The sequence below is a fragment of the Bacillus sp. DNRA2 genome (assembly GCF_012843265.1).
Taxonomy (GTDB): Bacteria; Bacillota; Bacilli; order Bacillales; family Cytobacillaceae; genus Bacillus_BU.
Window position 1 is genome coordinate 57672 of sequence record NZ_JABAIT010000007.1, and the last position, 115343, is coordinate 173014.

Here is a 115343-nt window from a genome sequence, read left to right on the forward strand (position 1 = left end):
TATTAGCTTTTGTCAGACTGTGAATCAGCTGAAGTTCATCAAAGGTGAGTGCCTGACTGCGAACGGCTGCTGCATTTTCGCGAAGCTGCTTAACGGAGCTAGCGCCGGCAACAATTGAGGTCACAGCCGGATTGGCGAGATTGAATTGCAAGGCAATTTCGGTAAATGAACGTGCGGAAGCTAGTTTTTCTTTTAACAAAGGTAAAAGTTCAGATAGCTCTGCAAAGGAATAGTCTAAATAGCCATTTTCACGAACACGGCTAGATGCCTTCTTCAATAATTGATTGCTCAAAAGACCGTTAGCAAGCGGACCGCGCGTCACCACACCAATTCCGTTTTCGTGTAACAACGGAAGTGCCTCCTCCTCGGGGCGACGGTCGAGTATACTATATTGCATCATCACCGAGACAATGCTAGATTTGGCGATATATTCGCGGATGACATTCGGGCGAATCGAAGAGATTCCGTAATATTTTATATACCCCTCTGCTTTTAGCTCCTCAAAGGCTTCAATTGTTTCCTCAATTGGGTCATCAAGTGTACCACCGTGAAGTTGGTATAAATCAATATAATCGACATCGAGTCGCTTTAAGCTTTGCTTTACTTCTTCCTTTATATAGGCCTTAGATGGGTCCCAGCAAAAACCGTCCTTTGAATCGCGCCAACGGTTACCGACTTTCGTTGCAATCACAACCTGTTCGCGAACGGACTTCAGAGCTTGTCCCACAATTGTTTCATTCATCCCAAAATCATAAAGATCAGCGGTGTCAAAATAATTAATGCCTTCTGCTAGGGCGTCGTCAATGATTTTTCGCGCGAGCAATTCATCTGTACCAAGTGACATACAGCCTAAGCCGAGTACGCTGACGAATAGGTCTGATTGGCCTAATTGCCGTTTTTCCATGTGCTTCACTCCATTTCTGTTAGCTAATCTAGTATTTATTTTAGCGAAAGAATGAGGGTTAGCACAAATTGGAAGATTCCCGATTTATTTTGAAACGTCCTCGACCCAATCATGTAGCAATTCGTATTTACGGCGATATTCCTTGATTTTTCGCTTAATTTCCCATGCTTTGCCAACGAGAACGAACCCTTTATCGTGAACGTAGATTTTCATTCGTCATTCCCCCAAAATTAAAGTATGGTAAAATGTATGAGTCTACCATATCGGAATAGAACAGGAGTGACAGAAAAATATGCGCCGCCTTGAAGAAAAAACCATTAAAACAGAACATATTTTTACAGGCAGAGTGATCAGCCTTCAGGTTGATGACGTTGAATTACCAGACGGAAAAGTAGCCAAACGCGAGATTATTAAGCATCCGGGCGCAGTGGCGGTCATTGCCGTAACGCCAGAAAATAAAATCATCATGGTCGAACAGTTTAGGAAAGCACTTGAGAGAAATCTAGTAGAAATCCCGGCCGGAAAGCTAGAAATAGGTGAAGAACCACAGCTGTGTGCGGCACGGGAATTGGAAGAAGAAACAGGTTTTCAAGCTGCAACATTAGAGCTAGTCAATTCATTTTATACTTCACCAGGCTTTGCTGATGAAATCGTTCATGTCTTCGAGGCACGCGGATTAACTAAAGTGGAAAATCCAGCAGCCCAAGATGAAGATGAATTCATCAATCTCCTTGAATTAACACTCGATGAAGCGGAAGACTATATTAAACAGCAAAAAATTTATGATGCAAAAACCATCTTTGCTGTTCAATATCTGAAGCTGAAAGAGGCGTTAAATCGTTAATGAATCACTACTACGTAGATTTGCACATACATATTGGCAGAACCTTTACCGGTAAAGCGGTTAAAATTACCGGGGCAAAGACACTAACCTTTTCCAATATTATTGAGCATGCTCGCGATGAGAAGGGTTTAAACATGATTGGCATTATTGACTGCCATTCACCTGAAGTCATCATTGAAATTGAAAAATTAATGGAGCAAGGTGAGCTAACCGAGCATCCTGATGGTGGCTTAAATTATCGTGGAATGACAGTAATCCCTGGCTCAGAACTTGAGGTTTATGACGAGAACTGCCATGGGCCAATCCATCTACTTTGCTATTTTCCAACATTGCAAGCGATGAAGGATTTTTCGGGCTGGCTAAGCGGACATTTGAAAAATATTCAATTAAGTTCACAGCGAATTTATGCGAGTGGACGGGAATTGCAAGCCAAAGTGAAGGAGCATGGCGGTTTATTTATTCCAGCCCATGTCTTTACGCCGTTTAAAAGCTTGTACGGCAAAGGGGTCCAGCGCTCCTTAACAGAGGTGCTCGACCCAAACGAAATTGACGGAATTGAACTGGGGTTGAGCTCTGATACCTCAATGGCCGATTGTCTAGGAGAATTGCACCAGTACACATTCGTAACCAATTCAGATGCTCATTCTTTGCCAAAAATCGCCCGGGAGTATCAAATTATCGCCATGGTTGAGCCAACATTTGCTGAATTGAAAAAAGCGCTACATCGCCTTGACGGGCGGCAAGTTGTTGCAAATTATGGCTTAGATCCTCTGCTTGGAAAGTATCATCAAACGGTATGTGCAACGTGTCAAACTTCTTATGGGCCGGAAGATACTGAATGTCCGCATTGTCATGATAGGAAAACAGTGAAGGGGGTTGCCGACCGCATTTGTGAGTTAACGACGGCTGATAGGCCTCCTGAACATCGTCCACCCTATGTTCATCAAGTTCCGCTCGATTTTATTCCCGGACTGGGACCAAAGCTATTAAGGAAGCTGCTTGACCATTTCGGAACGGAAATGGCAATACTTCATGAGGTTCCACTGGAAGCTTTAGAAGAGGTCGTGCCAACGAAGATTGCAGAGCTTATCAAAAAAGCCCGTAAAGGTGAATTAAACCTGTTAGCTGGTGGTGGGGGTAAATACGGAAAGATTGCGGATTGATTGTGACGGAAATGTGGCATCGGCAAATAAAAGTGCGAAATCGGCAAATAAACTTCAATCTAAAGGGTTGCACAAAGCGTGCAGCCTTTTCTCATGGATTCTCCTAATAATTGCTAGACACTAGTCATAGAATTGCTAGACATGCATAGAATGTACTAATCAATTTTAGGAGGAAGTCCAATGAAGAAAAAATTATACCAGAACATCGCAGCCGAACATTTTCGTGAATATTCCTCAGTCTACATTTTCGTAATAGTGTTGTTTCTAATGGGTGTTATTTTTGGAGCGGTTGTTGTAAACAGCTTAAGTTTTTCACAAAAAGAGGATTTGTTTTATTATTTATCACAATTCTTTGGACAATTATCGGGTGATAAGGAGGCGGCTCCACAGGATTTATTCATGCAGAGCTTGCTCCATAATAGTAAATACATTGGCTTAATGTGGTTATTAGGGGTGTCCATCATTGGTTTGCCAGTGATTCTCATTCTGCTCTTTATAAAAGGAATGGTCGTTGGTTTTACGGTTGGATTTCTCGTTAATCAGATGGGATGGGATGGTTTCTTATTATCATTTGTATCGGTTCTTCCGCAAAATTTTATCATTATCCCAATTTTTATTATCATGTCAGTCATGACGATTACGTTTTCTTTGCAAATGATTAAAAGGCAGTTTATGAAAAAAATTAGCAGTCCATTTATGCCCATGCTTTCGCGCTATTTTGTCATTTTAGTTGGAGCAGTGATTGCCTTAACTTGTGCTGCTGCAATCGAAGCATATTTATCACCAACTTTAATGAAAACAGTAATTGACGGCTTCAATTGATAATAATTATTATTTAATATTATATATTTATCCTTGTTTAGAATAATTGTTTTTGAAACTGGCAGTCCTTCTGTTATAATGAGAATGGAAAGTGCGAGGGAGGGACTGTCATTATGGAAACAAGAATAGAACGGATTAAAAAACAGCTGCATTCATCCAGCTATAAATTAACACCCCAGCGCGAAGCAACGGTTCGAGTTTTGCTAGAACATGAAGAGGATCATTTAAGTGCTGAAGATGTATACCTCCTCGTTAAAGAAAAATCGCCGGAAATTGGACTTGCAACTGTATATCGAACTTTAGAGCTATTAACTGAATTGAAAATTGTCGATAAAATAAATTTTGGTGATGGTGTATCACGCTATGACCTACGTCAAGAGGGAGCAGCACATTTCCATCATCATCTAGTTTGTATAGAATGCGGTGCAGTCGATGAAATTCAAGAAGATCTTCTTGATGATGTCGAGGCGATTGTCGAACGGAAATGGAATTTTAAAATTAAAGATCATCGATTAACCTTCCATGGAATTTGTCATCGCTGTCAGGAAAATGAAACGGCAGAAGTGGTTGAATAAGAAAAGAGGTTGACTTCTTTTTATGGCCTAAAAGCTTTTAAAAGCAAAGGGTACGATAAAATAAGTCATCCTTTTTTATTTTTTAAACAGCCAGAGGTCTTAAACTAGTATGACAGGTATATTTCGAGCCATGTTAGGCATACCTTGTACTAGTAGACAAGGCTGGAGGAAATATGATGAAGGAATGGTTTAATCTTTTTGTAAAATCAATCAAAGTATTTTTGCTATTCACTGGGTGCACCATCCTATTTTATTATGGGATAATGTGTGTAAATGAAGAATACCAAAATTATCATCGCTACGATGAGCCGGAGGGCACGGCTTTAAAGGTATCGGGACAGGTAGAAGGAGAAAATCTACCTTGGCTTGATCGCTTAATCTTGTTTTATTTAAACGGGGAGTAATGAAAATGAAAGATCAACTTCGAGATTTTATACATTTCTTAATGGTAGAAAAAGGACTGGCAAAAAACACACTTGTGTCATATGAACGGGATCTGCGCAGTTACCTTCATTATTTAACCACGGTGGAGCTGTTGGAAGATTTGAATGAAGTTCAACGTTTACAAATTATCCGCTTCCTAGCAGAACTAAAGGACCAAGGTAAATCGTCAAAGACCATAGCGCGTCATATTGCCTCGATTCGAGCGTTTCATCAATTTTTATTACGTGAAAAAGTTGTTGAACGAGACCCAACGGTTCATATCGAATCTCCGCAAAAGGAACGCTCATTGCCAAAGGTGCTCAGCATACAGGAAGTTGAAAAACTGCTTGAATCACCAAAAGTGGTCGATCATTTTGGTAAACGCGATAAGGCCATGATTGAGCTTCTATATGCGACAGGGATTCGTGTAAGCGAGCTTATTGGTTTAAATTTGGGAGATGTTCACTTAACAATGGGCTTTGTTAGGTGTTTAGGAAAAGGAAGTAAGGAGCGAATTATCCCAATTGGGAAAACGGCAACTTCAGCACTAGAGGATTACTTAGATAATGGTCGGGCTCATTTTGTAAAAAAACAAAGGGATGAAGCGCTATTTTTAAATCATCTCGGGAAACGCTTAACTAGACAAGGTTTTTGGAAAATATTAAAACGCTTGACCCGAGAAGCTGGGATTACGACAGATTTAACACCACACACGTTAAGGCACTCATTTGCAACGCATCTACTGGAAAATGGTGCAGATCTCAGGGCAGTTCAAGAAATGCTTGGACACGCTGATATTTCAACGACACAAATTTATACACATGTGACGAAAACAAGATTAAAGGATGTATATAGTCAGTTTCATCCACGAGCTTAATAGTTTAATAGAAAAAGTAAAGCTAAAACCAGGCGCAACCTGAGTTTTATGACGAAAAAGAAAAAGCTGTCGAATTTTCGCAGCTTTTTCTTGTCCATTTTTCTAGATAAAGAGTACAATAATGTTGTCAGACTTCTGACGAATCAAGGGTAGTATTACTGAGAAAAGTAAGGGAATTATATGGTTAATTGATACAGATTCAACTGAAGGAGGATAAAACAAAAAATGCATACATACAAGCGAATATTTTTAATTGTCATGGATTCAGTTGGAATTGGGGAAGCGCCTGATGCCGAAAAATTTGGCGATAAAGGTGCACATACATTGGGTCATATTGCTGAAAGAATGAACGGGCTGAATATGCCTAATATGAGTAAGCTTGGTTTAAGTAATATTGAGGAAATAATCGGAGTTGAAAAGGCAAGTAAGCCCTTGGGCTATTTTACAAAAATGCAAGAGGCGTCAAATGGAAAGGATACGATGACGGGTCATTGGGAAATTATGGGCCTTCATATCGAAACGCCATTTAAGGTGTTTCCAGACGGCTTCCCGGATGAATTGTTATCAGAGCTTGAAGCGAGAACCGGTCGGAAAATCATTGGCAATAAGCCGGCGAGCGGAACAGAAATCCTCGTTGAGCTTGGCGAAGAGCATATGAAAACGGGGGCTTTAATTGTTTATACATCGGCGGATTCTGTACTGCAAATTGCTGCGCACGAAGAAATTATTCCAATCGAAGAGCAATATCGCATTTGTAAAATTGCCCGTGAATTAACGCTTGATGAAAAATACATGGTTGGACGTGTAATTGCCCGACCATTCATTGGCCAGCCTGGTAACTTCACGAGGACGTCAAATCGCCATGACTATGCGTTAAAGCCGTTTGACCGTACGGTTATGAATGAGTTAGCAGATGCAGGCCTTGATGTAATAGCGATTGGGAAAATAAATGATATATATGACGGAGAAGGAGTAACACAATCATTAAGAACAACCTCTAATATGGATGGAATGGATAAATTAATCCAGACCTTAGATATCGAATTTACGGGTTTAAGCTTTGTAAATTTAGTAGACTTTGATGCCTTATTTGGCCATCGCCGCAATCCAATCGGTTATGGTAAAGCGCTAGAGGAGTATGATGTCCGTCTATCGGAAGTGTTTGCGAAAATGCTGGATGACGATTTATTGATCATTACAGCCGACCATGGAAATGACCCAGTTCACCATGGAACTGACCATACACGGGAATATGTGCCGTTAATCGTTTATTCAAAACAAATGGAACTCGGAAAAGCTTTGCCAGTACGTCAAACATTTGCGGATATTGGCGCAACTATTGCTGAAAACTTTAAAGTGAAGGCTCCGCAATATGGAACAAGCTTTTTAAATGAATTAACTTAAGTTAGGGTGACGAGGATGAACTTTACACAAATTGAAAATGCAGCAAGATTTTTACAGGAAACATCTAAACGCACACCAAAAATCGGTTTAATTTTAGGATCCGGTTTAGGAATTCTTGCGGATGAAATCGAATCAACAGTCAAAATTCCATATCACACCATACCTGATTTTCCAGTCTCAACGGTTGAAGGTCATGCCGGTCAGCTTGTGTTTGGGCAGTTAAATGGCCTTGAGGTCGTGGCCATGCAAGGTCGGTTCCATTATTATGAAGGCTACAGCTTTGATAAAGTGACATTCCCAGTTCGGGTAATGAAACAATTGGGTGTAGACACCTTGATAGTCACCAATGCCGCAGGTGGTATTAACGAAAATTTTAAGCCTGGAGATTTAATGCTCATCTCAGATCATATTAATAATATGGGTTCTAATCCGTTAATTGGTCAAAATGAGGCGAAGCTTGGACCACGCTTTCCGGATATGTCTGAGGCATATAACCGCCAGTTACGTGAGAAAGCAAAAGCAATCGCAACAGAATTGCAGATCCCAATCAAAGAAGGCGTTTACGTTGGGAATACTGGACCATCATATGAAACCCCTGCCGAAATAAACATGCTGCGGATTTTAGGTGGCGATGCGGTAGGCATGTCAACGGTTCCCGAAGTGATTGTGGCACGCCATGCCGGTCTTAGCGTATTAGGAATTTCATGTATTTCCAACATGGCTGCGGGCATCTTGGATCAACCATTAACTCATGACGAGGTTATTGAAACAACGGAAAAAGTAAAAGCAAACTTTATTCAATATATAAAAGCAATTGTGGCTTCGTTTAAATAGTTTGACTCGAATTTGGGCTCAAGGAGTATGTCTGAATACTTTTCAAGGTTAATTTTGAGAAACGTGGTGTTCAACTAATGAGAATGGTCGACCTAATAGAAAAAAAACGTGATGGTTTTGAGCTTTCGAACGAAGAGATACAGTTTATTATTGAGGGATATACGAAAGGAACGATTCCTGATTATCAAATGAGTGCCATGACAATGGCGATATTTTTTCAAGGGATGACAGATACGGAGCGCGCCAATTTAACAATGGCAATGGTTGAATCTGGGGATCAAATCGATCTTTCGGCCATTGATGGGATTAAAGTTGATAAGCATTCAACAGGTGGTGTCGGTGATACAACGACGTTAGTGCTTGGTCCGCTTGTGGCAGCGCTTGGAGTGCCTGTTGCGAAAATGTCCGGTCGTGGCTTAGGTCATACAGGTGGGACAATTGATAAGTTGGAAGCTGTTCGCGGCTTTCATGTTGAAATCGACAACGAGCAATTTATTGAACTGGTGAATCAAAACCAACTGGCGGTAATCGGGCAAAGTGGGAACTTAACGCCTGCCGATAAAAAGCTTTATGCACTTCGCGATGTGACCGCAACGGTAAATAGCATTCCGCTCATTGCTAGTTCAATCATGAGTAAAAAAATTGCCGCTGGTGCTGATGCGATTGTTCTTGATGTAAAAACTGGAGCAGGAGCCTTTATGAAAACGCAGGAGGAAGCACGCGAGCTTGCCCATGCAATGGTGAGAATCGGGAATAATGTGGGGCGCAAGACGATGGCGATTATTTCTGATATGAGCCAACCGTTAGGATATGCGATAGGAAACGCACTAGAGGTGAAGGAAGCGATTGAAACACTTCGCGGTGAGGGTCCAGAAGACTTGACTGAGCTATGTTTGACGCTTGGAAGCTATATGGTCTATCTTGCGGAAAAAGCTGCAACGCTTGAAGAGGCTCGTGAGAAGTTAATTGGTGTGATTCAAGATGGTGCGGCATTATCTAAGTTTAAGCAGTTTCTTGAATCACAGGGCGGCGACGGTTCGGTCGTGGATGATCCGACAAAGCTTCCGCAAGCTGCTTACAAATTCGAATTGCCTGCCAAGGAATCAGGTTATGTTGCAGAAATCGTTGCCGATGCCGTGGGTACGGCAGCCATGCTTCTCGGTGCTGGACGAGCAACGAAGGAATCACAAATTGATTTAGCTGTTGGACTGGTGCTTCGAAAGAAAATCGGTGATAAAGTCGCACAAGGTGAATCACTCGTGACCATTTACAGCAATACTGAAAACGTTGAAGCAGTGAAAGAAAAGCTGTACGAAAATATCAAACTTTCATCGGAGGCAGTTCATGCTCCCACTTTGATATATGAACAAATTAAAGACTAAATATCGGTGAAAGAACGCCAAGTTTGCAATGGAAGTGCAAACTTGGCGTTTTTTTGTGCATCAAAAGAAAATATTTCCACTCGATGTAAATTTTAGTATAAAAAATCCATTGTTGGTAAAAAATGAAATCTATCAAGAATGGGAGGTTTATGATGATGAAACGCAACTTAAGCATAGTGATAGCGATATTACTTAGTATGACAGTAGTAATACCTTCAGTTTCTGCCCAAGAAAAACCAGAGCAGAAAAGCTCAGAGCTTGTCGATAATGCAAGATCTGCCATTTTAATTGAAAGAGATACAGGTTCTATTTTATACGAAAAAAACGGCAATGAAAAATTGCCACCAGCTAGCATGACAAAAATCATGACGATGCTACTCATTATGGAAGCAATTGATCAAGGAAAGCTTGATTGGAAGGAAAAGGTCCGCACGAGTGAATATGCAGCCTCTATGGGCGGCTCACAAATCTTTTTGGAGCCGGGAGAAGAAATGACGGTTGAGGAAATGCTTAAGGGAATTGCGATTGGCTCAGGGAATGATGCGAGTGTTGCAATGGCTGAACGCATCGCTGGGGCGGAATCGGCTTTCGTTGAGAGAATGAATGAAAAGGCAAATGAACTAGGGTTGAAAAATACTCATTTCAATAATACGACCGGATTGCCAGCTGATAATCATTACAGCACCGCTCATGATATGGCGATGATGGCGAAGGAGCTTTTGAAATATCAAGACATTACCAAGTTTACTGGTACCTACGAGGCGTATTTGCGTGAAAATAGCGATAAGAAATTCTGGCTTGTCAATACGAACAAACTAGTCCGATTTTATCCGGGTGTTGATGGTTTGAAAACTGGATTTACTGGTGAAGCAAAATACTGTCTCACTGCAACTGCACAAAAGGAAGGAATGCGGGTTATTGCCGTGGTATTTGGGGCGCCTACTTCTAAAGATCGAAACGCCCAAGTTTCAAAAATGCTTGATTTTGCATTTGCCCAGTACAAAACCCACCCAATTTATAAACGAAATACTGCGGTTGCCCTGACAAAAGTCAGCAAAGGGAGTAAAAAGACATTAGGAATTGTGACAAGCGAGCCTATTTCGGTCCTCACCAAAAAAGGCGAAGATATAAAGAATGTTAAGAAGAAAATTGTTATTAATAAAGACATCAAGGCACCTGTCAATAAAGGCGATCAAATTGGGACCTTGCAACTTGTTTCCAAAGGTAAAGTGCTCACAGAAAGTCCATTGGTGGCAAATGAATCAATCAAAACCGCAACATGGTGGGAATTGTATAAACGTTCCTTTGGAATGTTTTCAAAAATGAGTGATTAACGTCGAAATATCATCGATGGCTTCTAGTTTTAGCGAATTCTCACTAGTTTTGTCCGTAAAGAAGGAAAGTGTTCTATCCGCAGCGAATTGACTCACTATACCAATTAAGGAGGCATTGGATCGTGAGTCTAAACATTGATATGGTTATAAAGCATGATGTACTATGCATTCGGTTAGATGGGGAATTAGACCACCACACCGCAGAAGAGCTTCGCCAACTTGCATCCAAGTCAATTGAAGAATCGAACATACGTCATATTGTGTTAAACCTTGAACAGCTGACATTCATGGATAGTTCAGGACTAGGGGTTATTTTAGGGAGATATAAACAAATCAAGCAACTCCATGGTGAAATGGTTGTATGCGCTATTTCTCCTGCAATAAAACGTCTATTTGATATGTCAGGTTTATTTAAAATCATAAAGCTAGAGCAGACGGAAGAATTTGCTTTACAAAGATTGGGGGTAGCCTGACATATGAAAAATAAAATGGAGCTAAAGTTTAGCGCATTAAGTCAAAATGAATCATTCGCACGGGTTACTGTGGCCGCTTTTATTGCTCAATTAGACCCGACAATGGATGAATTAACTGAAATTAAAACAGTCGTATCTGAAGCGGTAACCAATGCGATTATTCATGGCTATAACAATGACCCGAATGGGATGGTTTATATTTCCGTTACACTAGAGGATGGTTTTGTTGAAATGACAATTAAAGATAAGGGAATTGGCATTGCTGATGTGGAGGAAGCGAGGCAGCCTCTATTTACAACAAAACCAGAATTGGAAAGGTCCGGTATGGGTTTTACCATTATGGAAAACTTCATGGATGAAGTAGAGGTTTCTTCGCACACAGGCAATGGAACGATTATCAAGTTAAAGAAGCATTTATCCCAAAATAAAATGCTATGCAATTAAGGAGTCTTGCCTATGGATGTGGAGGTAAAAAACAATAGTAAGCAGATTTACCTAAAGGACCATGAAGTGAAAGAATTAATAAAACGAAGCCAAACAGGTGATCAAGCTGCACGTGATTTGATTGTTGAGAAGAACCTGAGGCTCGTATGGTCTGTCGTCCAGCGCTTTCTTAATCGCGGCTATGAACCGGATGATTTATTTCAAATCGGCTGTATTGGATTATTAAAATCAGTGGATAAATTTGATTTATCTTATGATGTGAAATTTTCTACTTATGCAGTCCCAATGATTATCGGAGAAATTCAAAGGTTTATCCGTGATGATGGAACGGTCAAGGTTAGCAGATCATTAAAGGAATTAGGCAATAAGATAAGGAAAGCAAAGGATGAATTATCGAAAACATTGGGGAGAATTCCGACTGTTGGTGAGCTGGGCGAGTTTTTGGAGATTTCTCCCGAGGATATCATCATGGCCCAGGAAGCAAGCCGAACTCCAACCTCCATCCATGAAACAGTATTTGAAAATGATGGAGATCCGATTACACTTTTAGATCAGATTGATGATGGAAATGAGGAAAAATGGTTCGATAAAATTGCTTTAAAAGAGGCCATCCTTGATTTAGATGAGCGGGAACGGTTGATTGTGTATTTAAGATATTATAAGGACCAAACTCAATCAGAGGTTGCCACTCGCTTAGGAATATCGCAGGTTCAAGTCTCACGGCTTGAGAAAAAAATACTCCAACAAATGAAAGACCGTATGGACCAATAATCCATGCGGTCTTTTATTTTGTTTGCAGGGAAAAAACAGCAACTAAACAAATCCACCATAATTTGGACATCATGAAAGAAAAATATCAAACTCATACTATTTATTAAGAAAACAATGTATTGGGAAGTGAATGGGATGGACAAAACAATCTACATTCGCATGCGGAACCGAAGTCAGGTTCGAAAGGAAGACAAAGTAGTATTAAAGGATATTGCGCTAATTATTGCCGATGACGATTTAATAAACATACTTCAAACACTTGAAATATATCAGGTAACAAATGCAGATCGTAATATCGTCATTATTGATGCAATGAAGGTTATTAAAAGAATCACCAGTATACTACCTAATAGCGATGTACAAATGATCGGACCATCACAAACGATTGTTGAGGTTATTCTTAAAAAGAAAAAATTCTCAGTTCCTGCTTTTTTGTTAATTTGGTTTTTATTATTCTTCGGTGCAGCATTAACGATTATGAATTTTCATGAGGATGTAAGCATGCAAGTCGTTCATCAAAAGCTCTATACAATGGTCACTGGTAAAAAAGAGCTCAAACCGCTCCTGTTTCAAATCCCTTATTCCCTTGGGTTGGGACTTGGAATGATTTTATTTTTTAATCATTTCTTTCGAAAAAGAATTAATGAAGAACCAAGTCCATTAGAGGTGGAAATGTTTAATTACCAGCAAGATATTGATCAATATGTGATTATGCATGAAAACAAGGAAAGCGTGAAGCATATCGATGATTATTAAAATCGTCTTTGTGGTTTTTTTAAGTCTTGCTGGCGGATTGGCGGTTGGAGCGGGTTTTGTGGCATTTTTAACAGTTTTGGGAATTTTACCTCGGCTCATGCAATTATCCAAAACAATGAAAATGATTCGTTCTTATGAATGGGCAATTGTCATCGGGGCGGTTGTCGGTACCTATGCTAGTCTTAGGGACCCGGTATTTATTCTTTCTCCCGTGTTAATTATGGCAATGGGCTTGGCAAGTGGGGTTTTTGTCGGAATGTTGGCGGCGGGATTAACTGAAGTATTAAATGTTTTTCCGATTTTGGCAAAGCGCATTGGCATTGAAGATCGAATTGAAATATTAATGATGGCGATTGTTTTGGGAAAAATTTTTGGTTCATTGTTTCATTGGATTTATTTTGTTAATTGATCTTAAGAAAGAAGGTCAAAAAAATGGAGCATAAACGACGGCAGATTATCATCGTAACAGACGGAGATGACTATGCTCGAAAAGCTGTAGAAGGTGTCGCAGCTGAAATTGGTGGCAGGTGTATTTCAATGTCACATGGAAATCCCACTTCGTTAAAGGGTGGTGATTTAATTAAACAGATAAAAAAAGCCCCATATGATCCTGTCTTTGTGATGTTTGACGACAGTGGCTACGTCGGTGAAGGTGCCGGAGAAGAGGCATTAAAATATGTTGTGACCCATCCCGATATCAACGTACTAGGTGTAATTGCTGTCGCGGCCAAAACGAAAGATGCCGAATGGACAAAAGTTGATGTTTGTATTGATCGGGAAGGCGTGTTAACTCCGTATGGAGTTGATAAATTTGGTATACCTGAGCTTGAGATGGGCCGAATCAATGGTGATACCGTCTATTGTCTAGATCAGTTTGATTTTCCAGTTGTTGTGGGAATTGGCGATATTGGTAAAATGGCGCAACACGATCACTTTGAAAGAGGTTCGCCAATAACGAAGAAAGCAGTCGAGATTATTCTCGAAAGGAGTGGATATTATGGCAATCGATTTGAAGAAAAAGAAGAAACACCCAATACCGGAATCACTTGATGAAATTGAAAGCTATTTTAAAGAAAAAATTGGACTTGGGACAAGTTTCGATCTTGGTGTGCGTAAAATTAAGCTCGTACGAAAGAATGTTCATTTATATTATGTAAATGGTTTATGCGATACGAACTTTATTATCGAAATCATGGAGCAGCTTCTCCGAATAAATGAACAAGAAAAATTATCCACTAATCTCTTTCAAATGGTCGAAAATCAGCTCGTCCACCAATCAGTTAAGCCGGTAGAATCCTTAGATGAAATGGTTGATCAAGTATTATCTGGGCTCATGGCTGTTTTGGTCGAAGGTGAAGTGCAAGCACTCGTCGTCGATGTTCGCAGCTATCCTGGAAGGTCACCACAGGAGCCTGATACAGAGAAAGTGGTTCGTGGTTCAAGGGACGGTTTCGTTGAAAATATTGTAGTGAATACGGCATTAACTAGACGAAGAATTCGTGACGAAAGACTTCGATTTGAAATAATCAAGGTGGGGGAACGGTCAAAAACAGATATTGCGGTCGCTTATATAAAAGATGTTGCAGACGATGATTTAGTTAGTATCATTAAGAAAGAAATTGAGGCAATCAAAATTGATGGACTTACGATGGCAGATAAAGCGGTGGAGGAATTTTTGCTGAAACAAGGTTACAATCCTTACCCATTAGTAAGATACACGGAGCGAGCTGACGTGGCTGCAACTCATCTACTTGAGGGACATGTGTTAGTTTATGTAGATACTTCACCTAGTGTGATAATCACGCCGACTACATATTTTCATCATTTGCAGCACGCTGAGGAATTTCGCCAATCTCCTGCAGTTGGAACGTTTGTACGTTGGGTTCGCTTTTTGGGAGTGATTATATCACTATTTTTATTACCGTTATGGTTCTTATTTGTACTTGAGCCCCATTTATTACCTGAAAAGTTAGCTTTTATTGGACCAAATGAACAAACGAATATTCCAGTAGTGGTACAGCTTTTCCTTGCTGATGTTGGATTGGAATTCTTGAGGTTGGCAGCAATTCATACGCCAACACCACTCTCTACAGCTATGGGTTTGATTGCTGCCGTTTTAATTGGACAGATAGCCATTGATGTTGGTTTATTTGTTCCAGAGGTCATTTTATATGCGGCATTAGCGACGATTGGGACATTTACCACACCAAGCTATGAATTGAGTATAGCCAATAAAATTGGAAGATTATTGTTGTTGATTGCAGTTGCACTCTTTCATGCCCCTGGATTTGTGATTGGCACAACAGTCTATCTGCTATTTTTGGCTGGGATTCACTCCTTGAATACGCCATATTTGTGGCCGTTTCTTCCGTTTAATCCCAAAGCAGCGATGCAGATTATTGTTCGGACTAGTGTACCCGGGGATAAAATTCGCCCAAGTATTGTACATCCAAAGAACCGCCAAAAGCAGCCTGCTAATTCCTAGGAAAAAAGATTTACAGATGACTGATAATTGTGATAAAGTGGGTTTAATTAAATTGAAGGAAAATAGACAGTGTCGTAAGCGGAACTGTCTATTTGCTTATAGCTTGTTTTGGAGGGAAAAGGATGTACTTTCATGGAACAACCAAAGTCAATAGCAAAGGGCATTTGGAAATAGGCGGAGTTGATACGACCGAGTTAGCACAGACTTTCGGAACGCCATTATATGTTTATGATGTGGCATTAATTCGCAATCGGGCCCGCGGCTTTAAAAAGACATTTGATAACCTTAATGTGCCAGCGCAAGTAGCATATGCAAGTAAGGCCTTTTCCACAGTGGCGATGGTGCAGTTGGCAAAGGAAGAAGGGTTATCTCTTGATGTTGTGTCAGGAGGAGAATTGTACACTGCGCTTTGTGCGGAATTCCCTGCTGAAAAGATTCATTTTCATGGTAACAACAAAAGCGTTGAGGAAATAAACATGGCACTTGATGCTCAAATTGGTTGTTTTGTTGTGGATAATTTCTATGAATTAGATTTACTAGCCGAAATTTGTGCACAAAGAAATATGAAGGCAAATATCTTGATCCGAGTTACGCCTGGTATCGAAGCTCATACCCATGATTATATTTTAACCGGACAAGAGGATTCCAAATTCGGTTTTGATTTGCAAAATGGGCAGGCGGAAACTGCGCTAACCATTGGGATGAAATCTGAATGGCTTGAGGTATTAGGGATTCATTGCCATATTGGCTCACAAATTTTCGAAACGACAGGGTTTATTTTAGCAGCCCAAAAGATCTTTGAAAAATTAGCGCAATGGCGAGACACCCATCAGTACATTCCTCAAGTATTGAATCTTGGCGGAGGATTTGGTATCCGCTATACAAATGAAGACGAGCCGCTTGAGCCTCATCAATATGTAGAGAAAATCATTGCTGAGGTTAAAGCCCAAGCTGAAAACTACAAAATGGAAATGCCGGAAATTTGGATCGAACCAGGACGTTCATTAGTTGGAGATGCAGGTACAACACTTTATAAAGTGGGTTCCCGTAAAGAAGTTCCGAATGTGAGAAATTATTTGGCTGTTGATGGTGGAATGAGTGATAATATTCGTCCTTCATTGTATCAAGCTAAGTATGAAGCTGTATTAGCCAATCGTCCTTTGGATAAGATAGAAGAAACGGTTAGTATTGCCGGGAAATGCTGTGAATCTGGGGATATGCTGATTTGGGATCTACCCCTACCTAAGACTACTGATCAAGATTTACTCGCTGTTTTTTGCACGGGTGCTTACGGGTATTCAATGGCTAATAACTATAATCGAATCCCCCGTCCACCAGTTATTTTCGTGGAAAATGCTGAAGCAACTTTAGTCGTAAAACGTGAGACCTATCAAGATTTAGTAAAACTAGATTTACCCATTAAAGCAAAATTGAAAATATAATAATTTAATGAAAACAAATATAATAATTTAATGAAAACTACTCTTTACAAAACAAATGTACGGGAGTATGATAATCATCAGTTTCATATTCTTAAATCGCTTAATCCTTATTGGAGCGGGGGAACCAATCGGTAAACTTCAACAGTTTACTTGGGGTGAATCCACGAAAATCGCTTTCGCTTTTTGTGGTAGGGCTACTCAAATGGCCCGAATCCGACAGCTAACCTCGTCAGCGTTATGTGAGAGGAAGGTGACGCTGATGCGACATGATTTAACAATGTCCACAGGGGGATGCTTTATGCCTCTGTGGGCATTTTTTGTTTAAACGGTCTACAAATTTATTTATATAACAAATTAATTTGTGTATGGTGGTTGGAGTATGTATACATCGATAAAAAAATTATTAATTGGTCGCCCGTTAAAATCTAATGAGCTTGGTCATCAAAAGCTAAATAAACTAAAGGCGTTGGCGATTCTTTCTTCCGATGCTTTATCATCGGTTGCATATGGGACAGAACAAATATTACTGGTACTTGTAACTGTAAGTATGGTTGCCTTTTGGTATACTTTACCAATTGCTATCGGAGTTCTATTTTTATTAACAGCACTCATTTTATCTTATCGACAAATCATTTTTTCATATCCTCATGGTGGAGGAGCCTATGTAGTTTCTAAAGAGAATCTGGGTGAAAATGCCGGATTAATTGCAGGTGGCTCTTTACTAGTGGATTATATTTTAACAGTCGCGGTTAGTGTATCTGCAGGAACTGATGCTATTACATCTGCTTTTCCAACCCTTCATGGTCACACGGTTATCATTGCGGTTATTCTTGTGATGCTGATTACTGTTCTGAATTTGAGAGGGCTAACGGAGTCAGCGTCCGTGCTATCCTATCCTGTATATTTATTTGTATTTGCTCTATTAATTTTAATCGGTGTTGGCTGTTATAAGATTGCGACGGGTCAAGTTTCTCCCGATTTGCATCCGGCAATTGGGACACCTGTTGCGGGAATATCATTATTTTTATTATTACGGGCTTTTGCATCAGGGTGTTCAGCATTAACGGGTGTTGAAGCTATTTCAAATGCAATTCCAAATTTTAAAGACCCTGCTCCAAATAATGCTGCAAAGACTTTATTATTAATGGGATCATTATTGGCAGTGTTATTTTCGGGGATTACGTTTTTAGCTTATTATTACGGGATTTCTCCTTCACACACTGAAACAGTTGTATCACAAATTGCTGCGCAAACGTTTGGCCGAAATGGCTTGTATTATTTTATACAGGCAACAACAGCTCTCATTCTTGTCTTAGCTGCTAATACAGGCTACTCGGCATTTCCGATGCTTTCTTTTAGTTTAGCAAAGGATAAGTATATGCCTCGAATGTTTACCATTCGCGGTGATCGGCTTGGCTATTCAAATGGAATCATCGCCTTATCTGTCGGTTCAATTATATTAATCATTGCTTTTAATGGGCAAACTGAGCAGCTCATTCCACTTTATGCTGTCGGCGTGTTTATCCCTTTTACACTTTCGCAAACTGGAATGCTCCTTAAGTGGTTACGGGAGAAGCCAAAAGGCTGGCTCTCGAGGTTTATCATTAATCTAACTGGTGCATTGATTAGCTTTACGGTTATGATGATTTTTTTCATTACCAAGTTCGGTCAAGTGTGGTCAGTGCTCATTTTCTTACCTATCATTGTAGTGTGTTTCCATCGTGTTAAAATTCATTATGAAGCGGTGGGAGAACAGTTGAGACTGAAAGAAGACGCTGGAAGTGTTCCAATTAAGGGAAATGTAATTATTGTTCCTGTCGCAGGCATTACACAGGTTGTTGAAAACTCAATTAGTTATGCCAAATCGCTAACAGATCAAGTCATTGCTGTATATGTATCCTTTGATCGAGACGATGAGAAACAATTTGAGCAAAAATGGAAGAGCTGGCAACCTAATGTAAGACTTGTAACACTACATTCACATTATCGGAGTATTATTAATCCGTTGACAAAATTTATCGATACAGTGGAACATAAGGCAAATGAATCAAATTATTGGGTTACTGTATTAATTCCGCAGTTTATTCCCAAGAAAAGCTGGCACAATATTTTACACAATCAATCAAGTATACTAATACGTGCCTATTTGCTATACAAAAGAAAAGTAGTTGTGGCCACCGTACCGTTTCATTTTAAGAAATAATAGTGTAAAATAAGGTTTATTAAATTTTCATTGAAGAAAATCTTTGAATTATGTATGATGAAAACAATGATGTTCGTTTGCAACAAAAAGAAACGTGTACATATAATGTCATCATAGTGAAATAAATGCATGGATTGTTGAAAGTGTGTGTATCGTGGTCTGGACATGTTTATATAATTAATGAGGGATACAATATGTTAATTCGTTATAAGAAAACTTTTGAGAAAATAGCAATGGGCTTGTTGTCATTTATGCCAACAGAAAAAGATTTGAAGAAGTTACAGCAAACGATGAAACAGTATGAGTCAGATGAGCATTGGCAGCTTTTCTTATGGAAAGATGAAGATATTATCGGACTAGTTGGGATTGTTAATGAGCCAAGTTGCTTAGTTGTTCAGCATATTTCTGTGAATCCATCCCATCGGCACCATGGAATCGGAAAGGAAATGGTATCAGCCCTTCGAGAACTGTATCCTGGAAAAGGATTTACAGCAAATGAAATTACAGCACCATTCGTTGATAAGTGTATACATTGTGAAAAATCAGAAGGCAGGGGTTAATTAGGCTCCCTGCTTTCTTTTTGCGTTCGTTTCATGTATAGTGCTTGATGCCGTTGTTTGACAACTTCACTTCGGTCGCGCAATTTATGGCGATCTATAATGTCCATCTGGTGGAGGTTACTATCCTGTCCCCAAGCAAGGCCCATTGCCTCTGTATAGCTTAGACAAAGATTTAAAAGTTTCTCGTCAATAATTGGAAGATTGATGCTGTGGTAGTGCTGATTCGTTTGAATATCTACTAGGCGTTTTTCTAAACCTAACAATAATTTAGGAAAATCAAGACCTAATTGGATTGGTGTCTTTTGCTGTTTACGTAAAATGGTGATGGCTTTTTGAAGTGTTCGCTCCGCGCCATTAGTGTTCTGTCTCCGATAGTGATAATTGGAGACAGCAAGCAAGATGAAGCCAACCCAAATAGATTGTTTGTTTTCATTTGGTAAACCCTTCCAATACTCTTCCAAAATTTCATGGCATTCAAAATAATCCCTGTCTCCATGAAAATGAACTAAATACTGTATATAAGCTGATGGGTACATCATTCTACTCCCTTAAATTAATAAAAACAGTGTAACACATAAGCTTTGTTGATGAAAAACGATAAAGCCCAGCTACAAAGCTGGGCATTGTGAGTTACAGTTTCAATTAACGGCTCTTTTACTTAGAACCAAGAAGCACCTACGATAATTAATAAAATGAACAAGACAACAATTAAGGCAAAGCCACCGCCGTGACGATATCCATCTGACATATCCATTCCTCCTCTTAAAGATGTAACGTATTACAGTGCATCATATGTAAGAAAAGAGAAGTGGTTTGGGCGATTGTCATAGTTTTGTTAACAAAAATCTACACGTTGAAAATTGTATTGGATTAAAATCCTTCATCTACTATACTAGAAATAGTGTTTTCATGAATATGGTAAAACTTATCTGAATGAAATTTTGGTGATTAGCATGCAGTATAATGTAAAGATTGATGCCTTCGAAGGACCGCTGGACCTCCTCTTACATCTTATTAATACATTGGAAATTGATATATACGACATCCCTGTCGCAAAAATTACAGAACAATATTTACTGTATATTCATACGATGAATGAGCTACAACTTGATGTGGCCAGTGAATTTTTAGTAATGGCCGCGACCTTGTTGGCAATTAAAAGTAAGATGCTTCTGCCGAAGTATGAAGAAGAACATGATGAGGAAGGCTTTGATATTGAATTGGAGCAGGATCCACGTGAAGAACTGGTTGAACGGCTCATAGAATACCGCAAATATAAGGAAGCTGCTCAGGATTTAAAATCGCTAGAGGAAGAGCGAAGCATGATTTATACGAAAGCACCAAGTGACCTTTCTGAGCTAGCAGGAACGATTAAACAAGAAACAAGAGAACTGAATGTCACCTTATACGATATGCTGGGCGCATTTCAAAAGCTATTAAGACGGAAAAAACTACAGAAGCCATTGCCAACGAAGATTACCAAGCAGGAAATTCCGATTCAAACAAGGATGAAAGAAATCCTTGTAGAGCTTAAAACTGTACCGGGCAGGAAAAACTTCTTTGAATTATTTCCTTACCCAGAACGTGGGCATATTGTTGTAACCTTCTTGGCTATATTAGAATTAATGAAAAGAAAAGAAATTCACGTGGAGCAGGAGGAAAATTTTGCTGATATTTTCGTCTCCGCTGTGAAGGAGTGATGTGTTTGGAAAAGAATCAACTTAAAGGCATAATCGAAAGCTTATTGTTTGCTGCAGGTGATGAAGGCTTAACCGTGAAACAATTGGGAGAAGTCCTGGAAATGTCGGAGCAACGAGCTATCGAATTAATTGAAGAAATGAAGCAGGATTATCAACAAAATGCGGCAAGAGGCATTTCGATTGTCCAGCTTGCAGGTACGTTTCAATTAGCGACTAAGAAAATAAATGCCGAATATTTGAAGAAGCTGGTTGAAGCACCTGGAACCAGTCATCTTTCGCAGGCAGCGCTCGAAACCCTTGCCATTATTGCCTATAAACAACCTATTACTCGTGTCGAAATTGAAGAAATTCGCGGAGTAAAAACAGAGCGGCCACTGCAAACTCTCGTAGCTAAGGCACTTATTAAGGAAGTTGGTCGAGCTGAAGGTACAGGACGGGCCATCCTCTATGGAACAACGAAGGAATTTCTGGATTATTTTGGTCTTCGTACTATTGAAGAGCTTCCGCCACTTCCTGACAAAGTAGATGAGGAATATGTACAAGAGGAAGCCGATTTATTCTTTGATAAGTTTCAAGAGGCTCTCGACTCGTAACTTTTCTGACACATTTTCTGACGGATATGGTAAAATAAAATTGTTATTTATATGCTCCTAAAATGATTTTAGGAGTATAGCAATGGCGGTTTTTTGATTGTCCGAAGGAGGGAGTCATTTTGCTTGTAAAACAATGCAAAGGCTATGAGTTAGAAAAAGAAAAACCTAATACTTCAGAGGATTTTTTTAATCGTAGTGAAGTAGTCTATGTTGATAATGGTGAAGAAAAAATCCTGCATGTCTTATATGTTCGATATTTTGACGAGGTAATAAGTGAGTTTACCCCTTATACTGATAAAACGCTTTTTCATATTGATACAAAAGAGGTTACCTTCAAGGATATTGTTGCCCTTGTTTGTTTAATCAAGAATCCTGCTTTAAGTGACCGTAAGCGTATTTACATAAATAGGCGAGATGATTTCGCTTCCTATTTTGCGGAAATTGAGTTTTCAAAATTACCTGAGATTTTCCGTGAGATTGATAAAAATCAGGGGTATGAACTTCGCAATCCATCTGAATTTATTGTTCAACCTCAATAGAACTAAAACAAATGGGGGAAAAATGAATGGGAAATACAATCGTTAAAGCCCAAATCGAAGATGTTAAATACTTTTTAGCAAAATCTAGCGCATTACTTGAAGAGTTTTTGAATGAAAACACTTTGTCTGGATTATTGGAGAAGCAGCCTGGTAATCAAGAATATTATAAGCTTTTGTTATCGAATATTAGAAAGTTGCTTGTATACGTTGAAGAAAGTCTTGATTCTTGTAAAGTGATTTTACATAGTGATACTTTCCCTAAAGCAGCTGCTGAAAAAACGCTGTATCGTATTTACCATCAGATAATTGAGGAATTCTTCTCACCAAAAAATGATGTATGGTTTGAAGATAGTCGATCAGCGTATACTGGAAAAAATTCCATTAAGTTTCGTGAAGCGGCACCTGAACAAATCGAGAAGCTCCTTGCTAGCCTTGAAGGCGAGTTCCAAAGAGTGAGGGAAGAGCTTCAATACTATGAAACAGATTACCGAACAAAAATGATGCAATCGAAGTAAACATAAGGGGTGGCCTAGCGGTCGCTCTTTTTTTCTTGAGTTCAAAACAAAATTCATCCATTCACTTTTGATAATCCACTAAATCTACTAGTCATTTCTCATGCGAACCTTCATAGGTTAGATATGATAAGAAGGAAAATGGGAGGAAATCGAATGGCAAATTTCGATGACTATGTTAAAAATGTTATGGGCTGGAACAAGGATTTAGTTCAATTCTTGGAGTCAGAACAGGTTGATAAAGAAGAGGATATCTGGCTTAAGTTGGCTCGATTTAGTGATATTCTGGAAGGGGTATCTGCCGCTCCCTCTCAACAACAACTTGCATCGATCCAAGCTCAGGTAGAGGCTTTAAATGAAGAGTTAGAGACATATTTTATTCAAAGGCAAAACATTGGTTCGGTTTGGATGAAGGAGCCAGAAGTTCCGATTGGGGGCCATACTTTACCACCGCTCCCTTATGCATATGACGCGTTAGAGCCAATTATCTCAAAGGAAATCATGGTGCTTCACCATGATAAGCATCATCGTTCCTATGTTGATGGGTTGAACCATGCTGAAAAAATGTTGAAAAAGGCGCGAGAATCCCATGATTTTTCCTTCATAAAGCATTGGTCACGAGAGCTGTCTTTTCACGGTTCTGGCCATTATTTGCACACAATCTTTTGGAATAATTTGAAGCCAAAGGGCGGTGGCCAACCTAGTGGGAAATTACTTGCGAAGATTCAATCATATTTCGGCAGCTTTGAGGCATTTAAGAAGCATTTTAGCGAAGCAGCAAAGCAAGTCGAAGGGGGAGGCTGGGCGCTCCTTGTTTGGTCACCGCGAGCGCGTCATTTAGAAATTTTACAAACTGAAAAGCACAATCTTTTAACGCAATGGGATACGATTCCGCTTTTAGTCCTAGACGTATGGGAGCATGCATATTACCCTCAGTATCGGAACAATCGGGGAGAATATGTGAAAAATTGGTGGGCCGTTGTGAATTGGAAGGATGTTGAAAAAAGATTTGAGGAAGCGAGCCACCTTAAATGGCGTCCTTTCTAAATGTAATCGAGGTACACATATGTGTGCCTCTTTGTTGTGGCGAAAAACACCATGAATCCAGTCGTTGCTACGTAATAGTCATAATAGCTGCTTGCTCGCATAAACTTGTACAAACCCCAAAAGGAGACGAGGTTTATTAAATGAAAAAGATTTCTATGCTTTTGCTCTTAATCTTCATCATTTCCTCCATTGTCATAAATTTTGCTCCCATAGTTGAAGCATCGGGATCGGTGAGCGCCAGAAATGCGGTTTTAATCGAACAGAAATCTGGTCGGATTTTATTCCAAAAAAACGCATTTGAAGAAAGAAGAATTGCTAGTATTACCAAAATCATGACGGCAATTTTGGCCATTGAATCAGGAAAATTGGATGAAATGGTGACCGTAAGTAATCGAGCTGTTCGTGCTGAAGGTTCTTCAATTTATTTAAAACTAGGGGAGAAAATTAAACTTGAGGATCTCGTCTATGGTTTAATGCTGCGCTCAGGGAATGATGCTGCCGTGGCGATAGCTGAACACGTTGGCGGAAGCGTTGAAGGGTTTGTATTCCTTATGAACCAAAAGGCTGAAGAAATAGGTATGACCAAAACTCATTTTGCCAATCCTCATGGCTTAGATGATTCCAAGGAGCATTTCTCAACAGCCTATGATATGGCAATATTAACACAATATGCGATGGGGAATCCTACATATCAAAAAATTGCCGGAACAAAGGTCCATCGTGCTCCTAATCCAAATGAAAAATGGGACAGAGTCTGGAAAAATAAAAATCGATTACTGACAGAAAAGTATAAATATACAACAGGTGGAAAAACAGGCTATACCAAATTGGCAAAACGAACGCTCGTAACGACAGCAACGAAAGGTGATCTAGATTTAATAGCGGTTACATTAAATGCTGGTGATGATTGGAATGATCACATTTTTATGTACGAATCTGCCTTTAGAAACTATGATCTTGTCGAAGTAATCAGCCCTGGTTCAATTCAAGCAGTGAAAGAGAGCATATATAAAAAGAAAATTTATGTGAAATCAGCGGTTGAATATCCCGTAACATCAGAAGAACAGGGCAAAATCAGCGTGCAATATAAGATGGTTAAGCCTAAAAAGGATTGGAAGAATCAAGCAAATATTCCTGATGTAGTTGGTAAAGCAATTGTTTATTTTGGTGATGAGAAAATTGATCAGGTTCCGATTTATTATCGCCATACCGAGAAGGAACAGAATTCAATTTGGGATTATTTTAAAAATATTTTACAACTTATTATAGGCGTAGATTCTAATGGTTAATTATATTTGGGTGGGAATGACGATTATTGGAATTGTATTTGCAATGGTGAATGGAACAATTTCTGAAGTAAATGAAGCGGTTTTTAATGGTGCTAAGGAAGCAGTAACACTTTGCATAGGACTAATCAGCATCCTTGTGTTCTGGTTAGGCATGATGAGGATTGCTGAAGATTCAGGTTTGCTTTCGAAATTGACAGGACTATTTCGACCTCTCATTGTCAGGCTGTTTCCTGAGGTTCCACCCAATCATCCGGCAATGGGTTATATTTTATCCAATATGATTGCAAATATGTTTGGATTGGGAAATGCAGCAACGCCTCTAGGAATCAAGGCGATGGAGCAGTTGAAAAAGTTAAATGGAAATAAAGACAATGCAAGCCGATCCATGATTACCTTTTTGGCAATGAATACAGCAAGCATTACAATTATCCCGACGACCGTCATCGCAATCAGAATGAATTATCACTCTGATTCCCCTACTGAGATTGTTGGACCGACTTTGGTCGTCACGATTCTTTCGGCGATTGCAGCGATCATCATCGACCGATACTTTCACTCACGAAGACGTCGTAAAGGAAGAGACTAATATGGAAATAATTTCGATGATTTCACTTTGGTTAATCCCTATTATAATAGGGACTATCTTGATTTATGGGACGATCAAAAAGGTTCCCACCTATGAAAGCTTTGTCGAGGGTGGAAAAGAGGGTATCAAGATAGCCGTTTCAATTATACCTTACTTAGTCGGGATGTTAGTGGCTATTACCATCTTTCGTGCTTCTGGGGCATTGGATTATTTAATGAAACTAATTGGTCCGGCAGTGAACTCGTTCGGGATTCCATCGGAAATCATTCCTTTAACCATTATCAGACCGATTTCAGGGACCGCAGCATTAGGAATGACAAGTGATTTAATCGCGACGTATGGTCCGGACTCCTTTGTTGGACGATTGGCCTCTGTCCTACAGGGAAGTACAGACACAACCTTCTATGTTTTAACTGTATATTTTGGAGCTGTTGGCGTTAAGAAAATGGGAGATGCTTTAAAGGTTGGTTTATTGGCTGATGTGGTGGGAATCGTAGTTGCAATTGCTGTTGTTGCCTTTGTTTTTGGAACTAACCATTAACTAACTAATATGATTAAGAGTAACCTAGCGAAAAAATTGCTGGGTTATTTTTGTTATACTGGAATAAATCGACAATAAATTATTTTTTCTGTATTTCTTCTACATAAAAAGCAAGGTTACTTTGAAATTTGACGATTTTATGTCATAATTCAAGGGATAGAATCAAAGTTTTTGACTTTGATCTAAATAGTATTTGAGGTGGCATTTAATGGAACGCTTGCAAAAAGTTATTGCCCATGCAGGAATTGCATCACGAAGAAAGGCAGAACAAATCATCTTAGAGGGAAAGGTAACTGTGAACGGTAAAGTAGTGAAGGAGTTGGGGATTAAAGTATCTCCTTCGGACCGGGTTGAAGTTGAAGGAATTCCACTTGAACGGGAAGAACCGGTTTACTTTCTTTTTTATAAACCACGTGGAGTCATCTCGAGTGTCCAAGATGAAAAGGGCAGAAAGGTGGTAACAGACTATCTTCCTGAGATCAAACAAAGAGTTTACCCAATTGGAAGGCTAGACTTTGATACATCTGGATTATTATTACTTACCAATGATGGAGAATTTGCGAATTTGCTTATGCACCCACGCAACGAAATTGATAAAGTGTACGTTGCGAAGACAAAGGGGATTCCGACTAGAGAGAACATCAAGAAATTGCAAAGAGGCATTCAACTTGAAGATGGTAAAACTGCACCGGCAAAGATAAAAATCCTATCCTTTGATAAACAAAAACAAACAGCTGTGATTGAAATTTCAATTCATGAAGGCAGAAATCGTCAAGTGCGAAGAATGCTTGAGGCGATTGGTTGTCCAGTCCAAAAACTAAAACGGGAACGCTATGGTTTTTTAACGCTGGCAGGACTTTCAGCAGGTGATATGCGTGAATTATCACCACATGAAGTAAAACAAATTAGGGTAATGGCAACAAGTAAAAGTTCATAAAAATGTCAAAAATGAACTTTATGTTAACAATACCTAGATGTTGTAAAATGTTATAATTTAGTGAAAATTGCTTTAATTTAGTACGATGGAGGGGAGTACAAATGAAAAAGCAGCGGTTGGTCATGCGCACAATGATTCTGCTCATCTTGGGAGCGGCGATTGCATACACACTCTATGCGAATTTTATGCAGGATAAGGAGAAAACAGTCGAAATCGGGAAAGAAGCCCCTGATTTCGCATTAGTAGACTTAAAAGGAGAGAAACATCAACTATCCGACTTAAAAGGACAAGGCGTATTTTTGAATTTTTGGGGTACTTGGTGCAAACCATGTGAAAAAGAGATGCCTTATATAAATAATCAGTACCTGCAATTTAAGGATGAAGGCGTTCAGGTTCTTTCAGTTAATATCGGTGAATCGAATTTAGCTGTAGAAAAATTTGCAGAGCGGTTCAATTTAGCTTTTCCGATTGTTATTGATAAGGATAGCCAAGTTATGAACGCTTATAACGTCGACCGACTTCCAGTAACTTTTTTGATAGATAAAAATGGAAAGGTCGTTCAAACATATATAGGGGAATTAACGGAGGAAAAGGTCAAAGATTTTATGGAACAGATTAAACCGTAAAGGTATGGGGAGTATGGGAACATGAATGATGTAAAGTGCGAATGTGGTCACGTCAATCCGCATGGTACAATTCTATGTGAAGCATGTGGAAAGGTACTCGTGGAAGAAGAGAGTAAACAAGTTTTAGTAGATATGCGCTACGAGGGGAGTGCGCGACGTTCACAAACCTATAATAAGACGATTGTCGATAAAATTTGGAACTTTTTTTCTTCAGTAAAAGTTGGGGTATGGCTCATTGTTATTACTTTGATTGCATCAGGAGTTGGCACAATTTTTCCACAGGAAATGTATATTCCGCCAACGATGCCGGCAGATGAATACTATCAAGATCAATATGGCATATTGGGTAAATGGTATTATTTATTAGGTTTTCATAATTTGTATAGTTCTTGGTGGTATTTAATTTTGATTGCCTCCATTGGAGTATCCTTAGTTATTTGTAGTTTAGACCGTGTTGTTCCGCTTTATCGCGCGTTAAAGGCACAGCGTGTAACTAGAAATGAGGGGTTTCTAAAGCGTCAGCGTCTTTTTGGTGCATCAATCATCGACGGGGAATCACAAACTCAAACACTTGAGAAAGTTAAACAAAATCTAAAAGCGAAACGCTATCAGATTCGCGAAGAAAATGGCAATATTCTTGCCGAGAAGGGACGTTTTTCAAGATGGGGTCCTTATGTAAATCATGTCGGCTTGATTATCGTCTTATTTGGTGCCATGTTAAGATTTGTTCCAGGTATGTATATTGATAAAGTGGTTTGGGTTCGTGAAGGGGAAACAAAGGCCATCCCTGAAACAAACGGAGAGTATTATGTTAAAAATAATCAATTTTTACTCGAGACTTACCAAAAAGGTAAAGAGAAAGAAGTATTTAATAATGCAATTAATATGACTGGTGGAGGTATGGCGAAAAATTATCAATCAAGTGTTACGCTGTATCAAAAAAAGGGAGACAGTGTTGCAGGTGAAAGCCATGACCTCACCAAAGTAAAAGATTACAAGATTCGAGTAAATCATCCGTTAAAGTTTGAATCATTTGCATTATATCAAGTTGATTATAAGCTGGACGAATTAAATAAAATGTCGTTTAAATTAACAAAGAAAGATACTGAAGAGGGATTTGGGGAAATAACCATTGATTTATTTAATCCTGAAGAAAAATATGACCTAGGGAATGGATACTCTGTAGAGGTTGTCAGTTATTTTCCAGATTTTGAATTTGCAGAGAATGGTGAACCAACTACTAAATCACGTATTCCAAACAATCCAGCCTTTGTATTTACAATGAAAACACCTGATAAACCTGAAGGTGAAACTAGTTTTGTAGCAATACGACAAACAATAGAACCTTTTGGTGATAATCAATATAAAATGAAATTTTTGGGGATTGAGACGAAAAATGTGTCTGCTTTAACAGTTCGTAAGGATTTGACTATTCCAATCATTATTTTAGGTGGAATTATCTTTATGATCGGTGTTGTCCAGGGGGCCTATTGGAATCATCGTCGGATCTGGGTCCAACGAAACAAAGGTGAACTGTGGATTGCCGCCCATACAAATAAGAATTGGTTTGGACTAAAGCGTGAAATTCAATCAGTTATTCAAGATACTCAACTTCATGAACCAGTCGATCAAGCAGATAGTAATGAAAAGAAATAGGGATGGAAGAGTTTTAGTAAGGGGGAAAGAAAGTGGCTAACGCAAGTGGAAATTTGCTATTTGCAGCATTTATACTTTACATTGTCGCCATCGTATTTTTTGGTGGTTCGATAAAGCAAAAAAAGGGGTTAAATCATCAAGACAATATCAATAATTGGGCGAAAATTGGTGTTGGTATCACCATTCTTGGCTTTATCGCCCAACTAGGATATTTTATTTTACGTTGGATTGCAGCAGGTCATGCACCAGTCAGTAACTTATTTGAGTTTACAACATTCTTTGGCATGTCATTAGTCGGGGCATTTATCATTATTTATTTTGTGTATAGAACACCACTATTGGGATTGTTCACCATGCCGGTAGCGGTTCTACTAATTGCCTATGCAGCCATGTTCAATCGGGAAATAACGCCGTTAATCCCTTCATTGCAAAGCTATTGGCTTCATATACACGTTACGACAGCAGCAATGGGACAAGCTATATTATCGATTAGCTTTGTTGCTGGGATTATTTATTTAATTAAATCAGTTGATCAGACCAAAACTAGTAAAAGCACATTTTGGTTGGAAATGGTCATGTATGGCGTGGTAAGCACACTTGCTTTCGTGTTATTGTCGACAACGTTTACGGCGCTTGATTACGAAGCTAGCTTTACTTATATTGATAAAAGCGATAATCCTGCCGAAATTGCTTATGAGGTACCTGCTTTGATAGGACCACATAAAGGTGAACTTGTGACCAAAAATGTCTTTGAACCTATCGTTGAAGTACCAGCAATTATCAATGCCAAAAAATTAAACACGGTTGTTTGGTCACTTGGTGTTGGACTTGTTTTATATGGTATTGTTCGCTTAATTATCAGAAAAAGAATTTCAGCAAAGCTACAACCTTTAACGAAAAATATTAATTTGGATTTAGTCGATGAAATTGGCTATCGATCAGTATTAATCGGATTTCCGGTCTTTACTTTAGGAGCGTTAGTGTTTGCGATGATTTGGGCGCAAATTGCTTGGACAAGATTCTGGGGATGGGATCCAAAGGAAGTTTGGGCGCTTATTACTTGGTTATTTTATGCAGCATTTCTACATTTACGCTTATCAAAAGGTTGGCATGGTGAAAAATCTGCTTGGTTATCGGTAGTTGGTTTTATTATCATCATGTTTAATTTAATTGTTGTTAACCTTGTTATTGCAGGACTTCACTCTTACGCATCCATGTAACAATATTGAATATTTTTTATCTGGGTAGATTTACTTGTACGCAATATCTAACAACAATGAATATACATTCTTTCGTGATATTGTCGGGTGTAATCTGCCCTCTTTATCTTTGTGTTTAAGATTTAAAATTATGACAAACAATAAAAATATGTATATTCGCTTATGAAAGCCTTGCTTGCTAAATATTCTGGAAATTATCGTGTTCACAATAATGTTAGAAAGTTCACAGTAAAGATAAACACCTATTCTGTAAAATATCTGCGAGGGGGACTAAATACATGGACAAAGACGTTAAAATTTTAGTTGTAGATGATGAAGAAAGAATTCGCCGCTTATTAAAAATGTATCTTGAGCGGGAAGAATACATAATTGATGAAGCAGAGGACGGAAATGAAGCCCTTGTAAAAGCAATCGCCAATGACTACGATGTCATTTTGCTCGATTTAATGATGCCTGGCAAGGACGGAATCGAAGTATGTCGCGAATTACGTGACAAAAAATCTACTCCAGTCATTATGTTGACAGCAAAAGGTGAAGAGGTAAACCGCGTCCAAGGGTTCGAAGTTGGCACAGATGATTACATCGTGAAACCATTTAGCCCTCGTGAAGTTGTATTACGGGTGAAAGCGCTATTGCGCCGTTCTTCTCAGACTAGTTATTTACAAACTGAGACAACAACGAAGGATGTTATCGTTTTTCCTCATTTAACCATTGATAATGATGCGCACCGAGTAACTGCGGATGGAAAGGAAGTCAGCTTAACTCCAAAAGAATATGAATTACTGTATTTCCTTGCAAAATCACCTGATAAGGTATTTGATCGTGAACAATTACTAAAAGAAGTTTGGCACTATGAGTTCTTCGGTGACCTACGAACTGTTGATACTCATGTAAAGCGTTTACGTGAAAAATTAAATAAAGTATCTGAACAGGCAGCAAGAATGATTGTAACAGTATGGGGAGTCGGCTATAAATTCGAGGTTATTAATGAATGATGTTCTGGCGTAGTGTCGTAGGTAAACTGTGGTTTACTATTCTATTTCTAGTTTCTTTTGTACTATTCATACTAACAGTTATGTTACTTGAGTACTTTGATTATTATCATACGAACGAGACTGAAAAAGGATTGACAAAAACTGCATCACAAATGGCGTTGATTTTAGAAAATCATGATGAAATTAGTCAGGACGTTGGACTCGATATTGCCTTGGAACTAGTAGATAAGTTGTCAAGCGCGGTCGTCATCAAGGATCCAACGCATTATTATTTTTCACCAAACACTGAGAAATACGAGCAGCTTTCTGTTTCTTTTTTAATGAATGATAAGGATTTTTCGAAGGTATTTAATAATGAAAAAATCGTTAAGGAAATATCGGCAAAACAAAAAAACCCTGACCGTACTGAGGATGATTCACAAATTCTTGTAATTGGGGTACCATTCTTAACACAATCAGGTGAACATGGGGCTGTGTTTATCTACCAGCCGCTAAAGGTAATGCAGGAAACAACGCAAACGACAACAAAATTCATTCTGCTTGCTGCTGGTGTTGCCATTATCCTAACAACGATTTTTGCGTTTTTCTTATCAACGAGAATTACTGCCCAATTGAGAAAAATGAGGGAGGCAGCCTTTGAGGTTGCCAGAGGAAAATTTGATACAAAGATTCCTATTCTCTCTCATGATGAGATTGGAGAATTGGCAACAGCATTTAATCAAATGGGTCGACAATTAAAATTCAATATGAATGCGTTAAGTCAGGAAAAAGAACAACTTGCCAGTATCCTAAGCAGTATGGCAGATGGGGTTATTACATTTAATCGGGACGGGACGATTCTGATTACCAATCCACCTGCAGAGTTATTTTTACAAAATTGGTATTATGATCAAAACGACACCAATTCCAATATTGAAGCTGTTCCACAAGAAGTGATGGAATTGTTTCAGCTCGCTGTTAATACTGAAAAAGAGCAAATTGGTGAGGTAACTGTTCAAGGTTTATCATGGGTTATTATTGTCAGCCCGTTGTATAATAATAAATTCATTCGTGGTGCAGTTGCCGTTATTCGTGATATGACTGAAGAAAGACGACTCGATAAGTTGCGCCAAGATTTTATTGCTAACGTGTCACACGAGTTGCGCACACCAATCTCGATGATGCAGGGTTACAGTGAGGCCATTGTCGATGATATTGCAGGTTCCGATGAAGAAAAGAAAGAGTTTGCAAAAGTGATTTATGATGAGTCTTTACGAATGGGACGGCTTGTTAATGAATTGCTTGATCTCGCCCGAATGGAAGCAGGACATATTCAACTCACAGTAGAGCCAATCGAATTTAAACCGTATATACATAGGATTATTCGGAAATTCCAGGGCTTGGCTAAAGAAAAAGATGTAGCCTTAGCTGTAGAAGTGAAAAATGAAGAAGAAGTATTTGAAATTGATGCTGATCGCTTTGAACAAGTTATGACAAACCTCATCGATAATGCGATACGTCATACTCCAAGTGGTGGATCTGTTTCAGTAATTGAAAAAAGTGATGAACGAGGCTTTTTTATTGAAGTTCAAGATACTGGATCAGGAATACCGGATGAAGATTTACCATTTGTTTTTGAGAGATTCTATAAAGCGGATAAAGCTAGAACGCGAGGCCGCTCTGGAACAGGATTAGGCTTAGCAATTGTAAAGAATATTATAAGTGCTCATAAAGGCCAAATTACTGTGCAGAGCAAACAAGGTAGGGGAACGACGTTTTCGATTTTTCTGCCACGAAATACCGATTAATATGAACTATTATGGCGATTGTTCTTGATACACGGGAAACAATCCAAGTTTGATATGATAAAACCTATCCTTGTTTGGGATAGGTTTTTTACTGGAAATATGACAATAAAGCTAAACAACTTTCCTTTTCATTGGGATAACTCTATAGTAAAGAGTGTAACTTTTTATCCGATTTTGCCGACTAATATGTTAAACGGGGAGGGGATTCTAAAGTGGACTCCGTTTTCGAAGATTTATATACAAAATACCATCATGACGTTTTTCATTTTTTATTTTATATGGTAAGAAATCGTGAGCAAGCAGAGGACCTCGTCCAAGAGGTTTATATAAGAGTATTAAAATCATATGACCGGTTTGAGGGTAAGAGTAATGAAAAGACATGGTTATTTGCAATCGCCAAAAACGTAGCGATTGATCACTTTCGCAAACAAAAAGGTTGGAAGCGATGGATCCTATCCACTTTGGATGGGACAACCGTACAGGTGATGGATGATGAGCCTCTCCCTGAAGAAATTGCTATTCAAAGAGAAGAACTCAAGCTCATGTACCGATGCCTTAAATATTGTACGGTTGATCAAAAACTAGTTTTGGTGATGCGCTACATGCAGGATTTATCAATTGTCGAAACGGCAGCAATCCTCAAGTGGACCGAAAGCAAAGTGAAAACGACTCAACATCGAGCGTTAAAGACATTGAAAAAACATATGGAAGATTTAGCGAAAAAGGAGGGATTTGTTCATGGGTAACATGGATTGGAAGGACAAGCAACTTGAAAACCTTCTTCGCGAAATGCCAAAAATCAATGATAAACAAAATCCTCATGAACTTTATCAAGCCATTTCTCTCAAGCTAAATAAGAAAAGAACTTTTGGCATATTGATTCCTAGTATTGCCAGTCTCGCTGTTGTTATTTTATTCATGTTTTTTGGAAAACATCTTTTCTTCTTGGATAACCAAATTAATCATAAATCCAGTCAAGAATCGAAAATGATGGACAAAAGTGAGGAACAGCAAATTAACTTCAAAGACGAAGCTAATAGTGATAATCATCAAGAACAGTTTGATACAATGATGAAGACTGAACCGTTAAAAAAACCGTACCTGTTGCTTTATAAAGAGAATAATTCACAGCCTATGTTTGTACAAGCCCATGAGGGTGTCGCGACTTTTGAGGAAGCAATAGAGCTTATGCGAAATGATGAACCAAATCAAGGACTTACCGCTTCGATTCCTCCGGAGCTCCAAATTGGAAAAGTATCAGTTATTAGGGATCATGCTTTAGTTCAACTGACAAATCGTAACGAACTTCCACAAACCCAAGAGGTAAACTTTGCGTTTGAAGCAATCCTTTTATCTGCCAAGGAGTTCGGTTATTCGACCGTTGAATTTAAACATGATAGCCAAGCTGGAACTGGCGTTTTCCCCATTAATCAGCCAATCGAAGTACCAACAGCAGCCAATAATCAAGAAACTAAATAGATGTAAATGAGAGACTGGTCCTAATGGCTAGTCTCATTTTAATTCGAAAAATTCGTGCATAAAAAAGTGAAATTTCACCAAATAATAACAAGGTGTTTTAGATTACTATTATCAAAACATCATGGTTTTTGCAATGGGGAAAAGGTTAGGAGGCACGACATGCAACAAAATAAGAAATGGATACTGGTAGCTTGGATGATCGGGCTACTTATGAGCTTTGTGAGTATTGGAAATAGAGCAGTACATGCACAAGGTTCAGGGATTCGAAATCAAACTGTTCATTGGGTTTGGCCGTCGAGCGGTGTCATAACCGATTTATTCGGAACGAGAAGAGGGGTACATAAGGGGATTGATATTGCTTCAACAATGGGTTCACCCATTGTTGCTGTCGATGATGGGGTTGTCAGTAAATCGTATTACTCGAATTCGTATGGTAATGTCGTGTTTATCAAGCACACCAATAATTTTGAGACTGTTTATGCCCATTTAAAGTCTAGGGATGTCTCTGAAGGAAGGGTTGTTAAACAAGGGGAAATCATTGGAAAGATGGGTAATACCGGTGATTCTTCAGGTGTTCACTTACATTTTGAGGTTCACCAGGATGAATGGACTTACGATAAGCATAATGCAATAAATCCGGTATTAGCTCTCGGCGACATTGGAGTAGGAGCGAAGGTTATGGCTAATACGAGTAGAGTTATAGAGGTATCGGGTAGAACGCAGGAGGAAAGGTCCCAAGTTAACACAGCTAATCAAACCCCTTCTCAATCTCAAGCGGTAATTCACATCGTCAGACACGGGGAAACGCTATCGGCCATCGCTTTAAGGTATGGGACTACTGTCCAAGCTTTATTAACGATAAATGGTTTATCTAATGAACATAAAATCTTTGCACATCAAAAACTTACGATAAAATCAATTCAAAGTAACCGTTATGTGGTCCGGGAAGGTGATACTTTATCAGCGATTTCATTCAAAACTAGCACACCTATTGCTGAATTGAAAAATTGGAATCACCTTTCATCAGATAAAATTCTCCCAAAACAAGTACTGATTGTTCGATAAGAAAAGTCACTTTATTGAAAAAAGCCGTATTCTTTTGAGGAAAAGAATACGGCAGTTCTTTTTTACTGTTTAAGAAAGTATAAGTTTTGTACTAGTTTTAGTGTCTAGCTCCAGGCGCCATCGGCTCGAGGTCACAAGTCAATCCGTCCAGAAGGTAAAAAGCAACCTTCTGGACGGATTGACTTGTGCTTGTCGCCGATAAACGGGCGCCTTACGCTTTTCTTATAGGTTAATTCTTCTAGCGTTAACGATGTCTCCGCTTTCTAGTAAATTATTGATTAGTCCATCTGTTAAAGGTTTATCTGATGAGAGAACCATAATCGCTTCTCCACCTGCTTCTTTTCGGCCAACTTGCATCGTTGCAATATTGACTTCGTGATCGCCTAATATTTTACCAACTCGACCAATTACACCAGGACGGTCCATATGCTTAATAATCAGCAAATCTCCTTCTGGTAAGAAATCGATGTTAAATCCATTTAAGAAGACGATGCGTGGGCCATAATGGTCGATATAAGTGCCTCTGACAATGAAATCTTGATTATCTGCTTTAACGGAAACGGTGATGCTGTTACCGTATCCGAATGTGTTTGTTCCAATTTTTTCACCAATTGTAATCCCACGTTCTTTGGCAATTAACAGTGCATTAATTTCGTTGACTGAAACATCGACTCGATTTGTAAAAAATCCGGACAGTATCGCTTTTGTTAGATAAGAGATTTCCAATTCGTTGACTGTTCCAGCGAATGTTACAGAAATTTCGTTCACGCCTTCATTTACACATTGAGAAATCGTTGAACCTAATTGCTTACATAAATGGTGATAAGGCTGTATCTTTTGGAAGATATCTTTTGACATTGATGGGAGGTTAATTGCGTTCGCGACTGGTTTATCTTCTAGGAATAGGCGAACTTCCTTAGCCACTTGAATCGCCACATTTAATTGCGCTTCTTTGGTTGATGCACCTAAATGTGGGGTGAAAATGATATTGTTGAATTTAAATAAAGGGTGCTCTCCTGGTGGCTCGGTTACAAATACATCTAGGGCAGCTCCTGCAACGTGTCCGTTGCCTAAAAATACTGCCAAGGCTTCTTCATCAATAATTCCACCTCGCGCACAATTAAGGAGATATACGCCTTTTTTTGTTTTAGCTAAAGTTGTTTCGTTTAAAAGACCTTTTGTTTCTGGAGTTAATGGTGTATGAACAGTGATGATATCAGCGCTAACTAATACCTCATCTAATGAGCAGGAAGTTACTCCAAGCTGAGTAGCTCGCTCTTTAGTCAAAAATGGATCGAAAACATTAACAGACATGCCGAAGACACGAGCTCGCTTGGCGATTTCTGAGCCAATCCGACCCATGCCAATGATACCTAATGTTTTACCGTATAGTTCTGTTCCAACAAAATCATTTCGTCTCCACTCTAATTTTTTCACAGATTCATATGCTTGTGGAATGTTTCTCATAAGTGATGCCATCATCGCAAATGTATGTTCAGCGGTAGAGATAGTATTTCCATCAGGGGCATTAATGACCATAATTCCTCGTCTTGTTGCAGCCTGTATGTCAATGTTATCAACACCTACACCAGCACGGCCAACAATCTTCAGATTTGGCATTTTTTCCATTAGGTCTTCAGTAACCTTTGTGGCACTACGTACTAAAAGCGCATCAATTTGATCCAACTGGACTTCTGGATCAGTTACTTTCTTTTGAATGATGTTTGCCTCCGCCATTTCCAATAGTGGTTGCAAGCCTACTTCATTGATAGAATCTGCTACTAATATTTGGTACATTGATATCATCTACCTTTCATTTAGTAAAGGAGCAATTTTCTGATTATTTTACTAGAATAATGATTAGGTGTCAATTTAAAACTTTAAATGATTAATGCAGTAAAGTGATAAAAAATTTTTTAAGAAAAGCTGGTATCACTTTTTTAGTTAGAAGGCTTGTCGATACGGATAGAAGTGAAGAAAAATTGATGCCTACTGATAATATTCGCGGTTTAACACAGAAAAACCTCTTCTATTATCGAAGAGGTTTCTCTGGTAAGTAAGTATAAATGTTATTCGAACTTTGTAGGATTACCATCAAATGGTTCGTCAGCTACTTTGATAGAATCAGTTGGGCAGCCTTCGAAAGCATCCATCATATCGTCAATTAATACATCAGGAATTTCAACAATACCTTGGTTATCATCAAGAGTTACGAATGCAATTCCTTCATCATCGTAATCGTAGATATCTGGCGCTGCTGCACCACATGCACCACAAGCGATGCAAGTTTCTTTGTCAACAATAGTGTATTTTGCCATGAAAAAAAACCTCCCAAATAGTTCAACAAATATTAAAATTTTTTCCATTCCAAGAATGGAAAGCGTTCCCTTCTTTATTTTAAAGCTGTGAAGGCAACTTTTCAATAGTAAATTAAAATTGAACAATGTTTCTGTTAAGAAAAAAACGTAGAACGTCTTTGTTATTAAATTGCTGTAACGGAGCAAGATTATTCATGTTAAAATAAATGAAGTACAATCCTGTAATTTATTTTATTAATATAGCTTAAACTATCAGGTTAAGTCATTTTTTTAGGGAAGGAGTAGAAATGGTTGTTACATACCTTGAAACCGTCATTTTCTATTGTTTAAGACAAATCAATCAAGATCGAAGCGTATTTTCGATCCTTCATCTTTTAAATGGGAAAAAATCGTCACAAACGATCCAAGACGCTCATTTGTTTCAATTGACCAAATTTTTTCAAGCCTTTCCAATGATAACCAGATCTGATTTTATTAACTGTCTTGATAGAGCTGAGCAGGAAGGTTTTATTCAGCGGGTAGATGAACATGTTTATCATTTGACGACAGATGGTGAAGTAGAACTAAATAAGAATTTGGAAGAAAACCCATTCCCTCACCATCTAAATGGCTGGACCTACCATTCTTTGACCACAGTGTTTTGGGAAAGACTATCCTTATTCGTTCAAGTATGCTCTAACTTGGTTCATAACCAATCAGAATATATACCAGTTCAACGAAAACAGGATACACAGATTTGGTTAAAACGGACAATACAAGGTGTTAAGGTTAGTAAAGAGGAATTTGCCCGACAGTTATATCGAGAAATTTGCAGTTGTCTTGAGACAGAGCCTGATTTAAATCCAGGATTTTTGATTATTAGGCTATCGGGATATCAGCGATACGGGCTTACTAGTAAGCAAGCAGCTAATTTTTTCAACCAAGAAGAATACTACTACCACATGCAATTTTTAAATTTGCTTCATTTTATGATAAAACGAATCCATCAGATACCAGATACATTGCCATTATTGAATCTGATATTGACCGACTTAAACGAACCGGCGTCTTTTACGATTTCGACGGGTAAAACGTTTGCTTTGGTGAAAAGAGGATACACAATTGACGAGATTGCAGAGTTAAGAAACTTAAAGCGAAGTACAATAGAAGACCATCTTGTTGAAGTTGCATTAATGGATAAAACCTTTGATATTACCCCAATAGTTTCACTGGAAAAGCAAAAAATGATCATGTTAGCAAAAGAACAATCAAATTCAAAACAGTTAAAACTCATTCGCGAACTGACAAACGGAATTGACTATTTTGAGATTAGGCTGGTATTAGCGAAATTTGGTGATGATGGGAAATGACAATAACAGCGATTTTAAAAAAACACTTTCAATATGATGAGTTTCGACTAGGGCAGGAGGAAGTGATTACTTCTGTTCTATCAGGTCAAAATACGTTGGCGATGTTACCCACAGGGACAGGGAAATCGTTATGCTATCAACTGCCAGGTTATTTGCTAGAAGGTAAAGTGTTAATTGTTTCACCGTTACTGTCATTAATGCAGGACCAGGTTGAACAAATGAAAATGAAAGGTGAAAAAAGAGTGATTGCTCTTAACTCCTTTTTAACGCCTCTGCAGCGGAAAACGGCTTTAAGAAATATAGGATATTACAAGTTTTTATTTATCTCTCCAGAAATGCTACGGTTTGAGCCAATCATGAATGTATTACAACAACAACAAATAGATTTGTTTGTCGTTGATGAAGCGCATTGTATCTCACAATGGGGTTATGATTTTCGACCTGATTATTTAAAACTAGGTGAAATAAGGACTAACTTGAGGAATCCAGTAACGCTAGCTTTGACGGCTACGGCTACTGCCGAGGTTAGACGAGATATAAAAGCATCTCTCGAACTCGACCAATGTCAGGAAATAATTTATTCTGTTGATCGTCCCAACATCGCAATTAGTGTTGAAAAGGTTAATGACCAATCTGAAAAACTAGAGCGAATTCAGCAATTGGTTGATCAATTAACAGGACCTGGAATTATTTATTTTTCAAGCAAGCGCCTTGCTGAACAAGTTGCTACTTACCTGCAACAAATTCGTGGCGTCAATGTTATGGCTTATCATGGTGGCATGGAACAAGAACAGCGAATACTAATACAACAACAATTCTTACTTGGACAGCTCGATGTGATTTGTGCGACTAGTGCCTTTGGAATGGGTGTCAATAAGGAAGATATTCGCTTTGTTATCCATTATCATATGCCGTTACAGTTGGAATCATATTTGCAGGAAATAGGTAGAGCTGGTCGAGATGGGAAAAATAGTATGGCAATCTTGCTTTATTCCCCTGGTGACGAAGCGATGGCATTTCATTTAGCAGAGACGGAATTGCCGTCCATTGAGCAAATTAATTATTTAACAGCCGTAACGAATGGGGTTATCGAGTCAGTCATAGAAGCAAATAAAGCTTGGAAAGACTATGGTGGATTTACTGATATCCAGTGGCGTATAGTGGTTGATTTTTTACAAATGGCAAGTAATCAACAACTTCAAGGACCTTTTCAAGCATTAAAAATCTTTGTTGAAAATCGTCTGGCTATTAAAAGAGATAATATTACTTCGATGACTAGATTTATTAACACGGATACATGCCGAAGAGACGAGATTCTTACCTATTTCGGTGAGGGACGTTCTAACAATGAAGCAGTAAGGAATTGCTGTGATCAATGTGGGATAACATATGAGGATTTTAACTCAATAACAACATTATCCGAAACCAGGAAGGATAGTCAGACTAGGGATTTTGATTGGAAACAATACTTGTCAAATTTTTTGCTAAATGAGTGAGACAAAATAATGAAAAATCGATATACTGATTTGATAAAGGAACTCTCAGACCGAGAATTATTATTTCATCTATTCATTACACAAGTTATTTTGATGGTTGTAGCTGTCATTCTTGGCTTTATTTTATTCGATAATATCACTGATTTTTTTCAGCTATTTAATTGGAGCGATTTACACGTTATATTGGTAGGTGGTATAGCCGGTCTGACTGTTGTTCTGATTGATACAATTTTAACAAAAGTAATCCCTGAGCATATGTATTTTGATGGGGGATTAAATGAACGCATTTTCCAAAATAGGTCTGTGATTCAGATTGCCATCATTGCGGCGGTGGTTTCTTTTAGTGAAGAAATATTGTTTCGAGGTGTTATTCAGACACATTTTGGATTATTTTTATCAAGTTTGATTTTTGCAGCCATTCATTATCGTTATTTATTTAACTGGTTTTTATTGTTGAATATTATCATCCTAAGCTTTTTTATTGGTTTTATCTTTGAAGCAACAAATAATTTAGTTGTCACCATTTTTATGCATTTTCTTATTGATTTTCTTTTAGGATTAATGATTCGCATCAAACATTATAAATTAGAGAGAACAGGAAGATGTTCATGAATAGAGAAGATCCATATCGTCAAAAAACGGAGAGTACGAGAAGAAGAGTTGGTCGCACTACCATTCAAGAGCCTGTTAAAGCGGAAAGTTTGCCGCCTCGAAGTGAATTGCATCGAGAACGTCGGGCTAAGAAAAAGAAAAAGATTAATTTTCCATGGATTCGCCTTCAGGTTACCTTTTTTATTTTACTACCAATTATTATTTTTGTAATTTATACAAATAGAGACGCTATCTTCCCCGAAACAAAAACAACCGTCAAAGAAGAAAACGGTGGTTATGAGACAATATCAATTGATAATGAAAATAAGAAAGCTGAAGCTAAAGACAAGGATCATAAGGTCTCTGCAAAAAATAACAATTCTGATAGCAAACCAGCAGTTGATCCAAATTCGCCTGAACAGAATATAGAGACTCCAACTGACTCTAATCAAACTATTGAAAATAGTAATGTGTCTGTTCCTGATCAGAATCAGGCAGTCAGCTCTGATTCGGGACAAGCTGTTACACCACCTTCTACCGATACAACGGTAAATCAACCAGTTGAAAATACAATTGTAGAGCATACTGTTAAAACTGGCGAAACACTTTATCGGATTTCAGTAAATTACTTCGGGTCTTCAAATGCGAAATCAGGGATTCAAAAAATTAAAGAGGCTAATCATTTAACGAATGAAAGTATCAGAGTGGGACAAAAGTTAAAAATACCAAAATAAGCTAATCTACTCCAACTAGGATGAACTGGTTGGAGTTTTTTATGTATGGGATTTTTACTTTAAGTACTTTTAATCATTCATAATTTCCGGACAAGTTCATACAATGTATGGAAGATGGAGGGATTGCAATGGGAGAGTCAATTCTGAGTTTAGATGAACGTACGGATCCTGCAACGAAACAAATCCTAATGAATGTGATAAAGCGTAAGCAAAAATTTGACCAACTAAAACAAAAGCACTTGTTTATCATGTCGTGCACTTTACTGTTGGTCTTTTGCTATATGGTGTACTTATACAATTCAATCGTTAGCCCTTACTACTATTCTTTTGCAAAGATGTTTTCGGTTTTTGTTGATAATTCATTGAACTTAATCTTCCTCATTATCACTGTAGGAACTTATGGGTTAATGAATTTATTTCGAAATAAACGTGAAAAGGCCGAGAAAGAATATCATGCATTAAGGTGTGAAATTATTGATAAAAGCAAGGATTTATGGAGACAAGATGAAGCTTGGAGCAATCGCCATCTTGTCTTTGAAATGATGAAGAAAAACTATGATATAAATTTGTATCATGAAAATAAATAAGAATAAGGCTTGGAGATTTGAATCTTCAAGCCTCGAGGATTATTAAAAAAACTGTTTTTTTCCTTGTTCTTCTTTAAGTATTTCCACTGCCTCACGGAATCTTTGTGAGTGAATGATTTCTCTTTCTCGTAAAAATCGTAATCCATCATTTAAATCGGGGTCATCGCTCATGTTTATAATCCACTGATAGGTAGCTCTGGCCTTTTCTTCGGCTGCAATATCTTCGTATAAATCAGCAATTGGATCGCCTTTTGCCTGGATATAAGTGGCTGTCCAGGGCACTCCGGCTGCATTGTGATAGAACAATGCTTTATCATTATTCGCATAATGTCCATCTAATCCGGCAGCAATCATTTGCGCTGGTGTGGCGTCTTTTGTGAGTTTATAGACCATCGTGGCAATCATTTCCAGGTGTGCGAACTCTTCGGTTCCAATATCAGTTAGTAAGCCAATTACTTTATCTGGGATGGAATAGCGTTGGTTTAAATAACGGAGTGCTGCAGCTAACTCTCCGTCGGCTCCACCATATTGTTCAATCAAAAATTTTGCTAGCTTTGGGTTACAGGTGCTAACCCGGACTGGATACTGCAGCTTTTTTTCATAGATCCACATTGCTCTAACCTCCCAAAAAAAGATTCCCGAGCCGCTTCCGCTTTTAATCTATCCAGCTGCAGCGGCTAGCCCCTCGAGTCGCTTCGGTCAATCCGATGAAGTCAAAAAGACGACTTCACCGTCTTGCCCTCCAGCGCTTTTCGGGGCTGAACGAGCCGCTTCCGCTTTTAAACTATCCAGCTGCAGGCGCCTTCCGCTCTTAAACCTGCCAGGGCCATGGTGGGTCGTTCCAGTTCCATGGATTTCCTGAGTAGCTGTTACCGTATTGTTGTAGGGGGCCGAATTGCCCTTCAATCACCTTCTTTAACCTTTTTCTTTCCTTGGCACATTGGTTGAACTGATTAATCGCTTCCGTATCCTGGGGATGGGTGTCTAAATAAAGAGTTAATTCAACCAGGACAAAATCAACGGCCTGCAATTGTTCCATCAATTGGTAATACTCAGGAGGAAGCTGTTTCATCACGATTTACCCCCTTTGGCCGTTCGTATGGACCGTACCATGGATCGTAAAAAGGCTTCCACAGTGTCCCGGCTCTTAGCGCTTCAAAGGCTGAAAATTGTGGCAGACCCGGCGGCTGGAACCCCATATAAAGATTAGGTGGTGTGGAAAAAGATTTAACTTTTATGGGAGGGCAGGGGTCAAATGGGCTGACATACGGATACCATTTCTTCATAGGTGTTGACATAAAGACCTCCTTAAAAAGTAATTTCACAAGGGTGATTTGAATCTTCAAAGTCATAGCATAAAAGCAATGTCATAGAGAATGTGACAATTAATTGTATGCGATATGGAAACTAATCATGAATAAGATTAATTGTTGACAACCTGCCAGTTCATAATTCTGACTAACTTTTGGATGATAAAGCTGAAATTGATAGAGGATAATAAGATTAGGTACATTTTGGCTTTCATACTGGGAGGGTAAAGAATATGTTCGTTAAAAGTATTATGATTCCAAAGCACCATTGTATAACCGTAAACGGAGATGATCCTTTACAATTAGTTTTAGAAAAGATGGAAGCTCATCAAATCGATGGCATTCCAGTGTTAAATGGCGAAGAATATATTGGTGTAGTGACCAGATTTAATATTTATCGAGGCTTCTTTGAATCCGAGCTACAAAAGGTAGATTATTTGCAACAAACAAAAGCAAATGGAAGAGTTTCGTTTCAAGATAAGTATTTAACTGGAAATGAATTGTTTGAAGCAACATTATTGGATTTAAAGGATTTTCCGCTCATTGCGGTATTAGATAACAAAAAACATTTTAAAGGGATTGTAACGAGGGCAGACGTACTTGAACAATTTCAAAGTGCATTTGGAAATAAGCGTCCAGGTGTTAGAATTGCCTTTACATCAGCAGAATCCGAAGGAAGAATTGCCCGCTTAGCAGAAATCGCACAATCATATCATGAAAGGATTATTTCATTTGTAACTTTTGATGAAACCGATCAACTTGTTCGCAGAATCGTTATGAAAATTGAGAAAAATGCCAATATCGAAAAGTTTATTAAAAAGCTTGAGGATTCTGGTTTTAGAGTATTATCTATTCATGAGGATTAAAAAAGAATCGTAAACAAAAAGTATCCCTTCATATAGTATAATGGAGGGATTTTTTTGATAAAATTTATATTTCAATTAATGTTGGGTTTCTTTTGTGGCATCCTTATGATTAAATGGTTTCCATTAACTTTTCCAATCGATGCGTCCGAGCTGTTTGTATCGTTTGTGTTTCATCCACTCGAATTTTTTGCAGCTAGTATCATGTTTATTATTGGAATTATTGTGAATGGTAAAATCATTAATAGTATGATCACCATTCTCGTTACAGCAGTTAAAAGAAGAAATATCCCGTTCCGGAAATTTACTCTGGGTATTGTCTTGCTTGTTGTTTATGCGGCTTTATTGAAAGTGGGATTTTGGCAAACGCTAGCACTGTTATCTTTTTCCATCGCGTATGGTATTATTTCATTAGACTTTCGGAAGGAAAACACGCTTTAGGAGGAAATATGATCATTATTGGCAGCGTGCTAGGTTTAGCATTCCTATTCATTATATATATGCTTAAAGAGGCATTTTCAAATCGGGTCCTCCTTCATCACTTGCAATTTAACGATCAAGCTAATGTTTCATCAATTAGAATATTCTTCATTTCTGATATTCATCGGCGTATCATTGCTGAAAAAATTATCTCAACAGCACTTGGGAAAACGGATATCGTAATTATTGGAGGAGACTTAGCCGAGGGGAATGTACCTTTGTCCAAAGTGAAACGGAATCTTGAAAAATTATCTCAGCTTGGACCTATCTATTTCGTTTGGGGAAATAACGATTATGAAATAGATATTAATAAATTTGAAGCGCTTTTATTGGAGCAACACGTAACGATTCTGAAGAACACAGCAACTACACACGTGTCTAGTAATGGTTTAAAAGTGAACTTAATCGGGATTGATGATCTTGCCCAAGGTGAACCAGATTTGGAACGTGCCATCAATCAGGCGGAGAAAACAGGACTGCGACTGTTGCTGAGTCATAATCCGAAAATCATTGAAAGGATTAGCGAATTGCATAATATACAACTCGTTTTATCCGGGCACACACATGGTGGTCAAATTCGCTTTCTAGGTTTTGGAATGTATGAAAATGGTGGCATAAAAAAAGTTGGTAACACTTTGCTTTTTGTCAGTAACGGATATGGTACAACTGCACTGCCCTTTAGATTGGGTGCGAAGGCACAAACTCATCTCATTACGCTTTCCAAATAAAGTAGCAATACCGATAAGCTCCATTAATACAACTCACCTTCTTGGAAAAATCACATACATTAACATAAGAGCTTTTGTTCACGGCAGGGGGCTGCATCATGCGCTTGGAAAGATTAACGTACAATAAAATCAAATTTTTTCTCACAACCGATGATTTGTATGATCGAGGCTTATCGAAGGAAGATATTTGGATTGATTCATTAAAATGGAATCAATTATTCCATGATATGCTTGCGGAAGCAAATGAGGAGTTCGGGATGGAGTTTCAAGGAACGATTGCTGTAGAAATGTATTCACTACAAGCCCAGGGAATGGTTATGATTTTAACAATGGAAGAGACTAACTACGATGAAGAATCACTTGAGGATGTTTTCATTGAAATGCAGGTAACCATTGAAGATAGTGAAGAGGTATTATTTGAGTTTACTTCGATTGAAGAAGTGATTCAATTATCAAAACGATTTATGATGATGAAATTATTCGGCGGAAGCCTTTATTCAATGAATGAAAAATATTACCTTTTATTTGATAAAATCGATGCAGATGACAAAAATAAATTGATATCTGTATTAGCGGAGTATGGAGACCCGTCTCTCCTCAGCGTCCATCGCTTAATGGAGTACGGAAACTTAATCATTAATCATAAGGCGATTGAAACAATTGTCGATTATTTCTAAAATATGGGGCTATTTGCCTCTTTTTTGTTTTTTAATAATTTTTGAATCATAAAGGAAATGGTGAATTCTCCGTTGAATAGTTGAATATATGAATATAGAAACGGTTTGTGCTCAATGTTTTGTCTGAAGGATTCATTCTTGCATAAATCGTTTTTAGGTGTATACTCTTGTATAATGAGCGGATACCTACGCTAAAGTGACTTTTAGGAGGTTTATTAATGGTAGCCGAGAAAGGTCCTGCTAACAGAGAAAAAGGCGAAAAACATGACGTATTAACATCTACACAAACGGTCATTCATAGAGCATTAGAGAAGCTTGGATATCCAAGTGAAGTTTATGAGTTATTAAAGGAACCAATGCGAATGATGACAGTAAAAATTCCGATTCGCATGGATGATGGTTCAGTTAAAATATTTACCGGATATCGCGCGCAACATAATGATTCAGTCGGTCCAACTAAAGGAGGCATCCGCTTCCATCCACATGTAACCGAGCGGGAAGTTAAGGCACTTTCGATTTGGATGAGCTTGAAATGCGGAATTGTTGATTTACCTTATGGTGGAGGAAAGGGCGGTATCGTCTGTGACCCACGGGATATGTCGTTTAGAGAGTTAGAGCGATTAAGTCGAGGTTACGTCCGTGCAATAAGCCAAATTGTCGGACCAACAAAAGACATCCCTGCACCAGATGTATTTACTAATTCGCAAATTATGGCTTGGATGATGGATGAGTATAGCCGCATTGATGGGTTTAATTCACCGGGGTTTATTACAGGAAAGCCACTTGTATTAGGTGGTTCGCATGGACGAGAGTCAGCAACGGCGAAAGGTGTAACCATATGTATTCGCGAGGCAGCTAAGAAAAAAGGCATCAAGCTTGAGGGTGCACGTGTTGTCGTTCAAGGGTTTGGGAATGCTGGAAGCTATTTGTCTAAATTCATGCATGATGCTGGAGCTAAAATTATCGGGATATCTGATGCTTATGGTGCACTTTATGATCAGGATGGCCTGGATATTGATTATTTACTTGATCGTCGTGATAGCTTTGGAACAGTAACAAAATTATTCAATAATACCATTACGAATAAAGAGTTATTGGAACTAGATTGTGATATTCTCGTTCCAGCTGCAATTGAAAATCAAATAACAGAGGAAAATGCCCAAAATATTAAAGCGCGTATCGTCGTTGAGGCAGCTAACGGTCCAACAACGTTGGAGGCGACGCAAATATTATCCGACCGTGACATTTTGCTAGTTCCTGATGTATTAGCATCTGCAGGTGGCGTAACGGTTTCTTATTTTGAGTGGGTTCAAAATAATCAAGGTTATTACTGGACCGAAGAGGAAGTAGCAGAAAAACTCGAAAAGGTCATGGTGAAATCTTTTAATAGTATTTATGAAACAGCAAAAACCCGTCGAGTTGATATGAGATTAGCCGCATACATGGTTGGGGTAAGGAAAATGGCTGAAGCTAGCCGGTTCCGTGGTTGGATTTAGTATATTTTTCTTTTAATTAGATATAAGAATACAAGTGATGGTTGCTTTTTAACAGGACAAGTTAAACCAATAAATAATTGTCGTTGAATACTAATCAGCAATCTCCTATAGCGAATAGGAGATTCTTTATTTTAAGGGAGTGAGTTGCTCTATGCAACAGGAAGAAATCATTATTGTTGGGGCTGGCCCATGCGGATTATCAGTAGCCATTGCCCTACAGGAAATAGGGATTAATCCTCTAATAATTGAAAAAGGGAACGTTGTGAATGCCATTTACCATTATCCAACACATCAAACCTTTTTTAGTACGAGTGAAAAGCTAGAAATTGGAGATGTCCCCTTTATTACGGAAGAGTACAAACCTAGACGGAATCAAGCGTTGGTTTATTATCGGGAAGTAGTCAATCGGAAAAAATTGCGCATTAATGCCTACGAGCTTGTCCAGTCTATTACGAAAACCGGCGAGCAATTTTCCATAAAAACCGACAAACAGGAGTATTCGGCTCGATACGTTGTGATTGCAACAGGATATTATGACCATCCAAATTATATGAATGTACCTGGTGAAGATTTACCTAAGGTATTTCACTATTTTAAAGAAGCGCATCCGTATTTTGATAAAGATGTAGTTGTTGTTGGTGGGAAAAACTCCAGTGTTGATGCTGCGATTGAGCTAGTAAAGGCTGGTGCTAGAGTAACTGTGATTTATCGTGGAAATGAATATTCCCCTAGCATTAAGCCGTGGATTTTGCCAGAATTTGAATCGTTAATCCGACATGGAAAAATCACGATGGAATTTAATTCGCATGTTAAAGAAATAACTCAAAATCAAATTACGTATACAAAAGCTGGTGAAAAAATAACGATTTCGAATGACTTTGTATTTGCCATGACGGGCTATCACCCTAATCATCAATTCTTGAAAAACATAGGAATTGAAATTGACGCGCAATCTGGACGTCCTTTTTTTGATTCAGATACAATGGAAACCAATGTAAAAGGTGCGTTTATCGCGGGTGTTATTGCAGCAGGTAATAATGCTAATGAAATATTTATTGAGAATGGCCGTTTTCACGGTGGACTCATTGCAGAAGCTATTTTAGCAAAACAGATAAAAGCATAATTGAGCTCTGATAAGCTGTCGTATAAGTGAATAACAGTAACTATTCCATAAAGAAGTAATTTTCATTCTTAATCATCCATGTTACGATAGTATAAATAGATTGAAATGAGGGCACCTCATGCTAGGGATACTATCTGCAGGAATCGCTCCTGGTGCAGCATTATTAAGTTACTTTTATTTAAAAGATCAATATGGCTCAGAGCCTTTTTCAGTGGTGCTAAGAACATTTTTGTTCGGGGCATTCTTAGTGTTTCCTCTAGCTTTTATCCAATATATATTTGGTGCCGAAAATATCGGACAGTCAGAATTAGTTAATGCATTTGTGTTGACCGGATTTCTGGAAGAGTTCTTTAAATGGTTTATCTTAATCTACACAGTGTATCAGCATGTTGCTTTTGATGAACCATATGATGGAGTTGTATACGGAGCTGCTGTTTCATTGGGGTTTGCAACCGCAGAAAATTTAGTGTTTTTACTAGCAAACGGCCTAGAACATGCACTTGGACGGGCGTTTTTGCCGGTATCTAGCCATGCGTTATTTGGAGTGATTATGGGCTTTTACATTGGCAAAGGCAAATTTTCGGATCATTCGAATCGAAAGTGGTTAGCTTTATCATTAATTGTCCCTTTTCTTTTGCATGGGGTCTACGACTATATTTTGTTAATTCAACAAAAGTGGTTGATGATGATGGTTCCATTTATGATTTTCTTATGGTGGTTGGGTTTAAGAAAAGTGAAAAAAGCACGTCTATTAAGTACCATTCACTTTCAAAAAGATCTTTATATTAATAAAACAGAATATACATCTAAATAATATTTAAGTAAGGATTGATCACACTGATCAATCCTTTTTTATTTATGATTAAAAACTTCGTATATAGTTTTTTGCATAAAAACCCAGTCTCTACGAAAAATAGGGTTAAGAAAAGATTTCATCTGGGGGTAACTTCAATGAGAGTAAACATGTTATCGATAAAATTAATCATTAGTTTTTTGTTTTTATTTCAGTTTGTATTTTTTCAGGTGAAAGACCACCAGGTACAGGCATTTACAAATCAAGTAATTCAACGCGGTGCAACTGGGGAAGATGTTGTTGAATTACAAGCGAGATTACAATATATCGGTTTTTATAATGGCAAAATCGATGGAGTTTTTGATTGGAAAACTTACTGGGCATTGCGGAACTTTCAATATGAATTCGGACTGCCTATTGATGGATTGGCAGGTTCTAACACAAAAGCGAAGCTTGCAAAAGCAACAAAATATGATAGGAAATTTGTTAATAGCAATATAGATAAAGGTAATAAATTCAGCCATTATGGCGGGGTTGATTTGAATAAACAGTCAGGACCAACACAACAAAAGGCAACACCGCAACCGAAGGCACCAGCACCAGCCCAGCCAAAAACGCAGACTGCGCCACCACAAAAAGCACCAGCGCCAGCCCAACCAAAAACACAGGCAGCGCCACAGCCGAAGGCACAAGTACCAGTTCAACCAAAAACGCAAGCTGCACCGCCTGCGAAGACGCAAGCACCAGCTCAGCCAAAAACGCAAGCTGCACCACCGGCGAAGGCGCCAGCGCCAGCTCAGCCAAAAACACAAGCTGCACCACCGGCAAAGCAACAGCAAGCACCGAAACCAACAGCAACAAATACACCAAATGGTTTTTCTCAAAATGATATTAAATTGTTAGCAAATGCGGTTTATGGAGAGTCACGCGGTGAACCTTATATTGGCCAGGTTGCTGTTGCTGCGGTTATATTAAATCGAGTTCAAAGTGCGAGTTTTCCCAATACGGTTTCCGGGGTTATTTTTGAGCCTGGCGCATTTACCGCAGTTGCCGATGGTCAGATTTGGTTAACTCCAAATGAACAAGCCAAAAAAGCAGTCATAGATGCGATTAATGGCTATGATCCAACCGGTGAGGCAATTTATTATTTCAATCCTGCAACAGCTACAAACGGTTGGATATGGTCGAGACCACAAATTAAGAAAATCGGTAAACACATATTTTGTAAATAGTGAGGTGAATCGAGTTGCTTAGAGGAATTTTTATTGGAGTCCTTTCATTAGGTATTGCTGGGACAGCGTATTGGGGATATCAGGAACATCGTGAGAAGAATGCAATATTGCTAAATGCCGAAAATAATTATCAAAGAGCTTTTCATGACCTTGTCTACAATGTCGATTTATTACATGACAAAATCGGGACCACATTAGCAATGAACTCGAGACAGTCTCTGTCTCCAGCTCTTGCCGAAGTATGGCGGCTAACATCACAAGCACACAGTGAGGTAGGGCAACTGCCATTAACCCTTTTGCCTTTTAATAAAACAGAAGAATTTTTAGCACAAATCGGTGATTTTAGCTATCAAACTGCAATCAGAGATTTAGAAAAGGAGCCGTTAAATGAAAAAGAGTACGCAGCACTGCAAGGACTTTATAAACAATCATCTGACATTCAAGACGAGTTAAGAGAGGTCCAACATTTAGTCTTAAAAAACAATTTGCGTTGGATGGACGTTGAAATGGCTTTGGCAACAGGTAAAGAGAACGCAGATAATACGATAATTGATGGCTTTAAGACTGTCGAAAATACCGTGGATGGCTATGCTGAAACTGACTTTGGACCAGCTTTTATCAATATGCAGAAAAAAGATGAAAACTTTAAATATTTAAAAGGAAAAAAGATTTCAAAACAAGACGCGATAGAAACAGCGAAAAAATATGCAGGTTTGGGTAACGATGTTCAGGTGAAAGTTGAAAGCAGTGGGAAAGACTCGGATTATGGTTTTTTCAGTGTATCGGTAAAAGATAAGAAAAGCAGCCAAGAAGCTAACATGGATGTAACGAAAAAAGGTGGGTATCCGATTTGGTTTATTACTTCTCGTGAGGTAGGTACACAAAAAATTAGTTTGAATGATGCAACCAATAAAGCAATTGAGTTTTTAAAACAAAATGGGTTTGAAAACCTGGATTTGTTTGAAAGTGCTCAATATGATAATACCGGAGCGTTTACTTTTGTCAGTAAAGAAAATGATGTCCGCATATACCCAGATGCCATTCGGGTAAAAGTCGCCTTAGACGATGGTCAATTAATAGGATTCTCTGCAAATGATTACTTAAAATCTCATCGTTCGAGAGAAATTCCAGCACCAAAGCTTACGCTTGAAGAGGCTAGAGCTAAAACAAATCCTAATTTAAAAGTGATGGAGGACCGCTTGGCTGTCATCTTAAATGATTTGAATCAAGAAGTGTTATGCTATGAATTTCTTGGAACGTTGGGAGATGACACCTTCCGGATTTATATTAACTCTGAAAGTGGTCTTGAAGAAAAGGTTGATAAGCTGCAAAATGCTGAACCAATCTATGAAGATGTAGTATGAAGAAAAGCCCAGTGCTTTTCTTTTTTTTGTTAATTTGAATAAAATTATTCAAACTATTAACAATAGTAATAGGAACGATAAGGTGAAATGGGTGAGTATCTTGAAGACTGTTGAAAGAATCCTAATAAAAATCATAGTAATTCAGTTTGTTTCTATGCTTTTAAGTCAATTTGTGTTTCATAAATTTGAAATATTTCCCGAGCTCCATCAACTTGCTCGATATGAAGGTGTATCCGAGGATAATTTTTCAGAAATACTTGAAACCTTTAACGGTCGTTAAAGGTTTTTAAAAGCAGGAATACCTGCTTTTTTTGCATATTCATTCTAGAAAATATGAATTCTTTCTTAGTTTTAAAATGAATTGTGGTAAAATATATAGGTGTAAATTTAATATGTTACAGCTATGGAGGCATTATGACTAATAAGATTTCAATTGCAATTGATGGACCTGCAGCAGCAGGAAAAAGCACAGTTGCAAAAATAGTAGCAGAAAAGCTTTCTTATATTTATATTGATACAGGTGCAATGTATCGCGCTTTAACCTTAAAATCGATGCGAGAAAATGCAGACCTAGAAGACGAAACGGCTATAGTTGAGATATTAAGGGTTACTGAAATTAACCTCTTACCCGGTGAAGTTGGCCAACTTGTCCTGTTAGATAATCAGGATGTCACAACTGATATTCGGACAGCAGAGGTTACAAATTCTGTTTCGATTGTAGCTAAACATGCACTCGTTCGTATGGAAATGGTCGCTCGTCAGCAAAAATTCGCATCTGATGGCGGTGTGGTGATGGATGGAAGAGATATTGGTACTCACGTCCTTCCGCATGCAGAAGTGAAAATATTCTTATTAGCTAGTGTTGAAGAACGAGCATTACGTCGTTATCATGAAAATCTTTCGAAGGGTTTTCCTTCTGATTTGGAACAGTTAAAGCAAGAAATTCAATTGCGGGATAAGCTTGACTCTGAGCGTGAAGCCGCACCACTAAAAAAAGCAGAAGATGCTTTTGAACTTGATACGACATCGCTGTCAATTGATCAGGTAGTCGATAAGATTCTGGCATTATCCTATGAAAGGATCGGATAAACTTGACCTTTTATGCATTTGCTAGATCTTTGTGTCATATGGTAACTGCACCAATTTATCACTATAAAGTGATTGGCAAGGAAAACTTTCCAACAGACGGTGGTGTACTGCTTTGTGCTAATCATATTCATGCTTTAGACCCTATTGTTGTTGGTGTTCATGCACCGCGACCGGTACACTATATGGCTAAAGAAGAATTGTTTTCTGTGCCAATATTAGGGAAAATTATTAGCAATGTCTATGCATTTCCAGTTAAACGAGGATTAAGCGACCGAGAAGCGTTGAGGAAGGGGCTTTCAGTCCTAAAAGAAGGACATGTCTTAGGATTATTTCCGGAAGGAACTAGAAGTAAAACTGGGGAACTGGGCAAGGCTTTAGCTGGTGCTGGTTTTTTCGCTCTCAGAACTAATGCTGCCGTTGTCCCGTGTGCCATTATTGGACCTTATAAAGCTTTTAGACCGATTAAGGTTATATTCGGAGAACCGATTGATTTATCTGAAGCGAGGCAAAATAAAATTTCGGCAGAAGAAACATCTGATATAATTATGAACGAGATACAAAAGCTGATAAATACTTATAAATAGGCTTCTTTGCTTGACAAATAACCCTATTTATAAGAAGTTAGATAAAAGGGCTTTTTTTCAGACAATTTTAGCCTGTAATTATGGTGATGACTATCATCACATCCTATACTACTTTCAAGCAGTCATTGGATTAAGGAGGAGTACATATGGTAGAAGATATGAATCAAGTCGAAGTTTCAAATTTTGAAGTTGGAGACAAGGTAACAGGCCAAGTAACAAAAGTGGAAGAGAAACAGGTTATTGTTAATATCCAGAACAGCAAATTGGATGGAATCATCCCAATTAGTGAACTTTCCAGCCTCCATGTCGAAAAAGCGTCTGATGCTGTAGCAGAAGGCGATGAATTAGAATTAGTAGTAACAAAGGTTGAAGATGAAGCATTAATCTTATCAAAGCGTAAAGTCGATGCTGAAAAAGCATGGGATGAATTAGATGCAAAATTTAATAGCGGAGAAGTTTTCGAAGCTGAAATAAAAGATGTGGTAAAGGGCGGGTTAGTCGTTGATTTAGGTGTTCGCGGCTTCGTACCAGCATCACTGGTTGAATCATTTTTCGTAGAGGATTTTTCTGATTATAAGGGTAAATCTTTAACATTTAAAATCGTTGAACTTGATAAAGAAAAAAATCGCCTCATTCTTTCTCATCGTGCAGTCGTTGAGGAGCAAAAGGTAAAACAAAAGCAAAATGTAGTGGATTCACTTGAAGCTGGCCAAGTTCTTGAGGGTACAGTTCAAAGAATTACTGATTTTGGTGCATTTGTTGATATTGGCGGTGTAGATGGACTAGTACACATCTCACAATTATCACACCAGCATGTTGATAAACCATCTGATGTGGTGGAAGAAGGTCAAAAGGTTCAAGTTAAAGTGTTAAGCGTTGACCGTGACCACGATCGTATTTCTTTATCAATTAAAGACACCCTACCTGGACCATGGGCAAATATCGCTGAACGTGCGCCAAAAGGAAGCACTTTAACAGGCGTGGTTAAACGTCTTGTATCTTACGGCGCATTTGTTGAAGTTTTCCCTGGAGTTGAAGGTTTAGTTCATATTTCGCAAATTGCTCACAAGCATATTGGCACCCCACATGAAGTGTTAAAAGAGGGCCAGGAAGTGAATGTGAAAGTACTTGAAGTGAATGAACAAGACCAACGCCTTTCTTTAAGTATTAAAGAACTTCTTGAAAAAGAAGTCGAAGAAGTAATTGATTACGAATTACCTGAAGAATCAAAGGGCTTCCAGCTTGGTGAAATGATTGGAGATAAGTTAAAGAATCTTAAAAATTAATGGTGATAATACGTGACTAGATCTGAACGAAAATGGGATCATATCCGTTTGGCTGTTTCAACAGCCAAGGAAAGACAAAATAGTTTTGAGGATATTGCTTTTGTTCATCGAAGTCTCCCTGACACAAGTCTGGATCAAATTGATATATCCACAAAAATTGGTGAACTCTTGCTAAGTTCACCAATTTTTATAAATGCAATGACAGGTGGAGGAGGTAATCATACCTTCAAAATTAATCAGCATTTGGCGCTTGTGGCAAAAGAGATGAATTTGGCGATGGCAGTAGGTTCGCAAATGGCAGCAATCAAAGATAAACGCGAGGAGGAAAGCTTTCGAATTGTTCGTAAGCTAAATCCTAAAGGTATTATTTTTGGTAATATAGGCTGGGAGGCTACCGCTGATCAGGCAAAGCAAGCCGTCGATATCATCGAGGCTAATGCTTTGCAAATACATGTAAATGCTATTCAGGAATTAACGATGCCTGAAGGGGATCGCGATTTTAGCGGTGCTCTTTCAAGAATTGAATCAATCGTCCATCAGGTTAAGGTACCGGTAATTGTAAAGGAAGTTGGATTTGGCATGAGTCGCGAAACTGTCAAAGCATTGGCTTCAATTGGTGTTGCAGCCGTTGATGTTGGTGGTTTTGGTGGGACGAATTTTGCAAAAATCGAAAATGAGCGCCGTAATCAGAAGCCGCTTGAATTTTTTAACGATTGGGGAATTCCTACAAGTGCTTCGATTGCGGAAGCTAAAAGCTGTTATGAACAATTTTCGATAATCGGTTCAGGGGGTATACGGACAAGCCTCGATGCCGTTAAGGCAATAGCTTTAGGAGCGTCTGCAATTGGAGTCGCTGGCCGTTTTCTCAAGATATTATTAGAGCAGGGGATCGAGCCATTAATGACTGAGGTGAGCCAAATTCATCAGGAACTTGCAATTATTATGACCGCTTTAGGAGCAAAGACTATTGCGGAGCTGCAGTCAGTTCCTATTGTCATTTCTGGGAATACCCATCATTGGTTAACTGAGCGAGGGATTGATACAAAGCAATATAGCCAACGCTGTTAAAACTTTATCATAATAAAAAAGCTCGTCGCAAAAGCCGACGAGCTTTTTCTTATTCATTCTCTAAACTATGCTTAGAATCATTTAATTTTCTAGCTTCTTCTGGGCTAGACATTTTTGTCGACCCGGGATAATGAAGCGCTTGATCGCGATCTGGTTCCGATCTGTGACTTTTTCTCAGCTTTTTTTCTTGGCGATCCTTACCCATCTTAAACCACCTCCTCCTCTTAACATGAATCAATCTTAAATGTTTCATTCGTTTGTGAATGAAGTACATAAACATGACCAATAATGGAAATGTTAGGAGGGAGTGTCTATCGAAGGAATACTGTTTTATTGGGTCGCTTGGATATTTTGGATTATTGCAACATTTTTCATGAAACGGAGCGAGGCATATCGTCTTAACATATCTTTGTGTGGTTTAATTGCCATCATTCTCAATCCATATCACATAGAGATTTTTGAATTTCGGGTTAATGCATCACTCTTCATTTTTTATTTCTTTGCTATTATGCAAATCGTGAAATTATCAAAAGGACCGATTCTTTACACGTTTATCTGTTCCTATATCATCATGATGGCTTATGCAAGCTTTTTACTGTTTGAATTGTACGATCCAGTATGGGTGTTGTTTGATAGAAACTGGCTCTTGGGTGTGATTCTTTGCTATTTGTGTGTGTTACTACAGCAGTTAAAATGGAACCGAGCTTACATACTTATCGTCGGGATGGTTCAAGGTGATATGATTTTCTCGATGGTTTTACAAAGGATTGGTATTGACTATAATATCGGCTCAGGTGCATTCCAAGATGTATTTGCTACAAGCCTTGCCGCATTATTTATATGGAGTATTGCGGAAATGATTCTTGTGAATATGGATCAATATGTAAATACGCACATAAGGGGGAAACAAAAATCAACATGACTGAATACACCTTGCCAATTGCTTTTGGCGTTGTGATTGGCACCATATCTAGAATCTATATGCTTAGGACAGATTATCGACAATATCCCACCTATTTGCATGGAAAAATCATCCATGTTGCGTTAGGATTTATTGCTGCTGGGTTGGGTACTGTCGCGATTCCTTCAATCTTAGAGGAAGAGTTTACAGCCATTACTTTTTTAACAATTGCTGCTAGCCAGTTTCGAGAAGTTCGCAATATGGAGCGTAATACGCTAGCGGAGTTGGATCGTTATGAAATGGTGCCTCGGGGTGCAACTTACATTGAAGGGATTGCGATTGCTTTTGAGAGTCGGAATTATTTGGTGATTTTCACTTCTTTAGTTTCAACGATGGGTTATTTACTCGTAAACATTTGGGTTGGTTTACTTGCAGGTATCATTTCTATTTTTATATCTCGTTCGCTTATGTCTGGTGGGAAAATCAGAGATATAGTTGAAATAGAGTTTGTTCAACCAAGATTTGAAGGTGCAGGATTATATGTAGATAATATTTATATTATGAACATTGGTTTGCCGAAACGTCAGGAAGAGGTATTAAGGTATGGTATGGGCTTTATCCTTAAGCCCAAAAGCTTTGATGCCAGAGCGACACTAGCCAACCTCGGACAACGTCAAGCAATCCTTCATGATGTTTCAACAGCGTTGGGCGTTTATCGTGACTCGGGTACACCGGCCTTAGTCCCTTTGGCTAAAAGAGACTTAGATGATGGGAGAATTGGCGTTTTTGTGCTTCCGCAGGAAAAGGATATTGAAAAAGCGATAAAAATTATTGGTGCAGTCCCAACTCTCGAGAATGCGATTCGAATGCCTACAGAACGTAAAAAGGTGGAACCAGCAGGAGGATCGGATAAATGACAGTTGACAAATATATTTTAGCTGTAGTGACAACGAATATTAAGAAGATCCCGTTTGGAACAAATGTATTTCAATGCGAAACAAAAGAGGAAATGGAGTACATCGGGGCAAATCTTGAAGCGATTCTTGATGGTATTGCCCATGCGCTATCAGAGGAATTGATTATTATTGTTAAACATTGAGTGATAAACCAAGATTATCATTGCTTGGAAGTTTTTCCTTTGATACACTATTGTAGTTAGACCCTTCTCATGCAGAAGGGTTCTTTTCTTATGAATGTAAGAAGAGTGGTGCCATATAAGACTAAAATGTATAGTCTTGATAACCTAATGAATTTGATATTTTATAAATTTTTGTCATAATGTTTTTAGGCAAGGAAAAGAAAGGGTGGTTTTTTTGGTAAAACCAGTAGTAGCCATTGTTGGGCGCCCGAATGTTGGAAAATCAACGATTTTTAATCGTATTGTCGGTGAACGTATATCAATTGTTGAAGATATTCCTGGTGTGACACGTGATCGTATTTACAGCTCAGCTGAGTGGTTAACACACGACTTTAATCTTATTGATACGGGTGGAATTGATATTGGCGATGAGCCGTTCTTAGAGCAAATTCGCCAACAGGCCGAAATAGCAATTGATGAGGCTGATGTCATTATTTTTATCACAAACGGAAGAGAGGGAGTTACAGCAGCAGATGAAGAAGTTGCTAAAATACTCTATAAAACGAAAAAACCAGTTGTTCTCGCTGTAAACAAGGTGGACAACCCAGAAATGCGCGACCAAATCTATGATTTTTATGCATTGGGTTTTGGAGATCCTTTTCCTATTTCCGGATCCCACGGATTGGGGCTGGGGGATTTATTAGATGAAGCTGCTAAGCATTTTCCTAATACCAAGGACAAGGAATATGGTGATGATGTCATTAAATTTAGTTTAATTGGCCGTCCGAATGTAGGGAAGTCATCGTTAGTCAATGCGATGTTAGGGGAGGAACGGGTAATTGTTAGTGACATTGCTGGAACTACTCGGGATGCGATTGACTCTGATGTGACTGTAAATGGTCAAAGATACATTATCATTGACACTGCCGGTATGAGAAAAAAGGGTAAAGTGTATGAGACAACTGAAAAATACAGTGTCCTGAGAGCATTGCGGGCAATTGAACGTTCTGATGTGGTGCTAGTTGTAATTAACGCTGAAGAGGGTATCATCGATCATGATAAGAAAATTGCTGGGTACGCACATGAAGCCGGACGGGCTGTTGTCATTGTTGTAAATAAATGGGATGCAGTCGAAAAAGATGAAAAAACAATGAAGGATTTTGAGCAGAAGATTCGTGAGCATTTTCTGTTCTTAGATTATGCCCCTATTGTATTCCTTTCAGCCAAAACGAAAAAGCGGATTCATACACTAATTCCAATGATTGACATTGCTAGTGAAAATCATTCGAAACGAGTGCCAACAACAGTGTTAAATGATGTCATTATGGATGCTGTGGCGATGAATCCGACGCCGACTGATAAGGGAAGACGCCTTAAAATTTATTATATGACACAGGTTTCGGTCAAACCGCCGACATTTGTGGTTTTTGTTAATGAACCGGAATTGCTTCATTTTTCATATGAGCGCTTTCTAGAGAACCGCATCCGCGATGCATTTGGATTCGAAGGAACACCGATTAAAATCTTTCCTAGGGAAAGAAAATAGTAGGGGGGATATTGATGAACAGAAAGAAGGAAAAAGTTGCGGTGATCGGAGCTGGAAGCTGGGGAACAGCGCTGGCTATTGTGCTTAGTGATAACGGCCACGAAGTACGCCTTTGGGGCCATAATGAAGCTCAAATTGATGAAATAAATCATTCGCATACGAACAAGAAATATCTTCCAGACATCGAGCTTCCAACGACTATTAAGGGCTATTCATCCCTTTCTGATGCATTATCCGACCTTAACATCATCATATTAGCTGTACCAACCAAGGCGATCAGGGAAGTCATTAGAAAAATTGTAGATTGTAAGCCAGATCCTTTAACGATTGTTCATGTTAGTAAGGGAATTGAACCTGATACATTATTGAGAATTTCGGAAATTATTGAACAGGAAATGGATAAAGCTTTATTACAGGACGTTGTTGTACTCTCTGGTCCAAGTCATGCAGAGGAAGTGAGTCTGCGGCACCCAACAACTGTTGCTGTTACTTCCCGAAATATGGTAGCAGCAGAGGGTATCCAGGATTTGTTCATCAATTCTAATTTCCGTGTATATACTAACCCCGACGTCGTTGGTGTCGAAATCGGTGGTGCTTTGAAGAATATCATCGCATTAGCTGCTGGTATATCCGATGGCCTGGGCTTTGGAGATAATGCTAAAGCAGCATTAATGACTCGTGGTTTAGCAGAAATCGCTCGTCTCGGTACTAAAATGGGTGCGAACCCATTAACTTTTTCTGGATTAGCGGGAATTGGCGATTTAATTGTGACCTGTACTAGTGTTCATTCCCGGAATTGGCGAGCTGGAAATATGCTAGGCAAAGGTAAAAGTCTTGACGAAGTATTAGATAATATGGGAATGGTAGTAGAAGGGGTTCGTACCACTAAAGCAGCATATCAATTATCACAAAAATATGATGTAAGTATGCCGATTACCAATGTATTATATGATGTTCTCTTTAACGGCTTAAACCCTAAGGTGGGTGTTGAATCGTTAATGGGACGAATGAAAACTTACGAAATGGAAGATCTCGTAAATATTTTAGATGAAAGATCAACAGATTCAATAAATTAATGATTTTATAGGCATTTAGATGATACTTATTAGCCTTTTTTGCATACAATGCAACGAAGCAACTGGTAAATTGAACCGGTGTTTGGGTGTTTTAGTCAAATAAACTGAAGTAAAGATAATGCCCCATCTTTACTTCAGTATTTTTTTGACCTCATCCGTCATAAATCACTCATTTCCTGCGATTGGATGATGCCAAACAGCAGGAAAATGAGTGATTCTTATCAGAAAAAGTCGAAATGTTATTTTTTTATTAATTTCGTGTGATATAATACATTTCGAATAAAGGAGTGTGGAGAATGTCACCGGCTTTAGTAAAAATGTGGATTTCGTTAGCGGGAATGGGTTTAATGTTTTTGTCATTGGGGTTTATTTATCTTAGTCGCTTCAAGTTAAAGGGGTTTTTTAAAGCTATTACTGCCATTGTTGCCTATGGATTAATGATTTTATCCGGACTTATCATTCTTTTTGTTGTTTTAAGTGGACCAACTGAATAAAAAATACATAGTAGCAAGGGTTGAGAAAATGAAAAAAATCATACCATTTTTCCTGATCTTGCTGGTTAGTTTTGCGTTAACTGCCTGTATGTATCCTGAGGATGAACTAGCACAAAATAAGATTCCATATGAGGATCAAATCAAAGCAGTCCAATCAGCAGTCAACCAATTTCGTGAAGCAAATAACGGTATTCTACCAATCAAGACGAAAGAAGCAGATACCCCGATTTATCAGAAGTATCCGATTGATTTCAAGAAAATTTCTCCAAAATTTATGGCTGAACCGCCTGGTAATGCCTTTGAAAGTGGCGGGATTTTCCAATATGTCTTAATTGATGTGGAAACTAATCCGACTGTTAAACTATTAGATGTTCGGATGGCTGAAACCATCAGAGACATTAAAATTAGAATCCAAACGCAAGGTTATCCGCCATTTAAGGAAAAAATCACCAATAATGTTTTTACGTTGGACTATAAAAAATTGGGCTTTAAAGAAGAGCCATTTGTTGTGAGTCCCATTACACAAAAAAATCTTCCGCTGGTGATTGATGGAAACGCAGAAATATATGTAGATTATCGCAGTGATTTATATGAACTTTTACAAAAAAATGAGCACTCGTATAAACCAGGCGATGATATTCGTGAATTACTCACGAAAAATTCCTATTTTGTACCAGCGTATTCACTGCCGTATACGATTGATGAAAATTCAAAAGATCCAATCTTCTTGGAACCATAATAGAATAAGCAATTAACGACCAACCGATAAATTAGTCATAACCCTTTTACTACAAAATATATTGTAGGAGAAGGGTTTTTTATTTAGAAAACCTGTTGCTTTAAAATCAGCTACATGAAACGAAATGACTTCCCTTTGATAAGTTTAAGGCAAGGAGGTAAAAAACTAAATAAAATAGTCATAAGATGGTAGGACAACATCATAAATATATAGTGTCTTATAATACCTAACAAGCAATGAACAGGATATTCTTATCCCACTTACTCAAGAATCAGGAGGGGATCATTTGGAAAAGATAGATATTTTTAAAGATATTGCCGAACGGACTGGCGGCGACATTTACCTAGGCGTTGTAGGGGCTGTACGCACTGGGAAATCAACATTTATCAAAAAATTCATGGAACTCGTTGTGCTACCAAACATCAGAAGTGAAGCCGAACGTGCTCGTACACAAGACGAATTACCACAAAGTGCTGCCGGAAAAACGATCATGACAACTGAACCCAAATTTGTCCCAAATCAAGCCTCCTCCGTTCATGTAGACGAAGGTCTTGAAGTTAATATTCGATTGGTGGACTGTGTTGGCTATACAGTACCAGGCGCAAAGGGATATGAAGACGAAAATGGTCCGCGGATGATTACAACACCATGGTATGAAGAGCCTATCCCATTTCATGAAGCAGCGGAAATTGGGACGAGAAAGGTCATCCAAGAGCATTCTACTATCGGCGTAGTTATCACCACAGATGGAACCATTGGAGAAATCCCTCGCTCGAATTACATTGAAGCTGAGGAACGCGTGATTGATGAACTTAAGGAAGTTGGTAAGCCGTTTATCATGATTGTAAACAGTGCGCAGCCACATCATCCTAATACGGAGGCCCTACGCACTGAATTAGCTGAGAAATATGACATCCCAGTATTGGCAATGAGTGTGGAAAGCATGCGGGAATCTGATGTCATGAATGTACTACGTGAGGCATTATATGAGTTTCCAGTGCTAGAGGTGAATGTAAATCTTCCAAGCTGGGTAATGGTGCTTAAGGAGAGTCACTGGCTTCGTGAAAGCTATCAGGAGGCAGTAAAAGAAACAGTTAAAGATATTAAAAGATTAAGAGATGTGGACCGGGTTGTTCACCAGTTTAGCGACTTTGAATTTATTGATCAAGCCGGGCTTGCAGGTATCGAAATGGGGCAAGGCGTTGCCGAAATTGACTTGTATGCACCGGATGACTTATATGATGAAGTATTGAAGGAGATTGTCGGTGTGGAAATTCGAGGTAAAGATCATTTGCTTGAATTAATGCAGGACTTTGCCCATGCAAAAACCGAATATGACCAGGTTTCCGAGGCGCTAAAAATGGTGAAACAAACTGGCTACGGCATCGCTGCACCTTCACTCGCCGATATGAGCCTGGATGAACCTGAAATCATCCGCCAAGGCTCACGCTTTGGTGTGAGACTAAAGGCTGTTGCACCATCCATTCATATGATTAAAGTTGATGTGGAATCGGAATTTGCACCGATTATCGGAACTGAGAAGCAAAGTGAGGAATTAGTTCGCTATTTAATGCAGGATTTTGAAGATGATCCACTTTCAATTTGGAATTCAGATATTTTCGGTAGAAGCTTAAGCTCCATCGTCCGCGAGGGAATTCAAGCAAAACTTTCGCTCATGCCGGAGAATGCAAGATATAAATTAAAAGAAACGCTAGAACGGATCATCAATGAAGGTTCAGGCGGGCTGATTGCGATCATTTTATAAAAACCGATAAATTTTACTGGCTGACATCTCTATGTCAGCCTTTCTTATATTACAAAAACATCCAAATTTACATTGTAAATAGGGAAAAGGTGAAAAAGTTATTACAAATATGTTTCAGAAGATGAAAAGATTCCCATTATTTCGCGGAATCATCTTGATTAGCGGTTTTGATTGTGATAATCTTTTAACAGAATTAGCGTTATGATAGCTAAAAACCTTATCAATAAAGGGTTTTAAGCGGCTCAAAATACTTTTTTATCTAATTTTCTTAATATAGGGAATGAAGATAAATAAATATTCATCATGACGTATAAAATTCTGCAATATTGTTTAGAAATGTAGGTAGAAACCTATTTTTACTGAAACGAACACTTTCGGGAGGAGGTGAAAAGCATGAACAAAACAGAACTAATCAGCGCAGTAGCTGAGGCTAGTGAACTTTCTAAGAAGGACGCAACAAAAGCAGTTGATGCTGTATTTGATACCATTCTTGAAGCCCTTAAAAACGGTGATAAAGTACAATTAATCGGTTTTGGAAACTTTGAAGTTCGTGAACGTGCTGCTCGTAAAGGTCGTAACCCACAAACTGGGGATGAAATCGAAATCGCTGCTAGCAAAGTTCCTGCTTTCAAACCAGGCAAAGCGCTTAAAGATGCAGTTAAATAATTACATAAACTTGCCTTGAGCGAATGCTTAAGCTCAAAGACCGCTGGAAATCCCGCGGTCTTTTTCAATGAATACAAATTTTTGTCCTAAACTCGAAACTTGTCGCCTTTGCTTGTGTTAAAATGGATATGCTAATATGTAACTAATTAAATGGTAATATTTTTAATCATAATATTTACTAATACACAGGGGGTGACAATGATTGGAAAAAAGAAGTTCGCTTAATAGTGAATATATCGTTATTAAAGCAAATGAAGATGGTGTAAATGTCATTGGTTTAACGCGGGGTACTGATACAAGATTCCATCACTCAGAAAAACTTGATCGTGGGGAAGTGCTAATTGCCCAATTTACAGAACACACTTCTGCAATCAAAATAAGAGGTAATGCTAAGATTATGACAAGTTATGGTGAAATTGAAAGCGAGACAAAAAAATAAGTGATGGCTTTTGGGAGAAGGTTTTATTAAATAATATGTATGCCCAATAGTATTGCTTTTATGTTATAATTGTGACTGCTTTTATTTTATATAAATATTACTTTCATCTATACTTTTTTATTGATTATATAAGACTGTATCTCCTATGTTAGGAGTTTAATTTATATACTTTTGGGGAAACAAGGGTGATTATTTTGCATGATATTCAAACAAGATTAGCTGAGATGAAAGAGCTTATTGGTCAAAAAGCTTTCCATCCTTTTTTAATAAAAAATATTCAAGCACCAATGATTGATGAGGATAAAATTTTATTACTCATGTCTTTTTTTGATCAGCTAAAAATACCGGATAATGAAAAACAAACATACATAACGGCAACCTTGTTGATACAGTTAGCCCTTGATACCCATGACCATGTTCATATCGATTCTATTGAGGATGATTTAAAAAGTCAGCAGCTAACCGTTTTGGGCGGTGATTATTTTAGTGGTTTATATTATAAGCATCTGGCAAGCGTTGGCAATATTACATTAATTCGTGAACTCTCGAATGGAATTAAAGAAATCAACGAGCAAAAAATTCTTCTTCATGAATACAATCCTCTAAGTAATCCGGAACAAATTATAGAACATATAGCGAAAATTGAAGGGGCTCTTTATGTTAGAATTACTGATTTTTTCGGGCTCTCAGCGTGGGATGCATTTACTAAATCGTTTTTACTTGTAAAGAGATTATTGCTCGAACGTGAACAATTTATGACCTCAGGAACATCGATTTGTTCAGAAGCAGTGAAGAAAGCCATGATTCAACATTATCAACGAGGAACGGTGATATCTGTAAAACAGCATGGAAGTATTGTGCGATTCTTTGACAGGGCTATTAGCCATCATATTGAAATAATGGATGTAGCTTCAAAGGAGCTGCCAACTGTGAATCAATTACTTGAAATGCGGATACAATCGTTGAAGGACGAGCATCATGACATGGTAAAAACTTTTGTGGAAGAAGGGTAAGAAATGCAGCAATCAAAAGAAGAGCGTGTCCATAAAGTATTTGAAAAGATTTATGGTAACTATGACAAAATGAATTCAGTGATTAGCTTCCAACAGCATAAAAGATGGCGTAAAGATACAATGAAACGGATGAATGTCCAAAAAGGGAAAGCGGCACTTGATGTTTGTTGTGGTACAGCTGATTGGACTATTGCGATGGCTGATGCTGTTGGTACTTCTGGTGAAGTGTTCGGTCTTGATTTTAGTAAAAACATGTTGAAAATCGGACAGGAAAAAGTGGAACACTTGCACAAGGATAATGTGACCCTAATTCATGGTAATGCGATGGAACTACCGTTTGAAGATAATCGCTTTGATTATGTAACAATTGGTTTTGGACTTAGAAACGTTCCAGATTATTTGCAGGTTTTAAAAGAAATGCGGCGTGTATTAAAGCCAGGTGGAATTGCAGTTTGCCTAGAAACCTCACAACCGACTATGTTTGGATTTAAGCAGTTATATTATTTTTATTTCCGCTTTATTATGCCATTGTTTGGAAGGATTTTTGCGAAAAGTTATCAGGAATATTCATGGCTACAGGAATCGGCCCGTGATTTTCCAGGTATGGTTGAGTTAAAAAATATGTTTGAGCAAGCCGGTTTTAAGAGCGTACGCTTCAAACCATACAGCGGTGGTGTCGCAGCTGTTCATATTGGTGAAAAATAAGTATTTTAAGTTTTTAACTGTGTTACCTGAAAGTAGCTAATCACAAAATAGATAGATTCAAAGCTGGTGAATACAAGATGATGAAATATAAATTAATGTATTCATTTTTGAATTCGGATTTGAATGTTATTGAAAAAGAGCTTGAAGAGACTATTAATGCAGAAGCTCCTTTATTGCGCCAAGCATCCCTACATTTATTAAAGGCGGGAGGAAAACGAATCAGACCTGTATTCGTTTTACTTGCCGGGAGGTTTGGTGACTATGACATTAACGTTATCAAAAATGTTGCAGTGACTTTAGAACTAATCCATACAGCAAGTTTAGTCCATGATGATGTCATCGATGATGCAGAATTGCGTCGCGGAAAGCAAACGATTAAGGCCAAGTGGGATAATCGTATTGCGATGTATACTGGTGACTATATATTTGCAAGGTCCTTAGAGTTAATGACAGATATAGATAATCCAGTTGCTCACAAAATATTGTCAAACACCATGGTAGAGCTATGCCTTGGAGAAATTGAACAAATTAAGGACAAATACCGCTACGGTCAAAATTTGCGGGATTACTTGCGCAGAATAAAACGAAAAACGGCCTTGCTCATTGCGGCAAGTTGCCAACTTGGTGCCGTTGCAGCAAATGTTAGTGAGGATATTCATAAAAAATTATTTCAATTTGGTTATTTTGTTGGGATGTCCTTTCAAATTATTGATGATGTGCTTGATTTTACCTCAACCGAAGTAGAACTTGGTAAGCCGGCAGGTGGAGACCTTCATCAAGGAAATATCACTCTTCCAGTCCTTTATGCGATGGAAAATTGGGAGACCAAACAGGAAATTATCAAAGTTAACGAAAACACTGAGCGGAAGGATATCGATCGGATTATTAATTTGGTAAAAGACTCAGATGCGATTTCTCGTTCACTCATGCTTAGTGACCGCTATCTGGACAAAGCCCTCCAAATTTTAGAGGAACTCCCTAAGAACAAGGCGAAAAAGGTTTTGCGTGAAATTGCTCTTAATATTGGAAAGCGAAAATTCTAACATTGCGAATTTTTCTAAAAAATGTTACTATTTTCATGGATTGTTAAGCAATTACAGTCCACTATACATAAGTGTCTAGGAGTGAATTTTATGGAAAAGACTTTTTTAATGGTTAAACCCGATGGGGTTCAACGTAATTTAATTGGTGAAATTGTTTCACGTTTTGAAAAAAAAGGATTTCAATTAGCTGGGGCAAAGCTTATGAGCATTCCAGTCGAACTTGCTGAACAGCACTATGGTGAGCATAAAGAGCGTCCGTTCTTTGGAGAGTTAGTTGATTTCATTACCTCTGGTCCAGTATTTGCAATGGTTTGGCAGGGTGAAAATGTTATCACAACAGCTCGTCAAATGATGGGTGCAACAAATCCGAAAGATGCTCTTCCAGGAACAATTCGTGGAGATTTCGGTGTAACCGTTGGAAAAAATATTATTCATGGTTCTGACTCACCTGAAAGTGCAGTCCGTGAAATCGGCTTGTTCTTTAATGAGACTGAGTTAGTAGAGTACGGTAAACTAATGAACGATTGGATTTATTAATCCGTATCTTAGCACTTGTAGTCAATACAAGTGCTTTTTTTGTATACGTTTTCAGCTAATCTTGAGATAACTTGTTAGTTTTTTTACAGGATGAATGAGTTCGTGCTACAATAAATACTATTCTAAAATCAAATTTCTTAATTTTTAAACTTTTACTATTTTTATTTTTTATGTCGTATGTTATATTGAGACATAATCCTTTAATGAGTTGAAGGAGGAAAGTATAATGAGATACTTAACAGCCGGGGAATCACATGGTCCCCAATTGACCACTATTATTGAAGGTGTTCCAGCAGGAATGCCACTTGTTGCAGAGGATATTAATACAGAATTGCAACGCAGACAAAAAGGTCACGGACGTGGCCGCAGAATGCAAATTGAAAAGGATACTGTCGAAATCATGTCAGGAGTTCGACATGGTGCAACACTTGGTTCACCGATTGCTCTAGTGGTGGAAAATAATGATTGGAAGCACTGGACAAAAATTATGGGACAGGCACCATTAACATCTGAAGATGAAAATGAAGTGAAAAGACAAATTTCAAGACCTCGACCTGGACATGCTGATTTAAATGGTGCATTAAAATATGGTCATCGGGATATGCGAAATGTGTTAGAAAGATCTTCAGCACGTGAAACAACAGTTCGTGTAGCCGCAGGTGCTGTTGCAAAGAAATTGCTTGCATTACTTGGAATTGAAATGGCTTCGCATGTCATTGAAATTGGCGGAGTAAAAGCAACAACTATTAGCTATCAATCAATCGCTGAGCTACAGGAGAAAACTGAACTTTCACCTGTACGTTGCGTAGATCCTGTTGCGGAAAAAGCAATGATGCAAGCAATTGATGATGCCAAGCAAAACGGAGATTCCATTGGTGGAATTGTTGAAGTCATTGTTGAGGGGATGCCTTCAGGTGTTGGCAGCTACGTTCACTATGACCGAAAATTGGATGCCAAGCTTGCTTCAGCGATTGTAAGTATCAATGCCTTTAAAGGCGTTGAATTTGGAATCGGTTTTGAAGCAGCGAGAAAGCCGGGCAGTGAAGTTCATGATGAAATTATTTGGAATCAAGAAGAAGGTTATACTCGAAAAACGAATCGTTTAGGTGGATTCGAAGGTGGAATGACGACAGGACAACCGATTATTGTTCGCGGCGTAATGAAACCTATTCCGACACTTTATAAGCCATTACAAAGCGTTGATATTGAAACAAAAGAACCATTTTCTGCTAGTATTGAACGATCTGACAGCTGTGCAGTACCTGCAGCGGCAGTAGTTGCTGAAAGTGCAGTTGCATGGGAATTAGCTTCAGCAATTGTTGAACAATTTTATGCAGACCGTTTTGATAAATTAGCTGATCAAGTACGTGAGTATCGTGAGTATGCGAGGGAATTTTAATGAACACTGTGACGATTCAAACTAGCTCGAAACAATATCCTGTTTACATTGGTTCGGGTGTAATCTCTGGCCTTAAAACATTTATAGAAGAAAGCTATCCTAAGCTTTCTTCTATATTAATCATATCGGACCAAACAGTTGGGGAACTTTATTTAGCTATACTTGAAGCTCAATTATCCAATTTTGATACTGCCTCATTCCTCGTTCCAAGTGGTGAAGGAGCTAAGTCATTTAATCACTTCTATGATTGCTTAACTTTTGCTCTCGAGCAAAAGTTGGATCGTAAATCATTAATTATTTCCTTTGGCGGAGGAGTTGTAGGAGATTTGTCTGGGTTTGTCGCAGCTAGTTATATGCGTGGCATTCCATTTATTCAAGTACCTACTACGATTTTGGCACACGATAGCGCAGTTGGTGGCAAAGTTGCTATTAATCACCCGCTAGGAAAAAATATGATAGGCGCATTCCATCAGCCTGATGCAGTATTTTATGATATGGACTTCTTAGGAAGCTTGCCTAAGCGTGAAATCCGTTCCGGATTTGCTGAAGTGATAAAACATGCATTAATTCAAGACCCTCATTTTTATGATTGGCTACAATCAAATGTAAATGAGCTAAAAACGATTAACGATGAGATACTTCAGCATTCCTTAGTTCGTGGCATTGAGATAAAGGGTCATATTGTTGCACAAGATGAAAAGGAAACAGGTGTAAGGGCGTTTTTGAACTTTGGACATACACTAGGCCACGCCATTGAAGCTGAATGTGGTTATGGAGAAATGAGTCACGGTGAAGCTGTTATTATTGGGATGGTTTATGCCTTAGTACTTAGCAAGCAAATAACAGGGCTGGAATTTGACGTGAATGAATTCAAACTTTGGCTGAAAAAATTAGGATATCAAGTAACCCTTCCTGATGGTTTGATTGCGGAGAAGCTACTTGGCAGAATGAAACAGGATAAGAAATCAGTTGGACAGAAAGTTAAGTTTGTTTTATTAGAACAAATAGGGGAACCATGCTTATACGAAATTTCAGATGAACAATTATTAGCTTGTTTATCTGAGTTTTAGAAATAAAGGGGGAAATTTCAATGATCCGCGGGGTGAGAGGGGCTATCACTGTTAAAGAAGATAATGAAGCGGAGATTATCTCAGCAACAGAAAAATTAATTAGACAGATGATTGAAGAAAACCAAATGAAAGCTGATCAGGTTGCTTCAATTATCTTTACAGTGACGGAGGACCTAAAATCGACATTTCCGGCTAAAGCGGTTCGCGGAATCGAAGGCTGGAGATACGTGCCAGTTATGTGTATGCAAGAAATACCTGTGCCAGTTTCATTAAAAAAATGCATTCGTGTAATGATGCATGTAAATACGAACACTGTTCAGGAAGATATCATGCACGTTTATTTAGAAGGGGCAGAAATATTACGCCCAGATTTGAACATAACCAAACAGGCTTAATACATGATTTTCAAAAATAAATGGGGTGAAAGTAATGCAATGGAAAGAACAAATCCTGGACCTACCTCCATATCAACCAGGAAAGTCGACCGATGCTGTAAAGCGCGAATATGGATTAGAAAAAATTATAAAACTAGCATCTAACGAAAATCCCTACGGTTGCTCAAAAAAAGTAACAGAAACTCTGCAAAATGCAGTGAAGGCATTGGAGATTTATCCAGATGGCCATGCAACTTATTTGCGAGAAGCTATGACAAAGCATTTGAACGTAAAGCCTGAGCAATTAATTTTTGGAAATGGCTCTGATAATATAATCCAAATTATCTCCCGTTCGCTGTTAACTCCAGGTACAAACACAGTTATGGCTACACCTTCATTCTCACAATATAAGCATAATGCAGTTATTGAAGGTGCTGAATTCCGTGAAATACCTTTAATCAATGGGGAACACGATTTAGATGGTATGTTAAAAGCAATTGATGCTAATACCAAGGTAGTTTGGGTTTGTACACCTAATAACCCATCTGGCGTTTACATTCCCTCAGATCGTTTAGTGAGCTTCATTGAGCGGGTTCCAGAAAATGTATTAGTCGTATTAGACGAAGCTTATTTCGAATATGTGACCGCGGATGATTCCATTAACTCCATTTCACTCTTGGATAAATTTAAGAATTTGATTGTGCTACGAACTTTTTCGAAAATTTATGGTTTGGCATCGCTTCGAGTCGGCTATGGAGTGGCAAATCCCGAGGTAATTTCTGCACTTGAACCCGTTCGTGAACCGTTCAACGTTAATACACTGGCTCAAATTGCTGCAGTTGCTGCTATCGAAGACCAAGAATTTATTCAAGCGTGTAAACTGAAAAATCAAGCAGGCCTTGCGCAGTTTTATCAATTCTGCCAAGAACAAAGTTTAGAATATTTTCCTTCACAAGGAAACTTTATATTAATTGACTTCAAAATAGATGGAAATGAAGTATTCCAGTATTTATTAGAGAGAGGCTTTATTGTCCGTTCTGGAGTGGCACTAGGTTTCCCAACAGCTGTCCGGGTAACCGTTGGTTCAAAAGAACAAAATGATGGTGTGATTGCGGAAATGAAACAGCTTTTGGAAGCAAAGCGTCCACAAGTAAGATAGATAAAGGGAATAAAAAGGGCGGTGTTCTGATTGAGAGGCCGTGTATTCGTAATAGGGCTGGGGTTAATCGGCGGATCCCTGGCTCTTTCTGTTAAACGTACACATGGGGAGTCAACCATTATCGGTTTTGATGTTTGTGAACAGCAAGCAAAATTAGCAAAAATGCTTGGTGTTGTCGATGAAACAACAGTAGATATAAAGGCAGGAGCTATGCAGGCAGATTTAATTATCTTGGCAACTCCTGTAAAAGAGACAGAAATCATTATTCAGTCACTAGCTAATATGGACTTGAAGCAAAATGTGATTGTCACCGATGCGGGTAGCACAAAAGCAAAAGTTGTGGAAGCAGCTAGATGCCTTGCTGAGAAGGGATTTACTTTTATTGGCGGTCACCCAATGGCTGGTTCCCATAAAAGTGGAGTCACTGCTGCTAAAGAAATTCTCTTTGAGAATGCATTTTATCTGCTAACACCTAGTGAGGATATTGGCCAAAGAGAGATTGCTACTTTAAAAGCGTGGTTATCTGGAACAAAAGCCAAGTTTTTAATTGTTTCTCCAGAGGAACATGATTACATGACAGGGGTTATCAGTCATTTTCCGCATATCATTGCAGCATCATTGGTTCATCAGGCTGAGCGCACAAGCCAGGAGCAGCAACTTGTTACGAGACTTGCTGCAGGCGGGTTTCGCGATATTACAAGAATTGCCTCGAGTAGTCCTGAGATGTGGCGAGATATTCTATTGCACAATAAGCCTGTGCTATTAGACATTTTTCAGGATTGGATTAATGAAATGAAGAAAGTGACCTCTATGCTTGAAAATGAGAATGGGGATGCAATCTATCATTATTTTTTAAGCGCAAAACAATTTAGGGATGAAATGCCGATCAAAGATAAAGGGGCAATCCCTGCATTCTACGATTTGTTTGTTGATATCCCTGACTATCCAGGGGTTATTTCAGAAATTACTGGCTATTTAGCAAAAGAAAATATCAGTATTACCAATATTAGAATTCGAGAGACACGTGAAGAGGTTTACGGTATCTTGGTTATTAGTTTCCAAACAGATGAAGATCGTCAACGAGCAGATAATTGCATTAAGAAGTATACGATTTTTGATACTTCAGTAGGACCTTAATGATAACTTTTTTTGTAAAAAGGGTGATAAAAATGGGGCATATTCAACTACATACTAACGCAACTGGTTTATCGGGAGAAATCCTAATCCCTGGGGATAAATCAATTTCGCACCGTGCCGTAATGTTTGGCGCCATTGCAAATGGAACCACTACAGTGACCAACTTTTTGCTTGGAGATGATTGTCTAAGTACGATTTCCTGCTTTCGAAAACTTGGTGTTACGATTGAACAAGAAGTGGATAAGGTTACGATTTATGGGAAGGGTCTAAACGGTCTAATTGAACCATCAGAGATTTTGGATGTCGGAAATTCTGGGACGACAATACGATTATTAATGGGGATTCTCGCAGGGCGTCCCTTCCATAATGTATTAGTTGGCGACCACTCAATCGGTAGACGTCCAATGACGCGGGTCGTAAAACCATTAACGTTAATGGGAGCAAAGATTGACGGGAAAAAATCGGGAGAGTTCACACCCATTTCGATTCGTGGTGGTCAATTATCAGGGATTGAATACACATTACCAGTCGCTAGCGCTCAGGTTAAATCCTCGATTTTATTTGCGGGTTTACAGGCAGAAGGGGCAACTATTATACACGAGCCGGCAAAAACAAGAGATCACACGGAACGAATGATTTGCCAGTTTGGTGGAAAAGTCGAAAGTGAAGGGCTTTCGATTACGATTCATGGCGGTCAGGAGCTTATAGCTAGTCATGTAAATGTTCCAGGAGATATCTCTTCAGCTGCATTTTTCATGGTAGCAGGTGCGATTGTCCCTAACAGTGAGATTGTTCTGAAGAATGTGGGGCTAAATCCTACTCGAACAGGGATCATTGATGTGATGGAGCAAATGGGAGCAAATCTATCAATACAGATTAACGAGGCTGAACAATTTGAGCCGACTGGTGATATGATCATAAAGACATCTGAATTGGTTGGCACAACGATCGAAGGCGAGATGATTCCTCGTCTTATTGATGAAATCCCAATACTTGCACTGTTAGCAACTCAAGCTAAGGGCACTACAGTAATCAAGGATGCGCATGAATTAAAAGTAAAAGAAACAAATCGGATCGATACGGTTGTTGAAGAATTAACGAAGCTAGGTGCATCGATTGAAGCCACAGATGATGGCATGATTATTTATGGTGGCACACCGCTCGGAACAGGTGTCGTTTCCAGTCATGGTGATCACCGAATTGGCATGATGCTAGCAGTTGCTGCATTAATTTCAACAGGTGAAGTAACGCTTGAGGATGCAGAAGCCATCTCAGTTTCATACCCACAATTTTTTGACCATTTAAATAAACTAATGCAATAATGACTCAGGAGCTGGTATCACAATGCCAGCTCCTTTTAATGATAGGCGCTGTTAAACGAGAATGTTGGTTCGCTTTGTTTGAACAATAAACGGAGATATTCCGCTTAAATTGGGAAATACCCATATTTCCTTAAATATAAGCGGAGTTTTTCCGGTTATGTTATCAAAATCTTTAATTTTTGTCTTATTTATATTACATAGTCGGAAAACTTCCACTTATTTTGGCTATTTGGGCTTCCTTTTTTTACATTAGACGGAAATTCTCCGCTTATTAAGGCTCATTCCTTCACGAAAATCAACATGGAATAATAATTAGGCTGTGGTAAAGCAGAATGTTGTTTTGTGGCAATGTTGATTGAAGTGGAAGGCGTGAAGACTCCTGCGGGAGCAGCGGGACAGGTGAGACCCCGCAGGCGCCAAAGCGCCGAGGAGGCTCACCGCCCGCCCCGCGGAAAGCGAAGCGCCTGGAACGGAAATCAACAGCACGTTTAATAAAGCCTAGCCTATTATTAAAAAGAATACATATTTTCAATTTATCTTCATAGCTTGTCATAAGACCGTTTTTAAAGAGGGTGGTTTTATGACTTATGTGATTGAAAATGCCAACGTACTAGCTGATAAAACGCTTACAAAAACCGCTTTTTTGATTAAACAGAACAAAATCGCCTCACGTCTCACTTCGGCCAATCGACTCACCCATATGAGAATGGATGCCAGTTCCTTTATCATGACACCAACTTATGTTTTTCTGGAGCATCATTTACCTGAGAACATACCGTTTCAGGAAACGAAACAATTTTATTTAGATCGTTTTATTAATAAGGGCTGCACAGTCATTTTAACAACGACAACCATGGAATACGAATCACAATTCCATCAACAAATGAAACGAAAGCGAACACAATTAAATACAAGTCCAATTGATTATATTGTGGCTGTGAGAATTCCAGTTCGATTGTTAACCCCATCATTCATTAGAAAATGTAAGAAAGAAAAAGTGCCAGCTATTTTTGTTGAGATTGCCAATCGTGATGAGCTTTCCACTGTCCCATGGGGTTGGATTCGTGAAGCGATGTTTCCGTATAACTGTCCATTAATTCCTGTTTTTAATGTTAAGACATCAGAGTATAAGCAAACTAGGGAGGCGTGGAAGAAGGTTATTGTGATTGAAAAACTCCCTTCCGTTTGCGACGAACTAAAGCCGCAACAGCCTATCTCAAAGTGTGATCTTGCCAAAATGGGAATTTACCCTATAAAAGCAAACCTGCTTCAAGGCGGTGAATTAAGTTATAATATGTATATGATGGAGGAGCCCGGAGGCACGCATGTTGAAGAATTGGACATGTTTCTTTATCATAATCATAGATTGGTGATAACTGTGCATCGGGGCAATTTAATCCGTGTAGCCAGTATGACGCAATTTCAATCTGGTTTTGGCGAACAAGTGATGGTCACCAAGCCTTCATATTATTCAATTTAGGCATTAGAAAGGAATATTCCATGGACACAGTAAATAAAATCATCTCTCTATTAGAAAACGGTCAACAATCTGAAGCCATTGAGAAGTATGGAAGTATTTTGAAAAACGGGACTCCAGAAGAGAAATATGATTTGGCAGAAGAGCTAAATCGTCTAGGCTTTTTAGAGGAGTCAGCAGGACTGTATCTAAATCTGCTTGAAAGTTATCCTGATGAAGGTGAGCTATTGATTGAATTGGCGGAAATTCACATTGAAACTGGTCAGGAAGAAGAAGCGATGCTTTTACTTGAAAAGATTGATGTGGATGACGACGCCTATCCGCAGGCGCTTTTATTATTAGCAGATTTATATCAAATGAACGGTTTATTTGAAGTAAGTGAGCAAAAATTATTAACTGCAAAGAACTTGTTACCTGAGGAAGAAATTATTGATTTTGCCCTTGCAGAGTTATACGGGGAGCTTGGCAAGTTTACTGATGCAATCGAGGCCTATGAACGAGTGTCGGCACGTGGTACCAAAGAGATTGCCGGAATCCAGATCCATCAGCGCTTGGCCGAAATGCTTAGTGCTATTGGTCTATTTGAAGAGGCAATCCCTCATTACGAACTTGCACTTCATGATAAGCTTGAAATAAATACGTTATTTGGCTTTGCTTTAACCGCTTATCAGGCAGATTCAAATAAACTGGCGATTGAAAAATTTGAGCAACTCAGGGGTCTTGACCCAGAGTATCATTCGTTGTATTTAATGCTTGCAAAGGCATATGAACGTGAAGGTGAGCTTAATAAGAGCTTTGAGGCCATAAAGCAGGGATTAAGAGTGGATGAATATAATAAAGATTTATTTTATTTTGGCGGAAAACTTGCACTTAAGTTGGATGAACAAACAGAAGCTGAGGAACTTATTCGCAATGCCATTGCTCTTGACCCGGGTTTTACCGAGGCTGTGCTAACCTTAAACAAGTTGTTATTGATTGAAGAACGCTTTGAGGAAGTATTGGAATTGGCGAGTGTGACCGAAGCGAATCACGAGGTGGAGCCACAGCTCCTTTGGGATGAAGCGGTAGCTTATCAACATCTTGAACAGTATCCTGACGCATTAAACAAATATCAACTTGCATATACTTATTTTAAGGAAGACAAAGAATTTTTGAAGGATTATGGATATTTTTTAATTGAGGAAGGAAAAAGTGCTAAGGCTGTCGAAATTTTTAGTGAATTACTTAAATTTGATCCAACCAACACAGAGTATCTCGAGCTAATCGAGCGTTTTACGAACTTATAGGATATTAGTAATAGGCAATGTTAATACTTCATGTTTTTGTTGATAGGAGTGGAAGGCGCGAAGACTCCTGTGGGAGCAGTGGGACAGGTGAGACCCCACAGGCGCAAAAGCACCGAGGAGAAGGAAAAGCGGAAGCGGCTTGCTCAGGGGCGACAGGCACAAGACGAGCAGGCAAGAAGGTCGTTCTTTGACCTTCTGGACTGATTGGCTTGTGACCCCGAGCCCCTAGCCGCTGGAGCTAGACACCGCTCACCGCCCACCCCACGGAAAGCGAAGCGCCTGGAACGGTTATCAACAAACTTTATTAAACAGAGCCTCATTAAAAAAATATGGTGAATTAACAGAGGAGGGAAGCAAAGATGACGACCCCTGTATCTGTCAACGAGAAGAAGGATTTTATTCGTTGGTTTTTAAACCATTATCAGCTAAAAAGAAGAGAATGTGTGTGGATTTTGAATTACCTCATGAGTCATGACCAACTGATGGAGAAAGTTCATTTTGTAGACCAAGCACAATTCTGTCCTCGAGGTCTCATTATGTCGTCGCATTGTGTGGATGAAGTACCTTTCCGATTTTATAAAGAAAATGTGATGACAACCGATGCGGAAAAATCATTTCACGATATCCGCTTAAATCGGGATGAAGAGATTTACATTCAACTGAACTTTCATGCTTCCAACCAAGTCCATCAATATGCCGCGGTTCAGGAAGATAATCCATTTATGCCAAGAAATCCGCAAGTTAGTGAATCAGATCGACTCCTAGCAGAGCGTTTCTTGGAGGAAAGCATTAAACGATTCCGTGAAGAAAAGCTGCTTCAATTAATTGATACTGCACTTGATAAGCATGACCAAAGTACATTTCAATCGCTAACGGAAGAGTTAAGGAATTTAAATAAGAGTTGATGAAACAGCTTGCTTGCAAAAGCAAGCTGTTTTGTTTACCGTATAAATGAAGTGTTACCATTTATGTCAAATTGTTAGCTAAAAACTCAAAAATCTCGGAGAAGCATTTTCTTTTATAATGTTTTTCTAATAAAGGAACAGGAGGAATTTATTAGTGAAATGGAATCCACAAGATGTCGAAATTTTTCAAAAGGCAAAGGAATATGTTGATACTGCGGTGATTCCACTATTACCGGTAACCATGAATGATAGTGAAATGGGACAAGCAGCCAGTATGAGTGAATTTATTTCCTTACTTTCAGGTCAACTAGAGCGACAGTTTAAGGGGAGAATTATGTTATTTCCCGGCTATGCTTATTTAAAGGAATGGGAGCAGGAAAAGTTGAAAGATGATGTCGGAGCATGGGAGACAGCCTTATTGGAAAATGGATTTAGCCATATATTTTACATAACCTCTGATTTATTTTGGAAATCGATTGAAACTCATTTGAAAGGTTCACTGATTTGGCTTCCAGCAATCCCCATGGAAACGATGCAAGATGCGCAAAAGTTGTCGGTGGTTGAAAGTCAGGTAAAACAATTGCTAATGTTGTTTACTGAAAAATGGAGCGAAAATAAATAAATATTTTGAAAGTTAGACAGATTCCGCCAAGTATGCTGTTGATTTTGTCACAAGATTGATATAATATGGTTATGTCCTAGTTTTATATTTTGATTTAATTAATCTCGTGAACTTATCATTGTAACAAGGGGGGGGGAAAAGCATGAGCAAAAATCGAGTTTCAAGACGTCAATTCTTGAACTATACTCTTACAGGCGTAGGAGGATTTATGGCAGCGGGGATGTTAATGCCTATGGTGCGTTTTGCTGTTGATCCAGTGTTAGCTGCAAAAGCTGGCGGAGATTTTATCGCTACTAAACAAAAAGTTGCAGACCTAACAACAGAGCCAGTTCGTGTCGACTTTACTTTTAAACAAAAGGATGCTTGGTACGAATCAGATGTAACGAATACGGCTTGGGTGTACAAGGATGACAAAGGGGAAATTGTCGCACTTTCACCAGTATGTAAGCATTTAGGTTGTACAGTAGACTGGAACACAGATAAGGCGCATAAAAATCAGTTCTTCTGTCCATGTCACATGGGACGCTATGAGAAGGATGGTACAAACGTACCAGGAACTCCGCCAATGGCACCGCTTGATGTATACCCATTTAAAGAAAAAGACGGCTTCCTACACTTAGGAAAAGCCAAACCAAGAGCCTAAAAGGAGGCGTAATCAATGTTAAACAAAATTTACGATTGGGTAGATGAACGTTTAGACATTACGCCTTTGTGGCGCGATATTGCAGACCATGAAGTACCAGAGCATGTAAACCCTGCGCACCATTTTTCAGCGTTTGTTTACTGTTTCGGTGGTCTAACGTTCTTTATTACAGTTATCCAAATTCTTTCTGGAATGTTCTTAACCATGTACTATGTTCCAGATATTAAAAATGCATGGGAATCAGTTTATTACTTACAAAATGAAGTTGCTTTTGGACAAATTGTCCGCGGAATGCACCACTGGGGCGCTAGTTTAGTTATTGTAATGATGTTTTTACATACTCTTCGTGTGTTTTTCCAAGGAGCTTATAAAAAACCGCGTGAATTGAACTGGATTGTAGGGGTATTAATTTTCTTCGTTATGCTTGGATTAGGTTTAACAGGCTACCTACTACCATGGGATATGAAAGCGCTATTTGCGACAAAGGTAACACTACAAATCATGGATTCAATTCCATTAATCGGGCCTTATATTAAGACATTAATGTCAGGGCACCCAGATATTGTTGGTGCTCAAACATTAACACGATTCTTTGCGATTCACGTATTCTTCTTACCAGCTGCATTATTCGGGTTAATGGCTGCACACTTTATGATGATTCGTAAGCAAGGTATCTCAGGTCCACTATAAAAAATAAGTTATTTATACGGCTTTAATCATAGGGTTAAAGGAGGGGGATTGCACAATGCATCGTGGCAAAGGTATGAAATTCGTAGGTGACTCTCGTGTCTCTACTGAACGTAAACCTAATATTCCGAAAGATTATTCGGAATACCCTGGTAAAACGGAAGCGTTTTGGCCTAACTTTCTATTAAAAGAATGGATGGTAGGTGCGGTTTTCTTAGTTGGATATTTATGTTTAACAATTGCTCATCCTTCACCGCTTGAACGGATTGCAGATCCAACAGATGCTGGATATATTCCTTTACCAGACTGGTATTTCTTATTCTTGTATCAATTATTAAAATACTCTTATGCTTCAGGACCATATACTATGATCGGAGCAATGGTTATTCCTGGTTTAGCATTCGGGGGCTTACTGCTTGCTCCATTTATCGATCGTGGACCAGAACGTCGTCCGTCTAAACGTCCTTTAGCAACAGGCTTTATGCTACTTGCAATAGCATCAATTTTCTATTTGACTTGGGAATCAGTTGCTACTCATGACTGGGAAGCAGCGAAAGCGCAAGGGGAAATTGTTGCAGAAGCTGATTTCGATAAAGAATCTGATGGCTATAAGATTTATCAAGACAAAGGCTGTGTAAGCTGTCACGGCGATAACATGGCTGGTGGAGCCGCTGCAAAAACCTTAATTGATAATGGTTTAGCACCAGATAAAATTGCAGATATTGCTAAAAATGGTCAAAACACAATGCCTCCTGGCATGTTTAAAGGAACAGACGAAGAGCTTAAGGTTCTTTCTGAATTTATTTCTGGCATAAAAAGCAAATAATAGATAAAGCTGACGGTTTATCCGTCAGCTTTTTTAACGCTAAAATGTATGGACAAGTCACGCTTTTGCTTAACGGCCAAAAGATGCTTGTCCTTTTTTTATGCGGAATAGTATGATAAGTAGGCAATACTATAAATGAAGTAGAGAGGTGGTGCGAAAATGGGAACGATTTACGCAATATTAGCAAATCGGAAAATCTTGTGGTTGCTGTTAGTCATTAATATAATGGGAACAATTTACGGATACATATGGTATGGTTGGCAACTAGCTGACACACCAACTATTTTCTTGCCGTTTGTCCCAGATAGTCCAACAGCCAGTTTGTTTTTTGTGTTTGTGTTAATTGCCTTTTTATTACAAAAAAATTGGCCATTATTCGAAGCACTTGCGATTGTAACTTTGGTTAAATATGGAGTTTGGGCGGTCGTAATGAATTTGTTGGTCGGAATCATGAATGGTCATTTGGATGGCGTTGGATACATGTTGATGTTTTCACATCTTGCAATGGCCGTCCAAGGTGTATTATACGCTCCATTTTATCGTTTAAAGGCTTGGCATTTAGTTGTGACTGGAATATGGGTTATTCATAATGAAATCATAGATTACGTATTTAAAATGATGCCACGTTATCATACGTTGGATGAGTATATGCCTGAAATAGGATATTTTACGTTCTGGTTAAGTATTTTATCAATTGGTCTTGCCTATTTTCTGTGCTTAAGAAAGGGTCATTTCAAATTGGAACTGAAAAGTTAAATGATGTTCTAACCTTGTCCTTCTTCTCATACATATTACTAGTAGTTTGAGGGGGGACTTGGATGAAAGCGAATGTACTCATTGTGTTGATAGCTTTTTTTTTAACGTTAAATTTATCAGCGTATGCCGAACCAACCTCGACAAACGCTTCATTCGATAATATTACTGATGAAGCATTGCAAATGGTAAAATTATACCGTTACGAAGATGCTGAAAAGTTACTCATTTATTTTTCTGATCAATACTTATCAAGTGTTGAGAAAGACAAATTATTTTCAAAAGATCAATTACGGATATTATCTATTGCTTATCGAGATGCGCTTGAGGCAACAAAGAATAAAGATATTCCTCATGATGAAATAATGAATCGGGTTACGACATTTAGGTTGGTATTAGATGCTATTTCAACAGGACAACAACCGTTATGGACTGAGATGGAAGAGCCTATTATGACTGTGTTTAAAAATGCTAAGGAAGCAGCTCACAGTGGTAATAACGAAAACTTCCATGAAAATTTCAATCATTTCCTTGCACTTTATAACGTTATATATCCAAGTTTAAAAATAGATATACCTAAAGAGCAAATTCAAAGTTTAGATGCAAAAGTAAGCTATATTGACCATTATCGTCCTAAAGTTCTTTCTAATGCCCAGAATCAACAGGAGCTAGAGGCAGTTGGAAAGGATTTGCAATCGATTTTTGATGGGATGACTGAAGATGAAGCAGATCCAAGTCTTTGGTGGGTGATGATTTCGACCGGAAGTATCATCATTCTTACATTATCTTATGTTGGTTGGCGAAAATACAAGGGCGACCGTGAACAAGAACGAAATCGACCGACCAAGCTTAAGGAATAATCAAAATAAACCTGCAGTATGGTCTGCAGGTTTTTATGTTATTCAATTAGTGCTCGATTGGCATTTTGTTTTCATCCAAGGTGAAGCCTTCGCCAAGCACATCATGGACGACACTGACTGATACAAAAGCATGTGGATCTACTAAGGTAATCAGGTTCTTTAAGCGAACTATTTCATTTTTGCCCACGACACAATAAAGTACTTCTCGTTGATTTTTTGTAAATGAACCGTGTCCATGGAGGACGGTTACTCCCCTGCCCATTTCTTCCATTATCTTATCAGCTATTTGACTGTTTAAATCGGAGATAATCATCGCCCCTCTTGCTGAATACGCTCCTTCCTGCATAAAATCAATCACCTTTGCCCCGACGAATACGACAACTAATGTATACATCGCTTCCTTATATTTTAAATATGTAAGTAATGATAGGCAGATGACCCCAGCATCAAAGAGAAACATCGTTTTACCCATACTCCAGCCTATGAATTTATAAACAAGCCGTGCGATGATATCGACACCACCTGTTGTCCCCCCATAGCGAAAAATGATACCCAAGCCCGCTCCAATTGATACTCCTGCAAAAAGGGAAGCCAGTGTTAAATCATCTTTTAACGGCATTTGGATTTGATAGCGCTGGAAAATCCATAAGAATACTGAAACAGCTAACGTACCAATGATTGTGTAATATAATGTCGAACGGCCTAGTAGTTTCCAACCTAGAAAAAATAACGGGACATTTAAGATTAGGTTCGTGTAAGATGGGTCCCATTTCAAGATAAAATATAGCATTAAAGTAATTCCGGTGAAACCGCCCTCAGCAAGGTTATTTTGCATGTTGAAATGAACAATTCCAAAAGAGTAGATAGCCGCACCAAAGATAATAAATAAAATATTTCTAAGCTTTAACCCCAGAATCATTTGAATTCCTCCTTCATTGTATTTTTATCTTAGAAAATTATTTTCATTATAAAAATATAATATCCCACAGTTATACTACCATTTCATTTTATAAAGCTCACTTTTTATGAGAAAATAAAATTTGTAAAAGCGTTGAGTTTTAGCTAACATTAAGTTTGATACAATATTTTCCGATATGATATAGGGGGATTTTTGACGAATGCAGAATGATAAAACAATAAAACAGCTTCAAGAAGAAGTCGATGCCTATATAAGTCAGTTTAAAGAGGGTTATTTTAGCCCGCTTGCTATGTTAGCCAGGTTATCAGAAGAGTTGGGAGAGCTGGCAAGAGAAGTCAACCATTATTATGGAGAAAAACCAAAAAAGGCATCTGAAGAGGAAAAGGAAATTAAAGAAGAATTAGGAGACATGCTGTTCGTTTTAATTTGCTTTGCGAATTCACTAAATATTGATTTAGAAGAGGCTCATAATTTGGTTATGAATAAGTTTAATACCCGCGATAAAAATCGTTGGACAATTATACATAAGGAAGAGGAGAACAAGGGAAATGAGTAATGTTAAGATTGTTGTTGCAGGGCCACGGGGCCGTATGGGAAGAGAGGCAGTTCAACTTGTAACGAACACCGAATATTTTGATTTAGTGGCAGTTATTGACCATAAGCATAACGGTAAGACTCTTCGTGACATAGAAGGATTTAACGGATTAGAAACACCAATCTATGATAATATCGAGCAATGCTTTCAAATACATAAGCCAGATGTATTAATTGATTTAACAACACCAGAGGTTGGTATGTATCACACAAAGACAGCGCTTCAATATGGTGTTAGACCAGTTGTTGGGACAACAGGATTTACGAATGATGATTTAACAGAGTTGGAGGCGCTTTGTAAGGAAAAAGAGTTAGGCTGCATTATCGCACCAAACTTTGCAGTTGGCGCTGTATTAATGATGAAATTTTCCAAGCTTGCTGCAAAATATTTTCAAGATATTGAAATCATTGAGCTTCATCATGACCAGAAGTTGGACGCCCCATCTGGTACTGCCGTAAAAACAGCACAAATGATTAGCGAGGTAAGACAACAAAAACAGCAGGGCCATCCAAACGAAAAAGAAACCATTCAAGGAGCTCGAGGTGCTAACTTTGACGGAATGCATATCCATTCAGTCCGTTTACCAGGGCTAATAGCTCATCAACAGGTTTTATTTGGTTCAGAAGGTCAAACGTTAACAATTCGCCACGATTCATATAATCGTGCATCGTTTATGTCAGGTGTGAAGCTAGCGGTTGATACAGTAATCAATCTTGAGACGTTAGTTTATGGACTAGAAAACATCATTGAATAAATAAAGAATGGGGAAATATGTAATGAATATTGCCTTAATCGCACACGATAAGAAAAAAGATGATCTTGTCAGATTTGTGATCGCCTATGAAGCTATTTTTGAGAAGCATACTTTATTTGGAACAGGAACGACTGGACTAAGAGTGATGGAGGCGACTGGTCTAAAAGTGGAAAGATTTCAATCTGGACCACTTGGAGGTGATCAAGAGGTTGGCGCATTAATTGCAAAAAACAAAATGGACATAGTTTTCTTTTTCAGGGATCCACTGACTGCACAGCCACATGAACCTGATGTTACGGCTTTAGTCCGACTTTGTGATGTATATGCGGTACCTCTTGCTACTAATATGGGCACTGCTGAGGTGTTAATTAAGGGATTAGAGCGGGGCGATATAGAATGGAGAAAAATAGTCAACCAGTCATGAACGGAGAAAACATTCAACTAGATATTTTGGCCATCGGTGCCCATGCTGATGATGTAGAAATCGGAATGGCAGGGACGATAGCCAAGTATGCTGCAATGGGAAAGAAAATTGGTATTTGTGATCTCACGAAGGCAGAGCTTTCTTCAAATGGAACGGTAGACCGGCGTAAACAAGAAGCGCAGGCTGCTGCAGAATCGCTAGGTGTCAAGGTAAGAATGACATTGGATATTCCAGACAGGGGCATTTATCTAAATGATGAAACGATGAAAGAAGTGGTCGAAATAATTCGGCGCTATCGACCAAAGCTAGTGTTTGCACCCTATTTTGAAGATCGTCATCCTGATCATGGGAATTGTGCCCGCCTTGTTGACGAGGCGGTTTTTTCAGCGGGAATAAAAAACTACTTTCCCGAAAGTGCTTATCCAGCACACAAACCTGATAATTTATATTTTTATATGATAAATGGGTTCCATAAACCGGACTTTGTCATAGATATTTCTGCTTACTTTGATAAAAAGCGAGCCTCACTCGAAGCTTATCAAAGCCAGTTTGAACGAGGCGCTAACTCAATAGATACACCACTTGTTAATGGCTATATAGAATCAGTTGAAGCGCGGGAAAGGCTGTTTGGTAAAGAAGTGGGAATTCAATATGCAGAAGGTTTTAAGGTGAAACGACCAATCCTTGTTGATAACGACTTGTTAGGGGAACATGAATGAAAAAATTAAAGATTGGTATAACTTGTTACCCGACCATCGGAGGTTCGGGTGTTGTAGCAACAGAATTAGGGAAACTATTAGCTGAACGTGGACATACCATTCACTTTATTTCATCGAGCTTACCGTTTCGTTTGAAAAAAATGTATCATAATATTTCATACCATCAGGTTGAAGTGAATCAGTATTCCGTATTTCAATATCCACCATATGATATCGCTTTAGCTAGTAAAATGGCTGAAGTAGCTAATATGGAGGAACTTGACCTGTTACATGTGCATTATGCAATTCCACATGCAGTGTGTGCAATACTAGCGAAGCAGATGAGCGGCAGAGATTTAAAGGTTGTCACGACTTTACATGGGACGGATATTACGGTCCTTGGGAATGATCCTTCACTTTCAGAGGCAATCCGATTTGGTATTGAGAAATCTGATTATGTAACAGCAGTATCGAATGCGCTTATTACTCAGACGAATGAATTATTACATCCGGATCAATCGATTCATACAGTGTATAATTTTATCGACACAAGGGTGTATCAAAAGACCGACGCTTATCACTTACGAGAGGAATTTAATATTCGTGATGACGAGAAAATCGTGATTCACGTTTCAAATTTCCGGCCGGTTAAGCGCGTAGAAGATGTAGTGAAAACATTTGCCAAGATTGCAAGAGAGCTACCTGCAAGGCTATTATTAGTTGGTGATGGACCAGAAATGTCGATTGTTTCAAAACTTGTCTGTGCTTTAGGGCTTCGCGATAAGGTTTGTTTTTTAGGAAAGCAAGAAAATTTGGAAGAGCTCTATTCTATTAGTGATTTAATGTTGTTATTGTCTGAAAAGGAAAGCTTCGGTTTAGTAGCATTAGAAGCAATGGCCTGTGGAGTGCCTTGCATTGGTACGAATGTAGGTGGGATACCAGAGGTAATCATCGCTGGTGAGAATGGTTTTGTCTGTGAATTAGGCGATATTGCTGACATTGCAAAAAAGGCACTTGAGCTTCTCTCTGATGATGAGCTCCATCATAAATTTTCTATCAATGCGATGAATACAGCCAAAATGAAGTTTGCAGCAGACCAAATTGTATCGCAATATGAAGACATTTATTATAGTTTGTTAGAGTCTGGTGAATAATGTGAATCCTTTATTTATAAATGCCCTACCAATATTAACTAAAATTGAAGAAGCCGGCTTTGAAGCCTATTTTGTTGGTGGTGCAGTCAGAGACCAACTTTTAGGGCGATCAATTTCTGATGTGGACATTGCCACTTCTGCCACACCAGTGGAGATTATGGAGATTTTTCCATACACGGTTGATGTTGGAATTGAACACGGTACTGTACTTGTGCTCTATCAAGGAAACAGCTATGAAATTACAACCTTTCGTGCTGAGACGAGCTATCGTGATTTTCGGAGACCTGATGAAGTAAAGTTTATCAGGTCGCTTACCGAGGATTTACAGCGGCGTGATTTTACAATGAATGCGATAGCCATGAATAAAGACGGTGAAATCATCGATCCTTTTTGCGGAAGGCAAGCTTTACTAGACAAAAAAATCATCACAGTTGGAAGTGCGCAAGCTCGATTTTCAGAGGATGCATTAAGAATGATGCGAGCGATTCGCTTTGTAAGTCAGCTTTCGTTTAGCTTAGATGATGATTGTTTAGAAGCTTTGAAAAATATGGGGCATTTACTTTCGCACATTGCTGTTGAAAGAAAGCTCGTCGAGTTTGAAAAGCTTTTGAACGGGAAGAGTCGTAATGAAGCCATTCGATTACTGTGCAGTACAAATTTGGTGCAACACTTGCCTGAATTACGTTTATATCAAAAACATATTGATGAAGTTGTTCAATTTAAAACAAGAGATCTTTCAGTAGAAGAAATGTGGGGCTTACTTGTTTATTTAATTGAAGTAAGGGCGGATAAACTGGAGAATTTTTTACGAAGCTGGAAATTACCGGTGAAAAAAATTCGTGAAATTAAAGGAATTGTTCACTGGCTAAACTTTCGACTGTTAAAACCTTGGACGCTTCAGGCTATGTATGAGGCTGGAGTTGAAATGATTGTTCATGCCCAGAGACTAGTGAATGTGTTAAGGGGTAATGAACCGGCTGACGGCATTCCGTCATTAATCAAACAATATCATCAACTGCCAATTAAATCAAAACAGGATCTTAAACTGACGGGAACTGACTTAATGAAGTTATTGAACAGGGCCCCAGGACCATGGATAAAGGAAACGTTGACCATAATTGAAAATAATATTCTTGATGGACAATTAGAAAATGAGTGTGAAAAAATAAGGGAGTGGGTGAAATCGTGCAATCCGAAGTAAGAAAAAAGCTGATTGATGCTTTTACTGCAGCAAATGGAGATTATTTATCAGGTCAATATTTAGCGGACCTGATTGGCTGTTCGAGAACAGCAGTTTGGAAGCATATTGAAGAACTGCGAAAACATGGCTTTGAATTAGAAGCGATTCAAAGAAAAGGATATCGCATTATTAAAACACCTGAACAAATTTCTGCCGATGAGGTCCGTCTAGGATTAACGACGGATTTTCTTGGGCAAAACATCCATTATCAAGACAGCGTGGAATCAACGCAAAAAATTGCCAAAACCCTATCCTATGAAAATGCTCCTGAAGGAACGGTGGTTATTGCAGAAGAGCAATTATCTGGCCGCGGCAGGATGAATCGAGTTTGGCATTCTCCAAAATATACCGGTGTTTGGATGAGTATGATATTGCGACCCAATATTCCCTTGCAAAAGGCACCGCAATTGACGTTAATTACTGCTGTAGCAGTAGTAAAAGCCATCGAAGAGGTAACGAAATTAGCACCTGCAATTAAATGGCCAAATGATATTCTACTTCATGGAAAAAAGGTAACTGGAATCCTAACTGAACTTCAGGCTGAGGCTGATCAAATCTTTGCGATTATTATCGGTGTCGGGATCAATGTAAACCAAAAGCTCGAGGATTATCCTGAAGATCTTCGCAATATTGCCACTTCACTTATGATTGAATCAGGCGAGAAAGTTTCAAGAGCACAAATCATTCGTAGCATTTTAAGTAATTTTGAAAAACTTTATTTGCTTTACTTAGAGCAAGGCTTTACTCCAATTAAATTACTTTGGGAAAGCTATGCCATTAGTATTGGAAAGATGATTGTCGCTAGAACGATTAATGAAAATATTCGAGGTAAGGCGTTAGGAATTACTGAAGACGGGGTCTTGCTAATTGAAGATGAGACTGGTAAAATACATCATGTTTACTCGGCAGATATAGATATCTCAGAAAATTGAGAAATTTGTAGCCAAGACCAATATACTTTTGATATAATCTTTTTGGGCAGTATCGAAAGAACTGCACCTATTAAAAATAATATATTAAATTAATAATGGATATCTGCCTAGATCCATAATACGGACCAGGACAGAGGGATAAAACAAACAATACATGCCAATTCAAATCCTTCTGCCATTAGAAGGATTTTTTTATTGTTTTGTCTCCTCTTTCCTATGAAACGGAGGAAAGATGATGAAGCAAACGACTGATTTTTTGAAAATGAAAGCAACAAATGAAAAGATTGTCATGCTAACAGCCTACGACTACCCGCAAGCAAAGCTTGCCGAAAAAGCAGGCGTCGACATGATCCTCGTTGGGGATTCCCTCGGAATGGTAGTATTAGGCTATGATTCTACTATTCCTGTAACGATGGAAGATATGATTCATCATACAAAAGCAGTTAAAAGAGGCGCAGGAGACACTTTTATTGTAGTGGACATGCCTTTTATGAGCTATCACCTCTCACGGAAAGACACCTTGGTAAACGGAGCTAGGCTTATCCAAGAAACTGGTGCTCATGCCGTTAAAATCGAAGGAGCAGACGAGTTTGTGCTTGAAGGTATTCAAGCTCTCACAAACGCTGGAATTCCTGTCGTTGCCCACCTCGGTTTAACGCCACAATCAGTTGGGGTGCTTGGAGGTTATAAAGTCCAAGGTAAAGACGCGAAACAGGCCCAAAAACTGATTGAGGATGCGGTTAAATGTCAGGAAGCAGGTGCATTTGCTGTCGTACTGGAATGTGTTCCTAAGCAACTAGCAAGGGAAATCCAACAGCGGTTAACGATTCCAACAATAGGAATTGGAGCAGGAATTGACTGTGATGGACAAGTGCTAGTTTTTCATGATGTAGTTAATTTCGGTGTGGACCGTGCACCAAAATTTGTTAAACAATATGCTGATAGCAATGAATTAATTACACTCGGAATTAATTCATATGTTACCGAAGTTAAAATAGGCTTGTTCCCTACCGAGAAGCACAGCTTCACGATGAAAGAAGAGGAACTAGTCGGGTTATATGGAGGCAAATAATGAAGGCTTTTACAAAAATATCCGAGCTACGCGCTGAGTTACTTAAGGAGAAAGCGGCTGGAAAAACAGTTGGATTTGTACCAACAATGGGTTATTTGCATGAAGGGCATGCGTCGTTGATGGACAATGCAAGAAAAGAAAACGATGTGGTGGTATTGAGTATTTTCGTCAATCCACTCCAATTTGGTCCAAAAGAGGACTTTGCCTCTTATCCGCGCGATTTTGAGCGGGATCAACAAGTGGCTAAAAACCACGGTGTCGATTATATTTTCCATCCAACCGCCGAGGAGATGTATCCACAACAGCCGTCTGTAATTGCTGTTGTTCAAGATCGGACAGAAGTACTTTGCGGTAAATCTCGACCAGGACATTTTGATGGGGTTGCAACTGTTCTATCAAAGCTGTTTAATATTGTCCAACCTAATCGTGTGTATTTTGGAATGAAGGATGCACAGCAGGTTGCGGTAGTATACGGCTTAGTAAACGACTTTAATATTCCACTAGAAATTGTTCCGGTTCCAACTGTTCGCGAAGAGGATGGCTTAGCAAAAAGTTCTCGAAATGTGAATTTATCACCAGAAGAACAAAATCAGGCTCCAGCTATTTATCAAGGATTAAAATTAGCGGACCAAGCCATTCAGGCTGGTGAAACAAATTCAGCAAAGCTTGTGAAGATTGTTGAGACTCATATAAATGAACATACAGAAGGAATCATCGATTACATTGAAATCTATTCATATCCTGAGCTAAAAGAAATTGAACAAGTGACTGGGAAAATTATTATTGCTGTCGCTGTCCGATTTAGCAAAGTTAGACTAATCGATAATCTTATCATTCAATTATAGGGCTTTCAGAGCCTAAATAGGGGGAAAATTATGTTTCGCACAATGATGAACGGGAAAATCCATCGTGCCCGAGTGACCGAAGCGAATTTAAATTATGTTGGCAGTATTACGATAGATGAGGATATTTTAGACGCGGTTGGTATGCTTCCAAATGAAAAGGTTGCAATCGTTAATAATAACAATGGCGCACGTTTTGAAACGTATATCATTCCAGGAAAAAGAGGGAGTGGAGTGGTTTGCTTAAATGGTGCCGCCGCTCGTCTTGTTCATGAGGGCGATGTTGTTATCATTATCTCTTATGTATTAGTTTCAGAAGAAAAAGTGAAAGATCATAAGCCTAAAGTTGCGATTATGAATGAATACAATCAAATTGTTGAAATGATTAATGCGGAACCAGAAGCTACAGTTATGAACGTGTAACCCCCATAACCTGGGGGTTTTTTATTGTGTTTTCTAATTATCTGTGTTTTTGCTGTTTAAGGGAGAGTAGTTTGTGGAAAAAAGTTAAAAGATGCGCTTTTGATTTTTCCATAAGTATGATACCGTTGGTTTTGAATGAAGGGTTGAGGTGTAGGACATGGTTAATAAGTATGTTGTGGTGGATTTAGAAACAACCGGAAATTCACCAAAACGTGGCGATAAAATCATTCAATTTGCAGCGGTTGTCATTGAAGATGGGAAAATTACAGAGCAGTATTCATCCCTGATTAATCCACAACAAAATATTCCAGTATTTATCGAGGAGTTAACGGGATTGAATGACAGTATGGTTGTCAATGCTCCGCTATTTAGTGAAATAGCCGCAAAAGTAACGGATATTTTAGATGATGGATATTTTGTTGCCCATAATGTTTTATTCGATTTATCTTTTCTACAGGATGAGCTGTTAGAGGTTGGTTGTAAGGGGTTCTATGGTCCAGTGCTTGACACAGTTGAACTTGCTCGTATCTTGTACCCAACAGCTGATAGTTATAAGCTAGGCGATTTAGCGAGGTCAGAAGGTCTAGAGCATGACAGACCCCATCAGGCTGATAGCGATGCTTATGTGACTGCAGAGCTTTTTCTCAAGCTCTTGGAACGCTTAAAAGCTTTACCACTTGTGACCTTAAGGCAACTATCAAAGTTGTCAGGAGGATTAAAAAGTGATATTCAATTATTAATTGAAGAAATCATCACGAAAAAGCAGCAATCATTAGAGTATATTTCTCCACAGCTTGATATCGTTCGTGGGCTTGCAATTAAAAAATCTGATCATCTGAGATATAAAACTGAACAAGGACAGCCAATAGGACTAGTTTATCCTGTTACTGAAACGGAGAAAGAAGAGCTGTTAAAAAACACATTTCCTGCTTATGAAAAACGTTTGGGTCAATTTATGATGATGGACACAGTATATGAAGCATTGACATCTGAAAAGCATGCTGTGATAGAAGCAGGGACAGGAGTAGGGAAATCGCTTGCCTATTTAATTCCAGCGGCAATCTATTCTTATGAAACAACTAGCAAAATCATTATTAGCACCCTTTCAACACAATTGCAGCATCAGCTTATCACGAAGGATATTCCGCTATTAAATAACATTTATCCGAATACCATTAAGTCATGCATATTAAAGGGGCGCAGTCATTATCTTAGTTTGGCGAAATTCGAGAAATCCCTCAAAGAGGTGGAAGATAATTACGATACACTGTTAACCAAGATGCAAATTTTGGTTTGGCTAACAGAGACCGATTCGGGTGATGTTGATGAATTGAACCTGTCAAGTGGCGGACATATTTTTTGGAATAAAATAAGAAATGATTATGACTTGTTTCTTAGTGACAAGCACTGGCAGGCATACGATTTTTATCAAAAGGCAAAGGATGAAGCTCTTGCTGCAAACTTAATTATTACGAACCATGCACTTCTCCTTGCTGACCTTGTTGCTGAAAAGGCTTTATTGCCAGATTACGATTTTGCCATAATTGATGAGGGGCATCATTTTGAAAAGGCTGCTGGGAAACATTTTGGTGTCTCAATTGATTATTTATCCAGTCGGTTATTATTTAGTCAAATCGGCACCCTCGAACAAAAGCAGTTACTATATCGCTTTGATCAGCTTCTTCACGCGCATAAGGCAACTCCGAAACGACATTCCATTGAAATCAACTCGCTAATGGGTGAGCTTATCTATGTAATGGATGAGTTTTTTAAAATTGTTGCGATTTTTGTTAAATCTAAACAGAGGCAACAAAAATCCGCTTCTAGTCGAGTCTCAATTAGAATAAAAGCAGATGAAGACGGAAAGGAATGGAGTGCGCTCCTGACAGAAGCTGAGCGATTTTCATTTTTATTAAAAGATGTAATTGAATATTTTTCAGAATCGATTGCGACCTTTCAACTTATGGCAAAAAGCTTTTCAACTGAGCAAAAACAATTGTTGGAAGAAATTGCAACACTTATTCTCCAACTTACGGAGTTTCGTGAAGTAATTAAAGCTGTCTTTTTCTCACCGACTCAAAGTCATGTGCGTTGGGTAGAACTCGACATGCGTTCCGTTCAAAATTCAACTACCATTTATGCTTTTCCGGTCAATGTTGGTGATTATTTGCAACAACATTTTTTTGCTAAAAAGAAATCAGTCATTGTTACCTCGGCAACATTAACGGTAAAAAATAAGTTTGATTATATTGTGAGAGAACTTGGGATTAAGCAGGAAAAATGTTTATATCGATTGATCCCTTCGCCTTTTGATTATGAAACACAAGTTCAATTAATCATTCCAGAGGACTTACCAGAAATCAATGTGGTTTCCCAGCAGGATTACGTAGTCGGGATAACCGAGCATATCATATCGATAGCTGAGGCTACAAAGGGACGGATGTTAATCCTGTTTACTGCTCATGATATGCTGAAACGGACCTATGATTTACTTCGTGAGAGTGGGTTTTTATCAGATTTTGCGATTATGGCTCAAGGTATTACAAGTGGCAGTCGTTCGCGATTAACCCGAAATTTTCAACGATTTGAAAAAGCGATTTTATTAGGTACTAGCAGTTTTTGGGAAGGGATAGATATCCCAGGTGAAGACCTCTCGTGCTTAATTATTGTTAGGCTCCCTTTTTCACCACCAGACGAGCCAATAACGGAGGCTAAAAGTGAAATAATTAAGCAATTAGGTGGCAATCCTTTTTCAGACTATAGCTTACCTGAAGCCGTCATTCGTTTTAAACAAGGTTTTGGAAGATTAATTAGAACCTCTACTGACAGGGGTGTCATTATTGTGTTTGATCGGCGAATTGTTACAACGAAATATGGAAGAGCGTTTTTACAATCGATTCCTAACGTAACCATGAGAAAATACTCACTCAATGAAATGGTTAAAGCGGTTAAAAGTTGGTTGTAAATTTTTAGTATCGACTGGTAATAATATCTCGTGAATGACACACGATATAGCTAACGTTACTTTTGGAGGAAAACAAATGAAGTGGCTACTCGTGCCGTTCCTATTTTTTACGCATTGGTACTATACCCCGTTGGAATCACCGTCTAATCCGGTTGAGATTAACAGCATTGATTTAAATTTAAAAAAGACTGAATTAGCGATGACTTTTTTCTCATTATCAGATGGTGAAGCTGCGTTAATCCAGCATCCAAACGGCAAAAGTGTTTTAATCAATTCAGGTGGCCGAGATACAAAGCAGGAATTAATCAATTTGCTAAATCTGTATCATGTTAAACAAATTGATACAGTACTATTAACAAGTGATAAAGACTGCTGTGTGAAAAATCTCAATTGGATGATTGAGCAATTTTCAGTGCGATCTTTAATCAGTGGGAGAAGTGTGGCACAAGCGCTCCAACATGCGGATGTAACAGACCAAGCAATGAATGTTCAGGCATTAAATACAGGAGAACAATGGGAGGTTCTTCCAGGTGTGGTGGTAAAGGTAATACAGGACAATGAAGGAATGGATCTTGTGATTACTTTTCTCAACCAGCGAATTCTCTGGTTAAATCAATCAAATCTTGATCCGAAAACATACCTTCCAGAAGGAGAAGCGACTCCAACTACAATTGTGAAGCTCCCTGGCAGATTATCAGAAGAGTTTGTTTCTGATGAAATAATGAAGAAGCTCGATCCACAAATGGCTTTCTTTTTCCCAGAAAATCGTGGAGAAATAAATAATGATTTGCTTGAGCAACTTCATCATTCCTGGGTTAGAGTCTTTCATAATCATGATAAGGGAGCAATAACGGTAAAATTTACTGAGAATAATTATGAAATTCTGAAAATCACAGATGAAAAAAAATAGCTGCGCGAATGTTTTGCGCAGCAAAATGCGTGTGTAGGCTAGAAAAAATTTATCGTAAATTTGTTCAAAAAATATACTAGAGTGGTCACTGACTGCTATAATAGGTGAGTATCTTAACATTATGTTACCCAAAATGAACGGGTCTATAATTGCCAAAAATTATATATTGTACATAGAGAAGTGATAAAGATGAAAAAATGGATTTTTACAGGGATTGGAATCATTTTATTTGTGATTGCCTTTTTCTCATTTGTGTATTTACGGTCGGTAAAGCCATTGGGAACAGCTGAAGAAAAGGCGATTGGTGCAGCAAAGAAAGAAGTCAAGCTATCAAAAATAACTGACGTCCAAATTTACAACGGAAACGAAACGTATTATATATTACGTGCGAAGGACAGTAAAAATCAAGATGTCATCGCCTGGATCTCCGCAAAAAATAATGATGTGGTTGTTAAGAAAGCAAAAGAAGGAATAACCCAACAGCAAGCCGTTAATAAATTATTGCAAGAAAAAGACCCAAAGGAAATCATTTCGGTCAAATTAGCAATGATAAAAAAACGACAATGTTGGGAAATATATTACATTTCTCGTAATAATCTGATAAATTATTACTATGTGGATTTTGAGACAGGTGAATGGCTGCGAAAAATCGAGAACATGTAAGAATAAAAAGGAGTGCTAGGAGAATGGAGCTACAATTAGCAAATAGGGTCAAATCATTAACACCATCAACGACTCTTGCTATTACTGCTAAAGCAAAAGAACTAAAATCACAAGGATTAGATGTGATTGGATTAGGCGCAGGAGAGCCAGATTTTAATACCCCGCAGCACATTATTGATGCGGCTGTTCAGTCAATGAATGAAGGTCAAACAAAATATACACCAGCTGCAGGTTTGCCAGCTTTAAAAAATGAAATCATTAAAAAGTTTAAACAAGATCAAGGTATCGATTATACAGCTAACCAAATTATCGTTGGCAGTGGTGCTAAACATGTACTTTATACACTTTTCCAAGTGTTATTAAACGATGGTGATGAGGTTGTCATCCCTACACCATATTGGGTAAGTTATCCCGAGCAAGTGAAATTAGCTGGAGGCGTACCTGTCTATGTTGAAGGTTTAGAGGAAAATGACTACAAAATCACTCCTGACCAGTTAAAACAAGTCATTACAGACAAAACAAAGGCTGTTATTATTAATTCTCCAAGTAACCCTACTGGGATGCTATACAGTGAACAAGAATTGTTGGCACTTGGTGAAGTCTGCTTGAATGAAAACATCTTAATCGTATCTGATGAAATTTATGAAAAGCTTGTATACGGGAATGATAAGCATGTATCAATTGCCGAGCTTTCACCAGAGCTTAAAGAGCAGACGATTATCATCAATGGTGTGTCTAAGTCACATTCAATGACTGGTTGGCGCATTGGTTATGCTGCAGGTAATAAAGAGTTGATTGCGGCAATGACTAACCTAGCAAGTCATTCAACATCCAACCCGACGACAACAGCGCAATATGGTGCAATCGCAGCATACGCAGGTTCCCAGGATGCTGTTGAAGAAATGAGACAAGCATTTGAGAGTCGATTAAATATTATCTATACTAAATTGATTGAAATTCCTGGTTTCACATGTATAAAACCTCAAGGAGCATTCTATTTATTTCCAAATGTGAAGAAGGCTGTTGAGTTAACTGGTTATGCTAATGTTGACGATTTTTCGACAGCTTTACTCGAGGAAGCATTGGTTGCTGTTATTCCAGGTTCCGGTTTCGGGGCACCAGATAACATCCGCTTATCTTATGCGACCTCACTAGAGCTATTAGAAGCAGCTGTAGAGCGCATCCACAAATTTGTGGAAAGCAAAATAAAATAATAAAGTATTGTAAAAGGGATCAGAGAAATCTGTCCCTTTTTTGCATATTTTCCTCAGGTTTCGGATATTGATTATAAAAGGCAGTAAAAGGTATAATAAACTCTGGTACATATTTCTAGTTTCGTATTGTTTTTGGAGGGACATAACTATGATTAAAACAACGATTTCAGAAGTCCATAAACACGTTGATCAAGAAGTAAGAATCGGCGCTTGGTTAGCTAACAAGCGTTCAAGTGGGAAAATTGCCTTTCTTCAGCTTCGCGATGGTACAGGCTTCATCCAAGGAGTTGTCGTAAAAAGCGAAGTGCCAGAGGAAATGTTTCAACAAGCGAAGGCTATCACCCAGGAAACGTCCATGTATGTTACTGGAAAAGTGACGAAAGATGAGCGTTCGCCAATTGGGTTCGAATTACAAATAACAGGAATTGAAGTCTTACATCCTGCTGTTGACTACCCAATTACGCCGAAAGAGCACGGTACCGAATTTTTAATGGATCATCGTCATTTATGGCTACGCTCCCGTCGCCAACATGCTGTGATGAAAATTCGGAATGAAATTATTCGAGCTACCTATGAATTTTTTAATGATAAGGGCTTTACAAAGGTGGATCCGCCAATTTTAACTGGAAGTGCCCCTGAAGGCACGACTGAACTATTTGCGACTAAGTATTTTGATGAAGATGCATATTTATCGCAAAGCGGTCAGCTTTATATGGAAGCTGCCGCAATGGCACTAGGAAAAGTATTTTCATTTGGACCGACCTTTCGTGCTGAAAAGTCAAAAACACGCCGCCACTTAATCGAATTTTGGATGATTGAACCGGAAATGGCTTTTGTCGAGTTTGAAGAAAATCTTCAAGTTCAGGAGCAATACGTGTCGTATATTGTTCAATCAGTCTTAAAAAACTGTGTCGTCGAGTTAAAAACTCTGGGCCGAGATACTTCTAAGCTAGAGCAGATCACAGCACCTTTTCCAAGAATTAGCTATGATGATGCGATTAAATTCTTACAGGAAAAGGGCTTTGATGATATCCAGTGGGGAGATGATTTTGGTGCTCCGCATGAAACAGCGATTGCGGAAAGCTATGATAAACCAGTTTTTATCACTCACTATCCTACAACGCTTAAACCGTTCTACATGCAGCCGCATCCTGAACGTGAAGATGTAGTTCTGTGCGCTGATTTAATCGCTCCTGAGGGCTATGGAGAGATTATTGGAGGCTCTGAGCGGATTCATGATTTCTCATTTTTAGAAAAACGAATGAAAGAGCATCAATTGAGTTCAGATGCTTATAAATGGTATTTAGAGTTACGTCAATTTGGCTCTGTTCCACACTCTGGTTTCGGACTTGGCTTAGAACGGACTGTCGCTTGGATTAGCGGTGTTGAGCATGTTCGTGAGACCATTCCATTCCCGCGTTTGTTAAATCGATTATATCCGTAACTGTATACCACTAAGCAGGTTGTCAGCGTTGACAACCTGTTTTTTGTCCTTAATTGGTATTATTTTAGTAAGTCTTACTTGGTAAACATGTTCATGCTATACTTATAAAGAGGTGTCATATAAATGAACAATTCCACGATGTTAGCATGGATAAAAAGCGGCAACTTTTCAATGCCGGCTACCCTGCTTACTCATTATAAAAAATTGAATCTGTCAGATCAGGAAATGATCTTAATCATGCATTTGCTTTACTTCAGCGATAGAGGAAATTTCTTTCCAACTCCGATGGAATTAGCTGAGAGGATGACAGGTGATTGCTCAACGATTTTAAGAAAGTTGATCCAAAAAGGCTTTATCGATATAAAAGAGGGATTTTCCGATCAAGGAATTCGCTATGAGATGTACTCGTTAGATTCCTTATGGGATAAGCTTATTAATCAGATTCAGGTTATGCAAACGGTGCAAGAAACAGAAAAGCACGAACAGCAAGAAACTGATTTATATAGCTGTTTTGAGATGGAATTTGGTCGACCATTATCACCATTTGAATGTGAGTCCTTGGCAATGTGGCTTGATGACGATGGGCATGAGCCGGTAATTATAAAAGCAGCTCTCAAAGAAGCGGTAATATCCGGAAAACTTAATTTCCGATATATCGACCGAATTTTGTTTGAATGGAAGAAAAATGGGATAAAAACGATTGAACAGGCGAAGAACTACAGCCGAAAATTTCGGCAGAATCAACAATACCAACAGCAAAGAGAACAAACTACAGAGAAGCCTGGCTCGGTACCATTTTATAATTGGCTTGAGCAATAGTTCGAGATGCGAGAGAACCAAATTCTCTCGCTCTTTGTTTTTTAAAAAAGGCTGTGTTAAAGCAAAATGTTGTTTTTATGCAAGTTGATTGGAGTGGAAGGCGCGAAGACTCCTGCGGGAGCAGCGGGACAGGTGAGACCCCACAGGCGCTAAAGCGCCGAGGAGGCTCACCGCCCGCCCCGCGGAAAGCGAAGCGCCTGTAACGGAAATCAACAATCACGTTTGACACTGCCTAAGAGTAAAAAGGAAGGGGAGAAACATGTTAACGAAACAACAAATCCGTTTATGTCTAGATAAAATGGGTGAAATGTTTCCAGAGGCTCATTGCGAACTGGTACATTCCAATCCGTTTGAATTAGTCATTGCCGTTGCGTTATCAGCACAATGTACTGACGTCCTAGTTAATAAAGTAACCAAAGAACTTTTTCAAAAATATAAAACACCTGAGGATTATTTAAGTGTTTCGCTCGAGGAATTGCAAAATGATATACGGTCTATTGGCCTTTATCGAAATAAGGCAAAGAACATTCAAAAGCTTTGCGTGATGCTATTAGACGAGTATGATGGAGAAGTCCCAACAGAGCGGGATGAGTTAATGAGGCTGCCAGGAGTGGGCCGGAAAACAGCGAATGTGGTTGTTTCTGTTGCGTTCGGGGTGTCGGCAATTGCAGTCGATACCCATGTGGAGCGGGTCAGTAAGCGTCTAGGTTTTTGTCGGTGGAAGGATACAGTGTTAGAGGTTGAAAATATGCTAATGAAAAAAGTGCCAATCAATGAATGGTCTGTTACCCATCACCGGATGATTTTCTTTGGCAGGTACCATTGCAAAGCACAAAATCCACAATGCCAAGTTTGTCCGCTACTAGATGTCTGCCGAGAGGGTCAGAAGCGTATGAAAAAGGACGTGGTGAAGCAATGAATTTATCAAAGCCATGGCTTGAGGAAGACAAGTATATTCCTCAATTACTTCAGGAATGGAAAAGCTTAGAAATTGAAATTAAGACATTATTTGCAAATCGACAAAATGATGCTGTTTTATTGCCAATGAAGCAAGGGATTGATTTACTTATCCGATTCGTATTTTGGTCTAATAAGCTTCCAGTGGTTAAGCTAGAAGAGGCGGATATCGACGGCTTATTAATTAAACCTGTTAACTTTATGGAAAGAATACAATTCTTAATGCTACGTCCCAATTTATATCCGTCGTTTAGACAATTAACCGAATTGTTTTCTGAGCAGGAAAAGCAGTATTCAAAATACCTTGCAATTGAGGAGACAAAAAGAAAGAAATAAACTCAATATAGCAAAAGAGGATGAATCCAATTGGGGTTCATCCTCTTTTGCTATATTAGAATTACATCGTGACTAATTATGGTTTAATGAACTGCTCCAACCGTTTGTATAGCGGGAACTGGTATTAGTTGGCGTTTGACCTTGTGTATTGGTAGGTTGATTATTGCCTCCGGTTGTTCCGCCGTTATTTGTTTGACCACCATTATTATTTTGATTACCAGTATTGCCATTGTTATTTTGGTCTCCATCATTAACATCACCATGATTTTCATCATCCGGTTGATTCGTATTTTGTGATGGAATGACGACTGTCACGCTGGCTGGGTCACTCCGTTTATCAGCACGGATAGCTGTTATACTAAAGGAGTAGCTTGCACCTGGAGTCGGCTTAGCAAGATTCATTCCTTTTTCAGTAGTCGTTTGCAGTGTTTGTTCCGCGCCACCATTTATTGAAACTTTTACTTCAAATTGTGTTCCTTCACTATTATCAGCAGGGTAATCCCAGGTTAAGAGGATATTATTTGCTGTTTGATCATATCGAGCATTGACACCAATTGGTGATCCAAGCTTATCATATTTCTCTGATACTTCTTTAGGTTCACTACCCTTAACTGCATACTCCGTAATAACTTGGTCACTTGGAGTAAATGAGCTGGCTAGCTTTGCAGTTCCTTTTTCAATTGATACCTTTTGAACAGTTTTAGGAACTGGGAAATCGGCAGTATCAATATCTTTTGAAACATAAGTCATTAAGTTTTTAAACAGCTTTTGAGCAATTCTTTGGCCGTCGCCAGATGGGATATAGGTGTTACGATCATCATAACCCGTCCAAATGGCAGCTGTATAATTAGTGGTATACCCAGCAAACCATGCATCTGGAACAGCACTATTAGGAATTTTAAATTTTCTTCTTGTAGCATCATCATAGTTGGTCGTTCCGGTTTTTCCAGCCACTTGCAAGCCAGGAACAGCTGCAGTTCTTCCTGTTCCGTATGACTCGCGTACAACACTTTTTAACATATCCGTTATCATAAAAGCGGTATAATCTTTCATGGCCACCTTGGACTCTGGTGCAGTTTTTATTTTGGTGCCATCGCGAAGTTCGATTTCCTTAACGGCATATGGCTCGGTATAAATACCGTTATTACCAAAGGTGCTATAAGCACCAGCCATTTGTAAAGGGGAAACACCATCTGACATTCCGCCAATTGCATAGGATTCGAATATCTCTGATAAATGAATACCTAGTCCATCTGCAAATCCTTGAGCTCTCTCAAGACCAACTTCTTGCAATGCTTTAATTGCTGGAATGTTTCTTGACATCCCCAGAGCCACCCGCATTGTCATTGTGCCCAAATGCTTATTATCCCAGTTATTAACGGGTGTTCCATCAGAATATTTCATAGGAGAATCATCAAGTGGTTGATAAGTTCCCCATTTTAAGTATTCAATCGCAGGACCATAATCGAGAATTGGCTTAATCGTTGAACCAGGCTGGCGTTTAATATCAGTTGCATAATTAAAACCACGCTGAACCTTTTGATTGCGGCCTCCACCAATCGCTCTAATTTCTCCTGTTTTCGTGTCCGTGAGCACAAGTCCAGCTTGAAATTGTTCATCTGGGAATTGAACGATGTCATTAGTATTTAACATCGATTCTACATATGTCTGAGCATTTGGATCAAGTGAAGTGTAAATTTTTAAACCATCCGTAAAAATATTAATATCTTCACCGTATTTTTTCTCTACTTCATCAATTACGCGATCAACAAATGAATCAAATGGCTGATCCTTCTTAACACGTTGCTCAACAGGAACTAGCGTAGATTCAACAGGAATCGCCTGAGCTTTTTCCATTTCTTCCTTTGAAATAAAGCCGTGTTGGTGCATGAGTGATAATACAATATTTCTTCGTTTTTCAGCCCGATCAGGGTGATTAAACGGATTATAGTTTTCAGGACTTTGCGGCATCCCAGCAAGTAAAGCAGCTTCTTGAAGTTCTAATTTATCAAGTGGTTTATCGTAATAGATTTTTGCTGCTGTTTTAATACCGTGCGCACCTTCAGACATCCACACTTTATTTACATACATTTCAAAGATTTCGTGCTTTGTATATTTCCGCTCGAGCTGATAGGAAAGCCATGCTTCCTGTACTTTTCTGGTAATCGTTTTTTCTGGTGTTAAAAATGAGTTCTTAACAACCTGCTGAGTTATTGTGCTGGCTCCTTCAGAACCGAAGCCTCTGGTGACATTGGCAATAACTGCTCCACCTAATCGGATGAGATCTACACCGTTATGCTTATAAAAACGGACATCTTCGGTTGCCAGTACGGAATCTTCAACGAGTTTTGGTATTTCTTCATATTCAACATAGTCACGGTTTACAGTTCCAACCTCTGTAACATATTTTCCGTCTTTATCGTATATTTCTGATGGAATCGGATCTTTTAAGGCAGATTCCTCGAGTTTTGGCGCATCTTTTACCATATAGGCGAAAGCGGCAACCCCGGTTAATATTCCAATTATTCCAAGTGCAACTAGTATAAGGAAAATTTTATTAATTGTTCCTTTTTTTGATTTTTTCTTTTTTGCGTTTGGATTATTTCCGGTTTGTTGCTTTTTTTTGCGCTCCTCTCTCGTTTGATATTTCTCTGACATAATTCAACGCTTCCTTTCTTTTGCAGCAAACATGAAAAATTTCATTAGAAGGTATAAAGATAATCTATTATTTTTATATAGTCAATCCTTGGTCGATAACCAAGTGGTAGGGGATGTCCAGATTGGGTAATCTCCTCTATCGTTATTGACTTTCTTCCACCGTCCTTCATTCTTTTCCAATAGGTTAATAGATGCTCTGCCGGAAGAAAAAACATCGATTCATTTGTAGAAAATCGCAAGATAACGAAGCAAATTCCTCCATGTTCTAATACTGCCCTCATATGGTTGATTTGATGTTCATGGAAATTTTTCAAAGGAAAGGAAGTTAAGAACTTTGTTTCCTTTGCTTCAAAATCAAGATATTTTCCTTTGTATATTCCATTATAATCAGTTGTAGATGCTTGTTTAAAATAAGCCTCGCGAATAACGGCGGCACTTCGTTTTGGATAATCAACATTGACAATTTGAACGGGTGTCGGTTTTTTATGAATCACAGCAATGTTATTTTCCAAATAAAAACGATTCGTCTCATTTAAATCATCCTCAAGCGTCATGCCCCGATTGCTGTAAGACAGCTTTTTTTCCACTTTTGCAACGGCTTTTGTTTGATCTTTTGGCTGAATATAACGTCTACCGTTTGGATAATGAAAACTCATTGACAATACACCTCACAAACTACCTACTATCATACCAAATATCAATACGTAATGGCTGAATAAAAAGAACTATTTGTCTAAAGCTAAACCTATCGTAAAAATAAGGATGATGAGATAGTGAAACGTTCCCAAATGCAATTATCCAGCTATAAGCTCTCATTAGAAGAGGAATATTGTCTACGTAAAATTAAAGCAGATACTGAAAAGTGGAACGTTGACAATATTTCGAGGACGAAAGCTTACTTTTCTTTTTTTGAAAAATATCCAGAAATTAGTTGGGCTTTTTTGGCAAGCATGGTGTCCCGTAATGGAGGCTGGAATATGTGCGATCTCGAAGGGAAATGGTTCCCACATGCGTTGCCTAAACAGCTAAGATCCCTTTTGTTTTTAACCTATGAACGAGCCAATTGGATCATTTTCCAGGATGCTTATCCTCAATTGCTACTTTACCATTATTCGACGAAAATGAGGCGATCTATGTTTCACCTTTTGCGTTTTTTTTGTGTTTCTTCATTTATGGAAGTGGAGTGGAAAAACTATTGGTTGAATCGTGACGGGAATAGATTGGTCACTTCATTAATTATAAATGAGCAAAATGTCATCCAAAAACCTGTAATTGAACACCCTGTTTTTAAAAAGAAGGTGTTTCATTCCTTATCTTACTTCTTTCAAGATTGGTTTCATTTCAGTTCGGTGATATTCCCAACGGTTAGTGGTGAGTTATTTGGTGCCAGTGTCAGTGGTTTTACGAAACTGTCAAATCGAATTGATCTTGGCAAACGGTTAGCTAATATTTTACTTTCACCAAATTTATATCCTTATTTTTTCCAATTCGCAAAAAAAACGGAGCATACTGGATCACGAATGGACTATGAACAATATCTATATCTAGGTCAAAAACGACAACGGGAGACACCATTTCTTCGAACAACTTACCCGATTATTTCGCATCTTCTTCACGAGAAGAAGGATTGGAGTAAGGAGGGAAGGGTAAAAAAAGCGTGGTATAAGCCAATTCGCCATAAACACCCGATTTTACTGACTGATTGGTATTTAAAAAAGCAATCGCAAATGAAAACATTAATTGGAATAGAGGAACTAATTAAATAGAAAAAAGCAGGAGGTTTCCTGCTTTTTCTGCTGTTAATTAAGTTGATGGACGGTTTGGTCCTTCGAGTTTTTTGTCGCCATAGCCCGGTTTTGTCTCTTTTAACTCTTTTGGCTGAACCTTATTTTGTTTTTGCTTGTTATCCATATCGTTAACACCTCCGTTGTTATTTTGTTCTGAAATGGAAGGTTCCATTCTAATCACTTGAAGGCTGTCGAAAAAAAGAAACATCATCGTAAAATACAACTATCTTTGCCGAATCATTACTAGTTTTGTCTTAGTTGAAGGAGCTTGAGACAAAACAGCGAATTAGAATTATACCAGCATGAATGATTTTCATATGCATTTTGAGTCAAAGGATTTTATCAAAAAGGAGGATTTTCTAAAATGAATGAACCATTGATTTATAAGCCGGAGCTATTAGTGAGATTAAACGAGATTTATTATCAATTGGAGAAATTAGAAGATGTCATCCACTCCTCCTTTATAGAGCAACAAGAATATGTTCATCATTTGCAGGAAGAACGTCTCGGTCGATGCACGAGAAAAATGACTGCACTAGAGGATTGCCTCAATCAAAAGATTGTAGAGAAAAGCCAGCTTAAACCAATCATGCCGAAACCATGTCAGAAAACAGCTGGAATTAGCTTGAATTTGGTTTAAGGTTTAAAACGGAATAAATTTTAAGAGGGTGCCGCAATTAGGCACCCTCTCTTATGTGGGAATGGCTTTTTCTTAACTTTTCCGAAATACACAACAAACAATTAAACAAATGATTCATTTTTTCAATTTGCCATTGCTAAGATCAAATTAAAACGAATTCTCGATGAGGGATTGATCTATATTGTCACAAGGGACCTCTGCCCCCAGAGACTCGAGCTCACGAACAAGGTTCCGATATTCGTTGAAGGATATCTCATTATGAATATAAACTCTTTTGGCAAAATCTAATAACACATTTACAGTTTCTGGTTCATACTCTCTAAATTGAATAAATTTTCTTTTGAGTTCGTGAACTTGCATATAAATTCCTCCTTCGCCTTTTTTACTATCGTAACATGGAAAATTCTATTTTCGCCATTTTGTGAAAATTGAGACTTCAGACAATTTTCCTCACTGTTTGACAAATTGCGGTAATATCGGAAGAGTCATAATATTACCTCTTGTGAAAACACATTCATGAATCACCTTATTCGCTCTGCCTACATAAAATGTCGTATTGAAAGCTGAGGAGGATGTTCACCCATGTATGGTCGAAAAAATTACTTTTTTAACCCGCCTGGGGGAAACCAATCAATTAGATATATAGACCCATATATTTATCAGGACTATGGAACAAGGCAACCTGTATCGCCACTATATCCGGCTCCATTTCAAGCCCAGTACGGTCCAAATAATTGGAATAACTCTCAACACCCGTATCCAATGCAAGTGAACCAGTATCCTCATTCATACCAAAATCAATTGCCCAATACTAATGAATATGCTGGGAATCCGTATATGATGAATCAAGGATTTTCTAAAGCGGCATTACAAAATCCGTTACAGGTTCAAGATGAGCCTTATCCCGGGTATTATCCGCAACAAATGCCTGGTCAAGGCGCTGCTAATCCTTACCCAAATCCTGCGATGATGCCTAAACAACCAGGTGGCTTTCAAACCATTATGAACTCATTTAAGTCTCAGGATGGCTCAATGGATATTAATAAAATGGTTAATACGGCTGGACAAATGATCAATGCAATTTCGCAAGTTAAATCCATGGTTTCTGGTCTAGGTGGCATGTTAAAGGTTTAATATATCTATGATAGGTGGAATAGAAATTCGTCGAAATGTTTTTGTGGCATAGAGTTTAAAAGTCGAAAATGTCGAAAAGTTTTTTACGGGTTTGGATTGGTGATTCTATGATTAAAAGGAAAAGAGGCGGTGTAAATCGCCTCTTTTGCTACTGTTTAAGAAGGTATAGATTTTGAACTAGTTTTAGTGTCTAGCTCCAGGCGCCATCGGCTCGAGGTCACAAGTCAATCCGTCCAGAAGGCAAAAAGCAACCTTCCGGCCGGCTCGCCTTGTGCTTGTCGCCGATAAGCGGGCGCCTTACGCCTTTCCTATTCTTCATGGTCAATGATGATTTTTTTTCCTTTATTTTTTGGAATAGTTATTTCTAGTAAGCCGTTTTTATAAGAAGCCTTGACGGCTTTTTCATTGATTGGAAACGGAAGGGAAAGGGTTCTACTAGTACGTGACATTGATTGTCTTTTTTGATAACGCTGTCTTGTTTCATCTGTTTCACTAAGTTCTTCATTGTTCAATACTGAAATGGTAAGTGCGTTACCTAATACATCTATCTGAATTTGTTCCTTATTTACTCCTGCAAGCTCCGCTAATATAATATGATCGCGCTCTGTTTCAGTCACTTCAACAGCAAAAGTAAACTGTGGGAAGGGTGCTTGGAAAAAATCATCAATTGATTGAAGAATTCCTCTAATCGGTCGGTTTTCGTGTAAAAATTGATTCATTTGTTTAAAGATATCACCAAACGGCTCATGATTTTTAGGGTCAAATGGTAGTTTACTAGACATCTCTCCGTAACTCCTTTCAAATTAGGTCCATCAGCTGCTTTTTGATGTTATATTATGCATTTTAACGGTACCTGGTTCAACATCCTGATGAATGCGCCTCTTGAACATTTTGTGAAGTTTGGAAAATTTGAACATTTTATGAAGATTTGAGAAGGTGTGATTTGAATCACATAAATTCAAGCCTATGATCTGTATGCTAAAACAGTAGAAATTGAATGAAGGTGAGGAAAAGAAATGTTTTGTTACCAATGTGAACAAACTCCAACAGGAGGCTGTACAGTTGTAGGCGTGTGCGGCAAAGATGAAACCATTGCAAGCCTACAAGACACAATTATTTTCGGCTTAAAGGGGATTGCAGCATACAGAACCCACGCCAATCAATTAGGATTTACAGACGACTTCGTAGATAGAACAACACACGAAGCATTATATATGACTCTAACAAACTCAAATTTCAATGTTCAAGAACACATCAACATGGCAATGCAAGTTGGTCAAGCAGCAGTTCGCATGATGGAAGTATTGGATGAGGCTCATACAAAACGCCTCGGTATCCCACAACCGATTCGTGTTTCGCAAAACAAAATTGAGGGCAAAGCAATTGTTGTAACTGGACATAACTTGTTTGCATTAGAAGAGTTATTAAAGCAAACAGAAGGAAAAGACATTAATATCTATACTCACTCTGAAATGCTGCCAGCTCATGGCTATCCAGCATTGAAAAAATATTCGCATCTAAAAGGAAATATCGGAAAAGCTTGGTATGACCAACGACGATTATTTGAAAAATTCCCTGGAGCTATTTTAGCAACAACGAACTGTGTAATGCCTATTAAAGGTTCTTATGCTGATCGTATGTTCTCTTATGAAGTAGCAGGTTTAGAAAACGTACAAAAGATTGTTAACGATGATTTCTCGCCACTAATCAACCGTGCGTTGGAATTACCAGAAGCAAATATCGAATCTGATGAAACATTATTAACAGGATTCCACCATGAAACAGTTCTTGGCTTGGCGCCAGAAGTGATTGCAGCTGTTAAAGAAGGTAAGATTAAGCGTTTCTTCGTTATTGCTGGCTGTGATGCACCTGGTAAAGGCGGGGAATACTATCGTGAATTAGCTACATCACTACCTCCGGAAACGGTAATTTTAACAACTTCCTGTGGTAAGTTCCGTTTCAACGATGTTGATTACGGAGTGGTTCCTGGAACTGAAATTCCACGTTATATCGATTTAGGTCAATGTAACAACTCAGGTTCAACTGTGAAAATTGCACTTGCATTAGCTGATGCATTTGGTTGTTCTGTAAATGAACTTCCAGTAAGTATCGTTCTTTCTTGGTTTGAACAAAAGGCTGTAGCTATTTTATTAGGACTATTCAGTTTAGGAATCCAAGATATTCGCATTGGACCAAAGCCACCTGAATTTATTTCAGAAGGTGTCTTAAACGTACTCCAAGAAACTTTCAACCTGAAGTTAATTGGAAATGCGCAAGAAGACATGGAAGCAATGTTAAACGCATAAAATTAATAAAACCAACCGCCTCTTTACCTCTCTCGCGGTTGGTTCTTTTTTTAAAATATTTCATCTAATAATTCTTCAGTGTCAAATACCATATCTCCTGCGTCATTTACTTCGATTAAGCCTTCTTTTTTCATTTTTGTAAGCGTTCGGCTTACGGTTTCTCTTGTTGTTCCAATCATATTGGCTAAATCTTTATTGGTAAATTCCGATCTGAGCAAGACTTTACCATCATCAAGTGATGAGCCGTGTTTCTCTGAAAGGCGAATCAATAATTTTATGATTTGTTCGTAAGTATTGTTTAAAATTTGTTCTTCAAGTCGGTCCTGAAGATCGATGATTTTTTCTGCAAGAACATTAAAAACTTTAATACATAAATAAGGATTTTCGATTAAAACCTTTTCAAATTGATCAATGGGAACAACAACCAGTTTGGCACTTTCCATAATTTCAGCAAAAGCCGGGTACTCACCTTTACGAAAAAAACCAACATGTGGAAACATGTCACCAGCTTTAATGATGTTGACGATCTGTTCACGACCACTTGAATCACTTTTATAGATTTTTACTTTACCTTCGCAAATAAAATAAACATTGGTAATCGGATCACCCTGTAAAAAGACATGATTGTTTTTCTTTAGTTCTCTGGAAATTGAAATGTCAACTATTTTAGAAATCTCCTGCTCATCTAGTTCGCGAAACAGGGAAAAATGGGATAATACCTTTTTGATTTGTTCTTTTCTCATCGTAGCACCTCTATAAATGATAGCCTTATCTTTTATTATTGTAACAAATAAATGTTAGAAGTCATCTAATTCCACTGAAAATTATTCTGACAAAATTTTATTCTGGGTTTCTGTGACCTGTGAAAACTGGTAACGGAAAATTTAGGATTCAGTCTTTTTTTACGAACGCTTATTCGGTAAAATAGAATCAATGAGGTGAGCGCGTTGAAGGTAAGAAAAAGTTTACAGGAAATCATCAAGCTGTTTAATGAGGATAATCAGACAAAACAGTGTATTGAATATTGGCACACAATTGAAGAAAAACAGGCGGTCACCGAGCCGCTGCCTAACGACCTTCATCCAAAGCTAGCCATGGCACTAAAAATGAGGGGAATAGGGCGATTATATACCCACCAAAGCTCAGCATATGCGGCTGTTTCTAAAGAGAAGAGTATTGTTGCAGTAACTCCTACAGCTTCAGGAAAAACACTTTGCTATAACTTACCAGTACTACAAGAGCTACTTAATCATTCAAGTTCAAGAGCTCTCTATATGTTTCCGACCAAAGCGCTAGCGCAGGATCAAAAAAGTGAGCTAAACGAGCTAATTCAAGAAGGAGAGCTCGACCTTAATTGTTTTACGTATGATGGTGACACAGCCGCGAATATACGTCAGAAGGTTCGTCGTTCAGGTCATATTGTGATTACCAATCCCGATATGCTCCATTCAGCTATTTTGCCACATCACACAAAGTGGGTGTCATTGTTTGAGAACTTAAAGTATGTCGTAATCGATGAACTTCATATTTATCGAGGCGTGTTTGGAAGTCACGTTGCCAATGTAATCCGTCGCCTGAAAAGAATTTGTCAATACTACGGTAGCAATCCCGTGTTTATTTGTACATCGGCAACCATTGCTAATCCACTCGAATTAGCGGAACGTTTAACAGAAACCCCAATGACTTTAATAGATAATAATGGTGCTCCTAGCGGAAGAAAGCACTTCCTTTTTTATAATCCGCCAATTGTTAATAAACCATTAAACATTCGCCGGAGTGCAACACTCGAAGCGAAACGACTCGCCGGTGAACTGTTGAAAAATAAAATTCAGACGATTGTCTTTGCCCGAAGCAGAGTCAGAGTAGAAATTTTATTAACATATTTAAAAGAATTAGTGAAATATCAATTAGGACCAAAATCAATTCGGGGCTATCGAGGTGGTTATTTGCCAACGGAACGCCGTGAAATTGAAAAAGGTCTGCGTTCTGGTGAAATATATGGTGTGGTCAGCACGAATGCCCTTGAGCTAGGAGTTGATATTGGACAGCTTCAGGTTTGTGTGATGACAGGATATCCTGGATCGATTGCAAGCGCTTGGCAGCAGGCAGGACGCGCAGGCCGTCGTCATGATGAATCACTAGTCATTTTAGTGGCGAGCTCCAGTCCGCTTGATCAATATGTCATCGGGCATCCGGATTATTTTTTTAAGCGTAGTCCAGAGACTGCCAGAATAAATCCCGACAATTTGATTATTTTAATCGACCATATGAAGTGTGCGGCTTTTGAACTTCCGTTTAAACAAGGCGACCGTTTTGGAAGCGTCGAGACCGAAGAATTACTAGAATACTTAACGGAGGAACGGGTTCTTTTTCAAAATGGTGATAAATGGTATTGGATGAATGATTCTTTTCCTGCCCATAATATAAGCCTTCGATCAGCTTCGCAAGAAAATATTGTGATTATTGATCAATCTGAAACAGGGAGGGCTAGAGTGATTGGGGAAATGGATCGATTTTCGGCAATGACGCTACTCCATGAAGAAGCAATATACTTACATCAAGGTGTTCAATACCAGGTAGAAATACTTGATTGGGATGAAAAGAAAGCCTTTGTACGCGAGGTCGAAGTGGATTATTTCACTGATGCCAATCTTGCTGTCGAACTTAAGGTACTCGAAGTCGATAGACAGCGTTCGGGAGGATTATGGGAAATAGGTTTTGGAGATGTAAGTGTCAGGGCAATGGCAACAATTTTTAAAAAGATTAAATTTGAAACCCATGAAAATATTGGTTCTGGCCCGATTCATTTACCTGAAGAGGAGCTCCATACAAGCTCAGCATGGATTTCTTTGCAAAAGGAACTACACGAGTTGAGTGAGGACAGACTTGAGCAAGGCTTAATCGGGACAGCACATGCACTAAGTTCAATCGTACCTTTATTTGTTATGTGTGATCCACAGGATATTCACGTGGTCCCTCAGGTGAAGGCAGCCCATAATGAAAAACCAACCATCTTTTTTTATGACCGTTATCCTGGTGGAATTGGCTTAAGTGAAAAAATTTATAGTGGTATCGAATTTGTGCTGACAGAGACAAACAGAATGATTGAACACTGTCAATGTGAGCATGGTTGCCCCTCATGCATTGGGACTGACACGCAAAACCCATTTGCGAAGAAAGATGTCCTGAAAATATTACAATTATTTTTAGCACAAGCAAATTTCTAGGAGGTAGGTGCGCAAATGTCATTAAAGAAGAAATTAAATCGTTTAAAACCGCACCTAGCTAGTTCGGAAAATACTAATGAGAATTTAAAGCACGAAAGAATCATTGTAGACGATAAGATTCCTTATTTGAACGAATGGACAAATGCTGGCGTAAAGCCCTATTATTTTGATGAAAACTATTGTTTAATACGGGAGGTTAACTATCCGTTAACATATCAACATGGTAAATATAGCTTTGGTGACTTCATTACTGCGGTACAGGCATGGAATCAGACCGAAATCGAGCACCCACTATCCGCTTCCGGTCATCGCCCGAATGAGTTGTTTTTCTTTGATACCGAAACAACAGGTTTAGGTGGAGGCGTAGGAAATACGATCTTTTTACTTGGTCACGCAAGGATAAACGGTGAGCAAGTTACGCTCAAACAGCATATACTTCCACACCCAGGTGCAGAGATTCCCTTGTATCAAAGTTTTCTAGAAAGCATTAATTACAAAACACTAGTAACTTATAATGGCAAAGCATTCGATTGGCCACAGGTTAAAACCCGTCACACATTAATTCGTGACCATGTCCCGAAGCTACCAGCATTTGGACATTTTGATCTCTTTCATGCCGCACGACGGATGTACAAGCATAAGTTAGATAAATTGAAGTTGTCCGTTGTTGAAAAAGAGGTGCTAGGGTTTGAGAGAAAGGATGATATCCCTGGATTTTTAGCACCGATTATTTATTTTGACTTTATCGAACGAAAAAATCCTGAAGGTCTGCTAGGTGTCATGAAGCATAATGAAATGGATATACTGTCATTAATTAGCTTATATGTTCACCTCACCTTCCAATTGCTTCGTATTGATAAGCAGCAAACAACCAAGGAGACGTTTGAAGTCGGTCGGTGGTATGCTGCTTTAGGTCAGTTCGAACAGGCTAAGCAGGCGTTTAGCGATATCATATCGGATGAAGTAGACATCGATTATCCTGCAATGAATGCTTTGGCGTTTGAATATAAACGGGAGCGGGACTGGCATTCGGCTTGCGAGTTGTGGAAAAAAGTTGCCGAGGCTTGCGAACCTCTCTTACAAGTGGAGGCATGTGTGGAGTTGGCTAAAATATATGAGCACCGCCTTAAGGATATTGAAATGGCATACAATTATTGTGAGAAGGCTAAGAAGTCATGTGCTAATATAAGTGATTTGAAGAAATCGGAAAAATTCTCTGCCGATATCGAAAAGCGTTTGCATAGAATATCGATAAAATTAGCCTAGTCGACG

Annotated in this window: 124 protein-coding genes, 1 pseudogene and 1 riboswitch (1 of these 126 only partly in view); of the genes and pseudogenes, 109 read left to right on the forward strand and 16 right to left on the reverse strand. The window is 38.6% G+C overall.

Annotation, left to right across the window (positions count from 1 at the left end):
• Both HHO41_RS08035 and mciZ read right to left on the reverse strand, forming a co-directional pair.
• A protein-coding gene (locus HHO41_RS08035; RefSeq protein WP_169097286.1) for an aldo/keto reductase crosses the window boundary here: on the reverse strand, window positions 1-904 show its 5' portion. Its footprint begins 20 nt before the window's first position; the window shows 904 of its 924 coding nt (coding positions 1-904); its start codon is at window positions 902-904; the stop codon falls past the left edge of the window.
• A gap of 84 nt (window positions 905-988) precedes the next feature.
• On the reverse strand, window positions 989-1117 hold the full coding sequence (gene mciZ / locus HHO41_RS08040; protein ID WP_169097288.1) for a Z-ring formation inhibitor MciZ: 129 nt from the start codon (window positions 1115-1117) through the stop codon (window positions 989-991).
• Between the two features lie 79 nt (window positions 1118-1196).
• Between mciZ and HHO41_RS08045 the strand changes: the two genes are divergently transcribed.
• The 20 genes from HHO41_RS08045 to HHO41_RS08140 all read left to right on the forward strand — a co-directional run bounded on the left by HHO41_RS08045 (window position 1197) and on the right by HHO41_RS08140 (window position 19696).
• A complete protein-coding gene (locus HHO41_RS08045) occupies window positions 1197-1748 on the forward strand; it encodes an NUDIX hydrolase (RefSeq protein ID WP_169097290.1) in 552 nt (183 codons plus the stop codon).
• Window positions 1748-2911: an endonuclease Q family protein gene (locus HHO41_RS08050; protein ID WP_169097292.1), complete on the forward strand. Its 1164-nt coding sequence runs from the start codon at window positions 1748-1750 to the stop codon at window positions 2909-2911. Before HHO41_RS08045 ends, HHO41_RS08050 begins: the two co-directional genes overlap by 1 nt.
• A 180-nt stretch (window positions 2912-3091) precedes the next feature.
• The gene (gene spoIIM, locus HHO41_RS08055; protein ID WP_169097294.1) at window positions 3092-3733 is read left to right on the forward strand and encodes a stage II sporulation protein M; all 642 of its coding nucleotides are present in this window, start codon (window positions 3092-3094) and stop codon (window positions 3731-3733) included.
• A 113-nt stretch (window positions 3734-3846) separates the two neighbouring features.
• Window positions 3847-4308 (forward strand): ferric iron uptake transcriptional regulator, encoded by a 462-nt coding sequence (gene fur, locus HHO41_RS08060; protein ID WP_169097296.1) that lies wholly within the window; start codon window positions 3847-3849, stop codon window positions 4306-4308.
• Window positions 4309-4484: 176 nt separating this feature from the next.
• Window positions 4485-4712 carry a YqzK family protein gene (locus tag HHO41_RS08065; protein ID WP_169097519.1) on the forward strand — a complete coding sequence of 76 codons (228 nt, stop codon included), beginning with the start codon at window positions 4485-4487 and terminating at the stop codon, window positions 4710-4712.
• A gap of 5 nt (window positions 4713-4717) precedes the next feature.
• The gene (gene xerD, locus HHO41_RS08070) at window positions 4718-5608 is read left to right on the forward strand and encodes a site-specific tyrosine recombinase XerD (protein ID WP_169097298.1); all 891 of its coding nucleotides are present in this window, start codon (window positions 4718-4720) and stop codon (window positions 5606-5608) included.
• 225 nt (window positions 5609-5833) lie between these two features.
• The gene (gene deoB / locus HHO41_RS08075; protein WP_169097300.1) at window positions 5834-7012 is read left to right on the forward strand and encodes a phosphopentomutase; all 1179 of its coding nucleotides are present in this window, start codon (window positions 5834-5836) and stop codon (window positions 7010-7012) included.
• A 15-nt stretch (window positions 7013-7027) separates the two neighbouring features.
• Entirely contained in the window at window positions 7028-7846 is an 819-nt protein-coding gene (locus HHO41_RS08080) for a purine-nucleoside phosphorylase (RefSeq protein WP_169097302.1), read from the forward strand.
• Window positions 7847-7923: 77 nt separating this feature from the next.
• On the forward strand, window positions 7924-9228 hold the full coding sequence (locus HHO41_RS08085; protein WP_169097304.1) for a pyrimidine-nucleoside phosphorylase: 1305 nt from the start codon (window positions 7924-7926) through the stop codon (window positions 9226-9228).
• Window positions 9229-9383: 155 nt separating this feature from the next.
• Window positions 9384-10562, forward strand: a complete 1179-nt coding sequence (locus HHO41_RS08090) for a D-alanyl-D-alanine carboxypeptidase family protein (protein WP_169097306.1) — start codon at window positions 9384-9386, stop codon at window positions 10560-10562.
• A gap of 122 nt (window positions 10563-10684) precedes the next feature.
• Entirely contained in the window at window positions 10685-11035 is a 351-nt protein-coding gene (spoIIAA, locus tag HHO41_RS08095) for an anti-sigma F factor antagonist (protein WP_169097308.1), read from the forward strand.
• A gap of 3 nt (window positions 11036-11038) precedes the next feature.
• The gene (gene spoIIAB / locus HHO41_RS08100) at window positions 11039-11479 is read left to right on the forward strand and encodes an anti-sigma F factor (RefSeq protein ID WP_169097310.1); all 441 of its coding nucleotides are present in this window, start codon (window positions 11039-11041) and stop codon (window positions 11477-11479) included.
• A 12-nt stretch (window positions 11480-11491) separates the two neighbouring features.
• Window positions 11492-12250, forward strand: a complete 759-nt coding sequence (gene sigF, locus HHO41_RS08105) for an RNA polymerase sporulation sigma factor SigF (protein WP_169097312.1) — start codon at window positions 11492-11494, stop codon at window positions 12248-12250.
• A gap of 135 nt (window positions 12251-12385) precedes the next feature.
• A complete protein-coding gene (locus HHO41_RS08110) occupies window positions 12386-13006 on the forward strand; it encodes a stage V sporulation protein AA (RefSeq protein WP_169097314.1) in 621 nt (206 codons plus the stop codon).
• Window positions 12996-13415, forward strand: coding sequence for a stage V sporulation protein AB (locus tag HHO41_RS08115; protein WP_169097316.1), 420 nt, complete (start codon window positions 12996-12998; stop codon window positions 13413-13415). The genes HHO41_RS08110 and HHO41_RS08115 overlap by 11 nt, the downstream gene beginning before the upstream one ends.
• A 23-nt stretch (window positions 13416-13438) precedes the next feature.
• Entirely contained in the window at window positions 13439-14056 is a 618-nt protein-coding gene (gene spoVAEA, locus HHO41_RS08120; protein ID WP_169097318.1) for a stage V sporulation protein SpoVABEA, read from the forward strand.
• Window positions 14004-15491, forward strand: coding sequence for a spore germination protein (locus HHO41_RS08125; protein WP_169097320.1), 1488 nt, complete (start codon window positions 14004-14006; stop codon window positions 15489-15491). The genes spoVAEA and HHO41_RS08125 overlap by 53 nt, the downstream gene beginning before the upstream one ends.
• Window positions 15492-15613: 122 nt before the next feature.
• Complete coding sequence (gene lysA, locus HHO41_RS08130) at window positions 15614-16933, forward strand: diaminopimelate decarboxylase (RefSeq protein ID WP_169097322.1); 1320 nt, start codon at window positions 15614-15616, stop codon at window positions 16931-16933.
• 87 nt (window positions 16934-17020) lie between these two features.
• Window positions 17021-17184: riboswitch (cyclic di-AMP (ydaO/yuaA leader) on the forward strand.
• Window positions 17185-17312: 128 nt separating this feature from the next.
• A complete protein-coding gene (locus tag HHO41_RS08135) occupies window positions 17313-19136 on the forward strand; it encodes an APC family permease (RefSeq protein WP_169097324.1) in 1824 nt (607 codons plus the stop codon).
• 194 nt (window positions 19137-19330) lie between these two features.
• Window positions 19331-19696 carry a GNAT family N-acetyltransferase gene (locus HHO41_RS08140; protein WP_169097326.1) on the forward strand — a complete coding sequence of 122 codons (366 nt, stop codon included), beginning with the start codon at window positions 19331-19333 and terminating at the stop codon, window positions 19694-19696.
• On the opposite strand, the gene HHO41_RS08145 is transcribed toward HHO41_RS08140, so the two are convergent.
• Complete coding sequence (locus HHO41_RS08145; protein WP_248278403.1) at window positions 19693-20235, reverse strand: DUF309 domain-containing protein; 543 nt, start codon at window positions 20233-20235, stop codon at window positions 19693-19695. The genes HHO41_RS08140 and HHO41_RS08145 overlap by 4 nt on opposite strands.
• 119 nt (window positions 20236-20354) lie before the next feature.
• Window positions 20355-20444, reverse strand: a complete 90-nt coding sequence (locus HHO41_RS08150) for a YjcZ family sporulation protein (protein WP_169097328.1) — start codon at window positions 20442-20444, stop codon at window positions 20355-20357.
• 205 nt (window positions 20445-20649) lie between these two features.
• On the opposite strand from HHO41_RS08150, the gene HHO41_RS08155 reads away from it, so the two are divergent.
• From HHO41_RS08155 to HHO41_RS08235, 17 genes and pseudogenes are all read left to right on the forward strand, one after another.
• Window positions 20650-21396: a segregation/condensation protein A gene (locus HHO41_RS08155; protein ID WP_169097330.1), complete on the forward strand. Its 747-nt coding sequence runs from the start codon at window positions 20650-20652 to the stop codon at window positions 21394-21396.
• A 5-nt stretch (window positions 21397-21401) separates the two neighbouring features.
• The gene (scpB, locus tag HHO41_RS08160; protein WP_211171085.1) at window positions 21402-21989 is read left to right on the forward strand and encodes an SMC-Scp complex subunit ScpB; all 588 of its coding nucleotides are present in this window, start codon (window positions 21402-21404) and stop codon (window positions 21987-21989) included.
• Between the two features lie 119 nt (window positions 21990-22108).
• Entirely contained in the window at window positions 22109-22528 is a 420-nt protein-coding gene (locus HHO41_RS08165; RefSeq protein WP_169097334.1) for a hypothetical protein, read from the forward strand.
• 26 nt (window positions 22529-22554) lie between these two features.
• Entirely contained in the window at window positions 22555-23043 is a 489-nt protein-coding gene (locus tag HHO41_RS08170; RefSeq protein ID WP_169097336.1) for a YpuI family protein, read from the forward strand.
• A gap of 153 nt (window positions 23044-23196) precedes the next feature.
• The gene (locus HHO41_RS08175) at window positions 23197-24087 is read left to right on the forward strand and encodes a superoxide dismutase (protein ID WP_169097338.1); all 891 of its coding nucleotides are present in this window, start codon (window positions 23197-23199) and stop codon (window positions 24085-24087) included.
• A 140-nt stretch (window positions 24088-24227) separates the two neighbouring features.
• Window positions 24228-25376, forward strand: coding sequence for a D-alanyl-D-alanine carboxypeptidase family protein (locus tag HHO41_RS08180; RefSeq protein ID WP_169097340.1), 1149 nt, complete (start codon window positions 24228-24230; stop codon window positions 25374-25376).
• Window positions 25369-25962 carry a nucleoside recognition domain-containing protein gene (locus HHO41_RS08185; RefSeq protein WP_169097342.1) on the forward strand — a complete coding sequence of 198 codons (594 nt, stop codon included), beginning with the start codon at window positions 25369-25371 and terminating at the stop codon, window positions 25960-25962. Before HHO41_RS08180 ends, HHO41_RS08185 begins: the two co-directional genes overlap by 8 nt.
• A 1-nt stretch (window position 25963) precedes the next feature.
• Window positions 25964-26503 (forward strand): spore maturation protein, encoded by a 540-nt coding sequence (locus HHO41_RS08190; RefSeq protein WP_169097344.1) that lies wholly within the window; start codon window positions 25964-25966, stop codon window positions 26501-26503.
• Between the two features lie 208 nt (window positions 26504-26711).
• Window positions 26712-27440 (forward strand): pseudouridine synthase, encoded by a 729-nt coding sequence (locus tag HHO41_RS08195; RefSeq protein WP_169097346.1) that lies wholly within the window; start codon window positions 26712-26714, stop codon window positions 27438-27440.
• A gap of 101 nt (window positions 27441-27541) precedes the next feature.
• A complete protein-coding gene (gene resA / locus HHO41_RS08200; protein ID WP_169097348.1) occupies window positions 27542-28066 on the forward strand; it encodes a thiol-disulfide oxidoreductase ResA in 525 nt (174 codons plus the stop codon).
• A gap of 21 nt (window positions 28067-28087) precedes the next feature.
• Complete coding sequence (gene resB, locus HHO41_RS08205) at window positions 28088-29722, forward strand: cytochrome c biogenesis protein ResB (protein WP_169097350.1); 1635 nt, start codon at window positions 28088-28090, stop codon at window positions 29720-29722.
• 32 nt (window positions 29723-29754) lie between these two features.
• On the forward strand, window positions 29755-30942 hold the full coding sequence (gene ccsB, locus HHO41_RS08210) for a c-type cytochrome biogenesis protein CcsB (protein WP_169097352.1): 1188 nt from the start codon (window positions 29755-29757) through the stop codon (window positions 30940-30942).
• A 278-nt stretch (window positions 30943-31220) separates the two neighbouring features.
• Entirely contained in the window at window positions 31221-31937 is a 717-nt protein-coding gene (locus tag HHO41_RS08215) for a response regulator (protein WP_169097354.1), read from the forward strand.
• Window positions 31934-33724 (forward strand): ATP-binding protein, encoded by a 1791-nt coding sequence (locus tag HHO41_RS08220; protein ID WP_169097356.1) that lies wholly within the window; start codon window positions 31934-31936, stop codon window positions 33722-33724. Before HHO41_RS08215 ends, HHO41_RS08220 begins: the two co-directional genes overlap by 4 nt.
• 200 nt (window positions 33725-33924) lie before the next feature.
• Window positions 33925-34470, forward strand: a pseudogene (gene sigX, locus HHO41_RS08225) (RNA polymerase sigma factor SigX); the annotation flags it as partial.
• On the forward strand, window positions 34463-35203 hold the full coding sequence (locus tag HHO41_RS08230; protein WP_169097360.1) for a hypothetical protein: 741 nt from the start codon (window positions 34463-34465) through the stop codon (window positions 35201-35203). The pseudogene sigX and the gene HHO41_RS08230, both read left to right, overlap by 8 nt.
• Before the next feature lie 159 nt (window positions 35204-35362).
• Window positions 35363-36268, forward strand: a complete 906-nt coding sequence (locus tag HHO41_RS08235) for a peptidoglycan DD-metalloendopeptidase family protein (RefSeq protein WP_169097362.1) — start codon at window positions 35363-35365, stop codon at window positions 36266-36268.
• Between the two features lie 222 nt (window positions 36269-36490).
• Here the strand turns inward: HHO41_RS08235 and serA are convergent, their stop codons facing one another.
• Together serA and HHO41_RS08245 are read right to left on the reverse strand one after the other, a co-directional pair.
• The gene (gene serA / locus HHO41_RS08240; protein ID WP_169097364.1) at window positions 36491-38065 is read right to left on the reverse strand and encodes a phosphoglycerate dehydrogenase; all 1575 of its coding nucleotides are present in this window, start codon (window positions 38063-38065) and stop codon (window positions 36491-36493) included.
• Between the two features lie 272 nt (window positions 38066-38337).
• Complete coding sequence (locus HHO41_RS08245; RefSeq protein ID WP_147533824.1) at window positions 38338-38586, reverse strand: ferredoxin; 249 nt, start codon at window positions 38584-38586, stop codon at window positions 38338-38340.
• A gap of 287 nt (window positions 38587-38873) precedes the next feature.
• Between HHO41_RS08245 and HHO41_RS08250 the strand changes: the two genes are divergently transcribed.
• The 5 genes from HHO41_RS08250 (at window position 38874) to HHO41_RS08270 (ending at window position 43343) form a co-directional block, all read left to right on the forward strand.
• Window positions 38874-39935 (forward strand): YpbB family protein, encoded by a 1062-nt coding sequence (locus tag HHO41_RS08250; protein WP_169097366.1) that lies wholly within the window; start codon window positions 38874-38876, stop codon window positions 39933-39935.
• On the forward strand, window positions 39932-41431 hold the full coding sequence (locus HHO41_RS08255) for a RecQ family ATP-dependent DNA helicase (RefSeq protein ID WP_169097368.1): 1500 nt from the start codon (window positions 39932-39934) through the stop codon (window positions 41429-41431). The genes HHO41_RS08250 and HHO41_RS08255 overlap by 4 nt, the downstream gene beginning before the upstream one ends.
• A 9-nt stretch (window positions 41432-41440) precedes the next feature.
• Window positions 41441-42043, forward strand: coding sequence for a CPBP family intramembrane glutamic endopeptidase (locus HHO41_RS08260; protein ID WP_169097370.1), 603 nt, complete (start codon window positions 41441-41443; stop codon window positions 42041-42043).
• Window positions 42040-42756: a LysM peptidoglycan-binding domain-containing protein gene (locus tag HHO41_RS08265; RefSeq protein ID WP_169097372.1), complete on the forward strand. Its 717-nt coding sequence runs from the start codon at window positions 42040-42042 to the stop codon at window positions 42754-42756. The genes HHO41_RS08260 and HHO41_RS08265 overlap by 4 nt, the downstream gene beginning before the upstream one ends.
• A 128-nt stretch (window positions 42757-42884) precedes the next feature.
• The gene (locus HHO41_RS08270; protein ID WP_169097374.1) at window positions 42885-43343 is read left to right on the forward strand and encodes a YpbF family protein; all 459 of its coding nucleotides are present in this window, start codon (window positions 42885-42887) and stop codon (window positions 43341-43343) included.
• Window positions 43344-43385: 42 nt separating this feature from the next.
• On the opposite strand, the gene HHO41_RS08275 is transcribed toward HHO41_RS08270, so the two are convergent.
• From HHO41_RS08275 to HHO41_RS08285, 3 genes are all read right to left on the reverse strand, one after another.
• Window positions 43386-43955: a manganese catalase family protein gene (locus HHO41_RS08275; RefSeq protein WP_169097376.1), complete on the reverse strand. Its 570-nt coding sequence runs from the start codon at window positions 43953-43955 to the stop codon at window positions 43386-43388.
• Window positions 43956-44154: 199 nt separating this feature from the next.
• Window positions 44155-44415: a spore coat protein CotJB gene (locus HHO41_RS08280; protein ID WP_169097523.1), complete on the reverse strand. Its 261-nt coding sequence runs from the start codon at window positions 44413-44415 to the stop codon at window positions 44155-44157.
• Window positions 44396-44641 (reverse strand): spore coat associated protein CotJA, encoded by a 246-nt coding sequence (locus HHO41_RS08285; protein ID WP_169097378.1) that lies wholly within the window; start codon window positions 44639-44641, stop codon window positions 44396-44398. Before HHO41_RS08285 ends, HHO41_RS08280 begins: the two co-directional genes overlap by 20 nt.
• Window positions 44642-44886: 245 nt before the next feature.
• Between HHO41_RS08285 and HHO41_RS08290 the strand changes: the two genes are divergently transcribed.
• The 14 genes from HHO41_RS08290 (at window position 44887) to fni (ending at window position 57436) form a co-directional block, all read left to right on the forward strand.
• On the forward strand, window positions 44887-45519 hold the full coding sequence (locus tag HHO41_RS08290; RefSeq protein ID WP_169097380.1) for a CBS domain-containing protein: 633 nt from the start codon (window positions 44887-44889) through the stop codon (window positions 45517-45519).
• A gap of 54 nt (window positions 45520-45573) precedes the next feature.
• On the forward strand, window positions 45574-45957 hold the full coding sequence (locus HHO41_RS08295; protein ID WP_169097382.1) for a hypothetical protein: 384 nt from the start codon (window positions 45574-45576) through the stop codon (window positions 45955-45957).
• An 8-nt stretch (window positions 45958-45965) separates the two neighbouring features.
• Window positions 45966-46724, forward strand: a complete 759-nt coding sequence (locus HHO41_RS08300; protein ID WP_169097383.1) for a metallophosphoesterase — start codon at window positions 45966-45968, stop codon at window positions 46722-46724.
• Window positions 46725-46822: 98 nt separating this feature from the next.
• A complete protein-coding gene (locus HHO41_RS08305; protein ID WP_169097385.1) occupies window positions 46823-47401 on the forward strand; it encodes a genetic competence negative regulator in 579 nt (192 codons plus the stop codon).
• Window positions 47402-47619: 218 nt separating this feature from the next.
• Entirely contained in the window at window positions 47620-48897 is a 1278-nt protein-coding gene (locus HHO41_RS08310) for a Glu/Leu/Phe/Val family dehydrogenase (RefSeq protein WP_169097387.1), read from the forward strand.
• A 151-nt stretch (window positions 48898-49048) separates the two neighbouring features.
• On the forward strand, window positions 49049-50020 hold the full coding sequence (locus HHO41_RS08315) for a YpdA family putative bacillithiol disulfide reductase (protein ID WP_169097389.1): 972 nt from the start codon (window positions 49049-49051) through the stop codon (window positions 50018-50020).
• Between the two features lie 118 nt (window positions 50021-50138).
• On the forward strand, window positions 50139-50834 hold the full coding sequence (gene prsW / locus HHO41_RS08320) for a glutamic-type intramembrane protease PrsW (RefSeq protein ID WP_169097391.1): 696 nt from the start codon (window positions 50139-50141) through the stop codon (window positions 50832-50834).
• 137 nt (window positions 50835-50971) lie between these two features.
• Window positions 50972-52045: a cell wall hydrolase gene (locus HHO41_RS08325; protein WP_169097393.1), complete on the forward strand. Its 1074-nt coding sequence runs from the start codon at window positions 50972-50974 to the stop codon at window positions 52043-52045.
• 14 nt (window positions 52046-52059) lie between these two features.
• Window positions 52060-53409 carry a germination protein YpeB gene (ypeB, locus tag HHO41_RS08330; protein ID WP_169097395.1) on the forward strand — a complete coding sequence of 450 codons (1350 nt, stop codon included), beginning with the start codon at window positions 52060-52062 and terminating at the stop codon, window positions 53407-53409.
• A gap of 91 nt (window positions 53410-53500) precedes the next feature.
• Complete coding sequence (locus HHO41_RS08335; protein WP_348981242.1) at window positions 53501-53689, forward strand: YpfB family protein; 189 nt, start codon at window positions 53501-53503, stop codon at window positions 53687-53689.
• Between the two features lie 134 nt (window positions 53690-53823).
• Window positions 53824-54498, forward strand: coding sequence for a (d)CMP kinase (gene cmk / locus HHO41_RS08340; protein ID WP_169097397.1), 675 nt, complete (start codon window positions 53824-53826; stop codon window positions 54496-54498).
• 2 nt (window positions 54499-54500) lie between these two features.
• Window positions 54501-55082, forward strand: coding sequence for a lysophospholipid acyltransferase family protein (locus tag HHO41_RS08345; RefSeq protein WP_169097398.1), 582 nt, complete (start codon window positions 54501-54503; stop codon window positions 55080-55082).
• Between the two features lie 146 nt (window positions 55083-55228).
• Window positions 55229-56368, forward strand: coding sequence for a 30S ribosomal protein S1 (gene rpsA / locus HHO41_RS08350; protein ID WP_169097399.1), 1140 nt, complete (start codon window positions 55229-55231; stop codon window positions 56366-56368).
• A 12-nt stretch (window positions 56369-56380) separates the two neighbouring features.
• Window positions 56381-57436 (forward strand): type 2 isopentenyl-diphosphate Delta-isomerase, encoded by a 1056-nt coding sequence (fni, locus tag HHO41_RS08355; RefSeq protein ID WP_169097400.1) that lies wholly within the window; start codon window positions 56381-56383, stop codon window positions 57434-57436.
• Window positions 57437-57485: 49 nt separating this feature from the next.
• Here the strand turns inward: fni and HHO41_RS08360 are convergent, their stop codons facing one another.
• Window positions 57486-57641 carry a YpzI family protein gene (locus HHO41_RS08360; RefSeq protein WP_169097401.1) on the reverse strand — a complete coding sequence of 52 codons (156 nt, stop codon included), beginning with the start codon at window positions 57639-57641 and terminating at the stop codon, window positions 57486-57488.
• 102 nt (window positions 57642-57743) lie between these two features.
• On the opposite strand from HHO41_RS08360, the gene HHO41_RS08365 reads away from it, so the two are divergent.
• From HHO41_RS08365 to ypjB, 29 genes are all read left to right on the forward strand, one after another.
• Window positions 57744-58358 (forward strand): YphA family membrane protein, encoded by a 615-nt coding sequence (locus tag HHO41_RS08365; RefSeq protein ID WP_169097402.1) that lies wholly within the window; start codon window positions 57744-57746, stop codon window positions 58356-58358.
• Window positions 58355-59254, forward strand: a complete 900-nt coding sequence (locus HHO41_RS08370; protein ID WP_169097403.1) for a YIEGIA family protein — start codon at window positions 58355-58357, stop codon at window positions 59252-59254. The genes HHO41_RS08365 and HHO41_RS08370 overlap by 4 nt, the downstream gene beginning before the upstream one ends.
• Window positions 59251-59436 carry a capping complex subunit for YIEGIA gene (locus HHO41_RS08375; protein ID WP_169097404.1) on the forward strand — a complete coding sequence of 62 codons (186 nt, stop codon included), beginning with the start codon at window positions 59251-59253 and terminating at the stop codon, window positions 59434-59436. The genes HHO41_RS08370 and HHO41_RS08375 overlap by 4 nt, the downstream gene beginning before the upstream one ends.
• A 214-nt stretch (window positions 59437-59650) precedes the next feature.
• Window positions 59651-60961 carry a ribosome biogenesis GTPase Der gene (gene der, locus HHO41_RS08380; protein ID WP_169097405.1) on the forward strand — a complete coding sequence of 437 codons (1311 nt, stop codon included), beginning with the start codon at window positions 59651-59653 and terminating at the stop codon, window positions 60959-60961.
• 14 nt (window positions 60962-60975) lie between these two features.
• On the forward strand, window positions 60976-62037 hold the full coding sequence (locus HHO41_RS08385; protein ID WP_169097406.1) for an NAD(P)H-dependent glycerol-3-phosphate dehydrogenase: 1062 nt from the start codon (window positions 60976-60978) through the stop codon (window positions 62035-62037).
• Window positions 62038-62333: 296 nt separating this feature from the next.
• Window positions 62334-62531 carry a DUF2768 domain-containing protein gene (locus HHO41_RS08390; protein ID WP_169097407.1) on the forward strand — a complete coding sequence of 66 codons (198 nt, stop codon included), beginning with the start codon at window positions 62334-62336 and terminating at the stop codon, window positions 62529-62531.
• A gap of 28 nt (window positions 62532-62559) precedes the next feature.
• On the forward strand, window positions 62560-63270 hold the full coding sequence (locus HHO41_RS08395) for a hypothetical protein (protein ID WP_169097409.1): 711 nt from the start codon (window positions 62560-62562) through the stop codon (window positions 63268-63270).
• Between the two features lie 286 nt (window positions 63271-63556).
• Window positions 63557-65035 carry a stage IV sporulation protein A gene (gene spoIVA, locus HHO41_RS08400; protein WP_169097411.1) on the forward strand — a complete coding sequence of 493 codons (1479 nt, stop codon included), beginning with the start codon at window positions 63557-63559 and terminating at the stop codon, window positions 65033-65035.
• A gap of 393 nt (window positions 65036-65428) precedes the next feature.
• A complete protein-coding gene (locus HHO41_RS08405; RefSeq protein ID WP_147533792.1) occupies window positions 65429-65701 on the forward strand; it encodes an HU family DNA-binding protein in 273 nt (90 codons plus the stop codon).
• 202 nt (window positions 65702-65903) lie between these two features.
• On the forward strand, window positions 65904-66140 hold the full coding sequence (gene mtrB, locus HHO41_RS08410) for a trp RNA-binding attenuation protein MtrB (protein ID WP_169097413.1): 237 nt from the start codon (window positions 65904-65906) through the stop codon (window positions 66138-66140).
• Between the two features lie 185 nt (window positions 66141-66325).
• Window positions 66326-67153 carry a heptaprenyl diphosphate synthase component 1 gene (locus HHO41_RS08415; protein WP_169097415.1) on the forward strand — a complete coding sequence of 276 codons (828 nt, stop codon included), beginning with the start codon at window positions 66326-66328 and terminating at the stop codon, window positions 67151-67153.
• Between the two features lie 3 nt (window positions 67154-67156).
• Window positions 67157-67858, forward strand: coding sequence for a demethylmenaquinone methyltransferase (locus tag HHO41_RS08420; RefSeq protein ID WP_169097417.1), 702 nt, complete (start codon window positions 67157-67159; stop codon window positions 67856-67858).
• 80 nt (window positions 67859-67938) lie between these two features.
• Complete coding sequence (gene hepT / locus HHO41_RS08425; RefSeq protein ID WP_169097525.1) at window positions 67939-68901, forward strand: heptaprenyl diphosphate synthase component II; 963 nt, start codon at window positions 67939-67941, stop codon at window positions 68899-68901.
• A gap of 90 nt (window positions 68902-68991) precedes the next feature.
• The gene (ndk, locus tag HHO41_RS08430) at window positions 68992-69438 is read left to right on the forward strand and encodes a nucleoside-diphosphate kinase (protein WP_169097419.1); all 447 of its coding nucleotides are present in this window, start codon (window positions 68992-68994) and stop codon (window positions 69436-69438) included.
• A gap of 226 nt (window positions 69439-69664) precedes the next feature.
• On the forward strand, window positions 69665-70837 hold the full coding sequence (aroC, locus tag HHO41_RS08435) for a chorismate synthase (RefSeq protein ID WP_169097421.1): 1173 nt from the start codon (window positions 69665-69667) through the stop codon (window positions 70835-70837).
• Entirely contained in the window at window positions 70837-71907 is a 1071-nt protein-coding gene (gene aroB / locus HHO41_RS08440; protein WP_169097423.1) for a 3-dehydroquinate synthase, read from the forward strand. Before aroC ends, aroB begins: the two co-directional genes overlap by 1 nt.
• Window positions 71908-71927: 20 nt before the next feature.
• Window positions 71928-72302 carry a chorismate mutase gene (gene aroH / locus HHO41_RS08445; RefSeq protein WP_169097425.1) on the forward strand — a complete coding sequence of 125 codons (375 nt, stop codon included), beginning with the start codon at window positions 71928-71930 and terminating at the stop codon, window positions 72300-72302.
• Between the two features lie 34 nt (window positions 72303-72336).
• Window positions 72337-73440, forward strand: a complete 1104-nt coding sequence (gene hisC / locus HHO41_RS08450; RefSeq protein ID WP_169097427.1) for a histidinol-phosphate transaminase — start codon at window positions 72337-72339, stop codon at window positions 73438-73440.
• Window positions 73441-73470: 30 nt separating this feature from the next.
• Complete coding sequence (locus HHO41_RS08455; RefSeq protein WP_169097429.1) at window positions 73471-74577, forward strand: prephenate dehydrogenase; 1107 nt, start codon at window positions 73471-73473, stop codon at window positions 74575-74577.
• A gap of 32 nt (window positions 74578-74609) precedes the next feature.
• A complete protein-coding gene (gene aroA / locus HHO41_RS08460) occupies window positions 74610-75899 on the forward strand; it encodes a 3-phosphoshikimate 1-carboxyvinyltransferase (protein ID WP_169097431.1) in 1290 nt (429 codons plus the stop codon).
• 580 nt (window positions 75900-76479) lie between these two features.
• Window positions 76480-77379, forward strand: a complete 900-nt coding sequence (locus HHO41_RS08465; RefSeq protein ID WP_169097433.1) for a hypothetical protein — start codon at window positions 76480-76482, stop codon at window positions 77377-77379.
• A 20-nt stretch (window positions 77380-77399) separates the two neighbouring features.
• Window positions 77400-78662 carry a tetratricopeptide repeat protein gene (locus HHO41_RS08470; RefSeq protein ID WP_169097435.1) on the forward strand — a complete coding sequence of 421 codons (1263 nt, stop codon included), beginning with the start codon at window positions 77400-77402 and terminating at the stop codon, window positions 78660-78662.
• A gap of 359 nt (window positions 78663-79021) precedes the next feature.
• Complete coding sequence (locus HHO41_RS08475) at window positions 79022-79567, forward strand: ReoY family proteolytic degradation factor (protein ID WP_169097437.1); 546 nt, start codon at window positions 79022-79024, stop codon at window positions 79565-79567.
• Between the two features lie 154 nt (window positions 79568-79721).
• On the forward strand, window positions 79722-80189 hold the full coding sequence (locus tag HHO41_RS08480) for a DUF2487 family protein (RefSeq protein WP_169097440.1): 468 nt from the start codon (window positions 79722-79724) through the stop codon (window positions 80187-80189).
• Between the two features lie 142 nt (window positions 80190-80331).
• Window positions 80332-80832, forward strand: coding sequence for a QcrA and Rieske domain-containing protein (locus tag HHO41_RS08485; RefSeq protein WP_169097442.1), 501 nt, complete (start codon window positions 80332-80334; stop codon window positions 80830-80832).
• A 15-nt stretch (window positions 80833-80847) separates the two neighbouring features.
• Window positions 80848-81522 (forward strand): menaquinol-cytochrome c reductase cytochrome b subunit, encoded by a 675-nt coding sequence (gene qcrB / locus HHO41_RS08490; RefSeq protein WP_169097444.1) that lies wholly within the window; start codon window positions 80848-80850, stop codon window positions 81520-81522.
• Between the two features lie 55 nt (window positions 81523-81577).
• The gene (locus HHO41_RS08495) at window positions 81578-82345 is read left to right on the forward strand and encodes a menaquinol-cytochrome c reductase cytochrome b/c subunit (protein ID WP_169097446.1); all 768 of its coding nucleotides are present in this window, start codon (window positions 81578-81580) and stop codon (window positions 82343-82345) included.
• Window positions 82346-82504: 159 nt separating this feature from the next.
• Window positions 82505-83101: a lipoprotein heptaprenylglyceryl N-acetyltransferase LhaT gene (gene lhaT / locus HHO41_RS08500; RefSeq protein WP_169097448.1), complete on the forward strand. Its 597-nt coding sequence runs from the start codon at window positions 82505-82507 to the stop codon at window positions 83099-83101.
• A gap of 62 nt (window positions 83102-83163) precedes the next feature.
• Window positions 83164-83958 carry a sporulation protein YpjB gene (ypjB, locus tag HHO41_RS08505; RefSeq protein ID WP_169097450.1) on the forward strand — a complete coding sequence of 265 codons (795 nt, stop codon included), beginning with the start codon at window positions 83164-83166 and terminating at the stop codon, window positions 83956-83958.
• A 46-nt stretch (window positions 83959-84004) separates the two neighbouring features.
• Here the strand turns inward: ypjB and HHO41_RS08510 are convergent, their stop codons facing one another.
• The gene (locus HHO41_RS08510; RefSeq protein ID WP_169097452.1) at window positions 84005-84877 is read right to left on the reverse strand and encodes a YitT family protein; all 873 of its coding nucleotides are present in this window, start codon (window positions 84875-84877) and stop codon (window positions 84005-84007) included.
• A 199-nt stretch (window positions 84878-85076) separates the two neighbouring features.
• Between HHO41_RS08510 and HHO41_RS08515 the strand changes: the two genes are divergently transcribed.
• The 18 genes from HHO41_RS08515 to HHO41_RS08600 all read left to right on the forward strand — a co-directional run bounded on the left by HHO41_RS08515 (window position 85077) and on the right by HHO41_RS08600 (window position 102319).
• Complete coding sequence (locus HHO41_RS08515) at window positions 85077-85433, forward strand: nucleotide pyrophosphohydrolase (RefSeq protein ID WP_169097454.1); 357 nt, start codon at window positions 85077-85079, stop codon at window positions 85431-85433.
• A complete protein-coding gene (gene dapB / locus HHO41_RS08520) occupies window positions 85426-86226 on the forward strand; it encodes a 4-hydroxy-tetrahydrodipicolinate reductase (protein WP_169097456.1) in 801 nt (266 codons plus the stop codon). The genes HHO41_RS08515 and dapB overlap by 8 nt, the downstream gene beginning before the upstream one ends.
• 22 nt (window positions 86227-86248) lie before the next feature.
• A complete protein-coding gene (gene mgsA, locus HHO41_RS08525; RefSeq protein ID WP_169097458.1) occupies window positions 86249-86650 on the forward strand; it encodes a methylglyoxal synthase in 402 nt (133 codons plus the stop codon).
• On the forward strand, window positions 86623-87369 hold the full coding sequence (bshB1, locus tag HHO41_RS08530) for a bacillithiol biosynthesis deacetylase BshB1 (RefSeq protein WP_481747090.1): 747 nt from the start codon (window positions 86623-86625) through the stop codon (window positions 87367-87369). Before mgsA ends, bshB1 begins: the two co-directional genes overlap by 28 nt.
• Entirely contained in the window at window positions 87366-88502 is a 1137-nt protein-coding gene (gene bshA / locus HHO41_RS08535; RefSeq protein WP_169097460.1) for an N-acetyl-alpha-D-glucosaminyl L-malate synthase BshA, read from the forward strand. The genes bshB1 and bshA overlap by 4 nt, the downstream gene beginning before the upstream one ends.
• 1 nt (window position 88503) lies before the next feature.
• Entirely contained in the window at window positions 88504-89703 is a 1200-nt protein-coding gene (locus HHO41_RS08540) for a CCA tRNA nucleotidyltransferase (protein WP_169097462.1), read from the forward strand.
• A complete protein-coding gene (locus HHO41_RS08545) occupies window positions 89688-90674 on the forward strand; it encodes a biotin--[acetyl-CoA-carboxylase] ligase (RefSeq protein WP_169097464.1) in 987 nt (328 codons plus the stop codon). The genes HHO41_RS08540 and HHO41_RS08545 overlap by 16 nt, the downstream gene beginning before the upstream one ends.
• Window positions 90675-90909: 235 nt before the next feature.
• On the forward strand, window positions 90910-91746 hold the full coding sequence (panB, locus tag HHO41_RS08550) for a 3-methyl-2-oxobutanoate hydroxymethyltransferase (RefSeq protein ID WP_169097466.1): 837 nt from the start codon (window positions 90910-90912) through the stop codon (window positions 91744-91746).
• Complete coding sequence (panC, locus tag HHO41_RS08555) at window positions 91746-92591, forward strand: pantoate--beta-alanine ligase (RefSeq protein WP_169097468.1); 846 nt, start codon at window positions 91746-91748, stop codon at window positions 92589-92591. Before panB ends, panC begins: the two co-directional genes overlap by 1 nt.
• A 30-nt stretch (window positions 92592-92621) precedes the next feature.
• Complete coding sequence (gene panD / locus HHO41_RS08560) at window positions 92622-93011, forward strand: aspartate 1-decarboxylase (protein ID WP_169097470.1); 390 nt, start codon at window positions 92622-92624, stop codon at window positions 93009-93011.
• A 157-nt stretch (window positions 93012-93168) separates the two neighbouring features.
• The gene (gene dinG, locus HHO41_RS08565) at window positions 93169-95976 is read left to right on the forward strand and encodes an ATP-dependent DNA helicase DinG (protein ID WP_169097472.1); all 2808 of its coding nucleotides are present in this window, start codon (window positions 93169-93171) and stop codon (window positions 95974-95976) included.
• A gap of 76 nt (window positions 95977-96052) precedes the next feature.
• On the forward strand, window positions 96053-96886 hold the full coding sequence (locus HHO41_RS08570) for a ComEC/Rec2 family competence protein (RefSeq protein ID WP_169097474.1): 834 nt from the start codon (window positions 96053-96055) through the stop codon (window positions 96884-96886).
• Window positions 96887-97075: 189 nt separating this feature from the next.
• Complete coding sequence (locus HHO41_RS08575) at window positions 97076-97549, forward strand: cell wall elongation regulator TseB-like domain-containing protein (protein ID WP_169097476.1); 474 nt, start codon at window positions 97076-97078, stop codon at window positions 97547-97549.
• Between the two features lie 23 nt (window positions 97550-97572).
• A complete protein-coding gene (locus HHO41_RS08580) occupies window positions 97573-98763 on the forward strand; it encodes a pyridoxal phosphate-dependent aminotransferase (protein ID WP_169097478.1) in 1191 nt (396 codons plus the stop codon).
• Window positions 98764-98914: 151 nt separating this feature from the next.
• Entirely contained in the window at window positions 98915-100207 is a 1293-nt protein-coding gene (asnS, locus tag HHO41_RS08585; protein WP_348981245.1) for an asparagine--tRNA ligase, read from the forward strand.
• 123 nt (window positions 100208-100330) lie between these two features.
• Complete coding sequence (locus HHO41_RS08590; protein WP_169097482.1) at window positions 100331-101026, forward strand: DnaD domain-containing protein; 696 nt, start codon at window positions 100331-100333, stop codon at window positions 101024-101026.
• Between the two features lie 259 nt (window positions 101027-101285).
• Entirely contained in the window at window positions 101286-101945 is a 660-nt protein-coding gene (gene nth / locus HHO41_RS08595) for an endonuclease III (protein ID WP_169097484.1), read from the forward strand.
• Window positions 101942-102319, forward strand: a complete 378-nt coding sequence (locus HHO41_RS08600; RefSeq protein WP_169097486.1) for a YpoC family protein — start codon at window positions 101942-101944, stop codon at window positions 102317-102319. The genes nth and HHO41_RS08600 overlap by 4 nt, the downstream gene beginning before the upstream one ends.
• A 72-nt stretch (window positions 102320-102391) precedes the next feature.
• Here the strand turns inward: HHO41_RS08600 and HHO41_RS08605 are convergent, their stop codons facing one another.
• Both HHO41_RS08605 and recU read right to left on the reverse strand, forming a co-directional pair.
• Window positions 102392-104977 (reverse strand): penicillin-binding protein 1A, encoded by a 2586-nt coding sequence (locus HHO41_RS08605; RefSeq protein ID WP_169097488.1) that lies wholly within the window; start codon window positions 104975-104977, stop codon window positions 102392-102394.
• Window positions 104978-105021: 44 nt separating this feature from the next.
• Window positions 105022-105633, reverse strand: a complete 612-nt coding sequence (gene recU / locus HHO41_RS08610) for a Holliday junction resolvase RecU (RefSeq protein WP_169097491.1) — start codon at window positions 105631-105633, stop codon at window positions 105022-105024.
• A gap of 132 nt (window positions 105634-105765) precedes the next feature.
• Between recU and HHO41_RS08615 the strand changes: the two genes are divergently transcribed.
• Window positions 105766-106743 carry a DUF2515 domain-containing protein gene (locus tag HHO41_RS08615; protein ID WP_169097529.1) on the forward strand — a complete coding sequence of 326 codons (978 nt, stop codon included), beginning with the start codon at window positions 105766-105768 and terminating at the stop codon, window positions 106741-106743.
• A gap of 385 nt (window positions 106744-107128) precedes the next feature.
• On the forward strand, window positions 107129-107404 hold the full coding sequence (locus tag HHO41_RS08620; RefSeq protein WP_169097493.1) for a hypothetical protein: 276 nt from the start codon (window positions 107129-107131) through the stop codon (window positions 107402-107404).
• A 147-nt stretch (window positions 107405-107551) separates the two neighbouring features.
• Here HHO41_RS08620 and HHO41_RS08625 read toward each other — a convergent pair whose 3' ends face one another.
• Window positions 107552-107764: a YppF family protein gene (locus tag HHO41_RS08625; protein WP_169097495.1), complete on the reverse strand. Its 213-nt coding sequence runs from the start codon at window positions 107762-107764 to the stop codon at window positions 107552-107554.
• A 222-nt stretch (window positions 107765-107986) separates the two neighbouring features.
• Between HHO41_RS08625 and HHO41_RS08630 the strand changes: the two genes are divergently transcribed.
• Window positions 107987-108538, forward strand: coding sequence for a YppG family protein (locus HHO41_RS08630; protein ID WP_248278404.1), 552 nt, complete (start codon window positions 107987-107989; stop codon window positions 108536-108538).
• A 308-nt stretch (window positions 108539-108846) separates the two neighbouring features.
• Here HHO41_RS08630 and HHO41_RS08635 read toward each other — a convergent pair whose 3' ends face one another.
• Entirely contained in the window at window positions 108847-109320 is a 474-nt protein-coding gene (locus tag HHO41_RS08635; protein ID WP_169097497.1) for an Hsp20/alpha crystallin family protein, read from the reverse strand.
• A 234-nt stretch (window positions 109321-109554) separates the two neighbouring features.
• Between HHO41_RS08635 and hcp the strand changes: the two genes are divergently transcribed.
• On the forward strand, window positions 109555-110844 hold the full coding sequence (hcp, locus tag HHO41_RS08640) for a hydroxylamine reductase (RefSeq protein ID WP_169097499.1): 1290 nt from the start codon (window positions 109555-109557) through the stop codon (window positions 110842-110844).
• Between the two features lie 50 nt (window positions 110845-110894).
• Here the strand turns inward: hcp and HHO41_RS08645 are convergent, their stop codons facing one another.
• A complete protein-coding gene (locus tag HHO41_RS08645; RefSeq protein ID WP_169097501.1) occupies window positions 110895-111587 on the reverse strand; it encodes a Crp/Fnr family transcriptional regulator in 693 nt (230 codons plus the stop codon).
• A gap of 204 nt (window positions 111588-111791) precedes the next feature.
• Here HHO41_RS08645 and HHO41_RS08650 point away from each other — a divergent pair, with 204 nt between their 5' ends.
• Together HHO41_RS08650 and HHO41_RS08655 are read left to right on the forward strand one after the other, a co-directional pair.
• Window positions 111792-114071: a DEAD/DEAH box helicase gene (locus HHO41_RS08650; protein WP_169097503.1), complete on the forward strand. Its 2280-nt coding sequence runs from the start codon at window positions 111792-111794 to the stop codon at window positions 114069-114071.
• Between the two features lie 15 nt (window positions 114072-114086).
• Complete coding sequence (locus HHO41_RS08655) at window positions 114087-115337, forward strand: ribonuclease H-like domain-containing protein (RefSeq protein WP_169097505.1); 1251 nt, start codon at window positions 114087-114089, stop codon at window positions 115335-115337.
• The last annotated feature ends 6 nt before the right edge of the window (window positions 115338-115343 follow it).

Bases quoted from the DNA above. Each gene is read 5' to 3' on its own strand.
- bshB1 (WP_481747090.1), top strand. From the start codon at position 86,623: ATGGAGAAAAATAGTCAACCAGTCATGAACGGAGAAAACATTCAACTA.
- cmk (WP_169097397.1), top strand. From the start codon at position 53,824: ATGACTAATAAGATTTCAATTGCAATTGATGGACCTGCAGCAGCAGGA.
- aroC (WP_169097421.1), top strand. From the start codon at position 69,665: ATGAGATACTTAACAGCCGGGGAATCACATGGTCCCCAATTGACCACT.
- HHO41_RS08050 (WP_169097292.1), top strand. From the start codon at position 1,748: ATGAATCACTACTACGTAGATTTGCACATACATATTGGCAGAACCTTT.
- hcp (WP_169097499.1), top strand. From the start codon at position 109,555: ATGTTTTGTTACCAATGTGAACAAACTCCAACAGGAGGCTGTACAGTT.
- lhaT (WP_169097448.1), top strand. From the start codon at position 82,505: ATGGGAACGATTTACGCAATATTAGCAAATCGGAAAATCTTGTGGTTG.
- bshA (WP_169097460.1), top strand. From the start codon at position 87,366: ATGAAAAAATTAAAGATTGGTATAACTTGTTACCCGACCATCGGAGGT.
- mciZ (WP_169097288.1), bottom strand. From the start codon at position 1,117: ATGAAAATCTACGTTCACGATAAAGGGTTCGTTCTCGTTGGCAAAGCA.
- sigF (WP_169097312.1), top strand. From the start codon at position 11,492: ATGGATGTGGAGGTAAAAAACAATAGTAAGCAGATTTACCTAAAGGAC.
- HHO41_RS08085 (WP_169097304.1), top strand. From the start codon at position 7,924: ATGAGAATGGTCGACCTAATAGAAAAAAAACGTGATGGTTTTGAGCTT.
- HHO41_RS08235 (WP_169097362.1), top strand. From the start codon at position 35,363: ATGCAACAAAATAAGAAATGGATACTGGTAGCTTGGATGATCGGGCTA.
- deoB (WP_169097300.1), top strand. From the start codon at position 5,834: ATGCATACATACAAGCGAATATTTTTAATTGTCATGGATTCAGTTGGA.
- HHO41_RS08090 (WP_169097306.1), top strand. From the start codon at position 9,384: ATGAAACGCAACTTAAGCATAGTGATAGCGATATTACTTAGTATGACA.
- HHO41_RS08495 (WP_169097446.1), top strand. From the start codon at position 81,578: ATGCATCGTGGCAAAGGTATGAAATTCGTAGGTGACTCTCGTGTCTCT.
- HHO41_RS08180 (WP_169097340.1), top strand. From the start codon at position 24,228: ATGAAAAAGATTTCTATGCTTTTGCTCTTAATCTTCATCATTTCCTCC.
- HHO41_RS08290 (WP_169097380.1), top strand. From the start codon at position 44,887: ATGTTCGTTAAAAGTATTATGATTCCAAAGCACCATTGTATAACCGTA.
- HHO41_RS08390 (WP_169097407.1), top strand. From the start codon at position 62,334: ATGTCACCGGCTTTAGTAAAAATGTGGATTTCGTTAGCGGGAATGGGT.
- xerD (WP_169097298.1), top strand. From the start codon at position 4,718: ATGAAAGATCAACTTCGAGATTTTATACATTTCTTAATGGTAGAAAAA.
- HHO41_RS08275 (WP_169097376.1), bottom strand. From the start codon at position 43,955: ATGTGGATCTATGAAAAAAAGCTGCAGTATCCAGTCCGGGTTAGCACC.
- HHO41_RS08600 (WP_169097486.1), top strand. From the start codon at position 101,942: ATGAATTTATCAAAGCCATGGCTTGAGGAAGACAAGTATATTCCTCAA.
- HHO41_RS08625 (WP_169097495.1), bottom strand. From the start codon at position 107,764: ATGCAAGTTCACGAACTCAAAAGAAAATTTATTCAATTTAGAGAGTAT.
- HHO41_RS08115 (WP_169097316.1), top strand. From the start codon at position 12,996: ATGATTATTAAAATCGTCTTTGTGGTTTTTTTAAGTCTTGCTGGCGGA.
- HHO41_RS08270 (WP_169097374.1), top strand. From the start codon at position 42,885: ATGGGAGAGTCAATTCTGAGTTTAGATGAACGTACGGATCCTGCAACG.
- HHO41_RS08145 (WP_248278403.1), bottom strand. From the start codon at position 20,235: ATGATGTACCCATCAGCTTATATACAGTATTTAGTTCATTTTCATGGA.
- HHO41_RS08150 (WP_169097328.1), bottom strand. From the start codon at position 20,444: ATGTCAGATGGATATCGTCACGGCGGTGGCTTTGCCTTAATTGTTGTC.
- HHO41_RS08220 (WP_169097356.1), top strand. From the start codon at position 31,934: ATGATGTTCTGGCGTAGTGTCGTAGGTAAACTGTGGTTTACTATTCTA.
- ypjB (WP_169097450.1), top strand. From the start codon at position 83,164: ATGAAAGCGAATGTACTCATTGTGTTGATAGCTTTTTTTTTAACGTTA.
- HHO41_RS08300 (WP_169097383.1), top strand. From the start codon at position 45,966: ATGATCATTATTGGCAGCGTGCTAGGTTTAGCATTCCTATTCATTATA.
- HHO41_RS08620 (WP_169097493.1), top strand. From the start codon at position 107,129: ATGAATGAACCATTGATTTATAAGCCGGAGCTATTAGTGAGATTAAAC.
- ndk (WP_169097419.1), top strand. From the start codon at position 68,992: ATGGAAAAGACTTTTTTAATGGTTAAACCCGATGGGGTTCAACGTAAT.
- nth (WP_169097484.1), top strand. From the start codon at position 101,286: ATGTTAACGAAACAACAAATCCGTTTATGTCTAGATAAAATGGGTGAA.
- panC (WP_169097468.1), top strand. From the start codon at position 91,746: ATGAAGGCTTTTACAAAAATATCCGAGCTACGCGCTGAGTTACTTAAG.
- HHO41_RS08305 (WP_169097385.1), top strand. From the start codon at position 46,823: ATGCGCTTGGAAAGATTAACGTACAATAAAATCAAATTTTTTCTCACA.
- spoVAEA (WP_169097318.1), top strand. From the start codon at position 13,439: ATGGAGCATAAACGACGGCAGATTATCATCGTAACAGACGGAGATGAC.
- hepT (WP_169097525.1), top strand. From the start codon at position 67,939: ATGAAATATAAATTAATGTATTCATTTTTGAATTCGGATTTGAATGTT.
- qcrB (WP_169097444.1), top strand. From the start codon at position 80,848: ATGTTAAACAAAATTTACGATTGGGTAGATGAACGTTTAGACATTACG.
- HHO41_RS08405 (WP_147533792.1), top strand. From the start codon at position 65,429: ATGAACAAAACAGAACTAATCAGCGCAGTAGCTGAGGCTAGTGAACTT.
- HHO41_RS08135 (WP_169097324.1), top strand. From the start codon at position 17,313: ATGTATACATCGATAAAAAAATTATTAATTGGTCGCCCGTTAAAATCT.
- mgsA (WP_169097458.1), top strand. From the start codon at position 86,249: ATGAATATTGCCTTAATCGCACACGATAAGAAAAAAGATGATCTTGTC.
- HHO41_RS08230 (WP_169097360.1), top strand. From the start codon at position 34,463: ATGGGTAACATGGATTGGAAGGACAAGCAACTTGAAAACCTTCTTCGC.
- rpsA (WP_169097399.1), top strand. From the start codon at position 55,229: ATGGTAGAAGATATGAATCAAGTCGAAGTTTCAAATTTTGAAGTTGGA.
- HHO41_RS08370 (WP_169097403.1), top strand. From the start codon at position 58,355: ATGACTGAATACACCTTGCCAATTGCTTTTGGCGTTGTGATTGGCACC.
- HHO41_RS08065 (WP_169097519.1), top strand. From the start codon at position 4,485: ATGAAGGAATGGTTTAATCTTTTTGTAAAATCAATCAAAGTATTTTTG.
- HHO41_RS08195 (WP_169097346.1), top strand. From the start codon at position 26,712: ATGGAACGCTTGCAAAAAGTTATTGCCCATGCAGGAATTGCATCACGA.
- resA (WP_169097348.1), top strand. From the start codon at position 27,542: ATGAAAAAGCAGCGGTTGGTCATGCGCACAATGATTCTGCTCATCTTG.
- HHO41_RS08250 (WP_169097366.1), top strand. From the start codon at position 38,874: ATGGTTGTTACATACCTTGAAACCGTCATTTTCTATTGTTTAAGACAA.
- HHO41_RS08470 (WP_169097435.1), top strand. From the start codon at position 77,400: ATGGACACAGTAAATAAAATCATCTCTCTATTAGAAAACGGTCAACAA.
- HHO41_RS08485 (WP_169097442.1), top strand. From the start codon at position 80,332: ATGAGCAAAAATCGAGTTTCAAGACGTCAATTCTTGAACTATACTCTT.
- HHO41_RS08575 (WP_169097476.1), top strand. From the start codon at position 97,076: ATGAAAAAATGGATTTTTACAGGGATTGGAATCATTTTATTTGTGATT.
- dinG (WP_169097472.1), top strand. From the start codon at position 93,169: ATGGTTAATAAGTATGTTGTGGTGGATTTAGAAACAACCGGAAATTCA.
- recU (WP_169097491.1), bottom strand. From the start codon at position 105,633: ATGAGTTTTCATTATCCAAACGGTAGACGTTATATTCAGCCAAAAGAT.
- hisC (WP_169097427.1), top strand. From the start codon at position 72,337: ATGCAATGGAAAGAACAAATCCTGGACCTACCTCCATATCAACCAGGA.
- HHO41_RS08315 (WP_169097389.1), top strand. From the start codon at position 49,049: ATGCAACAGGAAGAAATCATTATTGTTGGGGCTGGCCCATGCGGATTA.
- HHO41_RS08285 (WP_169097378.1), bottom strand. From the start codon at position 44,641: ATGTCAACACCTATGAAGAAATGGTATCCGTATGTCAGCCCATTTGAC.
- HHO41_RS08570 (WP_169097474.1), top strand. From the start codon at position 96,053: ATGAAGTGGCTACTCGTGCCGTTCCTATTTTTTACGCATTGGTACTAT.
- aroH (WP_169097425.1), top strand. From the start codon at position 71,928: ATGATCCGCGGGGTGAGAGGGGCTATCACTGTTAAAGAAGATAATGAA.
- HHO41_RS08645 (WP_169097501.1), bottom strand. From the start codon at position 111,587: ATGAGAAAAGAACAAATCAAAAAGGTATTATCCCATTTTTCCCTGTTT.
- HHO41_RS08465 (WP_169097433.1), top strand. From the start codon at position 76,480: ATGACTTATGTGATTGAAAATGCCAACGTACTAGCTGATAAAACGCTT.
- HHO41_RS08655 (WP_169097505.1), top strand. From the start codon at position 114,087: ATGTCATTAAAGAAGAAATTAAATCGTTTAAAACCGCACCTAGCTAGT.
- spoIIAB (WP_169097310.1), top strand. From the start codon at position 11,039: ATGAAAAATAAAATGGAGCTAAAGTTTAGCGCATTAAGTCAAAATGAA.
- panB (WP_169097466.1), top strand. From the start codon at position 90,910: ATGAAGCAAACGACTGATTTTTTGAAAATGAAAGCAACAAATGAAAAG.
- serA (WP_169097364.1), bottom strand. From the start codon at position 38,065: ATGTACCAAATATTAGTAGCAGATTCTATCAATGAAGTAGGCTTGCAA.
- HHO41_RS08510 (WP_169097452.1), bottom strand. From the start codon at position 84,877: ATGATTCTGGGGTTAAAGCTTAGAAATATTTTATTTATTATCTTTGGT.
- HHO41_RS08245 (WP_147533824.1), bottom strand. From the start codon at position 38,586: ATGGCAAAATACACTATTGTTGACAAAGAAACTTGCATCGCTTGTGGT.
- resB (WP_169097350.1), top strand. From the start codon at position 28,088: ATGAATGATGTAAAGTGCGAATGTGGTCACGTCAATCCGCATGGTACA.
- HHO41_RS08420 (WP_169097417.1), top strand. From the start codon at position 67,157: ATGCAGCAATCAAAAGAAGAGCGTGTCCATAAAGTATTTGAAAAGATT.
- HHO41_RS08170 (WP_169097336.1), top strand. From the start codon at position 22,555: ATGGGAAATACAATCGTTAAAGCCCAAATCGAAGATGTTAAATACTTT.
- HHO41_RS08140 (WP_169097326.1), top strand. From the start codon at position 19,331: ATGTTAATTCGTTATAAGAAAACTTTTGAGAAAATAGCAATGGGCTTG.
- HHO41_RS08255 (WP_169097368.1), top strand. From the start codon at position 39,932: ATGACAATAACAGCGATTTTAAAAAAACACTTTCAATATGATGAGTTT.
- HHO41_RS08260 (WP_169097370.1), top strand. From the start codon at position 41,441: ATGAAAAATCGATATACTGATTTGATAAAGGAACTCTCAGACCGAGAA.
- HHO41_RS08190 (WP_169097344.1), top strand. From the start codon at position 25,964: ATGGAAATAATTTCGATGATTTCACTTTGGTTAATCCCTATTATAATA.
- aroB (WP_169097423.1), top strand. From the start codon at position 70,837: ATGAACACTGTGACGATTCAAACTAGCTCGAAACAATATCCTGTTTAC.
- HHO41_RS08360 (WP_169097401.1), bottom strand. From the start codon at position 57,641: ATGGGTAAGGATCGCCAAGAAAAAAAGCTGAGAAAAAGTCACAGATCG.
- prsW (WP_169097391.1), top strand. From the start codon at position 50,139: ATGCTAGGGATACTATCTGCAGGAATCGCTCCTGGTGCAGCATTATTA.
- HHO41_RS08395 (WP_169097409.1), top strand. From the start codon at position 62,560: ATGAAAAAAATCATACCATTTTTCCTGATCTTGCTGGTTAGTTTTGCG.
- HHO41_RS08080 (WP_169097302.1), top strand. From the start codon at position 7,028: ATGAACTTTACACAAATTGAAAATGCAGCAAGATTTTTACAGGAAACA.
- aroA (WP_169097431.1), top strand. From the start codon at position 74,610: ATGGGGCATATTCAACTACATACTAACGCAACTGGTTTATCGGGAGAA.
- HHO41_RS08175 (WP_169097338.1), top strand. From the start codon at position 23,197: ATGGCAAATTTCGATGACTATGTTAAAAATGTTATGGGCTGGAACAAG.
- panD (WP_169097470.1), top strand. From the start codon at position 92,622: ATGTTTCGCACAATGATGAACGGGAAAATCCATCGTGCCCGAGTGACC.
- HHO41_RS08325 (WP_169097393.1), top strand. From the start codon at position 50,972: ATGAGAGTAAACATGTTATCGATAAAATTAATCATTAGTTTTTTGTTT.
- HHO41_RS08580 (WP_169097478.1), top strand. From the start codon at position 97,573: ATGGAGCTACAATTAGCAAATAGGGTCAAATCATTAACACCATCAACG.
- HHO41_RS08475 (WP_169097437.1), top strand. From the start codon at position 79,022: ATGACGACCCCTGTATCTGTCAACGAGAAGAAGGATTTTATTCGTTGG.
- HHO41_RS08635 (WP_169097497.1), bottom strand. From the start codon at position 109,320: ATGTCTAGTAAACTACCATTTGACCCTAAAAATCATGAGCCGTTTGGT.
- HHO41_RS08615 (WP_169097529.1), top strand. From the start codon at position 105,766: ATGCAATTATCCAGCTATAAGCTCTCATTAGAAGAGGAATATTGTCTA.
- spoIIM (WP_169097294.1), top strand. From the start codon at position 3,092: ATGAAGAAAAAATTATACCAGAACATCGCAGCCGAACATTTTCGTGAA.
- fur (WP_169097296.1), top strand. From the start codon at position 3,847: ATGGAAACAAGAATAGAACGGATTAAAAAACAGCTGCATTCATCCAGC.
- HHO41_RS08110 (WP_169097314.1), top strand. From the start codon at position 12,386: ATGGACAAAACAATCTACATTCGCATGCGGAACCGAAGTCAGGTTCGA.
- HHO41_RS08385 (WP_169097406.1), top strand. From the start codon at position 60,976: ATGAACAGAAAGAAGGAAAAAGTTGCGGTGATCGGAGCTGGAAGCTGG.
- HHO41_RS08375 (WP_169097404.1), top strand. From the start codon at position 59,251: ATGACAGTTGACAAATATATTTTAGCTGTAGTGACAACGAATATTAAG.
- HHO41_RS08605 (WP_169097488.1), bottom strand. From the start codon at position 104,977: ATGTCAGAGAAATATCAAACGAGAGAGGAGCGCAAAAAAAAGCAACAA.
- HHO41_RS08265 (WP_169097372.1), top strand. From the start codon at position 42,040: ATGAATAGAGAAGATCCATATCGTCAAAAAACGGAGAGTACGAGAAGA.
- HHO41_RS08215 (WP_169097354.1), top strand. From the start codon at position 31,221: ATGGACAAAGACGTTAAAATTTTAGTTGTAGATGATGAAGAAAGAATT.
- HHO41_RS08590 (WP_169097482.1), top strand. From the start codon at position 100,331: ATGAACAATTCCACGATGTTAGCATGGATAAAAAGCGGCAACTTTTCA.
- HHO41_RS08155 (WP_169097330.1), top strand. From the start codon at position 20,650: ATGCAGTATAATGTAAAGATTGATGCCTTCGAAGGACCGCTGGACCTC.
- dapB (WP_169097456.1), top strand. From the start codon at position 85,426: ATGAGTAATGTTAAGATTGTTGTTGCAGGGCCACGGGGCCGTATGGGA.
- HHO41_RS08310 (WP_169097387.1), top strand. From the start codon at position 47,620: ATGGTAGCCGAGAAAGGTCCTGCTAACAGAGAAAAAGGCGAAAAACAT.
- HHO41_RS08125 (WP_169097320.1), top strand. From the start codon at position 14,004: ATGGCAATCGATTTGAAGAAAAAGAAGAAACACCCAATACCGGAATCA.
- lysA (WP_169097322.1), top strand. From the start codon at position 15,614: ATGTACTTTCATGGAACAACCAAAGTCAATAGCAAAGGGCATTTGGAA.
- HHO41_RS08045 (WP_169097290.1), top strand. From the start codon at position 1,197: ATGCGCCGCCTTGAAGAAAAAACCATTAAAACAGAACATATTTTTACA.
- HHO41_RS08280 (WP_169097523.1), bottom strand. From the start codon at position 44,415: ATGAAACAGCTTCCTCCTGAGTATTACCAATTGATGGAACAATTGCAG.
- HHO41_RS08630 (WP_248278404.1), top strand. From the start codon at position 107,987: ATGTATGGTCGAAAAAATTACTTTTTTAACCCGCCTGGGGGAAACCAA.
- HHO41_RS08185 (WP_169097342.1), top strand. From the start codon at position 25,369: ATGGTTAATTATATTTGGGTGGGAATGACGATTATTGGAATTGTATTT.
- HHO41_RS08515 (WP_169097454.1), top strand. From the start codon at position 85,077: ATGCAGAATGATAAAACAATAAAACAGCTTCAAGAAGAAGTCGATGCC.